This window comes from Pseudophaeobacter flagellatus, assembly GCF_021228235.1.
In the GTDB taxonomy this organism is placed as follows: Bacteria; Pseudomonadota; Alphaproteobacteria; order Rhodobacterales; family Rhodobacteraceae; genus Pseudophaeobacter; species Pseudophaeobacter flagellatus.
Genome location: NZ_JAJQRG010000002.1, coordinates 510,805 through 626,147, shown reverse-complemented (window position 1 = coordinate 626,147; position 115,343 = coordinate 510,805). Strand labels below are relative to the sequence as shown.

Sequence of the window (115,343 nt, the reverse complement as noted above, 5' to 3'; positions counted from 1 at the left end):
TCTACCCCTGCATCGCCCAGTTCCAGATCAGAGGTGGCACGGATCACGATACGCTGCGCATCGATCTGGTCGATGATACCGCCGCGTTTCGCCATGATCGCAGCCCCGGAATCTCGCGCCACAACCTCTTCGATGCCGGTGCCGACCAGCGGCGCCTCGGCGCGCAGAAGCGGAACCGCCTGACGTTGCATGTTCGATCCCATCAGGGCCCGGTTCGCATCGTCATTTTCCAGGAACGGAATCAGCGAGGCCGCAACCGAGACCAGCTGCTTTGGCGAAACGTCGATCAGATCAACGCTTTCGCTGGGCGCCAGCGTGTAGTCGCCAGATTGACGGGTCGACACCAGATCATTGGTGAACCTGCCGTTTTCATCCAGAGAGGCGTTGGCCTGGGCCACAGTGTGGCGCATTTCTTCGGTCGCCGACATATAGTGAACTTCGTCAGTCACCTGACCTTCGGTCACAACACGATATGGCGTCTCGATGAAACCATACTTGTTGACACGTGCAAAGGTCGCCAGCGAGTTGATCAGACCAATGTTCGGGCCTTCCGGCGTTTCAATCGGGCACATCCGGCCATAGTGGGTCGGGTGAACATCTCGTACTTCGAAACCGGCACGTTCGCGGGTCAGACCGCCAGGCCCAAGCGCCGAGAGACGGCGTTTGTGGGTGACTTCCGACAGCGGGTTGGTTTGGTCCATGAACTGCGACAGCTGCGAAGAGCCAAAGAATTCACGCACCGCAGCCGCAGCTGGTTTAGCGTTGATCAGATCCTGTGGCATCACAGTGTCGATCTCAACAGAGGACATCCGCTCTTTGATCGCACGCTCCATGCGCAGCAGACCAACGCGGTACTGGTTTTCCATCAGTTCGCCGACCGAGCGCACACGACGGTTCCCCAGGTGGTCAATATCGTCGATGCCACCACGGCCGTCACGCAGATCAACCAGGGCCTTGATGCAGGAAACGATGTCTTCCTTACGCAGGGTCCGCTGGGTGTCTTCGGCGTCCAGCGCCAGACGCATGTTCATTTTGACACGGCCAACAGCCGAGAGGTCATAGCGCTCGCTGTCAAAGAACAATGTGTCAAACAGCGAAGAGGCCGCTTCGACGGTGGGGGGCTCGCCTGGGCGCATCACACGGTAGATATCCATGAGCGCGGTGTCGCGACCCATGTTTTTATCCGCCGCCATGGTGTTGCGCATGTAGGGGCCGACATTGATGTTGTCGATGTCCAGTACCGGAATATCGGTGATACCGGCATCCATCAGTTCTTTGACGGTACCGCCAATGATCTCGCCACCCTTGTCGTATTCCATGGTCAGCTCATCGCCGGCCTCAACGTAGATCGCACCGTTTTCTTCGTTGATGATATCCTTGGCGACAAACTTGCCGATGATGTTCTCGAACGGCACCAGAAGATTGCTGATCGCGCCCTCGTCGATCATTTTCTTCACAGCGCGCGGAGTGACCTTTTTGCCGGCTTCGGCAAAGACTTCACCAGAGGCAGCATCAACCAGGTCAAAGGTTGGTCGGGTGCCGCGAACACGATCGGGGAAGAAGGGGGTCACCCAACCACGGCTGGTATCCAGCGAGTAGTTCACCGTGTCGTAATAGGCATCCATAATGGCTTCCTGGTCCAGACCCAGCGCATAAAGCAGGGTGGTCACAGGCAGCTTGCGGCGGCGGTCGATCCGGGCAAAGACGATGTCTTTGGCGTCGAATTCAAAGTCCAGCCAGGAGCCGCGATAGGGGATGATCCGGCAGGCAAACAGCAGTTTACCCGAAGAATGCGTCTTGCCCTTGTCGTGATCAAAGAACACGCCAGGAGAGCGGTGCATCTGCGAAACGATAACCCGCTCGGTCCCGTTGACAACAAAGGTGCCGTTGGGCGTCATCAAAGGCATATCGCCCATGAAGACGTCCTGCTCTTTGATGTCCTTGACCGACTTCGCGCCAGTGTCATCATCGATATCAAACACGATCAAGCGCAGCGTAACCTTCAGCGGAGCGCTGTAGGTCATGTCGCGCTGCATGCATTCTTCGACGTCGTATTTAGGCTTCTCGAAGGAATATTTCACGAACTCCAGAACGGAGGTTTCGTTGAAATCCTTGATCGGGAAAACCGACTGGAATACGCCCTTGATACCCTCACCGTCGAGCGGCTCTGGGGAATCTCCGGAACGGAGAAACAGGTCGTATGACGATTTTTGAACCTCAATGAGGTTCGGCATATCCAGCACTTCGCGGATTTTGCCATAATACTTGCGTAGACGTTTCTGGCCAAGGAACGTTTGAGCCATGTCAGATGTCACCTTTCGAGTTCTCACCGGTCAAGACTGCTGCCGGGCCACAGCATCTTGCCCATACGAGACAGCATGGTTGGATCTATTCATGGCCACCGTCCCGAATGGCGGCCTCCCGATCCGTTGAACCTCGCCTGAGGAAAGACCAAAGAATGGTCCTTGCTGAGACAGATTCGGCTGGACCCGAATTACTTCGGACCCAGCCTGAACTTTTCAAGGAATACACCAAAATGGTCCGGCGCATCCCCAGAAGAAATGGCTTAGGCCACTTCGACTTCGGCGCCGGCAGCTTCCAGCTTGCCTTTGACGTCGTCGGCTTCGTCTTGCGACACGCCTTCTTTGATCTTGCCGCCAGCTTCGACCAGCTCTTTGGCTTCTTTCAGGCCAAGACCGGTGATCGCGCGAACTTCTTTGATCACGTTGATTTTGGATGCGCCGGCGTTCTTCAGAACGACGTCGAATTCAGTTTTTTCTTCTGCAGCTTCACCGCCGGCGTCGCCAGCTGCCATGACTACTGCGCCGCCAGCGGCGGGCTCGATGCCATACTCGTCTTTGAGGATGGTTTTCAGTTCTTGTGCTTCCAGCAGGGTCAGACCCACGATGCTTTCTGCGAGTGCTTTCAGATCAGCCATTGTATCAGCTCTTTCCGTGTTCAGTATGTGTGTTCCAACGTGTGAGATAGTCCCCACGCCAGTCATTCAGTGCCAACCGCTTACGCAGCTTCCGCCTTCTCTTCGATGGTCGAAAGGATGCTTGCGATATTGCTTGCAGGTGCGCCAATGGCCCCAGCGATGTTGCTTGCAGGTGCGCCGATGCAGCTTGCGATCTGAGCAATAAGCTCGTCGCGCGAAGGCATTTTCGACACAGCTGTAACACCAGCCCGGTCCAGAGCGTTCTCACCCATTGCGCCGCCAAGAATTTCGAATTTCTTGTTCTCTTTGGCGAAATCTTCGGCCACTTTGGCAGCTGCCACAGGGTCCTCAGAATAGGTCAGAACGGTCATCCCCGTCAGCAGGTTAGACATGCTTTCACACGGCTTACCCTCAAGGGCGATTTTGGCGAGCCTGTTTTTGGCAACACGCACGGAACTACCAGCTGCACTTGCGCGCGCTCGTAGATCCTGCATCTCAGCAACTGTCAGACCGACGTAGTGGGAAACCACCACGACGCCAGAGCTTTCGAAGATCTGGCCGAGTTCCTCGACCAATTTCTCTTTCTGGGCTCTATCCACAGTTCTCTCCAAATTTGGGGTGTAAACACCCCGGCTCTTTGATGTGCCAGACAAAACTGCCTAGCGTTCAAGTCCGTTTTACCGGGATAGCCAACATCGCCCGAAGGTAAAAAAACCCTCGATCTTATTTGTCTCTCCCGTCTCAGGAGGGAAATTAAGACCCGATCGACAGGCCACCCACCATCTTGGACGAAATGAAATAAAGCGCACGACGAATCGCACGCTTTACCTCTTGGTCGTATTACTGCCAATTCGAGGGATTTCCAAGGGGATAATTCCACCTAGCGCGATCCAGCGGCAGGCAATCGCGCAGCCGAGGCGGAAAACCCGCCCCATTGGGACGATATCGCCGCAAACACGCCCGCAAACCAACACTACCGCCCGGGTCCGCGCCAAAGAAAATGGGCGGCACCCGTAAGCGCCGCCCATTCTATATCCGATCAAGAGGACTGCGGTCTCACTCAGAAACAGCGCCGTCCACATCCAGGGTCACGCTTGGGCCCATGGTCGAAGTCAGAACGATCTTCTTCATGTAGGCACCTTTGGCACCGCTTGGGCGTGCCTTGGCAACCGCATCGATAAAGGCAGAGACGTTTTCGGCCAGCTTGGCGGCATCAAAAGAGGCCTTGCCAACGCCAGCGTGCACAACGCCGCCTTTTTCCGCTTTGAACTGGACTTCGCCGCCCTTGGCCGCTTCAACAGCTGCCTTGACGTCCATGGTCACCGTGCCAACCTTGGGGTTTGGCATCAGGTTACGTGGGCCAAGGATCTTACCCAGACGACCAACGACGGGCATCATGTCAGGGGTGGCAATGCAACGATCAAAATCGATTTTGCCGCCCTGGATGGCTTCCATCAGGTCTTCTGCGCCGATCACATCTGCGCCAGCGGCCTTGGCTTCGTCAGCCTTGGGGCCACGGGCAAAGACTGCAACGCGCATGGATTTGCCGGTGCCGTTTGGCAGGCCAACAACGCCACGAACCATCTGATCCGCGTGACGGGTGTCAACGCCGAGGTTCAGGGCAATCTCGATGGTTTCGTCGAACTTCGAGGTTGCATTGGCCTTCACCAGAGCAACGGCATCAGCAACGGAGAGGTTGGCTTTGCCAGCGACTGCTTCGCGCGCGGCGCGTGTACGTTTTCCGAACTTTGCCATCTTACTTCACCTCGATGCCCATAGAGCGGGCGGAGCCCAGAATGATCTTCATCGCCGCTTCGATATCGTTGGCGTTCAGATCTTTCATCTTTGCTTCGGCGATTTCTTTCACCTGAGCAACTGACACTGTACCAACGGTTTCACGCGAAGGTGTCTTGGCACCGGACTTAACCTTGGCAGCCTTCTTCAGGTAATAAGACGCAGGTGGCGTCTTGATGTCCATGGTGAAGGACTTGTCCTGATAGTAGGTGATCACGGTTGGGCAAGGCGCACCTGGCTCCATGTCTGCGGTCTTGGCGTTGAACGCCTTGCAGAATTCCATGATGTTGATGCCGCGCTGACCCAGAGCGGGGCCAACTGGCGGGGAGGGGTTTGCCTGACCTGCAGCAACCTGCAGTTTCATCGAACCAACAAGCTTCTTAGCCATTTGGTTTTCCTTTCAACGAAGGATGGAACGCGTCCCATCCGGTTTGGTGTTGCGTGGTCCGACCGAAGATCGCGACCTCCGAATCTCCCACGAGAGAATCTCGCCCAAAGACGATAAGGGCGGCATCTACAGCGGAATGGTTCAGGTGGCAAGTGCAAGATCCCGGTTACACTGACCACCACGGACCAGCCCCGGCCCGTAGCAGGCTCTCAGCTGGCCGAAGCAACAAAATCCAAGCACAGACCGTCAAAACCGCCCCCGCTGCGCGCAAAATGCTTGATTGACGCTTCAAATGAACGGACACTCTGCCAGCAGAGATGACCACTTGGGCAATGCCAATTCATGGCGGCAGCAAGCCCCCAAGCCACAGCAACGGCGCGCTTGCGTGCCCCTCTCTGCCCCGCGCTGGCTCCCTCGACCGGAAATAAATTTTAAAAAAACAGGAGTACTCGCCAATGTCTTACCTCAAGTTGATTTGCCTCGGGCTTGCCGTCACCCTTTTCAACGGCGCTGCGACTGCCCAGTCCATGGTTGATGCAAAATACGGTTGGTCACTAATCCCGCTTGGTACCTATCTGAAACTTGGTGGTCTGCCCTATTCCACCAAGGGTGCCGAACTAATCCAGCTGCCCGGTGAAATTGGCGTCCTGCAAGGCCAGTCCGGACTCACTGGCCCAGTCACAAAGAACTACTTCAAACGCATCACCCTGCTGGAGGGTGTTGAAACCAATCAGGGCCGCGAATTTCAGATCGACAGAAAGATCCTGAACAAAATCAGCGGAAACGGCACTGCGAATGCAAAGACCATACCTGCCCTTGAAGGCACCCCCTCGGCAGAGGTAGAGGCCAACTATGACCTGACCGGGACGCGCTTTCAGAAATACACCGGCCTCTTCCTGCAGGTCGACAACTGGCTTGAGGTAGAGAAAAACCTTAGAGAAATGTCACCCTCCGCAGCCCAGAGATTTTCTGACGACAATGTGCGGATCGTCGAGGCAGTCTTGTATGCGACTGGCTTTGATGCGGGCAGCAACGTCACCGTCACAGCAGGTGCACAAGGCAAGCTGTCGGAGCTTGACAAAGTGTCCCTGACCGCTGCGGTTGACGGCGCACAAACTGAAACCCTGTCCCTGAACCTGACCGGCAAAAGCGCCATCGCCTATAGCTACCGCATGCTGTGCTGGAATGGAAAAACCTTCGACAAGACGACGCCTGACGACATCGGCTCTCGCCGCCCCTCCAGTTGTGGCAAGTACAAGTAGCGCGGCACAGACCCTGCCGCCCCCTTCCGACACACCCCCGGCGCGCGCCGGGGTCAGGACTGGGCAAGCCCTGTCAACAGCGCCTTAATCTGTTTCGCGGGCGAAACATTTGCGCCGCGCCGCAGATCACCGAGACGACAGCGAAAACGCAAAACGCCGCGAGGCCCTGGGCATCGCGGCGTTTTTGCATTCTGGATCAGGCTGGCAATCAGCTCTGCTTGGTGACCTGGGTAAAGTCCAGCTCGACCGGGGTTTCGCGGCCAAAGATCGACACGGAAACCTTCAGCTTCTGGGTGGCGTCATCAACGCCTTCGACCATGCCATCAAAGTCTTCAAACGGACCGTCGTTGACCTTGACCCGATCACCGATCTCAAAGGAAATCAGGGTGCGTGGGGCTTCGATGCCCTCTTCGACGCGGCCCAGGATGCCCTGAACTTCGGCGTCGCGCATCGGCATCGGACGACCCTGCGGCCCCAGAAAGCCGGTGACCCGGTTGATCGAGGAAATCAGGTGATAGCCCTGATCGGACATTTCCATGTGCACCAACACATAGCCTGGCATGAAGCGACGCTCGGTCGAGACCTTTTTGCCACGACGGACCTCGATCACCTCTTCGGTGGGGACCAGAACCTCGTCGATATCATCCTCAAGCCCCTGCTCGGCAACCGAGGTGCGAATCTGCTCTGCGATTTTCTTTTCGAAGTTCGAAAGAACGCTGACCGAATACCACCGTTTCGCCATGAACTTGACCGTCCTTAGATTTGCCGCGCGAAGTATTTTCAGCGCCGTCAGTGAATATGATTTCTGCCGTGATCCTGCGCCAGACGCCAACTGCGTCCTAACAAAAATCGGCGCGCAACTCGAATCGCCGCACGCCCACGTCAGAAGTTCCGGCTCAACTACCCGCCAATGGGTTCAAGATCAAGAGCCGGAGCAGGTTTTCCTGCAGGCATATACGCCTGCAATTGGCCGGGGGCCAGAGGGTTAGGGACTGGCAAGGCCCGCAACTGCGCGCGGCGGGTGCCCAAGACAGCCGTTTATCCAAATATGCCCAGCAGGCTTTGCAGACCAAAGCGGATCACAAGATCAACCATCGCAAAGAAGACAGCCGTCAGGGCAGCCATGATGAAGACCATAACAGTGGTCAGCAGAACTTCGCGGCGGGTAGGCCAGACGACCTTGCTCACCTCGGCGCGGACTTGCTGGATGAACTGAACGGGATTTATGGTGGCCATGTGCCTTGTGTCTCTCTGCTAGCAGGGTCTGGCGCATCTAACGCCAACCGCCCTTGATTTCAAGTCTCGATTTCGCCGCCGCAGCCGCGACACTCTTTCAGGATTGCACCAAAGGCAGCTGCGATAGCGCATGGTTCAGGATCAGCGCGCCATAGGCGCCATTCTTATGCACTCGGTCATCTTCTTCCGCGCCCAGGCTGGTCGCATAGGCCCGCCGGGTCAAGCCACCCTGTATGATCGTCTCTTCGGGTTGGCGCAGCAGATGCACCCCGTCTGCCGCCATGGCCTGCGCGATCTCGTCCCACAGCGCCGCGCGGGCCTCGGGTGTTGCCTCGGTATCAAGGGTCTCTGCCAGTTCCTCCTCGCTTAGCGTGCCCTCATTGAGAAAACCGGCCGGGGAAAAGAACACGGGCCGGACCTTGGCGAATTCGCGCGCGGCACGATAGCCCCGGCAGCTCTCTAGCCAGCGATCCAACATCAAGGCACGCACTGCCGCGCTCAGGTAGCCGGGGCTACCCGGCTGACTGCGCAGCAGCGGCACCAGGTAATCCGAGCTGCGCAAACGGCAACCGATAAAGAGAAACCCATCATAATCCTGCGGTGCCAGCGCGGCGCTGCGGGCCGGATTGATCTTGGCCAGACTGGCCTGGGCCGCTGCGGTGGTCGCCACCAGGCGCGCGTCTTGCAGGTGCAGGTCGCGAAACTGCGGCCCCGGCGCGCCCCAGTATTCCAGCACGACGCCATCCAGCGCCAACAGACCTTCATCCTGCGCATGTTTGATACAGGCGATATGACTGTCGCCAAAAACGCAAAATCGCAGGCTCGCCCGCGGGGCACTTTCGGATTGCTCCGCCCCCGCCCGCCCCTTCTTGGGCTTATCCAAAGGCATCCAGAAACTCCTCATCGCACTGCAGCGCCCGTGTGCTAGGGGCTACCGCCTTGCCCTGCCCCTGCCGCGCCCCCTTGCCCTGTCTTTGCAGCCAAGGGAAAGCAGCGTTTTGGCAGGCAAAGAAATTCTCCATTACGTGGTTGACCCCCTGCGGCACCACGCTGCGCTGGTTCGGGGCATAGAACATGCCGCGATAGGCGGGGTGGGTGATGATCTCGTAGGACGGAAAGTAATCCACCTGCGGAAGCTCTGCCGCCAGTTCCCCCGCCACCGCACGCAACACCGATTTGGAATGACTGGTCGCCGTCAGCACATGCTGCCCCGAGGCCGTGGCGGTCAGCGGCACGGGCGACACGGTCAGCAGCACCTTCAGCTTGGGGTTTGCCTGGCGCAGCATCTTGAGCGCGGCGCGCATATCGCGGTGAATGCCAACAAAGCTCTGGTTCACGAACTCATGCTGGTCCGGGTCGAATTCTCCGGCCAGGGTCCCCGGACACATGGCATATTCCAGTTCACTTTCCCGGTGCCGCCAACATTCGGTCAGCCCCATGGTGAAGACAAAGACATCCGCCTGGCTTACCGCCTCGCGCAGGGCCGCCAGCACGGCACCGCGCGAGGCGGTAAGCTCTGCCAGATCAGCAAAGCCATCTGGTTCGATCCCCGGGCGCAGGGGATCATAAAACCGCCCCGCCTTTTCCCAGTGTTCCGCCGGGAGCGGGGCCTCTTCCAGCGCATAGCTCAACCATTGGCGCAGCATACGCGCGGTGTAGATATTCCCGGTTCGGCAGGAGAAAATCCCATAGTTATAGTCGCGCGCCTGTGCCTCGCTCAGCAGTTTTGGCGCGGGTTCCGCATCCAGCCAACGATAGCCACGCGCCACCAGAGCCCGGCTGAAATGCTGCGCAAAACACGACCCCGCCGTTATCACCCGGTGCCGCCGCCCGATCGGGAACTTTGGCTGCCACAACTGGGAAATTTCCAGCGGGTTATGCGCCGCCACTGCGCGCTTCCAAAAGGCCCTTTCGGGCAGCCCCACATAGGGGTTGGGGGTTTGCTCGCTCATGTCGTCACGCCTACCGATAGATCTGTTCCGATTTGCGCCCAGCCTAGGCGCGACGCCTGCCAAAAACAATTGCTTTGCGCAGATCGGACAGGCGCCCAGCGCCCCGGCCCAGCCCCACATGCAGCCTGAGTGTTGCCGCCACACCACCGCAGAACGGCCGCCAAATCCCCACAGACAAGGGAAAGAAACCCAATTTTAATGCCCATGCCCTACCCCTAGAGACACGGCCTGAAAGTCATCAGAACGATGACTGGCCGCCATTTGCGTGACTGTGAGATAGGATTCCATGAACATCGCTAGATCCATGACCAAAGCCGAACAGCCGGAACGAGATCAAAAGCACCAAGACGCCGCAAAGATCTATGGTGACATCCTTGCCAAGTTCCCAAAGAACACCCGTGCGCGGGATGCTCTGACCGCCTTGAAAACAACGCCCCGGCAAGAGTTGCCCCTATCAGAAGAACAGCAAAATGCACTGCTTGCTGATTTTGCGGCAGAAAAATACGCTGCCGTTGCCAGTACCTGCGCTGCCTTGCTGAACAGCAACCGAAAATCGCATTTTCTGTGGAACATGCTGGGCAAATGCCACCTGAAAGCCCTGGATCTGGACGCAGCAGCAACCTGTCTCAACAAGGCCTGCGAACTTGCTCCCAGGGATGCGGCGACCTTTGCGGCCATGGCGGATGTCTGCCGCGCCCAGGGCCAGATCGACAATGCGCTGACACTGTATCGCAAGGCCCTGAACCTGGATGAAACCCTGATCGGCGGTCTTAACAACATGGCTGATACGCTGATTGGGCTGGGGCGGCTGAACGAGGCAACGCCACTGCTGGAAAAGGCCGCCAGCCTTGCCCCCGATGACCCGGACGTGCTGTCCAACTATAGCAATGTCCTGCTGAAAACCGGCCAGACGCAAAAGGCCAAGACCCTGCTGGAACGCGCCACGGAACTGGCCCCCCAGCTGGAGAATGCGCAGTATAAACTGGCCCAGCTTCAATCCATGGATGGTGACACGGAACAGGCGATCGAAGGCTTCAACGCCATGCTGGAAAAAACCCCTAGCGATGACCGTACCCGCGCCGAAAAACTGCATGCTCAGGCGCAGCTCTGTGATTGGAGTTGGGTGACGGAATACCAACGCCTGCGCCGCCAACTCGGCCTCTCGGGGCAGGCCTGCCCGCCCCTTGCCGCGCTGACCTTTGAAGACAACCCGGACCTGTTGCGCCTGCGCATCCAGGCCCATGCCAACGCAGCTCTGCCCTCGGTTCGTGCCGCCAGGCCGCTCTCGGCGGAACAGCTGGGACAGGACCGCCCCCAGCGCCTGCGCATCGGCTATTTTTCCCCGGACTACCACGACCACGCCACCATGCGCCTGATGGCCGGGCTGTTTGAAGCCCATGACAAAAGCCGCTTTGACATCATTGCCTATTCCTATGATGCCGCCCCCGCCGACGCCATGCGCAGCCGGGTCCGAAAGGCTGTCACCAGCTTCAAGGATATCAGCCGCCTGTCCGACGCAGAGACCACCCAGTTGGTGCAGCAGGACAAGCTGGATATCGCGGTGGATCTGAAGGGGTTTGCCCCAAACAGCCGCACCGCGCTATTTGCCGAACGGCTGGCCCCGCTGCAGATGTCTTATCTGGGCTTTCCCGGCACCCTGGGCAGCACCGCGATGGATTATCTCATCGCCGATTCTGTTACCTGCCCTCTCGGCAGCGAACGCTATTTCGAAGAACACCTGCTGCGCCTGCCCCATAGCTATCAGGCCAATGACAACAAGCGGGGCATTTCGGCACATCAATACACCCGCAAGGACTGCGGCCTGCCGGACAGGGGCTTTGTGTTCTGTTCCTTCAACAGCAGCGACAAGATCACCCCGGCCGAGTTTGACATCTGGATGCGCCTGCTCGATCAGGTGCCGGGCAGCGTGCTTTGGCTGCTGGATTGCGGCGACAGCGCCAAGGCCAATCTGCGCCGCGCCGCGCAAGACAGGGGCCAGGATACGAACCGGCTGATCTTTGCCCCCCATTTGCCGCAGGACAAGCACCTTGCACGGCTTCAGGCCGCCGATCTGTTCCTCGATACCTTTGTGGTCAATGGCCATGCCACAGCCAGCGATGCGCTTTGGGCCGGGCTACCGGTACTGACGCTGCCGGGGCGGCAATTTGCAGCCCGTGTCGGGGCCAGCCTGCTTCGCGCGATCGACATGCCGGAACTCATCGCCAGTTCCGCCGCCGACTACGAGAGCCGCGCCCGCGATCTGGCCTGCGATACCGATGCCCTTGCCGCCCTGCGCAGCAAGTTGCAGCGCAACCGCCGCACCACCGCCTTGTTTGACACCATCGGCTTTGCGGCGGGGATAGAGCAGGGTTTTGATATGGCCTATGACCGCCATCTGCAGGGGCAAGGCCCGGCGCATCTGACGGTCAGCAAGGTTGGCTCTGTACAGCCCGATGCGACGGATCCGGCCTTTCTGCCAACAGGGCAGGGCCTGGTGCACACCCAGCAGATACAAGGGTAACCCCAACAGACACATGGCCCGCGGGGAGACTCGCGCGCCAGCCCTATTGGCGCAGCCCCCCTGGCCAAAATCACCAAGGCTGGCATTTTTCGCCAGCTGCCTGCTTGTCGATCAGAACCATGTCTGCCATCCAGTTTAGGCACGGTGGTCCCAGCAAGGATGCGCCAAAGGACTAAGACAACCCGAGGCACCTGACATGGCAAACGGTCCCAAAAAGAACATACTGCTTATCAGCATGGACGATGCAGTGGCCTTCTGGAGATACAAGTCGATCTTTGGCGGGGCGCTGCAGACGCCCAATCTGGACCGAATCTGCGCCCAGTCCACCAGCTTTCACTCTGCCTATTGCCAGGCCCCGGTTTGCAGCCCCTCACGGGCCAGTTTCATGTCGGGACTGTCGCCGCATCACACTGGTGTCACCAAAGCCGATGCGCAGTATTTTGACAAAGTCGCGCCGCAAAAGATGTGGCCGACAAGGCTGCGCGAACAGGGCTATTACTGCGTGCCGGGTGGCAAGGTCATGCGTGGATACGGTGTCCTGCCCAAAGAGGTGCACGATGCGGTCTATTCGACGCCCTACAGCGAGAGCCTGGGGAAGTTCACGCTTGGCAGGCGCAAGCGGCATTTTGCGAACCGGGTGATCCCCGATCAGGTTGAATATGGTGGCCACCGGGGCGGCCCCGCCACAACAACACCGGAGAGCGACAACCAGCTTTACGACAACCAGGTTGCGAACTCCGTAATCGCCTTCCTGCAGTCCTACGACCAGGACGCCCCGTTTTACCGCGAAGTCGGCCTGCAAAGCCCGCATGGCCCCTGGACCACACCGGCGCGCTTCAAGGTAATGTATGATTTCAAAAGCCTGAACCAGCCCAAAGACTGGGCGCGCGGCTTTGATCTGACGCAGACGCCCGCAGATCTGGCGCGCGAAAATATCGAGAACCGCCGCCGTAGATACTGGCGACAAAGTGTGCGCAACTATTTTTCCGCGCTGTCTTACGCCGATTACCAGATTGGCCGGGTCTGGGATGCGCTCAAGGCCTCGCCCCATGCGGACAACACGCTGGTTGTCATTCTGTCGGACCATGGAATGCACCTGGGAGAGCGCAACTGGTTTGGCAAATCCACCCTGTGGGAACAGGTGGCCAATGTGCCGCTAATCATTCACGACCCCCGCCAGCCTGGGCACCAGGTGATCACCGATCCGGTTGGGCTGATTGATCTTGGGCCAACCCTGATGGCCTATCTTGACTTACCACCCATTGCACAAAGCGCCGGGCGGTCTTTGCTGCCACAGATCCGGGGCGCAAGGGTGCCGGACCGCGCCGTGCCGACTTTTTTTGATGATCATGCCGCGATCCGCAAGGGGCAGTATCGCTTCATCCGGTATGGCGACGGGGCCGAGCAGCTCTATGATCTGACCGAGGACTGGTGGCAGACCACCAATCTGGGCCCAGAGCACCCGGCCTATCAAGAGATGCGTCAGGCCCATGCGCAGTGCTGTCTGGACTATGGGTTGGACCTGTCTGCACCGCCATCCCCCACGCCCAAGGCCGCCGCCACTGCCACTACCCATGACGGGAAAACCACCCTTGCCTAAAGCCTGCTGTACGCCGCCCCGGCCAACCGGGCCAAAGCCCGCCACCCCCGCCCCAAAGCAGAGGATACAGACAGGCCAGCCCCTGCCCCGTCAGCCCGCAGATCTGTGTGACATTCCCGGTGGGCCGGGGCTTGTTGGCACTCGTCACCCGCTGCACGCAGAGGATGGCGAAGGCCCGCTGCGCCGACAGCTGATCCGCCCCTTTTCCCTATCCGCCAGCGCCGTCAGCAATGCAGAGTTCGACGCCTTTGTCAGCCAAACGGGATATATCACCGAGGCCGAAACCTATGGCTGGTCCTTTGTGTTTTGGTCTGACCTTGCCGCGCGCGCCAGGGCAACCCATTCGGTGGATGGCATCGCATGGTGGCGCCGCGTCGACGGGGCCAACTGGCGCGACACCCAGGGCAGTGCTGCCGCAAATCCAGAGCTCCCACCAGACCACCCGGTGGTGCATGTCTCCTGGAACGATGCCCGCGCCTATGCCAGCTGGGTTGGCGGCCGACTGCCCTCAGAGGCAGAATGGGAACATGCCGCCCGCGGCGGCCAAGCAGATGTGCGCTACCCCTGGGGCGACGACGAACCGCAAGAGGAAGGGTTTCTGCCCTGCAACATCTGGCAGGGCCCGTTTCCGAGCGCCAACAGCTGCGCCGATGGCTTTGCCAGCACCGCGCCCGTGCGCGCGTTCCAGCCCAATGGCTATGGGCTGTACAATATGGTTGGCAATACCTGGGAATGGACCGCTGACCCCTTCCGCATTGCCTCGCTCAAGAAACGCCTGCGCCAGCGTGCAAAAGCGATGCAGGGACACAAAGTGCTGAAGGGCGGGTCTTTCCTGTGTCACCACAGCTACTGCCACAGATACCGCATCGCCGCACGCACCGGCAACACGCCCGACAGCACCACCAGCCATCAGGGGTTTCGCGTCGCCTGGGATCCATAGCCCCCGCCACACCGCCGCACAGAGCTTGATTTTACGGTCAGGGGCATCGGGGACCTAGCCCCGCGCCTGCAGGGCTAGGCTGTTCTCATGAGTGGTAAACTGTGAGGGAAGCGCGGGTTAACCTGCGGCCGACAGAATACCTGCTTCCTGGGCCGCCTGCACTTCGTCCAGATCAGCGGTGCCATCGGCATTGGCGTCGATCTGTACAAAGACTTCGGCGGTAAGCTCTGGATAAGCTACCTGAAGCTCCTCGAGGGAGAAGGTGCCATTTCCGTCGGCATCCACGCCAGCGACGGATTGAGCTGCAAGCGGGGATGCGGTCAGAGCTGCGACAGCAACGGCGGCTAGGGCAATCTTGTTCATGTTGTACACTCCATTCATTCTACTGTGTTTTCTGCGGCGCGCCTTCATCTCTGCGGGCCGTGAACAAGAGGTAGGCCCAGCATGTGCGCGCCTCCAGCCCAGGATGACAAAGGCCGAATTTCCGGCGCCGAGCCGCCAAAACAGCCATGTATTGTGTGCGCTTTGCTGCCGCTCTTTTTGATTGAGTGTTTTTCCGCCGCCACAGCCCGCCCGATCCTGCCTCTTTCTGCCGATGCAGACCAGGTCAGGGCGCGAGACGACCGGAATTAGGACATTCGCGAATGGGCTGCGAGTCGCCCCTGCCCCCAGTATCGGCTTTGTCGCTGCCGGGTCATGCCCGCACCCTCCGTTGCTGTCCGGCCTCAACTTAGATGCCAGGGTGCAAATGCCTATCATGGAAGCGAGACATGGATGGCTACAAGCTCATTACGGCGCCAGATGCCGGTCCTTCCCGGTCAAAGTGCCAAGTTGGTTCGGGTAGGTTCCAATCTTCGGCGAAGATCACACCGAAAAATTGAAAGTAATAGCGCAATTAACCTGAAGTGCAGATAATTATTATTTCGCCAAGGAATATTAAACCACAAACCCTATCAGGCGGAATTATTTTCTAGCTAGGGTAGCCAAAATGCAAAATTGTATTCCAGATTTTTTTATTAATGTCCTTCAGTTCCGATATCGCCACCTCGATATCTTCTGCAGCCGCGTCATTCAGCGGCGTCGACTGTCCAATCTTGAGCGTATCTTTGCGGTCCGCTATTCTCATTAATATTGTGTGTGGATTACCGCCTTCGGCGTCAAATGCATAAATGCAATGATTGTACCTGTTGCGCAACGCCGACTGCCGTTGAATGCGACCGGTCAAATCCAGAATAGCACCTCTTTCAACGGCATCAATTTTGTCAAGCTTTGACAGCCGTTCGACAAGGTCTATGCGCGCGCGCGTGGTATTTAATGTCAGGAAAATAACAGTGGCTGTTTCTTTATCCAGACCGGCAAGCCCTGCTATTAAATGAATGAGCAAACTTTCGGTGTTGGTCCAAACATAGTTCAGCTTGCCGACAAGCAACAGGAAGGCATCAAAGTTGAGCTGCTTTTCTGCCTCACTCATTGGGTGAACTGCGCGCCCCCCTGGTTTTCAAGGAACCAAACCGCCGCCTCTGTCCTGTTATGTACGCCAAGCTTGGCGATCACATGGTGGATATGCAATTTCACCGTATGCTCTGACAGTCCCAATCGATTTGCGATAAGTTTGTTTTGCTTGCCCTCCGCCACACAGGACAGGACCTCTGCTTCGCGCAGGGTCAATCGAATCCCGGATGCCCCATTGGTCGGCGTGTTGTGCTTTCCTTCTGGCCCCGCACAGGGCGCGGCATGACCATCCTCTGAACCGTCATGGATTGGCTTTACATCCATATTTTGGGCAGAAAAGTCGTACAAATCACTTGGAATGAAGTTTTCACCACAGATCAAAAGCCGCAGCACCGTCAACCAGCGATCCATATCGCGATTCATCGGCAGAAATGCGATTCCCCCCCTTGGGCGTTGCTTGCCCACCTGCGTCAGAACCATGCGGGCCAGTTCGCGCTGTCGGAAGGCCAATGCCGTTGTTGCATTGGGAAACCTTGTTTGCAGCTCATCTATTATATCAATAAAACTATGTGCCATAGATTGATTTAATATGATAGATCGCACCCGATCCGGCCGATCAAACTTGCGAGATAGCAGGTCTTCAATTTTTCCCAGCCGCCTGAACTTAACCGATCCGACACTGATCGTGGCCAGATCAATCGCATGATCAGAGAAATCATGCGAATTCCCGACGAAAATACAAGTTATCGAATCAATTTTTTCTTCAATGTCCACACTATGCTCCACTTGCTCATTACGCATCGTGCCTGCATCTAGACGCAACAAAAACTTTTAAAATCAAACCAATACACGGTGATTTTGCGCCCAGCTCTGTAAGAATAACTCTTATCTGGCTTTAGTTTTATCAAAGGGTCGGGCGACTGCTCACGAATCTCTCATTACGCCCAGATCTCAAGTATTAACATAAAATTATCATAATTATATAGAGGAATCGGCATTTCTGGCGATTCTCCGCCGGCCACAACCCCCAATTGAAACTTCGCCTTGCATGCAACCGGATTAATAATACGGGTTATACTTACCCTCTCAAACGGACTACCCCCCCCCTGCAAAGAAACCAGACCCATTGTGCTGCAAAGGCTAAGCACATCTCCGAAAATCAAATATTAACAATCAGTAACAAGAAGCCCCACCGCTTAAGCCTTTTGGTCGGCTGGTTTTTCAAACCCAGTTTCGCAATGCTTCTCGTGGATGGTTCGGCAACCAGACCACAATTATCTAGTTCAGCATTTCCGCGACCATCGTTTCCAAAATCGAAATAGATACAGAGGGGGGGGGCAAAACGAAAAACAATCACACTTTATGGTGCCAGGTCAGGACGACATCATGTCTCAACCTCATGTCCCTGTCGGCACCTCGCACTGAAAATCACCTACAATCTAATCGCAGACCCCGATGATCGCTTTTGAAATGAGTGGCGATCCGGACTATGCATTTTTCGGAGAAACACAATGGGTACGAAAAATAACCTCTTCCAATTTGGTCCTTGGAACAACGACTCCCAAGATCAGGAACAGGATCAAGCGCAAGCGCAAGCACAGGCCGAACTTCAGGCGCAGCTTCAGGCGCAGGGTCAGGGTCAGGGTCAGCATTCTGATCAGGATCAGGACCAAACTCAATCCAGCGAAAGCTGGAATGGCAATCTGAACGGTAACGGGAATGGCAACCTGAACGGCAATGGTAACCACAACGGAAATGGTAACCACAACGGAAATGGCAACCACAACGGCAACCATAATGGTAACGCCAACGGGAATGCCAACGGGAATGCCAACCTGAACGCCAACGGCAACCTGAACGGCAACCACAACTCCAACACCAATACAAGCGAGACCACCGTTGGTGTCGACGTTGATATCGATCTGAGCGGCTATGAGCCAACGGACGATGACTTTGCCGACATTGATCTGCACCACTCCAACGCCGGTGATTTCATCATGGCGCGCGGCGACATTGACTACAATCCCGGCAATGACCTGGATCTGGAAGGCATGTTGAATGACGCGCTGAACGGTGCGGGCAACGATGCCGGGACGATCAATGCGCAGTCCAACAACCTGCAAGACAATGACCACCTGAGCAATGTGTCCAACAGCGGCACGATGAACCAGACCAACACCTCCAACGGCGGCACCGCGACATCCGATGAAGGCATTGATGCCGACGCAGATGGCGGATCCGGCGGCGGCCATGCCGATGCAAACGGTGGCGTTGCCCTTGGTGGCTTTGGCATCGGTGGCTCTGCCGGTGCAACCGGTGGTGCAAGCGGCAATGGCGGCAACAGCGCGGCCCAAGGCGGCACAGGCGCGAACGGCGGTAGTGCCGCTGCAATCGGTCTGGGCGTTGGTATCGGTGGAGCCGGCTCTGACGCAGATGCCGACGGCGCAGCCGGTGGCGGTGCTGCTTCTATCGGGGCTGGCCTTGGTCTTGGACTTGGTCTTGCCGGGTCGAATGCCGAAGGCGGCGATTCCGGTGATGCCGGCGGTGCTGGCGTAGGCATCGGTGCAGCAGGTGCCGGTGCGGACAGCAGCGAAGGCGGTGACGCCGGAGCGGCTGGCATCGGTCTGGGCCTGCTTGGCCTTGGATTGGCCGGGGCTAACGGTGGCGACACCGGCGACGCCGATGCTGATGCACTTGGTGCTGGCCTTGGTGCCGGCTCGGGTGAAAGCGGTGACGGCGGCGACGCTGGTTCGATCGCGGCTGCTGGCGGCAATGGCGCAGGTTACGGCGCTGGCGGAGACGCCAACGGCGGTGACGGCGGCGATGCCGGCGCATGGTCTGCCGCGCTGAGCAACGCTCAGGGCAATGGCGGTATCAACCTTGCGGGTGCCGGTGACGGCGGCGACGGCTATGGCGGACACTCCTGGGGCGGCGATAGCGGCAACGCATTCGGTGGCCACGCAACTGCTGGTGGCGTTCAGTCTGGCGGCGGATCCGGCGGCAATGGCGGCAACGCCACAACCGGCGCTGGTGGTGCTGGCGGGAATGCCGGAATGTGGGGTTCGCACAACGGTGACGACGGGTTCGTAACCGGGGAATCCTTTGCTTCGGCAGCCTCGCAGATCGACACCACGGCGTTTAACCAAAGCATCGTGATGGGTGCCAACGTACTTGGCAACAGTGTCGACATGACCGTGGTCGGCGGGGGCTTCAGCTCCAGCTATATCGGCGACGACAGCGACGGCGCATAAGCCTTAATCACAGAGACCGGGCCCAATACATTGGGCCCGGTTCCTTTCCAAAACATCCAACCACAATTGCAGACAGGATTGGTCTGCCAACAAATCTAGAAATTAAAGAGGTGAGCGGCCATTCAATCGCAGAAATTGGGGCCAGTACAATGTTTGATAAAGTAACCGAAATCGTCGCCCACATGATCGGCTTCTTCCATATCGCAGTAGAAGAAGAACGCATGCGCGATGCCTATGACGACTTTAAAGCGCTCCAATTGGCAGACGCTGAAACAAATGATCTGACCAATATTGTTGTTACGTTCAAGGCTCCCTACACACTCACGGATTTTACACCAATTGTGGAATACTCCCCGCCGGATTTGGAACAGGCTCCCCAATTCTATGGCCATGATATTCTGAACACTCATCTGCCCTACTATCAGCCTTTGGTGGATGGCGCAGACGAACTGGCATGGGCTGTATCAGGAACGGTTTCCCTGTCCTTCAGCTTCAATCGACCTCACTTAACGCTGGAGCCTGCGGGCAGCGTTGTGACAATTACGATCCAAACCGCCTGGATGGAGGACAATGACGATCTCTTCCTGAACGAAATACCGGCGGAATTTTCTGATCCTGCCGAGTATCTGACCACTTTGCAGAGTATCAATACGATTGCCCAGGTCCTGGGGGTCGCTGCAACCAGCGTTCCGCTGGACTTTAGCGAAAGCACACTCGACACCGTGAAAGCCCTGCATGACAGCATGGCCGCCACCGACGGCACATCCCGAATAGGTGAGATCGTAACCGCCCTGCACGGGGAGGATGCCGACGGCAGCTATGTGAATGGCGAAACCGTCGAAGAAACGCCGATTTTGGACGATATCATGCCGGCCTACTTCCAGGCGAAAAATCCCGATGTCGTGTTGAGCGATGACGACCCCGAGAACGAAGACGACCCCGACGCGCTGGCAAACACCGATCCCTTTCAGGGGCTCGACGGACCATCGCCCGCTTCCGAACAGTTCGAGATTGATGACGGGCATCATTTGGTTACCGGTGCCAACGTCATGGTGAATGACGCGTCCATTTCCGTGGGCTGGCTTGATGCGCCCGTGATTTCGGTCATGGGGGATGTCGTCGACCTGAATTTGATAAGCCAGGTAAATGTGCTGTTCGAACACGTCACCTTGAACGCGCAGCCCGGGGCAATGTTCTCTGCCAGCCTCAACGTGGCGACGATGTCGCATATCTCTTCACAGCCCGTCACAGACGACGCAGCCATGGCCGAGGATGCAAGCGCCGCGCCCACCGGCCTGCCGCAGAACTGGGCGGTTACCCGGATTGATGGCGATATTATCATGGCAAACTGGGTCAGCCAGTTCAGCTTCATGACCGACCATGATCGTGCCGATGTCCAGTTCACTGGTAGCAACACGCATATCGTGATGGGGGACAACACCATCGTGAACTTGGCCGATATAATGGAAATCGGATATGGCTACGATTTGGTGATGATCGGTGGCAACATGATCACCGTCAATCAGATCAGCCAGATGAACGTCGTGATGGATTATGACACCATCACATACACAGGCGATGTGCCCTTTGGCTTTTCCGGCGGCGACAACCTGTTGTTCAACGGCGCGAATATCTCAACCACCGGGATCGACAGCTACACCGATATGACGTCGAATTTCGCGCAGGCGAGCAATGCATTTGCGAATGGCGCAACGACGATCAACGACAGCCTCGCCCATGATCAGGCATTCGCAGGCGATGACATCCTGACCGTTCTATACATCTCTGGGGATTTCACGACCCTCAATTGGTTGGATCAAACCAATATCATGGGAGATTCAGACCAGGTCCATTTGGCCCTTGAGAATTTTCAAGAACAGACCGGCGCGTCCATAGAGCTGGTGACCGGGTCCAATGCCGCGATCAATACTGCATCCGTGAATGTCTACGGCGTGGATTCTGAAGTGCGGGTCAATGGGGAAGCCTACAGCGACGCCCTGCTTTACCAGGCCAATCTGATCGACACCGATTCAGATCCACTGGGCGTAGCATTACCCGCGCTTGCCAATGAGGCCGTCGCATTTCTGGCGGAGGGAATGGTGAGCCCGGACGGCGAGGCACCACCTGATGCCGAAATCGTTGCAACATCACCCGAATACAGCGGGAACCCAGACATGATGCAAACAATGTTAGCATGATATAATTGAGTACAAAAATGTTAGATAAAACTGTTTCTGAAGCGGACCAACGCATTCGCAACAAAACGCAACAAAACACCACCACGACCGGCACCGCGCAGAATGGCAAAGCAAAAGATCCACTGCTGTTGACGCCCGCACAACGATGCAACAAACCCGAGAAAATCGACACCGCGGAGCCTATCGCCAGGGGGATCGGTGGCGTTCAGATTGATGGCGATACCGGACCGACCCTCAAGCAAGGCGGCGGCAAGCCACCTGCCAACACCAATAGCGGCGGTCGTGGTGGTGGCGGCGATGGTGGGGGTGCAAAACCACAGTTTCACAAGCGCGGCGGCCCGGAACAATTTGCCCTAAAGCTGCGGCAGGGGCGAAAAGTCGTGCGGCGCAATCTCGGCTTTGTCATGCTTTTGACCTGCGCGACAAACCTTCTGGTGCTGGCGATCCCAATCTACCTATTTCAGATTTCCGACAGGGTCTTGACCAGCCGGTCGCTCGACACGCTGATAATGCTGACAATTGTCATCGCCGGTGCGGTGATCATGCAATCCATCTTTGATGCTGTCCGACGCTTCATACTGATGCGCACGGCCGTAGAGGTGGCTGTCCTGCTGGGCGCACCAGTCCTGAGTGCGGCGGCACATGCCTCTCTACAAGACAACGGGCGGCAGTATCAGACCCTGGGGGACCTGCAGTTGCTCAGGTCCTTCTTGGTATCCGGTACGCTGATCTCATTTTTGGATGTCCCCTTCGCCCCCCTGTTCATCACCGCGATTTTCCTTGTTCATCCGCATCTTGGCATGATTGTGATCGCGACAGCGGTTACGCTCATGCTCATCGCGTTGATCAACCAAAGGGCTACATCCAAACCCTTTGCCGAGGCCAATCAGGCCCAGTCACGGGCAAACATGCATCTCGACTCGATGTCGCGCAACAGCCAGATCATCAATGCCCTCGCCATGGTCCCCGAGGCGGTCGCATTGTGGGGCCGTGACACCGCCGCGTCGCTGCGCGCCCAGGTTCTGGCACAGGATCGAAACATCATTTGGGCCGCCGTCTCACGCGGGGCAAGGTTGCTCACCCAGATTGCGATGCTGGGTTGGGGGGCCTATCTGGCGCTCGAAGGGGAAATAACCGGCGGGATGGTCATCGCGGCCTCTATCATTGCCGGGCGTGCACTGGCACCTATCGAAGGCTCGATCGAAGGGTGGAACGGCTTTTCACAATCCCGCGCGGCCTATGACCGGGTAAGCAACCTGATGATGTCATCGGTACAAAAATACGAAAAACTCCGCTTGCCCCGCCCCGAGGGCCGCCTGAATGTCGAGCGCCTGCTCTTTGTCCCGGCAGGTACGAAACAGGTCATCCTCAACGGTCTGACATTCAGCCTGAATCCAGGGGATTCATTGGCGGTGATTGGGAACTCTGGTGCCGGCAAGACGACACTGGGGAAAATGCTTGTGGGCTCAATTCTGCCAACCTCAGGCAACGTCAGGCTTGATCTGATGGACCTCCGCAATTGGGATGACCGACAACTGGGCGAAAACATCGGCTATCTGCCGCAAGACGTGCAGTTGTTTCCCGGGTCCATCAAGAACAACATCGCCCGGATGCGCGCCGGTGCCAGCGACGAAGACATCCACCGTGCGGCGCTTCTGGCCGATGTGCATGATATGATCGCCTCGCTGCCGCATGGCTACGAAACCATGGTCGCTGCCGATGGCTCGCCACTGTCGGGCGGGCAAAAGCAACGCATTGCTCTGGCGCGCGCCTTTTTCGGCAACCCGCGATTTTTGGTTCTGGATGAACCCAACTCCAACCTCGACACCGCTGGGGATCGGGCGCTTGCCAATGCCATCCGCCATGCCGGCGAGGCCGGCATCACCGTGGTTGTCATCACCCAAAAACCATCACTGCTAAGCGTCGTCGACAAGATCATGCTGCTGGCGGATGGCAATATCGCGCTGTTTGGCGAACGCAATCAGGTTCTGCAAAAACTGTCGGAACGCACAAACGCTGCTGGCAAGCTACCGCCACAAGGCAATGGAGGACAGCGCAATGCCTAACCCAATTGTACTTGCTGAATCGGCGGAATGGTATGACGATGTTCCCCGCTCGATCACAAAGCATGTCACCTTCGGCCTGTTCCTGCTGATTTTCGGGCTTGGCAGCTTTGGGGTCTGGGCGTTCAGGGCCCCCTTGGCCGCTGCGGTCATTTCTCAGGGCAGCTTTGTCGCCACCGGCAGCAACAAGATTGTTCAGCACCTCGAAGGCGGCATCATCAAGGCCATTCTTGTCGAAGAAGGCGAGAACGTTGTCGCAGGGCAGCCAATCGTGCTGCTGGATGAAACCTCTGCCCTTGCAACCGAACGCGAGCTGTTCTTGCGCCAGGTCAGATTGGAAGCAATGGAAAGCCGTATTCTCGCCGAATACAATCGCAAGGATAAGCTGGTTTACCCCGACAGACTTGAACAACTCCGCTCAGACTACAATGTGGTCGCAATGCTTGATGGGCAGCAGATTGTGTTTGACGCTGCCACCCAGCAATTGAAGAGTGAAATAAGCCTGCTAGAGCAAAGCATCGAAGCCCTGAAAAGCCGGTCGGTCGGCTACGAAAAACAACTGGCTGCCACCCACGCTCAGTTGGAAATTCTGGAAGAAGATTCCCAGGCAAAAGAAATACTGTTGGAAAAGGGGCTGGTGCGCAAATCGGAATACAACACCCTGCGTCGGGCTTTGGCTGAAGCCCAAGGCCAGATTGGCCGCCTTCAATCCGAAATCGACGAAACCGCCTCGCTGTCCCAGCGCTACGAGTCGCAGATCTTGCAGACAATCAACGAAACCCAAAGCGCAGCACTTGACGAGTTGCAAGCGGTACAATCAGAGCTGGAAAGCGTTCGCGAACAGGCCCGCAAAGCCGAAAGCATCCTAACCCGGACCGAAATCGTTGCGCCGGTTTCAGGGACGGTTGTTCGCCTGCATTATCACACTCCGGGCGGTGTCGTCGAAAGTGGCAAGGCTATTCTGGAAATATTGCCAACCGGGGAACCCCTGATCATCGAAGCCCAGATTCCCCGCACCGAAATTGACGTGGTCCGCAAGGGGCAAGCTGCCACAGTCAGGCTGACCGCCCTGAACCAGCGCACGACGCCAATCCTTGAAGGCAAAGTCTATTACGTATCCGCAGACGCGATTTTGGACCGCTCGCAAGAGCTTCCACAAGAAATCTATGTGGCGCGTATTTCCGTGGCCCCAAGCGAATTACAGCGTGTCAGAGGATTCACCCCTACGCCGGGCATGCCTGCTCAAATCATGATTCAGACCCAGAACAGAACCTTCATCCAATACCTTATGAAACCCGTCGCAGACAGTATGATCAGGGCATTCCGGGAACAGTAAACGCACCCCACCACCCAAATCCTGCGCCTATATCCTGCAACTGTCCCGGTTCGCAGGCATAGGATGGCGGCATCCAACCCGCACGGGGGCGTGGTCAGGCCGACAGTGTTTGCCTTGCTTCACGCGCGAGGGCCTCAATCTGATCCCAATCCGCCGCTGTAACCAGCGCATCAGGGGCAATCCAACTGCCACCCGCACAGAGCACATTTGGCAGATCAAGGTAGCTCTTGGCATTGGCAAGGTTGATGCCGCCAGTTGGGCAAAAACTGATCTGTGGCAGAGGCGCGCCAATCGCCTTGAGCGCGGGCGCACCACCAGAGGCTTCGGCGGGAAAAAACTTCTGGGTGGTAAAGCCACGTTCAAGCAGGCGCATGGCTTCGCTAGCGGTGGCCGCACCGGGCAGCAACGGCAGTTCTTCCTCCAGGCAGGCCTCGATCAAGGCATCCGTAGCACCGGGAGAGACACCAAAAACAGCGCCAGCCGCCTTGGCATCGTGTACATCCTGCGGCGTGACCAGGGTGCCTGCGCCCACCACGCCACCCTCTACCTTTGCCATGGCTTCGATCACCTGTAGCGCCGCAGGCGTCCGCAAAGTGACCTCCAGCGCGGGCAGACCTCCGGCGATCAGCGCCTTGGCCAGGGGGACTGCATAGGCCGCGTCGCGTACCACAAGCACCGGCATGATCGGTGCAAGATTACAAATATCGCGGGTCACGCTGCGGGCGGCTTCGGAATTCAATTTCATTGGGTTTCACCTTGGTTGAGACGGGCAAGAATTGACTCTCGGGTGGGGATGGACGCAACGGCCCCGTTGGTTTCGACAGAAAGGGAGGCCGCCGCGCAGGCAAACCGTCCGGCGGCGACAGGGTCGCCGGTTTGGACATATTCAGCAAGAAAGGCACCATCAAAGGTATCACCGGCCCCGGTTGCATCGCGCAGATCGGCCGGAAAGGCGTAGATCCTGTGCTGGCCCTGCGGGGTTGCCACCAGCGCGCCCTTTTCGGCCATCGTCAGTACAACCATCTGCACCCCAAAAGACAAGAAGCGATCACAGATCTCGATGGTGTCGCTGGTGCCAAACAGGGCTTGGCAATCTTCGATGCTGGGAAAGACCAGATCCACCAGGGGCAGGATTTGCTGCAACGCCCGCCAGGCCTGGGGCGCCGACCAAAGGTTCAACCGCAGATTGGTATCAAAAGACACCTGTGCCCCAGCGGCGCGCGCCAGTTCTGCGGCCCGAAGCGCGGCGGCGCAGGAACTGTCAGAAATCGCCTGGGTGATACCACTAAGATGCAGCACACCAATCTGTTCAAACATCTGCGGGGTCAGGTCTTCCGGGGTAATCTGGCTGGCAGCAGAACCGGCACGGCGATAGGAAAACCGATGCCCCTGCGGGCCGTATTCGATGAAGTATAGCCCGGTCTGCGCCCCCTCCTTTTGCACAATTCGCGAGGCGTCGATACCTTCATCCTGGTAGAGCTTGAGAATATGGTCGGCAAAGCCATCACATCCCAGATGGGTCAGCATCCCCGAGGAGGCCCCAGCCCGGCGCGCCGCCACGGCGGTGTTGGACACATCGCCGCCAATGCCGGGACGGATCATGTCTTTTTCAAGCCAGGAAAATTCAAACATCGGTTCGCCAAAGCAGAGGATGTCCAGTGGGCGGGTCGTGGTCATGTGGCGGGTCCTGTGAAGATATTGGCATCATCTGGGTGCAGTGCTTGATTGGCAGCTGCAAAGTGGCGTCGCATCGCATCGCTGGCGGCGGCGGCATCGCCCTTGGCAATGGCCTTTTGGATGCGGCGGTGATCGCCAAGGATACGGTTCTGCGCCTCGGGCGACGGCTGGGCGCGCCGCCCTGCGGTGATGGACTCTTTTATGATCCGGCGCAGCGGCGTGACGATATAGACATAAAGCGGGTTGTCCGTCGCCTCGGCAATGGTCAGGTGAAACAGATAGTCCAGATCGGCAAAGGTTTCGGGATCGCGCACCGCCTGTTCCATCTGGGCGCAAAGCGCTGCAAGGGTCTCGACCTGGGCTACGGTACGGTTGGTTGCGGCCAGGGCGGCGGTGGCGGTTTCAATGCCCTGGCGCAGTTCCAACACCTTGTTGACTGAAAACTGCGCGGTGGCGAGCCCATGGCTGAAAGTACCGGCCAGAATATCAGGGTTGATGGCATTGACCTGTGCCTTGCGCCCATTGGAAATCTTGATGTGTCCGGCCCCCGCCAGATGGGCCAGGGCCCCGCGGATCACCACCCGGCTAACCCCGGCGCGGGTGCCCAATTCCGCCTCAGAGGGCAGCGTATCGCCGGGGCGCAGCCCACCCTCGGCAATCATGGTCAGGATACTGTCGGCCACGCGAGAATAAAGCGGGCGCCGATCCAGGTTGTCAAAGTCATCACTCACGGCAATCTCTTACTCGTGTGAGGCATAGCAGGGGGCTGTGCCTTGCAATCCTGTATACCTATAGTACAGGTTAGCCATACCCGGCAAGAGCTATGTTTGCCCCATCTTCAGCCAATTAACCAAAGCGACAGGCGGTCTTGCCCTCTTGCGCAATCCTCGCTGGATCACCCGAGGCATTTTCACTACTGTTTCCAAGAGGGGTGCAGGTAGGCATGGACATGACAGGAAAACCGCACAGACAGATTTTCATAAAGTTCATTCTCCTCTGCTGCCTTCTGGTCGGGTATTTTGGCTATCTCAGCTACGAATACGATATCGCGACCGGCGGCGCTGCGGCGCTGCTCACCTGGAGTTTCTTTGTCCTGTGTACGCCAGTGGCCGACGCCGGGTTCCTCCTGGATTTCCCCCTTCGATTGCTGTTCGGCATTCGCATGGTCGTCTCGGAAATCGCCGTCTGGCTCGTGGCGATTGGCCTGAATGCTGCAGTGATGCTCTATGGTCCTGGCTACTATAAGACGACCGTCCTGACCGAACTGTTGTACAACATAGTTACGACCCCATTCCCGTATTGGGGAATAATCTTACTGTCCGGGTTAGGCACTTTTCTGTCGATCCGCTTCGGGGACGAGCTGATGGATGTCATTCGTCACCGAGATCGCGCCTTCTTTCATTCCCACCATTTCAAGCATGAGCTGATATTGTTCGCCTTCTTTTTGCTGGTGCTCTCTATCTATTACCAGACCATCTCTGCCATCGGCATGGACGCCGTCATGGAGTAAACGCCCCCCCCCCAACAGTGCGGCTATTGTTTCAAAGAATGACGCGGTTTTCCGGGCAGCCTGTGTAGTTGATGTCCGCGCGATAAAGGCAGCCCTCGTCAGGTCCGGCCTGGTGAAGACCTTGCCGCGCTGTGGTCACAAAAAGCTGAGAAAAATCGGCACCGCCGAAGGCAGGACAAGAGCTGTGCTTGCCGCCGACATGAACCACGTGATCAAGTCGGCCATCGGGCAAATACCGCGCCACGCGCCCCGCCCCCCACTGCGCATTCCAAAGCGCGCCTTCGGCGTCACATACCGCCCCGTCAGGGAACAGCGCCTCTGGGCCAAGGTCGACAAAGACGATTGCGTCACCAACTGGCCAGCCCGCCTGATCAAGCGGCTGGCGCATGATCTTTGCCTGGGGGGTGTCGCAGAAATAGGCGGTGGTGCCATCCGGGGCAAAACAGATCGCATTGGGGATCGTAACTGCGTCGAATAGCTTGCGAAGCTCCCCTTGGTAGAGCCGGTAAATCGCCCCGGCCTCCGGCTCGGCCTGTTTGCCCATCGTGCCAATCCAAAAGCCGCCACAGGGATCGGCCCGCCCGTCATTTGACCGGGTGACCGGGTTTTCGGCTTCCAGCGGATGCAGCAAGCTGCGGGTGCCGCTGGTGATATCAAAAGTGAAAAGCCCGGTTTCAAAGGCGATCAACAACCTATCGCGATCAATCCAGCCCGCCGCCGAGGCATGTTCGTCAAACTGCCAGTCCAGCGCTGCGCCATCCACCTGCGACAACAGCCGCTTGCCCAGAATGTCGAACCAGAACAATTGCTGCCGTTCAGGATGCCAAAGCGGCCCCTCGCCCAGCGCGCAGGCGCGGGTATCAAAAATCTCTGCCTTGGTCATGCAAACACCTCGTCATAGGCGCGAACCACCTTCTGCGCCCGTATAGCAACATCCTGGGCCTTGTCTCCGGGACGGTAAAGCGCGGCACCAAGGCCAAACCCGTTTGCCCCCGCCGCGCGCCACTGTGCAAAGCTGTCAGGCTCTGCGCCGCCAACAGCCAGCACAGTTGTTTCCGGCGGCAGCACAGCCCGCACCGCCTTGAGCCCGGCCGGGCCGATCAGGGCACCGGGAAAGAGCTTCAGCCCATCGGCCCCGGCCCGCAGCGCGGCAAAACACTCGGTCGGGGTCATGGCACCGGGATAGGACACAAGACCAGCCGCCTTGCTGGCCCGGATCACCTCAGGGTTGGTGTCGGGCGACACAATCAGCCGCCCGCCAGCCGCCTGCACCCGCGCGACATCCTGCGGGGTTAGTACCGTGCCTGCGCCGATCAGTGCCGTGTCGTCAAAGGCCTGTGCTAGCAGGGCGATAGACTCCAGCGGGTCTGGCGAGTTCAGTGGCACTTCGATCTGCAGGATACCGGCTTCGATAAGCCGCCCTGCGATGGCTGTCACATCGGCAGGCGTCACGCCGCGCAGGATGGCGACAAGGTTGCGCTGTGTCATGGGCAGTCCTCTTGTTGACGATAGGCTGCTTTCAGCCCCTCCAGGGCAAGATCGACCCCATTCATTGTGGTTACCTCGCCGCCAAGCTGCGCAAGTGCGCTATGATAGCAGCGGGCTAGGTTGTCGGCGCCAATCACAGCCACCGCCCTGCCCTGCCAATAGTTGCGCATTGCCGCCAGCTCGGCCCCGATCAGCAAGCCCGACAGATGGGCCTGCGATGCATCTTGCGCCCCCGCGCCGACAAGCGACCCGGCCCGCAGCCCAAACAGCTGTGAAAACACCTGCGCGGGCTGCGCCTCTGAGGTGGCAATTGCCGCAGCAAAAACAGCATCATCCCAACTAGCGTCAAGCGAATGCCGCAGGATTGACTGGTGGCACAGCAGATCAAACAGCTCTCCCGTCATGGCAGTGTTGAAGGACTGCACCGTACCGCCCGCAATGCGCACCCATTTTGAATGGGTGCCGGGCAGGCAAAGCGTACCGTCAAACCCCGGATCCCTTGCCAGAATACCGGCGATCTGGGTCTCTTCGCCGCGCATGACATCGGGCGGGTCCATCTGGCAAAGCCCGGGCAGAATACGCACATCAAGGCGCGGGTCCCGCGTTGGTGCCCGGACTGTACGCCCCTTTGCGGGCAAGCAGGGCACGGCAGAATAGGGGGCTTCGATCCACCCCTGCCGCGCCCCGGCCATACCGCAGATCAACACCTTGGTGCGGCCTCCCTCGGCCAGAAAAGGCGCGGCCAGTTCCAGCAGCGCGCCCTCAAAGTCATCTGGCTGCAAACGCCCCATGCCCCTGTCGGACGCTGCATCGCCGACGACCCGCCCCATGCCGTCCAGCGCCCAAAGGCGCAGGCGCGAGGTGCCCCAGTCGACGGCGATCCAGTGTGCTGTGGCCATATGTCAGTCCAGATCGCCCGGCAGAAGACTGTCGGGGATATTTTGATAGCAGACAGGCCGCAGGAAGCGACGGATCGCAAAGGTGCCCACCGAGGTTGCACCAAAATTGGTCGAGGCAGGGTATGGCCCACCATGGACCATCGCCTCGCAGACCTCGACACCGGTTGGAAAGCCGTTTGCCATGACACGGCCGGCCTTGCGTTCCAACACAGGCATCAGCTTTTGCCCAAGGCTGGTGTCGCCGCTGTCCATATGCAGCGTGCAGGTCAGCTGGCCTTCCAAGGACTGCGCCACCTTCAGCATTTCAGCCTCATCCGCGACCCGGACGATCAGGCCGAGCGGGCCAAAGACCTCTTCGCCCAGCGCGTGATTGGCAAGCCATTCTGCGCCGGTTGTGGCGAACAGATAGGGCGTCGCATTGCGCTGATCGCAGCTGGAGGTCAGCAGTTCCTGCACCCCTGCGCTGGCGGCCAGACGGTCGCGCCCGGCGCGGTAGGCGCTGGCGATCCCATCGGTGAGCATCGTTTGCGCGCCGACCGGCTCCAGCGCGTTGATCGCCGCCCTGGTAAAGGCATCTGCATCCGCGCCATCAATGACGATGGCAATACCCGGATTGGTGCAGAACTGCCCGGCCCCCATGGTCAGCGACCCGGCCCAGCCAGTGGCGATATCGCCGCCACGGGCCTGCAGGGCGGTCGGCAACAGGAACATCGGGTTGACGCTGCCCAGTTCCCCAAAGAAGGGGATCGGAACAGGTCGCGCGGCGCAAAGATCAAACAGCGCGCGCCCACCGCCAAGTGAACCGGTAAAGCCCACCGCATTGATCAGCGGGTGCTGCACCAAGGCCTCTCCGACATCGCGTGTATTGCTTTGGATCAGCGAAAAGACGCCCGGTGCCACACCACAACTGGCGATGGCGGCCCGAATTGCCTCGGCGATGATTTCGCCGGTGCCGGGGTGGGCTGGATGGCCTTTGACAACAACGGGGCAGCCAGCTGCAAGCGCGGCAGCGGTGTCACCGCCTGCGGTGGAAAAGGCCAGCGGGAAGTTCGAGGCGCCAAAGACAGCCACCGGGCCAATGGGCCGCTGCACCAGTTTGAGATCAGGCCGCGGCAGCGGCGCACGATCCGGCTGCGCTGCGTCGTGGCGACGATCCAGATAGTCACCATTGAGAATATGCGCCGCAAACAGGCGCAACTGGCCGGTGGTCCGGCCACGTTCGCCCTGCAACCGGGCCTCTGGCAGGCCGGTTTCCTGCGTGCCGATCTCGGTGATGGCATCGCCACGTGCCTCAATCTCGTCGGCAATCGCGTTCAGCAAGGCGGCCCGCTCGGCGCGGGTGGAATACCCGTAGGACCAGAAGGCTTCTTCGGCCGCATTACAGGCACGGTCGACATCACCGGGTGTGCCGAGGCTGAAGCTCTGGGCCGGACCATGTGCGGGCTCGGAGTTGAATGTCGTGGCACTTGCCACCCAATCGCCTGCGATCAGGTGTTTTCCGTGTGCTTGAAATGTCATGTTTCTTGTCTCCTTATTTGCCCCAGCGAAGTGCGATCAGATCAAGCTCACCAGCAAGTTGCAAGAGTCTGGTTGTTGTTCTTTCGCTCATCGGCTTCAGTGGATGGCGGACATGGTCCGACCCGATCACGCCGCCAGCCATCATCACCGTCTTGGCCGCGCGCAGACCGCATTGGCGGTTTTCATGGTTTATCAGCGGCAGGCACAGTTTCCACTGCGCCAGCGCCCCGTCGTGATCGCCATCTAGATAGCGCGTGACGATCGGCCGGATCAGTTCTGGCTGCAGTGCCGAGGTCATGGTTCCGGTTGCCCCGGCATCGAGATCGGCGAGCAATGTCACCGCTTCTTCACCGTCAAACGGGCCGACGATATCATCGCCACCAGCCTCGATCAGCGCTGCCAGCTTATCGGCAGCAAAAGGCGTTTCGATCTTGAAATAACTGACATTTTCGATCTCGCGCGCCATTTTAACCAGCGACGGCACCGGCAGCGAGACACCAGATAGCGGCGCGTCCTGCACCATGATCGGGATGTTGATCGCATCCGAAACGGCCTGAAAATGCTCATGGATCCCTGCCTCACTGGGGACCAGCCCGACCCCGTGATAGGGAGGCATCATCATCACCATCGCCGCGCCCATCTTCTGCGCTTCGACAGCGCGCGCCACTGCGATACCGGTAAAAAAGTGGCTGATCGTCACGATCACCGGCACCCGGCCTGCCACATGTTCGAGGCTCAGCCTGGTCAGGGTGGCCCGCTCGTCATCGGACAGCAGGAACTGTTCGGAATAATTGGCCAGGATGCAGATCGCATCGACCCCCTGGTCGATCAGGCAATCGAGAACACGGCGCATCCCGTCTTCGTCGACGCGGCCATCGGCGTGAAAGGGCGTCGGGGCAACGGGCAGAATGCCGGTCAGTCTTTTCTTCATATCTGTCTCCTTGGATTTCAGTCGCGGACATGCGGGTGAAACCGCGAGACCTGGCGATAGGTCTCACCCGGGTTCAGCCGGATATCCGGGTATTCGGGATGATTGGGGGCGTCGGGCCAGGCCTGCGGTTCGATCGCAAGGCCGGCATTGGCCCCATAGGGCATACCAGTGAGCGTGGCCGCCAGCCCCGTATCAAGATGGGCGCCCTCATAAATCTGCAAGCCAGAGCTATCAGCCTTGACCTCAAGCCGCATGGGGCCATAGTCAAGACAGCACAGAGAGCGCAACGCCTGTGTCGGTTCAGCAAAGCAAAAGTTGTGATCCAACAGTGCATCGCCCGCGCGTTTGACGGCCCGTGGCCTGCGGAAATCAAACCGCGTCCCATCCAGCGGCGCAGGCGGTCCAAGCGGGATCAGATCGGCATCAACCGGCAGGTAGCTATCGGCGGGCAGGGTCAGGTCATGGTGTTGCAAGCCATCCTCGGGGGCAAAGCTCCAATAGGCGTGATGGGCCAGATTGCAAAATGTCGGTGCATCGGTTCGGGCGCTTAGCGTCAGGCGCAATGCGCCGTCATCTTCCAGCGCATAGCGCGCGGTGATGTCGAGCCTGCCGGGAAAGCCACCTTCACCATCGAGCAGGCTGACCTTCAACACCACCTGCGCGCTGTCATATTCGGCAATGGTCCAATTGCGCAGACTGGTCCCGCGGGCACCGCCATGCAGACAGGTCCTGGCGTTTTCATTGCGGTCCAGCGCGACAACGCGGCCCTGCAGGGGCGCGCGCCCCTTGGCGATCCGGTTGGCGACACGGCCTGCAATTGCCCCGCAATGCTGCAAAGGCCCCAGATAGGCGGCAAAATCCGGACTGCCAAGAATGACCGGAGCCTCCCAGCCCTGAACACGATAATCCTGCAGGCTTGCGCCCCAGCTCATCACTGCGGCACGGCTGCCGCCGTTTTCCAAACGCAGAAGGTGAACGGGATCACCGCCCGGCGTCGTGCCAAAGGTTTCAACGGGTGCATGCCGCATGGTGCGCTCACTCGATGAAAGGTGCGACAGAAACCCGCCGCCCCAGCGTAAAGGCATCTGCCACATGGCGCATCGGTGACAGATCCATATCGATGTCACCATCGCCGACAACCTGCGCCATGCGCGCATAGAGCCGGGGGTACTCTCCCGTCAGGCTAAAGCCGGTGTCCTCCAGCGTTTCCTTGCCGTCGATGGTCAGCCTGGCGCCGCCAGCGGATAGCATCAGCTTGCCCTGATCCGTTTCCGCCTCGATGGTCCAGATCTGTTCGCCCTGCTGCAGAAAATCCAGCTCGGCCGTGATCTCGGCCCCTTGTGGATGATAAAACCCAACCGAGGCGGCAATCGGGGTCTGGCAGTTTTCAGGCACCTGCAGAACCGCATTGGTAACATGGATGGGATCGGGCAGGATCTCTGTCACGATCGACAGGGCGTTGATACCGGGATCAAAGACACCCAGGCCGCCGGGTTGCCAGATCCAGTCCTGACCAGGATGCCAGCGGCGCACGTCCTCTTTCCAGGTCACGGTAAGGCGGCGCAGGGTCTTGTCGGCCAGCCATGCCTTGGCGCCTGCCACGCCCGCTGCTTCACGCGAATGCCAGGTCGCAAAGAGCGAAACCCGCTGCGCCCGCGCCAGGGTTTCCAGCGCGTGACATTCCGATAGCGTCGCGCCAGGCGGCTTTTCCAACATGACATGCCGCCCGGCCCGGATCGCGGTCTGGGCCGCAACAAAGCGCGGGACCGGCGGCAGACAGAGCGACACGACACGAATGTCGGGACAGTTCTGCAGCATTTCATCCAGATCGGTGAAGGCGGGGACGCCATCAACTGTGCCCTGGCGTGATACGGTCGCGGCAAGATCCCAATCCGGCGCGGCGGCGATGGCCGGAACATGCTGATCCACGGCAATCTTGCCAATGCCTACAAGTGCAATTTTCATCAATGCGAATCCTTTCCGACCGGTGCCCCGCGGCACCCTTTGAGAAAGTCGAGATCAGCGCCGGTATCGGCCCCCTCAACATGAGCCTGATGTAGCCAGGCATAGCCCGACGCCGCCGTTTCATGGCGCGGTTGCCAGTTGGACAGGCGGTCGGCCAGTTCGGCATCGGAGATATCCAGATGCAGGCGACGGTTTTCGACATCGACCTCAATCATGTCACCGCTCTGCACCACCGCCAGCGGGCCACCAGCCGCCGCCTCGGGCGAGGTGTGCAGGATCACAGTGCCATAGGCGGTGCCGGACATGCGCGCATCCGAGATACGGATCATGTCGGTGATACCCTTCTTCAGAACCTTCGGGGGAAGCCCCATGTTGCCCACCTCGGCCATGCCGGGATACCCCTTTGGGCCGCAGTTCTTCAGCACCATGATGCAGGTTTCGTCGATATCCAGATCATCATCCTCGATGCGCGCCTTGTAATCGTCGATATCTTCAAACACCACGGCGCGGCCACGATGCTGCATCAGTTCAGGCGAAGCCGCAGAGGGTTTGAGGATCGCGCCCTTGGGCGCGAGATTGCCCTTGAGAACAGCGATACCGCCTTTTTCCGTCAATGGCTTGTCAACGGGCCGGATCACGTCCTCGTTGCCGTTGACCGCTTCCTTGATTTCATCCCAGATCGTTTCCCCCGAAACGGTCAACGCGTCCTTGTGCAGCTTCCCGGCCTCGGCCAGCCGTTTCAGAACAACCGGAAGCCCGCCTGCATAAAAGAACTCTTCCATCAGGTATTTGCCAGAAGGCTGCAGGTTCAAAATGGTGGCAATGTCACGGCCACAGCGGTCCCAGTCATCAAGGGTGATATCAATGCCAACACGGCCGGCGATGGCCAGCATATGTACCACCGTATTGGTTGATCCCCCCACCGCGCCGTTGCAGCGAATGGCGTTTTCAAAGGCAGCGCGGGTCAGGATGTCAGAGGGCTTGAGATCGTCCTTAACCATCTGCACGATGCGCCGCCCCGAAAGCTGCGCCATAACACGGCGGCGGCTGTCGACAGCCGGGATCGCTGCATTGCCGGACAGGGCCATGCCCAGCGCTTCGGCCATAGAGGCCATCGAGGAGGCCGTGCCCATGGTGTTGCAGGTGCCGGAAGAGCGGGTCACCGCAGACTCCGCTGACAGGAATTCCTCCTGCGTCATTTCCCCGGCTTTGACCGCCTCGGAAAAGCGCCACAGATGGGTGCCTGCACCAACACGTTCGCCCTGGAACCAGCCGTTCAGCATCGGCCCGCCCGTCACCACGATAGAGGGCAGATCGCAGGAGGCCGCAGCCATCAACAGCGAGGGCGTGGTCTTGTCACAACCGACCATCAGCACGCAGCCATCCATCGGCTGTCCACGGATCTGCTCTTCGATCGACAGCGCTGCGAGGTTGCGAAACATCATCGCCGTGGGGCGAAACGTGTTTTCCGAGGCCGAGAAGACAGGCACCTCCAGCGGAAAGCCCCCGGCCTCCCAGATGCCGGCCTTCACCTTTTCAGCCAGTTCGCGCAGGTGGCCGTTGCAGGGCGTCATGTCCGACCAGGTGTTCAGGATGCCGATCACGGGACGACCGTCGAACAGATCGTCCGGGTAGCCCTGGTTCTTCATCCAGCCACGATGGTAGATCACGTCCTTGGTGCTGCCGCTGTACCATTCGGCAGAGCGCAGTTTGCGGGGCCATTTTGCGGGTTTAAATGTCATATCAGGCCTGCTTTGATTTGTTGTAAACATCGAAGATCACAGCGGCGAGCAGCACCAGCCCCTTGATCACCTGCTGGTAGTCGATGCCAATGCCAAGGATCGACATACCGTTGTTCAGCACGCCCATCAGGAAGGCCCCGACAACCGCGCCGACGATCTTGCCGACACCACCCGACATAGAGGCCCCACCAATGAACACAGCTGCGATCACATCCAGTTCAAGCGCAAAGCCTGCTTTGGGCGTGGCCGAGTTCAGCCGTGCGGCAAAGACCATGCCCGCCGCTGCGGCCAGCACCCCCATGTTTGCAAAGGCCAGAAAGGTCAGGCGCTCGGTCTTGATACCCGACAGTTTGGCGGCCTTTTCGTTGCCGCCCAGGGCATAGATGCGGCGGCCAGTGACGGTGCGCTCTGTGAAGAAGGCATAGATGAGGGTCAGCACACCCATGGTCAAAAGCACATTGGGCAGGCCGCGAAACGTCGACAGCTTGTAGAAGATGAAGATCAGCGCCAACGACGTGATCCCGATCCGCGCATAGAAGAAGGCGCTTGGCTCTACCTCCATGCCATAGGCGCGGTTCTGGGCGCGTGATTTCATGCCCATCCAGGTGATCAGCCCCGCCGCGACCAGCCCCGTCGAAAGCGACAGCACATTCACCCGCTTGACGTTCAGCAAATCGGCCAGCGCCGAGGACAGCCACGATGGGAAAATATCCGGCACAAAGCCGTTTGATATCATCTGGAATTCACGCGGGAACGGGCCCAGAGATTGGCCTTCCAGCAGCCAGAGCGACAGGCCGCGAAACACCAGCATCCCCGCCAGCGTGACGATGAAGGAGGGAATCTTCCAATAGGCGATCCAATAGCCCTGCGCCGCACCAATAAGGCCGCCCGCCACAAGGCAGGTCACCATGGTGACTCCGGTGGAGAGTTCCCATTCGACGATCATCACCGCGGCCAGCGCGCCGACAAACCCCATGACGGAGCCCACCGACAGGTCAATATTGCCGCTGACAATGACGATCAGCATCCCCAACGCCATGATGATGATATAGCTGTTCTGTAGCAGCAGATTGGTCACGTTCACCGGCTTCAACAGCGTGCCATTGGTGACAATCTGGAAAAATGCCATGATCGCGATCAGGGCAAACAAGAGACCATATTCACGCATATGCCGCACGAGGTATTCCTTGATCCCCAGTTTCTTGGGGGCCTCTGCGGTGCCTTCTGCAAGTTCCATTTTGCTGTCTCCTATTCGGTCACGATGAGCGACATGATGCGCTCTTGGCTGGCGTCTTCGGCTGAGAGTTCGCCGACGAAGGAGCCTTCGTTCATTACGTAGATACGGTCACACATGCCCAGAAGTTCGGGCATCTCGGAGGAAATCATCACGACACCTTTGCCCTGGGCCGAAAGGTCGTTGATGATGCCGTAAATTTCAAATTTGGCCCCGACATCAATGCCGCGGGTCGGTTCGTCCAGGATCAGCACCTCGGGCTGCGCGAACAACCATTTGGACAGCACAACCTTTTGCTGGTTGCCGCCTGACAGGTTCATAACCTTCTGAAACACGCTGGGGGTTCGGATGTTCAGCGCCGACCGGTAGTCTTCGGCTACCTGGGTTTCGCGGGCTTCGTTCAGCACCATGTTGCGCGACACCTCAGGCAGATTGGCCAGGGTGATGTTGCGCTGAATGGTTTCATCAAGAACCAGACCCAGCGATTTGCGATCTTCGGTGACATAGGCCAACCCGGCCTTGATCGCCTTGGAGACAGAGCTCACATCAACCGGGGCACCCTTCATTTCGACGCTACCGGATATATTGCGGCCGTAGGACTGGCCAAAGATGCTCATCGCCAGTTCGGTGCGCCCGGCCCCCATCAGCCCGGCGATACCAACGACTTCGCCTGCGCGCACAGTCAGGTTGACGTCGTCGATCATCTGCCGCTCGCTATGCTGCGGGTGCCAGACGTTCCAGCCTTTGACCTCCATCAGCGTTTCCCCCGCGCGGCGGGCGCGCCTGGGGTAGCGGTCGGCCATGTCACGGCCCACCATGTCACGCACGATGCGATCTTCGGTGATTTCGCCCTTCTCGGCCTCCATGATAGAGACGCTGGTGCCATCGCGTATAACGGTCACGGTATCGGCCACGCGGCGCACCTCGTTCAGCTTGTGGCTGATGATGATCTGGGTGACGCCCTGCTCTTTCAATTCAAGCATCAGATCCAGCAGCGCCTGGCTGTCGCTTTCCGAGAGCGCGGCGGTAGGTTCGTCGAGGATCAGCAGGCGCACTTCTTTTGAAAGCGCCTTGGCGATCTCGACCAACTGCTGTTTGCCCACGCCCAGCGCATCAACCAGCGCGCTTGGCGGTTCTGACAGCCCAACCTTGCGCAAAAGATCTTCGGTGCGGCGATTGGTTTCGCGCCAGTCGACAATGCCGCCAACCGCGTATTCATTGCCAAGAAAGAGATTTTCGGCAATCGACAGCAGCGGCACCAGCGCCAGTTCCTGATGTATGATGATAATCCCGCGCGCTTCGGAATCCGAGATGCCGGAAAATTCGGCCAGCGCGCCGTCATAGTGAATTTCGCCCTCATAGCTTCCCGCCGCATAAACACCGGAGAGCACCTTCATCAGTGTAGATTTGCCAGCGCCGTTTTCCCCGACGAGAGCATGAATTTCACCCTGTTTTACGGCCAGGTTTACCGAGTCGAGCGCCTTGACCCCAGGAAATTCCTTGGTGATCGAGCGCATCTCGAGTAGCGCGTTCATAGCCCTACCTCCATGATTGAAAAGGCCTGCCCGCCCGCAAGCGGACAGAACCAAAGGGAAACCAGGTTACTGGACTTCGTCCATCGTGTAGTAACCGGACCCGATGATCACCTCTTCCCAGTTCGACATGTCGACAGAAACCGGTTCCAACAGATAGCTTGGGATGATCTTGACGCCATTGTCATAGGTCTTGGTGTCATTGATCTCAGGCTCGCCGCCTTTGAGCAGCGCATCAACCATGCCCACAGTCACCCGGGCAAGCTCACGCGTGTCTTTGAAAACGGTTGAATATTGCTCGCCTGCCAGCATCGACTTGACCGAGCGCAGTTCAGCATCCTGGCCGGTAATGATCGGCATTTTCAGATCATCCGAACCATAGCCCACCCCCTTGAGCGACGAGATGATACCAATCGACAGGCCGTCATAGGGAGAGAGAACACCATGCACCTGGGCTTCGGTGTAATGGGCCGAGAGGAGGTTATCCATGCGGGACTGTGCCACCGCACCATCCCAGCGCAGGGTGCCGACGGTTTCCATACCCATCTGGCCGGATACAATATTGACGGTGCCCGCGTCGATCAGCGGCTGCAGTACCGACATCGCACCATTGTAAAAGAAATAGGCGTTGTTATCGTCGGGCGAGCCGCCAAACAGTTCGACATTATAGGGACCATCGCCAAAGCGCTCTTTCAGCCCGTCAACCAGCGATGACGCCTGCTGAACGCCAACTTTGAAATTGTCGAAGGTGGCGTAGTAGTCAACATATTCGCTGTCGCGGATCAGCCGGTCATAGGCGATGACGTTGATATCGGCGAAATGGGCATTTTCCAGCGCGTTCGAAAGCGTTGTACCGTCGATCGCGGCAACCACCAGAACATCAACGCCGTTGGTGATCATGTTTTCAATCTGGGCAAGCTGGTTGGGGATATCATCCTCGGCATATTGCAAGATGGTGCCATAGCCAGCAGCTTCGAACTGTTCCACCATCGAATTGCCGTCCGAGATCCACCGCGCAGACGATTTGGTCGGCATTGCGATACCAACAGTTCCTTCAGCGAAGGCAGCAGTCGACACGAGTGCCGACGCCGCCGCTGTGATAAGCAGGCGGGTGAGTTTCATGGTTTCCTCCCAAAATGCGCGGTCATTTATATATCTATCGCGCGCTTCCTCATTCCGAGCGATTAGGCTCGCCGCATGGGTAGGGCAGGTTTACATAACAGTAAAATTCTAATAACCACAAATGACATACCAAAGGTGTTATGTTCATGTCGATTGCACGCCGTCTCAAGACCTCTCATCTGCGCCTGATCCTGCGGGTGGCAGAGACAGGCAAGCTTCAATCCGCCGCCGAAGAAATCGCAATATCGCAACCTGCGGCATCGCGGATGCTCTCTGAAATCGAAACCCTTGTCGGCGCGCCGCTGTTCACCCGTCACGCCAAAGGCATGGCAACGACAGCGATCGGCGAAACAGTTGTGCGCCACGCCCGGCAGATCCTCCAGAGCTTCGACAGGCTGGAAACCGATGTGCAACAGGTCACCGACGGCCGCACGGGATCCGTACGCATCGGCACGGTGACGGGCCCCGCAGTGGGCATGGTCGTTCCGGTGATCCGCGCCGTCCGTGAGCTGGCCCCAGAGGTAGAGTTCACCGTCGAGGTCGCGCCCTCAGCCGCATTGCTTCGCGGACTGGATGAGGGCAATTTCGATTTCATCATCGCCCGGCCTCCGCCCGATGACAGCGGCCACCACTACCGCATTCATCCAGCCCGCAACGAAGTGGTCTCTATGCTGGTCTGCCGCGACCATCCCCTGGCCGGGCGCAAGTCGCTCCGCCTGCGCGACCTAGCCGATTTCGAATGGGTCATTCAGGACCGCGGCACCCCGATCCGCGCCGCGGTTGAGGCGGCGTTCTACGCCAATCGCGTCAAGAGGCCGACCCAGGTCACCAACACCTCATCCCTGCTTGTGGCGCTGGCGCTCTTGCAGGGGTCAACCGCCATCGCGCCGCAATCCTACGAGGTTGCAGAGCTGCTGGCGGGCTCTGGCCTGGACGTCAATGTCACGCGGCTGGATCTCGTCGAAGATATTCTGGTCTCACCGTTTTTTGTGATCGTCCAGCAGGACCGCCAGCTTTCCCCCGTGGCCGAACAGGTCATCCAGGAAACATTCCGCAGAATCTAGCCAAAGACGCACCCTGGCCCAAGCAATCTGGGGCCCAAGCAATCTGAAGCAGCCCCGCGTGCCCAAGGCTTGGGGACGCGGAGATTTGGGGGCTTACGCGCTGTCAGATGTCAACGACATTTCAAGCAGCACTGAAGAGAGACATTTGCCATGGGCATCCAGTGCCAGGGATCTTGTGACCCCCCCTTTGAGGGCACCTTTAAGGACAAAATTCATGGCGCAGAGCTGCGGCAGAACATAGCGCGACACCGCGCTGGTCGGCTGGTTTAGATAGGCGGCGACGCGTTCGGCTGAAATCTCGGCGAGCAAACGATCAAAATCCTCTGCACGGTAGGCGATAATGGATATATTGGAGGTATCCCCTTTATCCCCGGTTCGGCCGTGGGCAAGCTCATGCAGCTTCATGGTTCACTCCCAAGATATCAGCGCGCAATTGAACACGCTGCGAAGGCATCAATGTCGAGGCAATGGCGATGATTTCCCGCACTGACTTCGAAACGCCCCCCCCTGCTGCCGGGCCGCATAGGTAAAGCGATTCCACTTCTTCGCCGATCAAACGGGCGGTGGCGGCACTGGTGCAGCGGGCGGTGTAGCGCAGGCGCGTCTCCTCTTCGCTGCCAATCAGGTGCCCAAGACGCTCGTCGATATCAGATGCAGTCAGTCGCTGGTCCAGAATTAACCTGGCCAGGTCGGCGCGGGCGCGGGCATTGCTCCCCATGTAGGAAATTTGCCCCTCTCCTTGCCAGCCGTCTCGGTAAGCAACCGAAACCTTGAGTTGCCCGGTCGGGGGCTGGCCAGTTGCACCGCGCACCGCCACGCGATCCTTGCCAATGGCTTCGAAGGTAACTTGCGAGAAATCCGCCACGACATCCGGCTGCAGATAGCGCGCGGGGTCATGGATTTCATAAAGCAGCTGTTCGGTACAGGTGGCCGGGGTGACAATCCCGCCGGTATTCGCAAGCTTGGTCACAACCGCGTTGCCATCTGCTGTTACCTCGGCCAAAGGAAAGCCGATATTGGCAAGGTCAGGCACATCCTTGACGCCCGGATCCGCAAAATACCCACCGGTAATCTGCGCGGAACATTCAAGCAGGTGGCCAATCAATGTACCGCGCCCAAGCTTTTCGTAATCGTCCATCGCCCAGCCAAAGTGATGCACCAAAGGCGCCAAGAACAGCGCAGGATCAGACGCACGTCCGCATATGACAATGTCAGCCCCCTGCGCCAGCGCCTCGACGATACCGGAAACGCCGATATAGGCATTTGCCGAAACCATGCGTTGCCCCAGCGTCGAGGCGGGTTGCTTGGTTTCATCAAGGATGAAATCCGCGATCTGATCAGAGACATCGTCCCCCGTCACCATCGCGACTTTCAACGACAGCCCAAGATCAGCCACAATGGCACGGGCCTTTTTCGCTGCGGCGCCCGGGTTGGCCGCCCCCATGTTTGTGATAATCTTGGTACCGTGTTTTGCACAGCCCGGCAGGGTTGCGCGCAGGCGGCGCTCAAGCAGCGGATCATAGCCTGCGTCGGGATCGTCAAGTCGTGCCTTTTGCGCCAATGCGATGGTGCGTTCGGCCAGACATTCAAAGACCAGAACATCCAGCGCCCCGCGATCTGCAAGATCGGCAGCCGGTGCGATCCGGTCCCCTTGAAATCCCGCGCCACAACCAATTCTGAAGGGGTTCATGCCAAGACCTCCTTGTGCCTTTGGCCCAGCCTGCGGGCACCAAAATATACGGCGAGGGCAAGGATAGGGGTGAATGACTGGGGCCAGATTGCCAGAGCAATCACCGCAATAAGCAAAGCCGTGTCGATCGCCCGGTTTCCGACAAGTGGCGACCCTGTCAGCAGCGTCGGCACCGCAAGCACCAGCGCCGCCCCCGCCAGGATCGCTTCGGCTATCGCAACAGCGCCGCCTTGAAGCAACATGCCGGGAAAGAGCAGCAGCAAGAAGGGCACAAGATAGGTCACCGCGCCAAGGCGCACAGCGTGCCCCGCAGCCGGGAGCCAGTTGGTGTTTGCAATGCCAGACCCAACAAAGACTGCCACGCAGACGGGGGGCGTGATGACAGAAATCGTGGCGAAATAGAACACAAAAAGATGGGCCGCCAAGGGGTCAACACCCACGGCTGTCATGGCGGGTGCCAGCACGGCTGCAACCAGAACATAGGCGGCGGTGGTCGGCAGGCCCATACCCATGATCAGGCAGACAAAACCCACGATAACCGCAACCATCGGCACGCTGTCGCCCGCCATCGACACGATCAGGGATGACAGGGTCACGCCGATGCCCGTCAGGTTGATCATCGACACCAGCACCTGCGCACCCGCCAAAAGCACGCCGATGATGACCATGCCTTTTCCGGCGTCTTCCAATCCGTTGATGACCTTGCCGATCATCTCACGCGGGGACAGCCTGCCCGCTTCGGTTGCAATAAATGCGATCAACAGCCCAATGACGCCGTAAAACGCAGCGGTGGCAATCGACCGGCCAAGCCAGATGCCGATGCCAAGCCCACCAAGCGCACAAAGGATCGGTGCCACACGACGTGGTGACAGGATGGTGGCCCATGCAGGCAACTCGTCCTCCGGAACAACGGCAAGGCCACGGCGCAGGGCGACAAAATGCACGGTAACAAAGACAGAGGCATAGAACAGGACAGCCGGGATGATCGCCCCGAGGATAATTGTGGTGTAGGGAAGGCCCAGAATTTCCGCCATGACGAAGGCAGCAGCCCCCATGATTGGCGGTGCGATTTGGCCCCCTGTCGACGCCACCGCCTCTACCGCTGCTGCGAAGGGCCGCGGATAGCCAAGCCGGATCATCATCGGGATGGTAAAGTTGCCCGTGGTCGCGACATTTGCCACCGCAGAGCCCGAGATCATCCCGAACAGGCCACTTGCAATGGTTGCAATTTTGGCCGCCCCACCGGGCTGACGGCCGCCAAGGCGCATGGCAAGATCCATGAACGCCTGCCCACCCCCGGTATGCAGCAAAAGCGCGCCGAACAGGACAAAGGCGGCGATGACCGTTGCCGCTACCCCCGTCAACATGCCCCAGATCCCAAGATCCCCAAGAAAGATCGTCTCGGTCACAAAGGCCGTATCAAAACCGCGATGACGCAGGGCACCAGGCAGCAAATTTCCGAACAGCGCATAGCCCAGCCCCACCAGAACGAGGACCGGAAAGATCAATCCTACGGTGCGTCGCCCAAGCTCTAGCACCGCCAGCACAAGCCCTACAGTCAACGCTTTGTCTATGGTTGTGGCCCAGGGCAGCGACGTCATTATTTCGTCGTAGTTCCAAACGACATAGCCACAAGCGATCAGCACAAGGCCGCAAAGCGCGAGATCAATTGCAACACCAATCGGACGCCAGCGGGTGCCAGCGCCCAACGGGTAGAGCGCGAAACCCAAAGAGGACACCAGCGCCAGGAAAAGCGCGCGCTGAATCAGCCCTTCGAACGGACCACTTGCCGCTGTGTAGAAAACGAAGGCTCCTACCAATATGGCAAGCCCTTTTTGAATATTCGCAAGGGTCATATCACTTGGCCATCAACTTGGCAGGGATCTCCATGCCCTGTTCTTCGAACCAGCGCGCGGCCCCCGGATGCAGCGATATGGTGCCATAATCCAAAGTCATCTGGGCCAAGTTCGCCCCCTCAAGCGCAGCCATGGCATTGGCCTGTGCGGTCTTGTCGGCCATGATAACAGAAACAATTTGGTAGGCCGTTTCGTCGTCCATTGATGCAGGCGCGGCGACCCCAACCCCAAAGGCCCAGGTGCTGTACGCAGGGATATCATCAGCAGCACCTGCTGGAATATCCACGACGGAAATATCCGGCATGTCTGCCCGCAGGGTGTCAGCCTGTTCCGGGCTTAAGCCAAGAACCGAAATATCTGTCGAAACCGCGATATCCATGGTGGACCCGTCAAGCTTTAGACCCGAACCCGATTTGACATAGCCCACCAGGCGATTGTCCTTGATTGCACCGACAATATCGGTTGTCGAGCCGCGCACATAATCGGCGCTGAGCCCAAGCGCTTTGAACACGGCTTCGGTCGTGGCTTCGGTCGATCCGCCCTTGATGCCAGGGTTGAACCGTTTTCCTGCCAACTCCTCCAGGCTATCGGCATCAGCATCGGCGCGGACAACGACGTTTTGCGGCGCGTTGGTATACACCCACAGCAGGCGCAGGTCTTGCGCATTGCCTTCAAAGGCGTTGGTGCCCGATACGGCGTGCTGCACTGCATTTGTCGTCACCAGGCCAAGGTCAATCTGTCCGCGCCCCATGCGGCGGATGTTGTCCAGCGTCGCGCCTGTTTCAACCACAGAGGCTTTCAGCCCTTCGGTATTTTCATTGATCAGTTGGCCTACTGCAACAAAATATCCGTAGTGGCTCGACGATGCCGAGGTAGAGCCAATCAGCAGGTCAGTTTCCTGCGCGGCCAGTGGCGATGCCAGCAAAGTTGCGCCAAAAAGCGCGGCGATTGTGTGTTTCATGAGTTCCTCCCTTGGATGCCCTATGGGGGCCAGGCGATCATGCAATGAATTACCTGTTGCGAAAATGGCTGATTTTGGAATAATTGATGCATGAAACGCAACAATATGTCTTTGTCTGATTACACTGCGGTACTGACACTGCAAGAAACCGGATCCTTCCGCGCCGCCGCCGAGGCACTGCGCATGTCGCCATCTGCTCTCTCTCGCCACATTTCGGCGCTTGAAGATCAGCTCGGCACACGCCTTTTTGACCGGGACACGCGCAATGTCAGACTTACCACCAGCGGCGCTGTGCTTGCCCGTATCGCAGCGCGTATGGTTCACACCGCCCAAGATGCATATGCTGAGTTCGACGCGCACCTATCGGCGCGGCATGGGCAGTTGACCATTGCGGGGCTCCCCTCTGTCACGGCGGCCTTTTTGCCCCAGGTCCTGCGCCGTTTTACATCGAAGTATCCGGACATCGACCTGAAAATCATCGACGCGCTATCGGACAGCGTGATCGAGGTTATTGAAACGGGGCGTGCAGAAATCGGCTTCACTGCGGGGACGCTGTCGACACGGTCTCGGCTCGCGTTTCAACCGGTGATGGATGATGCTTTTGTTGCGATTGGGGCACCCGAGGGGCCGCTTCAGGAAGACCGACCATATGATTGGTCGGAACTGGTAGAGATGCCGTTCATTGCAATGGCACAGGGCACATCCGTACGTGAATTACTGGACAGCGCCTGCCTTCGGCTGAACCGGCCGCTTTCGCCAAGGTTTGAGGTCGCGCATCTGGCAACCGCCGGTGCATTGGTGGCCGAGGGGCTGGGCATTACGGCGCTGCCGGAATTGACACTGCCGATTTTGCCGACCGAGCGGCTTGTCCAGCGATCCATCATAGGTTTTGGGGCCCGGCGGCGAATCGGGCTGGTGCGTCAAACCGGGCGATCCCTCTCCCCGGCAGCCAGTGCTTTTCTAGAGGTTTTGTTGGAAACGCCCGTCAAAGCCAAGCCATCGCCTGTCGGTGTTCCGGTAAAAGAGAGCGAGTGAGGCCTTCATATCCGGGTCATTTCCCGGCGGGCGCAACAGCAGCCGGGAAATGACCGCTGCGTTGCGGCCAACCGTTGCACGCGCAGCAACCGCTGTGCACCCTTCACGACACAGCGGCATGTTCAGGATGCGATCGCTTGTAAGTCTGTTGTAAGGCTTGCCCCCCATTGAAGCGCAAATCGCAGCACACAATGGAATATGATATGCGTCTTCTTGCAATGGCCGTCGGGATTGCTGTCGCTTAGGCGGCACCTGCTCACGCCCTCTCTGTCCCATCCAATGGAAAACTGCCTTTGACGTCATGCGCAAAGGCAAGGACATCGGCGATCACAGCTACAGCTTTTCCGGTGGCGGCGGCGCGTTGACCGTGAAGGTGACGACGGAGATTGTGGTAAAGGTGCCTTTAATCAGAACCACCGCCTATAGCTTCAAACACACCAGTGTAGAGAGGTGGAAAGGTGGCACGTTGCAGCAACTCAGTTCGGCCACAAATGATGATGGCACGCCGCACAGCTTGCAAACAGCAAACAAGGGGGCTTTGATGGGCCTTTCAGGCCCCATGAATTTGCGATCTTCTGGTTTTTCTTCCAGTCCGGACCGGCCCGAAACTATCGACCAGAAACTGCGCGCACCGGTTGCGATTGGAACAAGGCGCGACCAAGCACTGCCCTTTCTGCCGGTGCGCCAAGCTGTTGACCGGGCTTAAACAGTGGATATTTGGAGCCAAATGAAGCAGGGGCAGAGTATCCGTTCAGCCGTTTTCGCGTAGGATATGGCCCGCAAGGTAAAGAGAGCCGCAGATCAGCACCCGCGCCTGGGGGTCCTGGTGCAGGATCTGCTCTAGGGCGGCGCTGGTGTTTTCTGCACAGGTGGCGGGCAGGCCAACCGATACGGCGGCGGCTTTGGTTTCGCTGGCCGACAGCGTGTTGACCTCATCTGGGATGGAGACCGCCGTCAGGCTTTGAGCCTGGGTCGCCAGCGGGGCTAGATAACCGGTCACATCCTTGGTGTTGAGCATGCCGCAAATCAGGTGAGTCGGCCGTTTGGGCAATGCTGCCAGGACCTCTGCCAGGGCGCTACCGGCGGCGGCGTTATGGCCGCCGTCTAGCCAGAGTTCGGCCTGCCCTGCCGCCGCAACCAGCGGACCAGTTTTCAACCGCTGCATTCGGGCCGGCCATTCGGCCTGCAGCATTGCTGCTTCGCAGGCGGTTTCATCGGCGCCAAGGCGGCGCAGCGCCGCCAGGGCCGCGCCTGCGTTTTGCACCTGATGTGCGCCCAGAAGCGCGGGCATTGGCAGATCCAGCAGGCCGCGTTCATCCTGATACACCAGGCGGCCGCGTTCTTCGCTAACGTGCCACTGCTGCCCATAGGCCAGGACCGGCGCGCACAGTTGCGCCGCCCTGGCTTCGATGACGTCCAGGGCCTCTTCGGGTTGTGGGCCCACCACCACCGGCACGCCGCGTTTAATGATGCCTGCCTTCTCAAAGGCGATCTTGGCCAGGGTATCGCCCAGAAACTGTTCATGGTCGATCGAGATCGGCGTGATCACCGTGAGCTCTGGCTTGGCGACGACATTGGTGGCATCCAGTCGGCCCCCAAGGCCAACCTCAAGCAGGGTATAATCCGCCGGGGTGCGGGCAAAGGCGAGCAGCCCGGCCACGGTGGTGATTTCAAAATAGGTAATGCTTTCCCCGCCGTTGGTGGCGTAGCACTCATCAAGAATTTCGCTGAGATGCGTTTCGGAAATCAGCTCTCCGGCCAGGCGGATGCGTTCGTGGAACCGCGCCAGATGCGGCGAGGTATAGGCGTGGACAGATTTTCCCCAGCCTTCAAGCCCGGCGCGAATCATCGCCTGGGTTGACCCCTTGCCATTGGTCCCCGCCAGGTGGATCACCGGCGGCAGGCTATCCTGCGGGTTGTCCAGCCGCGCCAGCAGCTGCCAGACCCGATCCAGCGTCAGGTCGATAATCTTCGGGTGCAGCGCCAGCATGCGGGCGAGGATGACGTCGGATTTTGGCTGGGTCATGAAGCATACTCAACTGGCAACGGGTCAAAAAGACAGGGACAGATAAACGACAAACGGCCCACCCTGATAAAAGGCGGGCCGCATCACAAAAGCCTAGCGCATTCAGCCGTCCGATGGGGCAGGTTGAGCGGCATCCGGGGCGTCAAGAGCGGCGGTTTCGCCCTCGCTCGGGGCGGGCAGATCCCCCACCACCTGTGGCGGCAGCCCCATCAACATACGGATGATGGTGACCAGCTCCTGGCGCATCTGGGTGCGCGGAATCACCCGGTCCAGCATGCCATGGTCCAGCAGGTATTCCGCCCGCTGGAAGCCTTCGGGGAGCTTTTCGCGAATAGTCTGTTCGATTACCCGCGGCCCGGCAAAGCAGATCAGCGCGTTGGGTTCGGAAATATGCACATCGCCCAACATCGCATAGGATGCCGTCACGCCCCCGGTGGTGGGGTGGGTCAGCACAACGATATAGGGCAGGTTTGCCTCTTTCAGCATCTGCACCGCAACGGTGGTGCGCGGCATCTGCATCAGCGACAGGATGCCTTCCTGCATGCGCGCGCCCCCCGCAGCCGAGAACAGCACCAGCGGGCGGCCAAGCTTCACGGCCTCTTCGGCGGCGGCGATGATCGCATTGCCGACATACATGCCCATGGACCCGGCCATAAAGGAGAAATCCTGCGCCGCGGCAATGATCGGCGTGCGGCCAATTTCGCCGGAAACCACCAGCATGGCCTCTTTTTCATCGGTCTTTTTTTGCGCCGCCTTCATGCGGTCGGGATATTTCTTCTGATCCCGGAATTTCAGCGGATCCGCAATCGGTTCCGGCACTGTGACCTCGGTGAAGATACCACCATCAAACAGCGCGGCGAAACGATCGCGCGGCGTGATATGCATGTGGTGATCGCAGTTGGTGCAGACGTTTTGATTGTCGCTCAGCTCGCGGTGAAACAGCATGGTGCCGCATTCACTGCATTTGTGCCAAAGGTTCTCAGGCACTTCGCGGCGCGAAAAGATCGAATTGATCCTTGGGCGAACGTAATTGGTGATCCAGTTCATATCATGCCTCTATCGGGGGGCCGGTTTGGCATCCCAGATAAGGTGCATTGACGCGAATTGCAATCAGCGCCGTATCGCCAGTCGCGCCACTAGCCAGGCCACCAGCATGGTAGCGCAGTCCACCAGCAGCCAGGGCCGCAACCCTGCCACATCCGACAGATCATAGGGCAGCAGGTAAAGCCCCAACCCGTTCAGGCTGCTAGGCGATGCCACAATCAGCAAGGCAACAATATTGTTAAAGAAATGCACCGCAATGGCCGGGCCAAGCGTGCCGGCCCGCGCGGTCAGATCTGCCGTTACCAAGCCAAAGCCCATGGCCCACAGACACAAGAGCCATGCATTGTCGCCCGCCTCTTGCGGCATGTAATGGGCCAGCCCAAACAGCGCCGCAGGCAGCAGCAGCCAGATCAACGGATTTTGAAATCGCGCCGCCAGCGCCTGTTGCAGATAGCCACGAAACACCACTTCTTCAGCGCTGACCTGCACCAAAACCGCCAAAAGCGACAGTGGCAGCAGCCCCAGCCAGAGCGGCAGCGCGACATTGGGCACCAGCGGCGCGCCAAAATCATAAGGCGGCAGCAACAGCACGATGCCAAAGACAATCAGCAACCGCAAAAAGACCTGGGTAAACTGGTGCAGCATCGGCACCAGCGGCCCGATCAGGCTGACAAAAGAGCGCCCCTGCAACAGCCGCGCCGCCAAGCCGGCCCCCAGCGCCATAAAGCCAAAGGTCACCAGTACCAGCAGCATCGCCGCAGGCGTGCTGCCCTGTACCACGGATGCCAGATCCGCCGCAGAGGTCAGCTGCAGAATCAGTAAAAAGGCCCCGAGGTTCAGCGCGTAGCTGACACCTGCAATGATGCCAAGCCCGGCCAGTATCCGCCAGATATGGGATTTCGCCCGCCCCGGTGCCACCAGGGTTTCATGCGCCCGATAGGCGGATTCTGCATTCATACTACCCTGCCCTCTGTCTGGGTCTCATCTGTCCGGCGCGTCGGAAGATCCGGGATCATCCGCGCCAGACGCACCAGAGCCCGAAACGGGAAAGACTGCAACCTCCAGCCCCTCTGCCATCGGAAACCCGGCAAGCCGCACCTGTTTTGCCAGGCCCACCAAATGTCCCGCAACCGTCTCAAGCAACTGGGTCGCTACCCGGGCATCGCTCTCGATCACCGCACGATATTCCTCGGCCCCGATGCGCAGAAACAGGCAGTCGACCACGGCGCGCAGGTCCATTTCACGCGGCTGCTGCAAGATCACGGCCAGATCGCCAATCAAGCGGCCCGGCTCGATCACGGTCACTGGCACCGCGCCGACGCCGCCAGCACCGCCCAAGGCCTCGGGCCAGAACAGCTCTGCCCGCCCCTCCAGACAGAGATAGACGGCATCGCCGCTTTCGCCTTGGGCAAACACCAGCTCCCCCTCTGCCACCCGGTGCCACTGGGCGGAGAAGGCCAGCAGACGCTGGTTGCGGGTGTCCAGCTGCGCAAACAGATCGGCGCGGGCAATCACCTCGGTTTTTTGCCGGAAATCCTCTGCCGCCAGCCCCTCGGGGCTGGGATCCATCCGCCGTTCAACCCCGTCTATGCGGCCATCGCGGATCTCGACAAACAGGTCGTAGCGCTCTGGGTGGCGGAATTCATCCTCCATAAAGATCATGGTGCTGGCGGGCAGCAAATCGCGCAGCCGGTCGCGGGTGCGCAGGCGGCTGGCAGAATCATGACTGGCCAGGGCCCGATCCAGGATCAGGATATCGGGGCGTTTGATCGCCGCGCGGGTAAAGGCAGCACGCTCGCGGAACATCGGGTCCAACAGCGACCCGCCCAGCCCAGAGGGAAGATCGTAAAGGATCAGCGCCAACCGTTTGTTCAGCCCCTGTTCGGTCATCACCTCGCTCACCAGGGCTTCGACCTGATGCGCCTTGTTGCCGGCATGGCGCGAGATTTTTCCATAAAGCGCGTTTTCCAGCACCGAGAGGCGCGGCACATAGGCCGCCGGGTCCAGCGGCACAAACAGCCCGCCAGAGCGCGCCCGCAAGGCCGCACCAATGGTCGCGCGAATGTTCAGAATGCGCGCCTTGAACCCTTTTGGGAAACCGGGGCCGATCTGCTCAGCCGAGAGCAAAAACGGAATGGTCATCAAGCTCGCCCGCGCCGCTTCGCTAAGCCCTTCGGCCGACACGGGCGACTGGCTTTGCAGGGCGGTGTGTTCCTCAACGGCGCTGCACAGGCGGGCATAAAGCGCTTCATCCAGGCCAAGCCGTTGGAACAGCGGATGGTCATAGTTGTCGCGGCCAAAGGTCTTGACCAGGATCTCTGCCACGCCAAGGCCAATGCCCAGGGTCTCGGTTTCCAGATGTTGATCCTGAATCACCTGATAAAACAGCCGCCCCGGCGCCAATAGCTCTTCGGGGGAGATTTCTCGTCGAGGGGCGGCAAACAGAATATTGACGGCCAGGGGCACCGCCGGATGAAAGCTCTCTGGGTCAAAGTGATGCACCACACTGTTCAGCCCCGCCGCCATCAGCCGCTGCTTGATCAGTGGCCGCAGTGCCACGATCTGTTGTTCCAGCGCCGGATGGCTGCCGATCTGAAACTGCGTCTTCAGGGTGCGGCGGAACAGTTCTTGATCGACGCCCATGGCCTCTATCAATTGGAACCACCAGTCGCGCAGATCGCCTTCGGACCCCAGCCCGGCAAGCGCCGGATTGACCCAATCCGCCTCCAGCGGGTCAGTGCTATTGCCAGCGCGGCCAGCCTCGGTGATTTGACGCTGGGTCCGCACCGAAGGCCGTGGCAGCTGTGGCGTCGCACGCAGCGGCATCAGCACATTGTCCCCCAGCGAGCCATCAAACAGATAGGGCTGCGAATAGGCATAGCCAACACGTGCTGCAATCACCCCCTGATGCAGCGCCTCCAGCCGGTGCCCGCCCAGCAGAATAGAGCCCCGCGTCGGCAGCACGTCACGGGTCAGCAACTGGGCAAAGGCCCTGCGCTCGGCATCAGTGCTGGCCTGCACCGCCACCCGCGCACCTTCGGGAATGGTGAACGAGAGATCTTCCAGCACCATATTGCCATCGCCATCGCGCAGCGACACATTGCGAAACACCACATCGCCACGCAGATGCGGCAGATCATCGGGCATGCCCTCGATCAGGGCCGCATCGATCATGCCCTTGGGCGCAAAGCGTTCAGTCATGATCGACCAGCGCAGCCCCATGTCCTGCACCTGGTTGTAATAGGTCAAAAGCTCTTTCCAGGGGGCCGAAAGATCCTTGTAGGCCGCAAGCCCCGCCACCAACGCGCCGACGGTGATTTCGCCACGGATCGCCAGAACCCCACCAGCGGAATAAAACACAAAGGGTGTCATATGGCCGATCAGGTTGTTGAGGAACTTCATGAAGTACTTCTTGTTGTAGATCCGGCGACGGATTTCAAACAAGCGCCCCAGCCGATCCGAGATCTGCGCCAGACGGAAACGCCAGCCGCCATTGCCCCGCAAATCAGAGATCCCGGCGGCGGTTTCACCGATTTCAGCGGCCAGGGCGCGCACCTCCTGGATGCGCTCTTTGTTCAGCAGGTTGATCTGGCGCTGCAACAGCGGGATCAGCCAGGCCTGCAATGGGATCAGCGCAATCGACACCAGCCCGAACCAGACGCTTTGCATGAACAGAAAGACCACGATGGTCAGCATCTGCCCTGCCTGAAACACCGGCTGCGCCAGCGCATCGCCCATCAGGCCGCCCATCGGTTCGCTTTCCGAGGTGATCATCGACACCAGCTCTCCCTGGCTGGTGGTGCGGAAATAGGGCTTGGGAAAGCGGATCATCCGGCTGATCAGACTATAGCGCAGCCGCCGCAGCAGCCGTTCCGCCACCACGCCCTTGGCGGTGTTCAGCCGCATCTTCAGCATCCCGGACACCACAACTGCCGCCAGAAACCCACAGCATAGCACCAGCAGATAGCTGACCTGGCTCATCTCATGGCCCCAGACCATAATAATGGGTTCCGGCGCGCCGATGGCATCATTGATGATCCGCTTGGGCAGTTCCAAGGCGGCATAGAGAAAGGGAAAGATCAGCAGCGTCAGCCCCAGAAGACCCAGCTGCTGCCGCTTGGAATAGCGCCAGATAAACAAAAACAGCGTTGATGGCATAGCCGGTCCTTGTGGCATAAAAGCTGCACGGTAGGGTCTTGCGCTGGTCACCGGCTTGCCGTGTGCAGCAGAAATTGGGTCACTGTATCAAAACTTGGTCTGGGTATGCACCATATTGGACAAAAGCAAGGTGATCTAGGTCACGCTGCTGTTCACTTGCGCTGCCGAAAGGGTGGATTTATTGCAGCTCCCAGAACAACAGACCCCAATTCCGGGGCAACAAGGGCTGGCCCGCGCGGTCAGAAGACCAACAAAGATGAATGCTACTACGCTACGCCGGGCCTTGGCTCTGCACACCGGGCCGGATGGGCGCTGGAGAATGCGACGGAACGCGCAGCAGCGATCGCCTGGCGGGAGGGGGGCGCGCCTTGCCGCCCTTGCGCTGATCGGCGCTCTGTCGGCCTGCGGCCCGCTGCCAGAAACCGGGTTTTCCTTTGCCGCCCCCGGCGCAAGTTCTGGCCAGACTTCGCGGCAGGGCACTGCGCCGGGCCAGGCGCCAACACAGGTCCGCCTGGCCAAAGGTGCCGTCACCCTGGTGGCACCCAGGGGACACTGCATTGACCAGGCCACGCTGCGCCAAGGCCCCGATGACGGCTTTGCTCTGCTGCCGCGCTGCAATCTATTGCAAGGCCCAAGCCTGTTTGGTCGTCACCGCGCTGCCGTGATCACTGCCACCCTGGGCAAGACCAGCCAGAGCGAGCCGCCTTCAACCGCCGAGCTGGCCCGCTCTGCCCCAGGGGCACAGCTGTTGTCTTACAATGACAAGGGGCTGTTGCCACTGATCAAACTACGCTGGCCCGGCCATGGCGCCATGGGGGTTTCCGCCGCAAGTGCAGATCATTGGCGTGGTGCCTTTGTGATCAGGGATCAGCTGGTGCTGCTGGCGCTCTATGCCCCCGAAGGCAGCCCGCTGCTTGGGCGAAACGGCGCGAATCTGTTGACCGAAATGGCCCGGCGCAGCCTTGCCGCCAGCCAAGTAGAGCCAGCCACAGCCGCGACCCGCCCAACCGCGCCTGCCGCAGCCAGCCCCACAGCATCAGGCCTGCGCCCCAGGGCGCGCCCGATCGCCGCCGCCAGCCCGGCAGCGCAGCAGCCCCCGCAGAAACGCCGCCAGCAACAATCGATGCGGCAAAAAATTGCAGGTTTATTTCCCCCCGCTGCCCCGGCTAGATTGGCAGCGGACTGACAGGCCAGAACAAAGATCCCGATCTGGGGGCAGGCATCCGCACAGGCTGGCGGGCAATCAAAGGTAGCGACAGGCGATATGGGCGGTTTATTGAACAGGGTGTTTCACTGGCAGGCGCTGCGCCGCTGGCGGCGCGAAGTGGCGCAGGCCGCAACCATGGCGCTGCCGCAGCTGCGCCAGCAGCGCAATCAGGCGCGCGCCCTGCATGGCCAGCTGGACCGGCTGATCCATATCGCAGACGGACGCCTGGCCTTGCCGCAGATCGGTACTTCCGCCTTTCCCCGCCCGCATGGCACCGATTGGTCCTGGCGACCAGAGCTCTGGCGCGGGCCGCTGCCTGCTCCGGGGCTGTCTTCGGTGCCGTCGAAATCCAGGCTCGGCGAAGAGGTCAGCCTGTTCCATGATTGCAGCATTTCCGAACTGACCCTGCGCCAGCTACGTAACAGCCGCGAAGAAGATCTGGCGCCTTTTGGCCTGCGCATGGATGTGTTCAAGTTTGACGGCTCTTTCCTGTCGCTGGTGGTGGATCTGCCGCCCGAAGCCTGTACCAACCTTGCCCGGCATCACCTGATCCGTGTCGACGCCATCCTAGAGAGCGAAAAGCCGCTGGAGATCTTTGCCCGGCTGAACATTCGCAACGGGCCCAATACCGAACAGCTGGTGCGCGAATTGCCCCTGGGTGAAAAAAACGTCACCGTCGAATACGACCTCGCCTATTCCACCCTGAACGAAAAGCGCATCGAGCGGATCTGGCTGGATCTCATCTTTGAAGCGCCGGACATGAACCAGGTGATACTCCGCGATCTGACCTTTGCGCGCTATCGTCGCGCCAACATCTGAGGCCCCGAAAGATGAGCAAGCTCACCGTTACCAAGATCCGCTTTCGCAACGGCACCTGGGAAGGCGTGATCACCGGCGCCAACGACACTGGCCTGCCGCCCGATATCCAGGTCCTGTTTCAGGATCGCCCGCTCGACGGGGTGGTGATCAGCGAAGGCAGCACCGACGCTGAATGGAACCTGCACATCACCATTCCGGCAACGGCCATTGCCGATGGGGTGCAGACCTTTGTCATCGCCGAAGGCGGCAGCGGCGGGCAGAAGCTGGACAGCTTTTCCCTGATCGCAGGCGAGGCGACCGTGGATGATATGCGCGCCGAAATCGAACTACTGCGCGCCGAGCTTGACATGCTGAAACGGGCCTTTCGCCGCCACTGTCTGGAAACCAGCTAGGCCCAGCAGGGCCGGTCAGGCCATCAGGCGGCTGCGAAAACCGGTCTCTATCTCGATTAGGCGCTGTTTGCGCCACAGCCCACCGCCATATCCGGTCAGGCTGCCATCTGCCGCCAACACCCGATGACAGGGGATCACCACGGCAATCTGGTTGCTGCCATTGGCCCGCGCCACTGCCCGTGTCGCGCTGGCGCGCCCCAGATCACGGGCGATCTGCGAATAGCTGCGAGTCTCGCCCGCGGGGATCTGCAACAGGTGGCGCCAGACCTCTTGTTCAAAGGCCGTGCCATGCAGCGCCAGCGGCGTCTGAAACCGGGCAACCTCCCCAGCGAAATAGCGCGCCAGCTCTGCGGCGATCTGCTGGGTTGGCGGTGGGCGGCCAAAGCCGACACCACCTAGCTGCGCCTTTTGCAGCCGGATCATTTCACGCGGCAGCGCCTTGCGGTCGGCAAATTCCAGCAAATGCAGCCGGTGCGGACAGCTGATGGCGATCATCGCCCCCAGCGGCGTGTCGATCCAATCCGCCAAAAGCAGCGCATCACGGCGAAATGCTCCCGGCGCCATCCCCACCAACCTGGCAAAGGCTGCGCGAAAGGCCGAAGGGCTGTCAAAACCCGCATCAATCTGCGCCGCAATCACCGGCGCCCCGGCAGAAAGCGCGGTAAAGCCTTCACGCAGCCGACGCTGCCGGGCCATCTCCAGAAAGGTCATGCCAAAATGGCGCTTGAAGGCCCGCCGCACGGTAGAGGGATCATGCCCTAACGCCACCAGATCCCCCTCGCGCCAGCGATGGGTCGGGCGTGCCTCCAGCGCGTCGATCAAGGGTTGCACCAACGGGTCATCACCGGCCGCCGCCTTCAGCGGCTTGCAGCGTTTGCAGGCACGAAACCCCGCTTCGATACAGGCACCGGGGCTGGCAAAGAACTGACAGTTTTCAAACTTGGGGTTGCGCGCCGGGCAGGTCAGGCGACAAAAAATCCCGGTAGAGGACACGCCCACATAGGCGCGCCCTTCATAGGCGGGATCGCGGGCACAAAGCGCTGTATAGAGCGTCTGGGAATCAGGCAGGTCAAACATCATGGGGCCAGCCTAGCCAATCCCGGCCAGGCGCGTCGCCGATTTCCGGGCGTTAATGTCAAAAACAGCCCCTAGCGGCGTGACTTCTTGTTGCGTTTCTGGACCGCGCGAATGGTCTTGTGCAGCACCTTGTCGCTGCCCTTGCGCTCTGCCAGCGAGGCGGTGTTGAACAAATCCTCCGCCGCCAGCTTGTTCCAGCGCTCCAGCCGCGCCTGGGTAACGGTGCCCTCGGCCAAGGCGGCGGTCAGGGCACAGCCCGGCTCGCTTTGATGTTTGCAATTGCGAAATTTACACTGGCTGGCCAGTTCCGTCAGATCCTCGAACAGATCGGCAATGCCGCTTTCGGCCTCGGCCATCTGTAATTCGCGCATGCCCGGCGTATCCATCACCGCGCAGCCATTGGGTAGAAACCGCATGTGGCGGTGCCGGGTGGTGTGGCGGCCGCGCGCGTCATCTTCGCGGATCGCGGCGGTCTCGGCCGTTTCTTTGCCAAACAGCGCGTTGACAAGGGTTGATTTCCCCACCCCGGAAGACCCAAGGAACACCAGCGTTTCGCCAGGTTTGCACCAGGGGGCCAGTTGCGCCTTGGCCTCGGCGCTCTTGGCGTTCAGCAGCACCACAGGCACCCGGTCCGATATCGCTTCAGCCTGGGTTACATAGGGTGTCGGGTCGTCGCAAAGGTCCGGCTTGGTCAGCAGGACCACAGGGTTTACCCCGGCCCCAAAGGCAAGCGCCAGATAGCGTTCCAGCCGGGCCAGATTGAAATCCGGGTTGCAGGAGGAAACAATGAAACTGGTGTCGGTATTGGCGGCAATCAGCTGCAGGCTGCGGTCATGGCCCGGCGCTCGGCGTTTGAACAGGCTCTTGCGCTCCAGCACCCGGCTAGAGGTCGGCAGCACCCGGTCCAGCAATACCCAGTCGCCCACAGTAGCGGCCAGCTTGGGGGGCACCACCTGATCAATGCCATCCCCCCGCACCCGCAGCCCGCTGCGATGGGCCTCGACCACCCGCACCGGCGGGGTTACCTGCAGATCTTCATCCACCACCTGATCCGCAAAAAACGGCTGCCAGCCCAGCTTTTCCAGCGGGCTCAACCCTGTGGCAGAGGCGGCTGGAGTGGCACCGGCTGGTGCGTCAATTGGATCGTCGGTTGGTGTCATAGGCACGGGCTTTCAAGGGGGGCCGCACAGGCCGGCGCGCTCTTGGTCATAGACCAAAACCGGGGGAAAGTCTCTGTTTCAGCGCAACAGGGCAGAAAAGACCGCCCCCGTCAGGGGCGGTCTTTGGTGTTGCGCAGTGCAAATTCAGGGAGTTCCCCCCTGAACAGGTGATGAAAAACACCTTGGCGGTTATGGCTTTGGTCCCAGGGCAACAAGCCCTTTGAGGATGTCGATGGCATAGGCCAGCTGATAGTCCTGCTCGCGCAGTTCCGCCGCCTTTTCCGCCTTGGCACGATCTGCCTTGATCTGACGAATTTCATCCTCGGTCAGGCTGTCATTGTTCAGGCTGCCGCGCAGATCCACCTCGCTGCGAGACCGGCGCGCCAGGCTTTCTTCCTCGTTCTCGGGTGCAGCCGTGCGACGGGGCTGCTGCACCACGATGTCAGGTGACACGCCCAGGGCCTGAATGGAACGGCCCGACGGGGTATAGTAACGCGCAGTGGTCAGACGCATGGCACCATCGCCGCGCAGTGGCATCACCGTCTGCACCGAACCTTTGCCAAAGCTCTTGGTGCCAACAACGATAGCGCGCCGATGATCCTGCAGCGCACCGGCGACAATTTCAGAGGCCGAGGCAGAGCCGCCGTTGATCAGCACCACGATGGGTTTGCCATTCGACAAATCGCCGGGCACCGCGTTAAAGCGTTCGCCGTCTTCGGGGTCGCGACCGCGGGTCGAAACGATCTCACCACTGTCGAGGAAACTATCCGCCACGCTGATCGCCTGGGTCAGCAGGCCACCGGGGTTGTTGCGCAGATCCAGCACGATGCCGTTGACATTGTCCATGCCGCCCGCCGCTTCGACCTGTTCTTGCAAACCGGCCTCAAGATTGGGGGTGGTCTGGTCGTTGAAGGTGGTGATGCGCAGCACCACGGTGTCGCCTTCAGTGCGGGCACGCACGGCTGTCAGCTTGATGGTGTCGCGGATGATCGAAACATCGAAGGGCTCGCCTTCGCCTTCGCGCACCACGGTGATGATGATTTCAGAGCCGACGGGGCCGCGCATCAGATCGACGGCTTCGTCCAGGCCCAGGCCCAGCACGCTTTCGCCATCCACATGGGTGATGAAATCGCCCGCTTCCATACCGGCCTCATCTGCCGGGGTGCCATCAATAGGAGAGACAACTTTGACAAAGCCCTCTTCCTGGGTCACCTCGATACCAAGCCCGCCAAATTCGCCACGAGTCTGCACCCGCATATTGGCGGCATCCTCTGGCGACAGATAGCTGGAATGCGGATCCAATGAGGACAGCATGCCGCCAATCGCAGCCTCGATCAGCTCTTTTTCATCGACCTCTTCGACGTATTGCGCGCGAATACGCTCAAAAATGTCACCAAACAGATCCAGCTGTTCATAGACCGTCGCTTCGCGGCTTGTCTCCTGCGCCAGCAGGGGCCCGGCCACATAGGTTGTTGCAACGATCCCGGCCAGTGTACCGCCAAGAGCCGCCATGACAAATTTTTTCATGAAACCTTATCCACCTTTTCCGATTTGGAACCATTTTTCTGGATCCACCGGACTGTTGTCCATTCTAACTTCTATATAGAGCGTTTCTGTCCGGTCAGTTCCACCCCCTTCACCACTACGTGACAAAATGGCACCAGCCTGGGGCGCGCTGCCGCCCATCAGGCCCACCGGAGTGCCCGCGGGAATGACCTGCCCGGCGATACCAAAGACCTCTGCCAGACCCGAGAGAATAAAAAGCGTGTCTGGCTGCGGTTCCAGGATCACCACATTTCCCAGATCCAGCAGCGGGCCACGATAACGGATTGTCGCCGCAGTCGGAGAGCTGACGAGGGCGCGCGGGCGCGCCGCAATCAGCACCCCTGGACGGGCAATGCCGGCGGCATCCCGTGCCCCGAAGCGGCGCAGCAGCAGGCCTTCGACTGGCAGCGCAAGGCTGCCCCGCTGGGCGCTGATATCGGCTGATAGCGGGATGATCTTATCCGCACCGCCCGCCACCTCGGCCAGACCACTGGCAAAGCCGGTCAGTGTTTCCGTCGAGGAAATCAGGATCGCAGTGCGCACCCCATTTTCGGTAAAGCGCATCGGCAGGTCGGTGCGATCGGAAATAGCAGTCGACAGCGCCGTGCGCGCCTCTTGCACTCCGGCCAGCCCTTCTTGCAGGGTGTCGGCCGCGCTCTGTTGCAGAATGCGCAGGGTCTGCACCTCTTCCAGGTCGTGGCGCAGGGCCTCGGCGCGGGCATAAAGACCCGGCGTCACCTCGGCGACCATCATGGCCGACCGCGCCGCGCCCAAAGGCCCCGAAGGGTGCAGCATCAGCACCGGCGGCGCCGAGGTTTCGATGGTTTGCAGGATGCCCAGCAGCTCGGCCACCTCGTCTTCGCGGGATTTCAGCTGCGCCACAAGCTGGCTTTCGCGCCGCGCCACCCGCCGCAGGCCTTCGCGCATGGCGCCCAGCCCGGCCTCATAGGCATGCAGGGTTTCCGTCAACGCCTTGACCCGATCGCGCGCGCTATCTGCCGCCTCCAGTGCGACGGTTGCTGCCTCCAGCTGACGTGCGGCCTGCCGTGCCGCCTCAGCGGGGGCCTGTGGTGTCTCGGCCGCCCGGGCAGCCCCCTGCAGACCCTGCAGCGGTGCGGCAAGGGTGATCAGTGCAAGGAAAAGCAGCCCAGCGGCGCGTGTCATCATGTGGTTCAGATCTTCTTGGTCTGTTTTATCAGGTCAGCAGGCTTTCGCCCGTCATCTCATCCGGCTTGGGCAGGTTCATCAGCTCTAGCAGGGTAGGGGCAAGATCGGCAAGGCGGCCGTTGCGCAGCCCAGCGCCCTTTGGCCCACCCACCAATACCAGTGGCACCAGATTGGTGGTATGCGCGGTATGGGCACCGCCGGTTTCCGGGTTGACCATGACCTCGCAATTGCCGTGATCTGCGGTGACCAGCATGGCGCCCCCCACGCGCCGCAGCGCCTCTACCACCTGGGCCAGCCCCTGATCCACCGCCTCGCAGGCCTTGATCGCGGCCTGAATATCACCCGTATGACCCACCATATCGGGGTTGGCGTAATTGGTGACAATCAGATCATAGCCCGCATTGATGGCTTCAACGAATTTCTCGGTCACCTCTGGCGCGCTCATCTCTGGTTGCAGATCATAGGTCGCCACCTTGGGCGATTTGGGCATGGCGCGATCCTCGCCCTGCTCTGGCTCTTCCTTGCCGCCATTGAGGAAGAAGGTCACATGGGGGTATTTCTCGGTCTCGGCCAGGCGAAACTGGCGCTTGTCCTGTTTGGCAACCCATTCCCCCAGCGTATTGACCAGCTCAGCCTTGGGGTAGGCCGTTGTCATATAGGCGTTATGCGCGGATGAATAATCCACCATGCCCAGCAGCGCTGCCAGTTTGGGGCGCGGGCCGGTGTCAAACTCGGCGAAGCCCGGCTCGCCAATGGCGCGCAGGATTTCGCGCGCGCGGTCGGCGCGGAAATTGAGGCAGAAGAAACCGTCCCCCTCTTTGACGCCATCATAGCCGCGGATCACACTGGCGCCGATGAATTCATCCGTTTCGGACTGGTTATAGGCATGGGTCACCGCATCATGGGCATCCGCCACCGAACGGCCCTCGCCCTTGATCATGGCGGCATAGGCTTCGCTCACCCGTTCCCAGCGGTTGTCGCGATCCATGGCAAAATAGCGCCCCGTCACCGTGGCGATCTTGGCCCCCTGCGGCAGGGCCTCTTTCAGCTGTTCAAAATAGCCATAGGCAGATTTCGGCGCCACGTCGCGCCCGTCGGTGATGGCATGCAGCCAGACCGGCACGCCCGCATCGGTGAGGACACGGATCGCAGCCAGAATATGCGAGATATGCCCGTGCACCCCGCCATCCGAGACCAGCCCCATCAGATGCGCCGCGCCGCCGGTTTGCTTGAGCTTTGCAATGAAATCCAACAGGGCGGCGTTCTGTGCAAAAGAGCCATCCTCGATTGCCAGATCAATCTGACCAAGATCCATCGCCACCACCCGGCCTGCACCGATATTGGTATGGCCCACCTCTGAATTGCCCATCTGACCTTTGGGCAAACCAACATCCGGCCCATGTGTCACCAGCCGCGCCTGCGGCCCCGCCGCCATAAGACCATCAAAGGTGGGGGTCTTGGCCAGATAGGGCGCGTTGGCGGCACCGGGTTCTGCACTGCCCCAGCCATCGAGAACACATAGAACAACAGGTTTGGGCGTGGACATATCAGGGCTCCGGATCAGGGCAGTGGTTCAACGGGTTTGCAGCCTTTTACCCCCTTGCCCCGCCGGGGTGAACCACCTTCCGCACTGCAGGCCGATTTGCCGCCCCCTGCGCCCCTTATCGCGGCACAGAGCGCCCCGGCAAATGTTTCGCCCGCGAAACAGATCAAGGCTTTGTTCAGACAGATTGCCAATCCCCTGTCCCGGCGTCCGCCGGGGCAAAGGGGCTGCCTGTCAGCTCAGCCCGATTTGGTCAGCGACAGGAAGACATCCTGCAGATCGGCCTCGGCGGTTTTGACGTCGCGGATGGAAATTTCGGCGGCGCGCACGGCTGACAGCACCTCTTCGGCGCTGGTTTCATTGCCATGATAGCGCAGCACCACCGCGCCGTCTTCCCGCAGTTCAGAGGTGATGCCGTCACCCTGCGGCAGGGTCGTGACCGGGCTGGCGGGCTGCACCACCATGGATTTGGCATCCAGACGGCCCAGCAGGTTGGCGGTGCTGTCGCGGGCCACCACGCTGCCCTGATCAATGATGGCAATCTCGTCGCACATCTCTTCGGCCTCTTCCAGGTAATGGGTGGTCAGGATGATGGTCATGCCCTGCTGGTTCAGCTTGCGGATATTGGCCCAAAGCATTTGCCGCAGCTCGATATCCACCCCGGCAGTGGGTTCATCCAGCACCAGGATATGCGGGTGATGCACCAGCGCCTTGCCCAAGAGAAGCCGCCGACGCATGCCGCCCGACAGGGTACGGGCATAGGCCTGCGCCTTGTCGGTCAGCCCCACCATGGCAAGGATCTCATCGCTGCGCCGGTCTGATTTTGGCACGCCGTAAAGGCCTGCCTGCACCTCCAGCGCGCCGCGCGGGGTAAAAAACGGATCCAGGTTCAACTCTTGCGGCATCACCCCAATGGCGGCGCGGCTTTGGCGCGGGTTGGCATCCTGATCAAAGCCCCAGATCGTCACTCGCCCGGAAGATTTGCGCACCAACCCGGCCATGATATTGATCATGGTGGATTTTCCCGCCCCGTTTGGCCCCAGAAGCCCAAAGACGGACCCGCGCGGAATGGTCAGATCGATGCCCTTCAGAGCCTGCTTTTCCGGCTGGCCCTTGGCGCCCTTGTAGGTTTTGCGCAAGCTTTCGATATGGATTGCGTCATCTCTCATTGCAGCTCTTGCCCCCGGTTTTTGCATCATACATACATGGTTTCACCATGCGCCTAGCCGAAATTCATAAGGACCGCCAGCGATGACCATTGAAGCGCCCGAAACCAAAATCGTCGAGACCAGCCGCGTTGCCTGCGATGGCAGCGAAGGCGCGTTGGGTCATCCCCGTGTCTATCTGCAGATCCCCGAGGACACCGGCTTTGTGGAATGTCCCTATTGTGATTGCAAATACATCCTCAAGTCTTTCGAAGACTAAGCGATGTAGCAGGCTGGATCGCTAGCGCGCTTTTCCGACCGGTTGCCTGTATTGCGATTGTTGGGCTGCGCCCCAGTCGGCCCTGCTGCCGCCAGGTTCGCCTGGGCTTGAAACCTGGGCCCTGCAAATGCGATGCGCCCGCATGCGGTGCAGCCTGTCTCAGCCTCGACCCGCCATGTTCTACTGATCCCGCTGACACCACAGTCCATTCTCGATATGCTGGACGCATGAGCACGCTTCTTATTATCTATCATTCCCGCACCGGCGGCAGTCGGCAAATGGCGAAAGCTGCAGCAACAGCGGCCAGCCAGGAATGCGACACCCGGCTCTTGCAGGCAGCCGAGGCTGGTCCCGACGATCTGCTGGCGGCCGGGGCCTATCTGTTTTGCGGCCCAGAAAATCTGGCCAGCCTGTCGGGGCAGATGAAAGAGTTCTTTGATCGCTGCTACTACCCGGTGCTGGGCAAGCTCAACGGGCGCGCCTATGCCCAGATGATTTGCGCCGGCTCTGATGGAACCGGCGCGGCGCGGCAACTGGCCCGCATCGCCCAGGGCTGGCGCCTGCGCGAGATCCAGGCGCCGCTGATCCTATGCACCCATGCGCAGACACCCGAGGCGATCCTAGCCGAGAAATCCATTGCCCCAGCAGAACTGGCCCGCTGCGCCGATCTGGGTCAGGCTCTGGGCGCAGGGCTGGCCATGGGGATGTTCTAGGCTCTGGCCCCAAACGGCAATTGCCCTTGCGCGCCAGATCACCGATAACCGGAAACGGAACACGAACGGATTTCCCAGGGGAGCGCGACAGGCATGAGCGAGAGTACATTCGGCAAGGGCTGCCATCTGCATCTGATTGATGGCTCGGCCTTTATCTTCCGGGCCTATCACGCCCTGCCGCCACTGACGCGCAAATCAGACGGTCTGCCAATTGGCGCTGTGGCCGGCTTTTGCAACATGCTGCACCGCTATGTCGAGGCCAACACCGGCCCGGATGCCCCCACCCATGTCGCCGTGATTTTTGACCATTCCGGCAAAAGCTTCCGCAATGAGATGTATGATCTCTACAAGGCCAACCGCCCGCCGGCCCCCGAAGATCTGCGCCCCCAGTTCCCGCTGACCCGCGAGGCCACCCGTGCCTTTAACATCGCCTGCAAAGAGGTCGAGGGCTTTGAAGCCGATGATATCATCGCCACCCTCGCCCATCAGGCGCGCGATGCCGGCGGGCGCTGCACCATCATTTCATCGGACAAGGATCTGATGCAGCTGGTTGGCGGCGGCGTTGAAATGCTGGACGCCATGAAGAACAAACGCATCGACAGCGATGGCGTTGTGGAAAAGTTCGGCGTCGGCCCCGACCGGGTGGTGGATGTGCAGGCCTTGGCAGGCGATAGCGTCGACAATGTCCCCGGCGCGCCTGGCATCGGCATCAAGACCGCCGCTTTGCTGATCAATGAATTTGGCTCTCTCGAAGAGCTGCTGGATCGCGCCGAAGAGATCAAACAGCCCAAGCGTCGTCAGACCCTGATCGACAAGCGCGACCAGATCGAAATGTCCAAACGTCTGGTGCAGCTGGACTGCAACATGGATCTGGATTTCGCCCTCGAAGATCTTGAGGTACTGGAACCCGATGCCGAGGTGCTTTTGGGCTTTCTTGCGGAAATGGAGTTCCGCACCCTGGCCAAGCGTATGGCCGAACAGCTGGGCCGCGAAGTGCCCAGCATCCCCGAAGCACCCGTGAGCGAAGCCGCCCCTGTCGCCCCCCCCAGCGCCGTGCCCTTTGACGCGGAAAAATACACCTCAGTTGGTGATGCCGCCGCCCTACAGGGCTGGATCGATCAAATCTATACGCGCGGCTATGTGGCGGTGGATACCGAAACCACCGGGCTGGATGCCATGGTGGTAGATCTGGTTGGCGTGTCGCTCTGCGTTGAACCGGGGGCAGCCTGCTACATTCCGCTGACCCATAAACAGGGCGGCGATGATCTCTTTGGCGGTGAAGGCCTCGCCGATGGGCAGATGCCGCTGGAAGATGCGCTGGCGATCCTGAAGCCGATGCTTGAGGATCCGGCGGTGCTCAAGATCGGCCAGAACATGAAATATGACGCCAAGATCCTGCACCGCTATGGCATTGATGTGGCGCCGATCGACGATACCATGCTGATGTCCTATGCGCTGCATGCGGGTGAACATAACCACGGTATGGATACCCTGTCGGAACGCTATCTCGACCACACGCCCCTGCCAATCAAGCCGCTGCTGGGCACGGGCAAATCCGCCATCACCTTTGACCGGGTGCCGCTGGCCGATGCCGTGCCCTATGCCGCCGAAGATGCCGATATCACCCTGCGCCTGTGGCAGCATTTCAAACCCGAATTGCACCAGCAGCAGGTCACCACGGTCTATGAAACCCTGGAACGCCCGCTGGTGCCGGTACTGGCCGAGATGGAGCGCAACGGCATCAAGGTGGACCGCGACACGCTCAGCCGCATGTCCAATGCCTTTGCCCAGAAAATGGCCGGGCTTGAGGATGAAATCCACACCCTCGCCGGGCAGCCCTTCAATGTCGGCTCGCCCAAACAGCTGGGCGAGATCCTGTTTGACAAGCTAGAGCTGCCAGGCGGCAAAAAAGGCAAGACAGGCGCCTATGCCACGGGTGCAGATATCCTGGAAGACCTGGCCACCGAACATAAACTGCCGGGCCTGGTGCTGGACTGGCGCCAACTGAGCAAGCTGAAATCCACCTATACGGATGCGCTGCAGGACCATATCAACCCCGAAACTGGCCGGGTGCATACCTCGTACATCCAGACCGGCGCGAATACGGGGCGCATGGCCTCATCCGACCCCAACCTGCAAAACATTCCCGTGCGCTCTGAGGAAGGCCGCCGCATCCGCGAGGCCTTTGTAGCCGATGAAGGCAATCTGCTGCTCAGCCTCGATTATAGCCAGATTGAGCTGCGCATCCTGGCGCATGTCGCGGGGATCGACGCGCTGAAGGCCGCCTTTGCCGAAGGGCAGGACATCCACGCCATGACCGCGTCAGAAATGTTCAACGTGCCGATGGAAGAAATGACTTCGGATATTCGCCGCCAGGCCAAGGCGATCAACTTTGGCGTCATCTACGGCATCTCCGGCTTTGGTCTGGCCCGCAATCTGCGCATTCCACGCGCCGAGGCCCAGGGCTTTATCGACCGTTACTTCGAACGCTTTCCGGGCATTCGCGCCTATATGGATCAGACGGTGGAGTTTGCCAAAGAGCACGGCTACGTGCAGACGCTGTTTGGCCGGAAGATCCATACGCCCGAAATCACCGCCAAGGGACCGCGCGCCAGCTTTGCCAAACGCGCCGCTATCAACGCACCAATTCAGGGCACTGCCGCCGACGTGATCCGGCGCGCCATGGTGCGAATGCCCCAGGCCATAGCCCACCTGCCTGCGCGGATGCTGCTGCAGGTCCACGATGAACTGCTGTTTGAGGTCCCCAAAGAGGCGGTGACAGAGACCATAGAAACCGCCCGCCAGGTCATGGAGAGTGCCGCCAGCCCCGCCGTGCATCTGGACGTCAAGCTGAGCGTCGATGCCGGCCAGGGCAGGAATTGGGCCGAAGCGCACTAGAGCGTGTCGCCTGAATGGCAATGAACGCGACATGCTTTATGGCCAGGATCCATTCATCCTGTACCAGGGCGGCTCTCCCGCCAGTCTCGGAACAATCAGAGATTGGTCCTCCCCCGTTGGGGGTGGCACCGCGCTGACGCGCGGCGCGCCCGCGCCAAGCCCCGGGCATTTTGGGCCTCACGGGCCGACGCACCCCCCTTTTTCTGCTGATTCGGGTCAAGGGCGGCAAAGCCGCCGCGCGTCAGCGCGGCGCCACCCCCAACATTGCAGCAACATCCCCCAGGGGGATGTTGCGGAATTGGCGGGAGCGCCTGCCTTTACCGCAATGCAACACACCGTCTTTGGCGCGCCCCCCCAGCCCAGCCGTCAGACCTGGCCTCAGCCCCGTGCAATACTGAGCACCCGCGATCTCGGCAGCCAGCCCAGGCTGTCTTCGGTGCGCCGGGTCGAAGGGGTGTACTCAGCACTGATCCAGCCTTTGTAACCGCTGGCATCAATGGCTTGGAACAGGGCCTCAAAATCCACCGGTCCGGTGCCGGGCTCGCATCGGCTGGGCGCAGCCCCAATCTGGACATGCAGTGCCTGCTTGCCAAAGCTCTGCCAGACCTGCGCTGCATCGCCATGGATCATCTGCGCGTGATAGGCATCATATTGCAGCCCGACATTGGGACGGTTCACTGCCTCCAGAATCTCTGCGGCGAGGTTGTAATCGTCCAGGAAATACCCCGGCTGATCGCCGGCATTCAGCGGCTCGATGGTAAAGCGCTGACTGGGCGCAAAATCCGCCGCCCAGCGCAGGTTGTTGATAAAGGTCTCGCGGGCTTCATCGCCCTTGGCATAGCCGGCCATGATGTGGATCAGCCCCACCCTCAGCACCTCGCCGTAGCGCAGCACCCGGCGAATATCACGCTGAAACCGGTCAACCCCATCGGGATGTGCCGCATAACCCGGCACCCCGCCAGTGTAATTGGGCGGCGGCGCGTTGATCAGCAGCAGCTCCAGCCCCTGCGACAGCAGCGCCCGCTGGGTCTCTTTTGCCGCGACATCATAGGGGGACAGGATCTCTACCGCCGTGAACCCCGCAGCGGCAGCGGCAGCGAAACGCTCCAGATAGGGCAGCTCGGCAAAGAGCATTGAAATATTTGCCGCGAATCTAGGCATTTAAGGAGATCTCCTGTCTGTTCTCGCCACGCAGGCACCCATGATCTCGCTAGGGTCTAGCGCCCGCCCCACGCAAGGCCAAGCACTGAAAAGAACGCATTTTTCCTAACCCGCAGCCAGAGCAAGCCCTAGCCTTCGGGCAGCTCATCCGAAGGGATCACCGGGGAAAATTCCCCACCGGACCAGAGACCAAACCAGCCGTCATAATGGCAGCCCAGCTCGACCAGCCGATAAAAGCTTTTGCGGTCAATCAGCGCCTCCAGATTGCCGCGCACAAGCACATAGGGCGATGGTTCGCCAGTCTCGGCGTCTCGCTCCACCCGAATCGGATGCTCTGGGCCCGCCACCATCTGGTCGCCCACATGGGTGGTAAAACAGAGCTGCTGTCCTGTCCCTGCCCCAGTGGCCTCAAAATCGACCGCAACAAAGGGCGCGTCATCCACAGTGATGCCAACCTTTTCAACCGGGGTGACCAGGAAATACTTGCCCTCTTCACGCTTCAGGATCGAAGAGAACAGCTTGACCAATTCAAAGCGGCCAATCGGGCTGCCAAGGTAATACCAGGTGCCGTCACGGGCGATCCGCATGTCCAGATCGCCGCAAAAGGGTGGGTTCCACAGATGCACCGGCGGCAATCCGCGCGTGCCGCCCGCTTTGCCTGCCGCCTTCTCTGCCGCCCGGATCGAGGCGGCCAGCCCATCTGCCGATGGTGTCACAGTTTTTTGTCCACTCATTGCTTTTGCCATTTCCCTCAACCGCGATACAATACGATTGTATATCCGCAGAGAAAGGAATGTCATGCCCGAACCTGATGACCTGCTGGCCGGCATCGAAGCGCTGGAGCAAAAGCTACAACTGGCGCGCGACTCGATCACCCGCCGCTTCATCGGCCAGGAACGGGTTGTGGACCTGACGCTGGCCACCCTGCTGTGCGGCGGCCATGGGCTGCTGGTCGGCTTGCCCGGCCTGGGCAAGACCCGGCTGGTGGAAACCCTTTCGACCGTGATGGGGCTGGATGGCAAACGGGTACAATTCACCCCCGATCTGATGCCCGCCGATATTCTCGGTTCGGAAGTCCTGGACACGGCCGCAGATGGCAGCCGGGCCTTTCGCTTTCTGCCGGGGCCGGTGTTTTGCCAGCTGCTGATGGCGGATGAAATCAACCGGGCCAGCCCGCGCACCCAATCGGCGCTGCTGCAGGCGATGCAGGAACGCCAGGTCACCGTCGCCGGTGCCGACCGGCCGCTGGGCCAGCCGTTTCACGTGCTGGCCACCCAGAATCCAATCGAACAGGAAGGCACCTACCCGCTGCCCGAAGCGCAGCTGGACCGCTTTTTACTGCAGATCGACGTGCCCTACCCAACCCGCGACACCGAACGCGACATCCTGCTGGCCACCACGGGCAACAGCGAAGACAGCGCCCATGCGGTCTTTAGCGCCGCCGAACTGGTCGCGGCCCAGACCCTGCTGCGGCGCATGCCCGTGGGCGATGCCGTAGTGGAGCTGATCCTGGATCTGGTGCGCGCCTTCCGCCCCAGTGAACCCGATGTGTCAGAGCAGGTGGCGCAGACCGTGGCCTGGGGGCCAGGCCCCCGCGCCGCACAGGCGCTGATGCTGGCGGTGCGCGCCCGCGCCCTGCTGCAAAGTCGGCTTGCGCCAAACGCCGAGGATGTGCTCGACATGGCGCTGCCGGTGCTTAGCCACCGCATGCAGCTCAGCTTTGCAGCACGGGCGCGTGGTGACAGCCTTGCGGATCTGATCCGTGAAACCGCCGCCGACCTGAACAAAAGCAGGATCGCCGCATGAGCCAGACCGCCGCCCCTCAGGAAGCCGCAAATGCCCCTGCCAGGCTGCGCAGCGCCGCCGAAAGCGCCGCCAGCACCCTGCCGCCGCTCTTGGTGCAGGCGCAGCAACTGGCCGGGTCAGTGCTAAGCGGCGACCACGGGCGGCGGCGGGTCGGCATGGGCGATGATTTCTGGCAATACCGGCCCTTGCAACAGGGCGATAGCCGCCGGATGGTCGATCACCGCCGATCCGCGCGGGGGGATGTGCAATTTGTCCGCGAACGCGAATTGCAAATTGCCCAGACGGTCTATCTCTGGGTTGATGCGGGAGCCTCCATGCGCTTTGCCTCCTCTTCTGCGCAGCCGCGCAAGATCGACCGCGCCTGCCTGATTGGCCTGGCCCTATCTATTCTAATGCTGCGCGGTGGCGAACGGGTCGGGCTGACCGGCGGCAGCCTGCCGCCGCGCCGCGGCACCTTGCAAAGCCTGCGTCTGGCAGAGGCGCTCAGCAATGTCCAAGACAGCCCCAAAGACCCCTCTCTGCAGGTTGCAGACTATGCACCACCCGAGGACCGCGCCATGGCTCCGCAGGCCCGCGCCCTGTTCATTTCAGATTTTCTCGGTCCCTTTGCGCCGCTGGAACGCGCCCTGTCCAAGGCAGCGGATCGCGGCATTCAGGGGGTCTTGCTGCAAGTGCTGGACCCGGCGGAAGAGCAGTTTCCCTATGCTGGCCGCACCCGGTTCGAAAGCGTCAGCGGCGCGCTCAGCCATGAGACCCTGAAGGCAGATGCCCTGCGCCAGACCTATCTGGCGCGACTGGCCGAACGGCGCGATGCGCTGGATCAGCTGTGCCGAACCACCGGCTGGCGTCTGGGGCTGCACCGCAGCAATGACCCCGCCCTTGCCGCCCTTATGTGGCTTTATCATGCGATGGATCGAGGCCAGCCATGACATCAATTGCCGGCCTTGGCTTTGTCGCGCCCTGGTTGCTTCTGGGGCTGCTGGCACTGCCTATTCTGTGGATCCTGCTGCGGGCAGTACCGCCTGCGCCAAAGAAACGGGTCTTTCCGGCAGTGATCCTGCTGCTGGGCCTGTCGGACCGCGACAGCCAGTCTGACCGCACCCCCTGGTGGCTCTTGGCGCTGCGGCTCTTGGCGGTGGCGGCAGCGATCCTCGGCTTTGCCGGGCCGGTGCTGAACCCAACGCGCGAGATGGCAGGTTCCGGGCCTTTGGTCGTCGTGGTCGATGCCTCCTGGGCGGGGGCGGCGCATTGGGCGCAGACCCGCAAGCAGATCGCCACCCGGCTTGAAGATGCCGGGCGCGCCAATCGCCCCGTGGCCCTATTGCAGCTAAGCTCACCGCAGGCGCTACAGTTTCAGGCCGCCAGCACCTGGCAAAGTCAACTGCCCGGGCTGCACCCCCAGCCCTGGCAGCCAGGCCCGGCGCAGATCCAGGCGACACTGGACCATTTGAACAATAGCGACCTGGGCTTTGACAGTCTCTGGTTTAGCGATGGGCTGGCCTATCCTGGACAGGAAAGCATCACAACCGCGCTGGCCGCCCGGGGCGCAGTCACCGTGGTCTCTTCGGGTCTGCCGGTGCTGGGGCTGCTGCCGCCCGAAGCACAAGACGGCGCACTGGAAATTTCTGCCCTGCGCAGCCATGCGGCCCCCAATGGCAACACTCCGACCGAAATACTGGTGCAGGCCCGTGGTCGTGACCCCGGCGGCACCCAACGTACCCTGGCGCAGGTTGGGCTTTCCTTTGCACCCGAAGCGCTGCGGGCCAGCACCCGGCTGACCCTGCCCGCCGAACTGCGCGCCCGCATTGAACGCTTTGAAATCCCCGGCCAGCGTTCCGCCGGAGCCGTCAGCCTTAGCGATGACCGCCTGCGGCGGCGCGAGGTGGCCCTGATTGCCGCTGGCGCCGCAGATGAAGGGCTGGCACTGCTCTCGCAACTGCACTACCTGCGCCAGGCTCTGGCCCCCACCGCTGACCTGCTGGAGGGCAGCCTGAGCGAGATCCTGCCCGCCAACCCCGATGTTATCGTGCTGGCCGATGTGGCGCGACTGTCGCCACAGATCAACGACGCGCTGATCGCCTGGGTCGAGGAGGGCGGCTTGCTGCTGCGCTTTGCCGGGCCACGTCTGGCCAGCAGCGACACCGCCCGCAAGGATGAAGAAATCCTCATGCCGGTGCGCCTGCGCATTGGCGGGCGCAGCATCGGCGGCGCCATGAGCTGGGGTGAACCCAAGACCCTAGCCCCCTTTGCCGCGGGTTCCCCCTTCTTTGGCCTGACCATCCCCGAGGAGGTTTCTGTTTCATCCCAGGTGGTGGCCCAACCCGACCCCAGCCTCGCCGATCGCGTCATCGCCGCGCTGGAAGACGGCACCCCCCTGGTCACCCGCAAGCCACTGGGACAGGGGCAGGTGGTGCTGTTCCATGTCACCGCCAATGCGGAATGGAGCAGCCTGCCGCTCTCGGGTCTGTTTGTGCGCATGCTGGAACGGCTGGCGGTCTCTTCTGCCGCCAAACCGCCAGAGGCCACCAGCCTGGAGGGCACCACCTGGCGGCCCGTCACGGTGCTGGATGGCTTTGGCCGTCGGGCCGAGGCCGACACCCTGCCCGGTATATCCGGCCCCGATCTGATCACAGCCGAGTCTGGGCCGACACTGCGCCCTGGTCTCTATCAAAGCGGTGGTCACAGTCTGGCCCGCAACGCCCTGCGCCAGGGCGACAGCCTGACCCCAGCGCGCTGGGGGGCTGGGATCAGCCTTGTCGGCTATGACAGCACCCCGGAACGCCCGCTGGCAGGGCTCTTGTTGGGGCTGGCGCTGCTGCTCTTGAGCCTGGATGTGCTGGCAACCCTGCAGATCAGCGGCCTTTTGCGGCGCGCTTCCGGGGTGGGCATGATCGCCGGGGCTGGGGTAATTGGCGCTGGTCTGCTGATTGCAGGCCTGATCCCCGCCCCCGCGCAAGCGCAGGGACTGGTACAGGCGCAGGAACGGGCCCAAGCGCCGGTGCAAAGCCCCGCTAGCTCTGGTCAAGATGCCGGTCAGGACATCCCCCCGGATCATGTCACCCGCGCTGCCGAGCTGACCCTGGCGCATGTTCTCACTGGCGATGCGACAACCGACCGCATCGCCCTGGCCGGGCTGCGTGGCCTGTCGGACACTCTGTATTTTCGCACCTCGGTGGAACCCGCACCGCCAGTCAGCATTGATCTGGAACGCGACGATCTGGCGCTCTACCCGCTGCTGTACTGGCCGGTGATCCCGGAACAAGCGCTGCCCTCGGCGGCGGCCTATGCGCGGCTGAATACCTATCTGCGTTCTGGCGGCATGATCCTGTTCGACACCCGCGATGCAGCACTGGCCAGCAGCCGCCCAACCAACGGGGCGGCCAGCGCCGCCGCACGCCGGTTGCAGCAATTGGCCCTGTCGCTGGATATCCCGCCGCTGGAACCGCTGCCATCCGATCATGTGCTGACCCGGGCCTTTTACCTCTTGCAGGATTTTCCCGGCCGCCACCCGCGCGGCCCGCTTTGGGTTGAGGCGGCACCAGCCGATGCAGAGCAGGTCGAGGGCATCCCCTTTCGCGACCTCAACGATGGGGTGACCCCGGTGGTAATTGGCGGCAATGACTGGGCCGCGGCCTGGGCGGTGGATCGCAACGGCAGGCCATTGTTGCCAGTTGGGCGCGGCTATTCCGGCGAACGCCAGCGCGAACTGGCCTTTCGCTTTGGGGTCAATCTTGTGATGCATGTGCTCACCGGGAATTACAAATCAGACCAGGTGCATGTGCCAGCCCTGCTGGAACGGCTGGGACAATAGGGGCGGATGCGATGACACAGGTTTTGCTCTTTGATCCGCTGCTGCCCTGGCCTGTACTCTGGGTGCTGATGGCGCTGGCGCTGGTCTGCACCGCGCTGGCCCTGTGGCGCCGGTTGCCCGGCTGGGGGCTGCGCGGACTGGCCGCGCTGAGCCTGCTGGCGGCCCTGATGGGGCCGGTGGCCCAGCACGAAAACCGTGCAGACCTGAAAGATATCGTGCTGGTGGCGGTGGACAATACCGCCAGCCAGCATCTGTCGGACCGGCAGGCCCAGCTGGCAGAGGCCCGCGCCGGGCTGGAACGGCAGCTGGCTGCGCGACCCAATACCGAAACCCGCTGGATCGACCTACCCGATGGCGCAGGTGACAGTGGCACCGCCCTGATGCAGGCGCTGTCACGAGCGCTCGCGGATGAGCCACAGGGCCGTGTGGCTGGCATTATCGCACTGTCGGACGGGCAGGTGCATGACGCCGACCAGCCGGTTGATCTGCCCGCGCCGATGCATCTGTTGCTGACCGGACGGCAGGGCGACTGGGATCGCCGCCTGGTGCTGCGCAAGGCGCCCGCCTTTGCCATCATCGGCGAACCTGTCACCCTGACTCTGCGGATCGAGGATCAAGGCGCCGCGCCGCCGGATCAACGCCAGGCACCGCTGGAAATTTCCATAAACGGTGGCCCGGTGCAGCGCTTTGTCCTGCCGCTGGGGGTGGATTTCGACCTGCCCCTGACCCTGCCACATGGCGGGCGCAACGTGATCCGCTTTGCCACCCCACAGGCCGAGAACGAGCTGACCGATCGCAACAATGCCGCCCTGGTGCAGATCAATGGCGTGCGTGATCGGCTGCGGGTCCTGCTGGTCTCGGGAGAGCCACATGCCGGCGGGCGCACCTGGCGCAATCTGCTGAAATCCGACAGCTCGGTTGATCTGGTGCATTTCACCATCCTGCGCCCGCCAGAAAAACAGGACGGGGTGCCGGTGGATGAGCTGTCGCTGATCGCCTTTCCCACCCGCGAACTATTTTTGGAAAAGATCGAGGATTTTGATCTGATCATCTTTGATCGCTACAAACGGCGCGGCATTCTACCCGCGCTCTATCTCGATAATGTGGCCAACTATGTGGAACAGGGCGGTGCGGTTCTGGTGGCAGCTGGGCCGGATTTTGCCAGCGCCGATTCGATCTATCGCTCGCCCCTGTCGCGGGTGCTGCCCGCCGCCCCCACCGCGCGGGTGCTGGAACAGCCCTACCGCCCCCGGATCACCGATCTGGGCCATCGTCACCCGGTCACCGCCGGGTTGGAACAGGTCCATCGCGCCAGCGGCACATCCGCCGAAACCGGCCCTGATGATGCCCCCCCCTGGGGCAGTTGGCTGCGCCAGATCGAACTGTCTTCGCCACAGGGACATGTACTGATGCAGGGCCTCGGCACCCGGCCACTGCTGGTGCTTGATCGGGTAGCGGCCGGACGAGTGGCACTCCTGGCCTCGGACCATGCCTGGCTCTGGAGTCGCGGCTATCAAGGCGGCGGGCCACAGCTGGAACTGCTGCGCCGCCTTGCCCATTGGATGATGAAAGAACCAGAGCTGGAGGAAGAGATGCTCTGGGCGGAAAGCACCGGCCAGAGCATGCAGATTTTTCGCCGCCGCATGCAGGGCGCAGCCGGGCCGCTGGTGATCACCGCCCCCGATGGGCAAGAAACCACCCTGGCCATGCAGCAACGCGCCCCCGGCCTATGGGAGGCAACCCATACCGGCAGCATGCCCGGGCTCTACCGCTTGCGCGAAGGCGAGGTCAGCGCGGTTGTCGGCCTTGGGCCGGCAGCACCGCGCGAATTTCAGCAGACCATCGCCACCGAGGCAGTGCTAGCCCCGGTGCTGGCACCGCTACGCGGCGGCAGCCTGCGCCTGGAACAGGGCCTGCCAAAGCTGCGCGACGTAAAGCCGGGCCGCCCCGCCGCCGGGCGCAACTGGATCGGCCTGACCCCTCGCGCCGCGCATGAAACCCTATCTGTCTCGCAAACAGCGCTTCTACCGGCCTGGCTGGGGCTGCTGCTGGCGGCTGGCTTCATCCTGGCTGGCTGGCTGCGCGAAGGCCGTCGCTAGGGGAGGCGGGCCGAACGGCAGGCGCACAGGCGCGCAGGTAGTCACACAGACCAACAGAAAGGCACCACAAACGACAGGCACAGAGGGGCAGCCTCAGAGGCCAGGCGCGTCGATCTCCACCCCTGCACGGGCGCTTTGGCCCGCGCTATCGACCACCACCAGGCTGGAAAACCCCTGTCCGGGATTGGGCACTTCGAATTCGCGCCGCCGCTGCCCCTTGGTCAGAACCCGGCCATCCGCCAGCAGGGCAAAGGGGGCCAGGCCGCCACGCAGTTTCACCACCAACGGTCCGCCCTCCAGCGCCAGATGGGCGCCATCCGGCGGGAACAGCAGTTGCGGCGCATCCGCCGCCGCATCAAAGACTGCATCGCGGGGGCGAAACCGGCGCAGCGGCAGCGGCAGTTCTGCCGCCCCGACCATCAGCGTCGCCGCCGGCGGCGGGGCAAAGGGCGTCATCTCGGGTTTCAGGCGACCAAAGGCCTCGAACAGCAACGGGGCGGCCAGATCGCCGCCAAAGGCCCCCGGGACCGGGGTGCCATCCGCCCGCCCCAGCCAGACCCCAATCACATGCCGCCCATCCCAGCCAATGGCCCAGGCATCCCGGTGGCCATAGGATGTGCCAGTTTTGTAAGCAAGCACCCCAGCCCGCGCCCCCGCTGGCGGCGCCATTTCGCGCAGGATATCGCCCAACTGCCACGCAGCCACCTTGGACAGCAGCCGGGGCAGCGGATCGGGGGCAACGGTCTGATCACTGCGCAGGGCAACCCCTTGGCCCCCCGCAGCAATCCCCGCATAGACCTGTACCAGATCCTGCAGCGAGGTGCCGATGCCGCCCAGGCTGATGGCCAATCCGGGTTTGCCGTCGGCGGGCAATTGTGGCTGCGCACCGCCCCGGCGCAGCCGGGCCAGCACCTGCGCCGGGCCGATCTCTCGGGTTAGGCGAACCACCGGGATATTCAACGACAGTTGCAGCGCCTGTCGCACCCGGACATCGCCGCGAAAGACCCCATCAAAATTCTGCGGCGCATAGCCGTCAAAATCAATCGGGCCATCATGGATCAAGCTTTCGGGGTGCACCAGACCGGCCTCAAACGCCATGCCATAGACCAGCGGCTTCAGGGTGGACCCCGGCGAGCGCAGCGCCTGGGTCATATCGACAAAGCCCTGCCGCGCGCTATCGGCATAGGCGGGGGAGCCTACCGAGGCGATGATCTCTCCGGTCTGGTGATCCACCGCCAGCAGCGCCGCCGAGATCCGCGCCCCTGCACGGGTTGCCGCCTCTGCCACCAACTGTTCCATCTTGGCCTGGACCTGCCCGTCCAGGGTCAGCGCCAGCCGCGCCGCCCCCGGTCGCGTTGCCAGCAGCCGGTCCGACAGATGCGGCGCCAGACGCGGGAAGGGCCGCATGACAGACGGCAGCGGGGCCTGGCTTGCCATGGCAACCTCGGCTCCTGTCAGCAATCCCGCCTGCGCCAACCGATCCAGCACCCGGTCGCGCGCCGCCTGCGCCGCAGCTGGTGCACGATCCGGGCGGCGACGTTCGGGCGATTGCGGCAAGGCAATCAGCAACGCCGCCTGCGAGGGCGTCAGTCGATTGGGCGCGCGGCCGAACCAAGCATAGCTGGCGGCGCGGATACCTTCCAGGTTGCCGCCATAGGGCGCATGGGTGAGGTAAAGCGCCAGAATCTGATTCTTGGACAGGTGCCGTTCCAGTGCCAGTGCCAGACGCATCTGGCGGATTTTGCCCGCCCAGGCCCCCGTGGTGCCATCCTCCAGCAGCCGCGCCAGCTGCATCGTCAGGGTCGATCCGCCCGACACGGTACGCCCGTGCCACAGCGCCTGCCCCAGCGCCCGCAGCAGGGCCAGCGGATCCACCCCCGCGTGGGACTGGAACCGCTGGTCCTCATAGGCGGTGAGCATCGCAATAAAGCGCGGATCGACCTGTTCCAGCTGCGGTGCCATCCGCCAGATGCCTGTCCCCACGGGATAGACCCGCAGCAGATCACCGTTACGATCCAGCACCTCTGTCGAGGTTTCCGCCAGGGTGACAGGCAGCACCGTATCTGCCACCCACCGGTCCAGCCCTCGCAGCCCGATCGACATCAGGGCCACCACCAGCGCTAGGGTAAAGCCCCGGTACCACAGCCGCGATGCGCCCCCAGCCTGCGACCCGGCAGATGCGCCCTGGGTCACCGGATCTCAACCGATCCGGCAGCGGTATGGGCACGATAGGCCGGGCGGTACATGTCTTCGACCTGGGCCGCCGGGTGGTGGAACCGCCCCGGCGTCACCGCCCGGCTAATATAGGCCAGCGTCACCGGTTTGCTGCCGGACAGATCCACCGCCGCCAGAAAGCGATCACTGCGGAATTCCGCGTGCTCGGCCTCGGTCAGTTGCAACCACTCCAGATCGCGCAGATCACCCGAGCGCAGCAGGTTAGGGTTGTCAATCTCCACCCCGGCGGGCAGCGGATCATTCACCATCAGCCGCGCGCCAGTTGTTTCATGCGGCGTCACCTGCAGCACGGTAACAAAGCGATCGCCAACCGCAAACTCCGTCCCCGCCAGTTGCTGCCCATCCAGGCTGTAGTGACTGCGCTGAATGGTATAGCCATAGCCCCCAGCTGCGGGCGGCACCTCTGGCACGCCAAGCGTGGTCAGGGTCAGATCCGTCGCCGCGCCGCTGGCGCTGGAAATTGCCAGATCCAGCCCCAGCTGATCACCGCTCACCCGCACAAAGGGGCCTGTGCTCGGCTGGCCATTGACCAGAATGCCTGACTCCTCTGGAGATTTGATCAGCGCATGGGCCGCCAGCAGGGTCCAGGCGGATTCCTGCGTTGATCTGCGGTCGGTTTTTGCCGTCACAAGCTGAGTCAGCCGTTCCAGCGGCAGGGCATCGGATCTGGCCTCGACCACCAAGGCCAGCACGCCTGCCGCATCGCGGCGCTGGGTGCCATAGTCGGCGCGCCAAACCGGGCGTTCCACCCCGGCCTGTTGCAGCATCTCCCCCGCCTGGACAAACATCCGGTCCGCCCGGCGCTGATCGCCGTAAGCCGCCAGCGCCGCCCCCAACTGCGCCGCCGCCAGAGGTGTGGCAAAATCATTTGCCTTTACATCGGCATAGTAGCGCAGATCGCCCATGGCAGCGGCCCCTTCACGGGCCAACACCAGCAGCGCATAGGCCACATCTTCGCCGCCCCCGTCAAAATCAGAGGCATAGTTGATCCGGTTGCGCAGGTTGTCCATGGCGCGCACAAAGGCCTTTTCAGGGACAGTATGCCCCTGTGCCCGCGCCCGCGACAGGAAATCAGAAGCATAGGCATCCAGCCAGAAATCACCACTTTCAGCCCGCCACAGGCCAAAGGCGCCATTGCTGGCCTGGCGGGTCAGCACCCGCTGAATTGCCGCTTGAATACGCGCATCCACCTGCGGCCCCCTCCCCAGGCCCAGCGACTGCGCCACCGACGACAGATAGAGCAGCGGCAGCGCCTTGGATGTCACCTGCTCAGTACAACCATAGGGATATTGATCCAGGCTTTGCAGCAGACCGGGCACGTCAAACCGGGCCAGCGGTCCCGCAGACAGAACGGCACGGGTGGTGCCCGGGTTCAGCCCGGCAAAGACATCCTGCGTCAGCTGGAATGTCCCGCCCTTTTGCAGGCTGAAACGGCGGGTGGTCGCCACAACCGGATCATTATCCCGCACCGGCAGGCGCAGGACCTGGCTCAGCTGTTTGCCCGCAGGCGTCACCAGCGATAACACCAGTTCCGGATCACCAACAGCCGTGGCGGTGACCGGCAATTCCAGCACCGCCTTGCCCTGTTTTTCCAACACCACCGAAGCGGGCAGCGCCCCAAGGGAAAGGCCGGCGCCAAGGCTCTGTGCGCTTAGCCGCATTTCACCCGCCGGGCCATCAGCATGCACCACTTCAATCCACACCCGGCTTTGGTCTCCGGGGGCAAGAAAGCGCGGCAGCGTCGCGGTTACAACCACCGGGTCGCGCACCAGCATATCGGCTTCGGCCTGACCAACCGCCGTTTTGGACCAGGCCACAGCCATGAGCCGCACGGTACCGTTAAAGGCTGGCAGATCCATCGGGAAATCAACCGTTCCACTTTCATCCACCTGCACTGCGCCGGAAAAGAAGGCCACCAGATCCTGGGTGGGTGGCGGCGACTGCATCTGCAGGCCGCGGTTCGCATCGCCACCCGAACGCAGCTGCCCAAAGGCACCATTGCCCGGATCGATCAACCGTCCGTAAAGGTCGCGCAGCTCCATCCCGAGGCGGCGCTGGCCATGATAATACCCGCTTGGGTCGGGCGATTTGAACCCGGTGAGGTTGAGGATCCCCAGATCCACCGCCGCCACCGTCAGCCAGACCTGCGCCCCGGGTGCGGCCCCGGTCACGGCAATGCGCGCCGTTTCAGTGCTGCGGGGGCGCGCCAGTTCCGGAGCCTCGACGCTGACCCGCAGCTCTTGTCCCGGTTGGGTCACCTTGGCATGCACCAGCCCCAGCGCCCGTGTTGGGGTCCGGCTGGCACGCCCGCTCAGCGGTTGCAGCATCGTCGCGGTCACATAGGCACCACTGCCCCAGTCCTGCGTCACGTTCAGCGGGATCACCACTTCGCCAGCCTCGACCTCTACGGCCTGGCGTTCGATAACCCGGTTCGACAGCACCGATATCAGCGCCGTGCCACTGCTTTGCGGCAGCAGCCGCAGCCGGGCAGTATCGCCGGGGCTATAGCTATCGCGATCCAGCGACACCTCCAGCCGGTCTGGCGTTGCCGAAGCATCGGCCGGGGCGTACCACCCGGCATAGAAATCCAGCGAAGCGGCGACATAGTCACCATCCAGCCGTTCCACCACCAATTCATACTGGCCCCAATCGGTTGGGGTCGACAACGCCAAGGGGGTCTCGCCCAGCATGGCTTCGCCCGTGGCGATGCTCTTGCGGCGGGTGCTGGGTTCCCAGTTCCAATTGCCATAGAGCTGATACCAGTGATAGCGGGTCTCGATCCGGTTCAGGCTCCATTTCACCCGCATCGGCATCGGCTGGCGGCTGGGAGACAGCGCCACCAGTTCAAAGCCAGCTTCGGTGCCCTCGGCGACCACATCCTCAAACAGCGGCCTGATGCCCAGAATCGGCCCCTCGGGGCTGACCGGCAGATCCAGGCTGCGTTCCACCGGGCGGCCCGATCCATCCGTCAGCCGGGTGGTCAGCGAAGCCTCAAGCGGGCGGCCTGCGGCCTCAATTTCGGGCAGGGCCACGGTAATCCGGGCCGCGCCTACCGCATCGGTGCTTTCATCGCCAAAGTAGTTGCGTTGACTGTCGCGCGGCGCATCATGGCGGCCAAAGCGATAGCCGGGCCAGTCTTCCAGACGGTCAACCGGACGCAGACGCAGATCGCCGTCGATGGCCAGGTCAGCGCCGGGGGCGCCAAACAGATAGCGCGCCTTGATGTCGATCTGCGCGGCCTCGCCCTGGCGCAGCAGATCCGCATTGGCGACGCTTTGTTCAAAATCGATGCGTTCCGGCAGGAAATCTTCGACCAGGATCTGGCGCGTGGCCAGGGCCGGGGCCTTTACGTCGCTTTTGATATCCAGCCGCCAGGTGCCCCGCGGCGCGCTTGGCCCCACGGGCAGGGCAAAGACATGACCGCCCATCTTGCCGCCGCTTGACAGATGGCGGCTGTATTCCACCCCATCGGGACGGGTCAAAATAGCGCTGAGCGGCAGGCCTTCGATTGCCTGGGCGGTGCTATCACGGGTCAGCGCAGTGACATGGATCACCTCTCCGGCGCGATAAGCGCCGCGATCCGTGGCCAGAAAGACATCCACCGGGCCAGGAGCCGGGCGGCCTTCGACGCCGCGATCGGACAGATCAAAGGCCGCATCTTTCAGCGACAAAAAGGCAAGATCCTCGCCCGTCTCTGCATCATCGGAGCCAGATACCCGGGCAAGAACCATGGCCGGGGCAGCACCACCACGCCCGCGCGCCAGACCGGGCGCAAAATGCGCATAGCCTGTTGCGTCGCTGATGGTTTTGCCCAGCACCGCATTAGCGTTGGAAATCAGCGTGACCTCAACCCCGGCGCGCGGCTTGGCATCCGACAGCCCCTGCACCTGTACATGCAGCCCATCGCTGCCAGACAGAGAGCTCAGCCCCAGATCCGTCAGTACAAACCACTGGGTGGCACCGGGATTGTCATAGGGGTCGGCGCCCTTGATGCTGGCCGAAAGCGCGTAGATGCCAACCGGTTGTCCACTTATTGCTTCGGCCAGGGGCAGCCGGGTGGTCATATCCTGGTTCAGTTCATTCTGCAGAACTGCGGTGCCGCGCCAGATCTCTTCGGCGATATCGCTAGCAAAATGTTCTTCCTGCCACTGCGACAGCGGGCGGCCAAAGTAGCCATCCTGAATGCTGCGCAGCAGGTTGCGGTCACTCATCCGGCGCAGGCGCAGGTCGACCTCATCCAGATTGACCGTTTCAATCGGCAGCGCTGCCTGATCTGTCTTGGCCAGCACATAGGCACGGCCGGGGAACCGCACCGCCGGGCTGCGGTCGCCAATATAATGGGTCAGGTCCACATCCTTGAGCAACGCCTCGCCATTCGCCGCAGGCAGTCCCCGGCGCAGGGTCAGGCTGTAGCGCTGCCCATGCTCCAGCCCTTCGAGGCAAAGTTCATGCCCCTGGGCGGTGGCCACAACCCCGGAAGTTGGCAGTTTGACATAATCCTCATAGGAAACCCCGCTGAGCAGCAGCGGTTCCGAGAATTCAACGCAGAGCCGCGGATTGGCGTCGTCGCTATGCACCCGGCTGTCGGTGACGTGAAAGCCGTATTTGGCAATAGAGCGGTCCAGCAGCCCAGCGATATCCTGGCGCGGGGCGCGGGCCTGTGCCAGGCGCAGCACCGGCAGCATGTCCCGCCCCCGACCCAGCTTTTCCAGCGCCAGCGCCGCGGCCACCAGCCCATTGGCCTGCACCGCATCTGAAGGTGCGCGCAAAAAGGCGTTCAACCCGGCCGCCAGCGCCTGATTGCGCAGTTCCTGTTTGTCCCCGCTTTTGCCGCCGCTGTAGCGTAGCAATACGGCAGAATATTCCGCCCAAAGCCCGGCCTCATCGCTGAGCGCCACCGCCTGCGCCAGCCAGCGCAACGCGCCTTTATCATTGCCATTGCGGGCCTGGATCTGCCCGGCGATCACCATATCCTCAAGGGTGGCCCCTTCGGCGGCATGGCGCAGGCCGATCTCCTTGGCCTGGCGATAGGCCAGCTGCAAATCCGATTCGCGCAGGAAGGCCAGATCTTTAGCGCGTCTCTCGCCCTGGGCGAGCATCTGTGGGGATTGGACCCGCTTCAGGGCAGAAACCGCCCCAACAAAGGGCGTGGCCGTCTGCATATTCTGCTTTGGGAAACAGGCATTGGCCCGCGTATTGTAGGAAAATCCGGCGCAGCTATCCTGGACAGAGCAGGCCCGTTCGCAGGCGGCAAGATCAGTATCAAACAGCGCCTGCAGATCCGATCCGTAATAATCCGTATCCATAAAGGCCTGATAGCGCAGCGGCGGAATAGCCGAGTCTGCCCTAGCACTCTGGGGCAGGCCAGCGACCGTCGCCGCAAACGTCAGCACCACAAGCGCGCGACTGGCCCCTTTGCCCCACCCCGCCCAAGCGGCGGCAACTTTGGCACCAATGCGATGTGCCCAAACAATAAAAAACGTGAATCGTGCAAAAAATTGAACTGACATGACGCTCTCCCAAATCGCCGTCAGGCTGACACGGGCTTAACGTCATAGCAAGATGTTCACGCCTAAGACTAGTTACCAGACATTTGATTTTTGCCGAACCGTTGCCCCCATTTGGGGATTCTATTGTTGTTATTTTGATGGAGCCCGCAGGGATGAGCCTTGCTGACAAGGTCACAGAAGAGCGTCGCGCCAGGCTGGCTGCAGAACGCTTGCTTGAACTCAAGCAAGCTGAGCTCTCGGCTGCGAATCGCAAACTGGGCCGTCATGCGCTGGCGCTGACCAAGCAGATCGGCGTCACCCAGGCCGAAGTGGCGACGGTGCGGGATGAAAATGCCAAGGTCAAATCCGACCTCAGCATGGCCAACGAAAAGATCGAAACCGCAGAACGGCGGCTCTGGCATTCAATCCAGGCCTTTCAGGATGGCTTTGCCTTTTTCAACGCAGACAGCCAGTTGCTCGGTGCCAATACGGCCTATCTCAACATCTTTGATGGTCTGGAAGAGGTCACCCCAGGGGTTTCGTACACGCGGATCCTGCAAATTCTGACCGATGAAGGCCTGGTCAATACCGGCAAGCTGAAACCCGATGCCTGGCGCGCCATGATGGGCGACCGCTGGCTGTCGATCTCGCCCGAGCCCATTATCATCCAGATGTGGGACGACCGCTATCTGCGCCTTATCGACCAACGTGGCCATGGCGGCGACGTGGTGAGCCTAGCGCTCGATATCACCTCTTCGGTGCATTACGAGGAAGAGCTGCGCAACGCCCGCGAACGGGCCGAGGCGGCCAACCGTGCCAAATCAGCCTTCCTCGCCAATATGTCACATGAGATTCGCACCCCGATGAATGGCGTTGTCGGCATGGCGGAACTGCTGAACGACACCAACCTGAACGAAGAACAACAGCTCTACGCCAAGACCATCCAGAACTCGGGTGAGGCGCTCTTGGTGATCATCAACGATGTGCTGGATTATTCCAAGATCGAGGCCGACAAGCTTGTCCTGCACACAGAAGCCTTTGATCTGGAACGCTGCATCCACGAAATCGTCATGCTGTTGCAACCCACCGCGCGCGACAAGGGCCTGTCGATGCTGGTGGATTACGACCTGTTCCTGCCCACCCAGTTTATTGGCGATCCGGGGCGGATCCGGCAGGTATTGACCAATCTGGCTGGCAATGCGGTGAAATTCACCAAAACAGGCCATGTCACCCTGCGCGTCACCGGAATTTCCGATCCCGAAGAGGGCATCTGCGCGGTGCATTGCATGATTGAAGACACCGGCATCGGCATCCCCGAGGACAAGATCGATCACGTCTTTGGTGAATTCAACCAGGTCGAGGATGAACGCAATCGCCAGTTCGAAGGCACTGGTCTGGGGTTGGCCATCTCGCGACGGTTGATTGAATTGATGGAGGGCGAAATCTGGGTCGAAAGCGACGAGGGCAAAGGATCCTGCTTTGGATTCCGCATTCCGCTGCCCACTGTCGGGCTAACCCATAGCCCCGTCCCCAATCTGCCCAAAAGCCTGCAACATATTCTGCTGGTGGACGATTCGACGCTCAATACTGAAATTCTGCAGCGACAGCTCATGTTGCTGGGGATTGAGGTCACTGCGGCAAAGAACGTTTCAGAGGCAGGGGCAAAGATGAACGATGGCATCGACATCGTTATTGGTGATCACACCCTCTCCGGCGATGGGGGGCTGGCGCTTCCCCGGCAGCTGCGCGAGCAAGGATGGCAGGATGTGCCCATTGTGATGCTCTGCTCCAATCTGCACGAATACCCCCCAAATGACATAAAGGAACTCTCTCTGGATCTGCTGCCAAGGCCGACGCCGCGCGATGCCCTGTTTGCCAAGCTTGCGACCCTGGGCAATGCCCTGATGGATAAACAAACCGCTGCCGGTGTCACCACCACGCCCCAGGTGCCAGACGCCAACAGCAGCGCCGTACCAGAGTTGATCGCACAGGAAGGCTGGACGGTACAGACAGGCGGGACCGTAGAGGCAGAACCAGCACGAATGACCCTGGAACAGGCCTATGCCACAGATAATGCAGCAGCCAAACACTTTGCCCCGCCCCCGGAAGAGATGCAGGCGCGCCAGATGCGCATTCTGGCCGCCGAAGACAACAAGACCAACCAGCTTGTCTTTCGCAAGATGGTCAAAGATCTCAACATCGATCTACAGTTTGCCAACAATGGCCTAGAGGCGCTTGAACAGTATCAGAACTTTGAACCTGATCTGATCTTCATGGATATTTCCATGCCGCAGATGGATGGCAAAGAAGCCACCAAGCGCATCCGTCAGCTAGAGATGCTGACCGGTCGTCACGTGCCCATCGTGGCCTTGACGGCGCATGCCATGAATGGCGATTCCGAAGGCATCCTCGCCGCCGGACTGGATCACTATCTGACCAAACCACTGCGCAAGGCGGTCATTCTGGACCGCATTCTGCAACACACCACGACCGCTTTCCAGCCCGTCAAAGTAACCACCGCCGCCTAGGCTCAGGCCTCTGGCTGACGCAGGAAAACCGGTTTTTGCGGCTCTGACAGCTCTGGCTGATAGCAATAGCCGCCTGCATCAAATCCCTGCAGGGCCTCGGGCTCGCAAAGCCGGTGCTGGATCACGTAGCGTGCCATCGCGCCCCTGGCACGTTTGGCGTAAAAGCTGACAATCTTTGGCGTACCATTCTTCAGCTCCATGAAGACCGGCGTCACCACCTGCAGTTTCAGCGCCTTCAGATCGACGGCACCAAAATATTCCTGGCTGGCACAGTTGACCAGAACCTGCGCGCCGACCTGCTCGGCCTGGGCGTTCAGCGCTTCGGCAATCTGGCTGCCCCAATATTCATAAAGGTTTTTGCCGCGCGGAGATTTCAGCCGCGATCCCATCTCCAGCCGGTAGGGCTGCAACCCGTCCAGCGGCCGCAACAGACCATAGAGCCCCGAGAGAATGCGAAAGTGATCCTGCGCCCAGGCCATTTCTTCGGCGTCCAGCGAGGCGGCCTCTAGCCCCTGATAGGTATCACCGGCAAATCCCAACGCGGCGGGACGCAGGTCGGCGTCTTTGGGGTCATCGGCAAAACTGCGAAAGCGATCATGGTTCAGCTTGGCCAGATCTTCGCTGATTTGCATCAGCTTCATCAGTTCCGCGACGCTCAACCCCCGCGCCACCTCTGCCAGGCGAATGGCATCCTCCTGAAAGGCCGGTCGGGTCATCGTCTGATCCCGCTCAGCCCAGTCCAGCTTCTTGGCCGGGGATACCACTACCAGCATCGCGCGCTCCTTTGTTGCCGCTTTGTTTCCGTGATCAGACTTAGTCAGTCTGGCGCAGAACGTCCAGAAAGGCGGGTAAGAATCTCTCTGCCCGGCGTTCCCCAAGCAGGATTGAGATGCCGTGTTCATCCGTCGCGCGCATCTGCGCCACCTTGGCCAGCAGCTGCGCCGGGCAGCTCAGCGGTTTGAGGGTGCCGCAGGCACCACGGGTCAGCTGTGCCTGCACCGCCATCAGCGCATCATAGGTGCTGCCGGCCCCCGCCCGCATGGCCAGCTTGCGCCTTGCGGGGTGCAGCTGCTCCACCGCGCCGGTGATGACTTCCAGAAACTCTGCCCCGTAGCGCTCTAGCTTCTTGGCCCCCACCCCACCAATCCGGGCCATCTGATCCAGGGTTTCAGGGCGGGTTTCGGCCATTTCAATCAGGGTCTTGTCGTTGAACACCACATAGGCGGGCACCTTCTGCGCCTCGGCCAGGGCGCGGCGTTTGGCCTTCAGGGCCGACAGAAGCGGCGCATCCTCTTCCGAGACCAGCGCCTTGACCGCCGGGCGGCGGTCGGCCGAGGCGATGGTATCCTTGCGCAGCGAGATCTGCGCCTCGCCCTTCAGCACTGGCAATGCGGCTTCGGTCATACGCAGCCCGCCGTGGCGTTCGGGATCCGGGCGCACCAGATCATGGCCCATCATCTGCCGGAACACCGCCTGCCACTGGCGTTTGCTGTATTCCTTGCCGCAGCCAAAGACCGACAAATCGTCATGCCCCTTTTCCCGCACCCGATCGGTCTGGGTACCAAACAGGATGTCGATCAGATGGCCCGCACCATAGGTTTCATTGGTGCGCAGAATCGCCGACAAGGCCTTGCGCACAGCAATGGTGCCATCGAACACATCCACAGGCCGGTCGCAGAGGTCACAATTTCCGCAGGGCTCTGACGCTTCTTCAAAATACTTCAGCAGGCTCTGACGGCGACAGGTCAGGGCCTCGGCCAGCCCCAGCAGCGCATTCAGGCGGCCATGATCCGCAGCGCGACGTTCTGCTGGGGCAAGCCCTTCGTCGATCTGGCTGCGGCGCAGGCGGATGTCATCCGATCCAAACAGCGTCAGCGTTTCGGCGGGCGCCCCATCGCGGCCCGCGCGGCCAATTTCCTGATAGTAAGATTCGATGCTTTTGGGCAGATCAGCATGGGCCACCCAGCGGATATCGGGTTTGTCGATCCCCATGCCAAAGGCCACGGTGGCCACCACGATCAGCCCATCTTCGCGGGCGAACCGTGTTTCCACATCGCGGCGATCCCCGGCCTCCATGCCGCCGTGATAGTGGCAGGCGGCGTGACCGGCATCGCGCAGGGCGCGGGCCAGGTCTTCGGTCTTGGCGCGGGTGCCGCAATAGACAATGCCCGACTGCCCCTTGCGCGCCGCCGCAAAGTCAAGGATTTGCCGGCGAGGCCCATCCTTGGCGGCAAAGGCCAGATGGATATTGGGCCGGTCAAAGCCACGCAGGAAGCTGCGCGGGGGATGGCCGTCAAACAGCTTGCGCACGATTTCTTCGCGGGTTTCTGAATCTGCGGTGGCGGTAAAGGCGGCCAGGGGCACATCCAGCGCCTGACGCAATTCCCCGATGCGCAGATAATCGGGGCGGAAATCATGGCCCCACTGGCTGACGCAATGGGCCTCGTCCACCGCGATCAGGCTGACATTAATGCGCTGCAACATGTTCAAGGTAGACCCCGAGGCCAACCGTTCAGGTGCCATGTACAACAGCTTAAGCTCTTCCGCCTCGATGGCTTGCCAGACAGCTTCGGTCTCTTCCTCGGTATTGCCAGAGGTCAACGCACCGGCATTGACTCCAACCGCCTGCAGCGCCCGCACCTGATCGCGCATCAGGGCAATCAGTGGCGAAATCACCACGGTGACGCCGGCCCGTTGCAGCGCCGGCAGCTGAAAGCAGAGCGATTTACCGCCCCCCGTGGGCATGATTGCCAGCACGTTTTCGCCCCGCGTCACCGCATCGACGATTTCTTCCTGTCCGGGGCGGAAGGCGTCAAAGCCAAAAATCTCGCGCAAAAGCGGCGGGGCGACGGGCATTTCACTCTCGCGGGTCTCCGTCTCGGTGATCGCTGGCGCGGTTGTCATGGAGTGGGACCTCGTTGGGTGCTGCTGCTCTGATTTGAGCGCTACAATCCCACAGGTCGATTCGGGCGGCAAGCGAAAGGGGCAAAGCTTTACGCTTCACCCCTGCACATTTACTCAGCTTAGCCCGCTGAAATTGCATTCAGCGGCGGTTTGATCGCGCCTAGTAGAAAGCCATCATGTTGTTCTGGATGATGATGCGCAGCGCATAGACCGCGATCAGTACCACCAGAGGTGCCAGATCAATACCGCTCATATTGGGCATGATGCGGCGCACCGGGGCATAAAGCGGTTCAAGGATGCGCTGCAGCATGTACCAGATCTGCCCTACCAGCTGCTGTTGCAGGTTCAGCACCTGGAAATTGATCAGCCAGCTCATGATCACATGGGCAATAATAAAGAACCAGACAATGTCCAGAACCAGCAGCAAAATTTGGAACAGCGAGAGCATCGTTCACCTCTTTCGAATATCAGGCCCCTAGGTAAGCAGCCCCGCCCCCATGTGCAAGGCTTCCGCGAGGTTGCAGTTGACCATTGGTTAAACGGTGGCAACAGGGGCACATCCCAATATAGAGAGACGCGCAACTGGATTGATGCCTGGCGCGCGGCGGACGCGCAACGCCCCTGGCCGCCGATACAAGATGGGCTTGCCTAGCAGCGCCCGCCCCTGTCTTATCGCCACAGAAAAACAGGTGGGGACAGAATGAGCATTATTTCAGCGCGCAAGCGCATTTGGGGCTGGTGGTTCTTTGACTGGGCCAGCCAGCCCTATCACACGCTGCTGGTGACCTTTGTCTTTGGCCCTTTCTTTGCCGCTGTCGCTGCGAATTACTACATGGGGGAAGGCCTGGACGTCGAAGCCGCCAACGCCCAGGCCCAGACCATGTGGTCGCGCGGGCTGACCATTACCGGATTGCTCATCGGTTTTGGCGCGCCTTTCATTGGCGCAATGGCCGACATTTCCGGACGCAAGCGACCCTGGCTCTTGGGGTTTTCGCTGATGTATGTGGTCGGTGCCGGGGCGATCTGGTTCATGGATCCGGGCGGTGCCAATCTTTGGACAATGCTGATCTGCTTTGGCCTGGGCTTTATCGGCGCTGAATTCGCCCTGATCTTTGCCAATTCGCAACTGCCCAGCCTTGGTGATAAAGACGACGTCGGGGCCATCTCTGGGTCAGGTTTTGCCTTTGGCTATCTGGGCGGAGTGCTTGCATTGTTCATCATGCTGCTGCTGTTTGTGGAACAGGGCACAGGCAAGACCCTGATCGGGCTGGATCCCATTCTGGGACTGGACGCCGAAAGTCGCGAGGGCACCCGCGCAGTAGGGCCCTTCACTGCGCTGTGGTTCATCGTCTTCATGGTTCCCTACTTTCTCTGGGTCAAGGATGATGCCCGTACGGGCGAGCGTGGCACCCTGCGTCAGGCCATCGGGCTGGTGGTCACCTCGGTCAAGGCGCTGCGCCAGCGGCCCAGCCTGATGCGGTATCTGGGCTCTTCGATGCTGTACCGGGACGCGCTGAACGGACTGTATAGTTTTGGTGGGGTCTATGCCGCCTTGGTACTGGGCTGGGAAATCACGCTGATCGGAGTTTTTGGCGTAATCTCGGCTATTGCGGCGGCCCTGTTCAGCTGGATCGGCGGTTTTGCTGACAAGCGGCTTGGCCCCAAGCCGGTCATCGTGGGGTCGATCCTGGTGCTGACCCTGGTCTGCATCACCGTGGTCAACATGTCGCGCGAGACGCTGTTTGGCCTGCCTCTTGCTCCTGGTTCCAGCCTGCCGGATGCGATTTTCTTTGGCTGCGGCATGTTGATTGGCGGCTTCGGCGGAATCTTGCAGGCCGCCAGCCGCAGCCTAATGGTGCGCCATACCAATCCTGCCAAGGCAACAGAGAGCTTTGGGCTATACGGTTTGTCCGGTCGTGCCACCGCCTTTTTGGCGCCGCTCCTGATTGGGGTTGCCACAACCCTGACAGGTAGCGCACGATTGGGCATTACCCCGGTGGTCTTTCTGTTCATCCTTGGATTGATCCTATTGCACCGGGTCGAGGCAAAAGGAGATCAGGTTTGAAACAACTGGTAGCGAGTATTTGTATTGTGTTTGCGCTGGCAGTACCGGCCAGCGCCGCCACCCCAGCCAAGCAGCTGTTTGGTGCCAAGGATAGTGGCTCTCGCCAGGCAGCGGCGCCGCATGGGTCCTACGCCAAGGGCTGCGTTGCTGGTGCCGTGCAACTGCCGGAAACCGGCCCCACCTGGCAGGCCATGCGGCTGAGCCGAAACCGCAACTGGGGCCATCCCGAAACCATTGATTTCATAGAAAAGCTGAGCCGGTTTGCCGCCAGACAGCCGGGCTGGAACGGCCTGTATATCGGCGATATCAGCCAGCCCCGTGGTGGTCCGATGACCTCTGGGCATCGCAGCCATCAGGTTGGGCTGGATATTGATATCTGGATGCGCCCGGCGGATCGGCTGACTTATAACCGCTCGCAGCGCGAAAAACTCTCTTCCATTTCCATGCGTCGCAACAACGGGGCCTATGTGAATTCCGACTGGACCCGCGCCCACCACGACATCATCAAGGCCGCCGCCCAGGACAAGCGGGTGGCGCGGATTTTTGTCTTCCCCGGTGCCAAGGTGCAGATGTGCAAGGATGCCAAGGGTGACCGGCGCTGGCTGCGCAAAATTCGCCCCTGGTGGGGACATCACTATCATTTTCATGTCCGGCTTGCCTGTCCAAGGGGCGCACGCGGCTGCGTCGATCAGGATCGCCCGCCACGTGGCGACGGCTGTGAGGCCGCGCAGAGCTGGGTCAATGACATTTTGAACCCGCCACCACCCAAACCGGTTGACCCCAACGCCCCAGCGCCTAAGCCTCGGCGCGACTACACCCTATCGGATTTACCCAGACAATGCGCGGCAGTTCTGCAATCAGACTAAAAGCTGAATTCCCGAGAGCCCGCAGGCGCACCCATGCGAAATGGGTGCGTGCAAACTGGATGGGTGCAAACCGGGCCTCGGTAGCCTCGGCCCATGCAAAACGGACCAATACGCTTTGACCCTCGGCAAACTCCGTATGGCCGCTAGATCACGCCGCAGCCTGTTTACCTGCCTGCTGCTGGTCAGCGGTCTGGCGGCGGTTGCGGCCTATGCCGCAAACCGTCCCCGCCCGCGCCATGAGACCGCCCAATTCGCCGGGCGCTACATCTGGCAGGAAAGCAAAAGCTGGTTTGGCGGATTTTCCGGGATCGAAGTTTCGGCAGATGGCAGCGCGATGACGGTGCTCAGTGATCGTGCCCGGTTGGTCCGCGCCGATATCCAGCGCGACAGGGACACGATTGCCAAGGTTCAGCTACGCAATTCCCAGCAGTTGCGCACCTCGACCGGGCGCAGCCTGCTTGGCCGCGTCATGGACAGCGAAGGCCTGGCGATTGCCGCCGATGGCACGCTCTACATCTCTTTCGAGGGGGTGCCACGGGTGGCCTATCACCAGGCCGACAGCGCCCGCGCTCAAGTGCTGCCGCGCCCCGATGCCTTTGACGCGATACCCCTGAACAAAGCGCTAGAGGCCCTGGCGGTTGATGCAAAGGGGCGGCTGTACACCCTGCCGGAAAATGCCCCGAATGCTGCGGGTGATTTCCCGGTCTGGCGCTGGAATGGCCAGCGTTGGAGCCAGCCTTTTACGCTGCCGCACCGGGGCGGCTTTCTCCCTGTGGGGGCGGATTTTGGCCCAGATGGCCGGTTTTACCTGCTTGAACGCAGCTTTATGCTTATTGGCTTTCGCAGTCGGCTGCGTCGCTGGGACATCACCGCCCAGGGGCCGCAAAACGAGGTCACCCTGTTCCAAAGCGCGATCGGTGCCTATGACAATCTCGAAGGGCTCTCGGTCTGGCGCGACGCTGCAAACCGCCTGCGGGCCACCATGATTTCGGATGACAACTTCCGCAGCCTGCAACGCACCGAACTGGTAGAGTTTTTCCTGCCTGAATAGGGCCTATCCACTCGGTACCGCCGCTTCGCCCTTTTGTCCGCCCGCCACCATGCACTGCCGCACCGCGCTCTGCACGGTGCCCGGCCCAACGGGAGAGGCACAGTCTTTAACTGTGCTGATCCGGGCGGGAGCCCCACCTGTGTTCTGGCTGCTGTCACAGCTGCCGTTACGCCATCATCTGCCACACAGGGGCAAAAGGCTTGCCAAATGGTCTGCGCAGCGATAGGTGGGCGCGTCTTTCGCAGATCCTGCGGAACAAGTCGCCGCGACCTTGTATAAAAAACGGAACTGAAAAATGAATCGTTCTCATCTTCCTGGCATTCTAGCCATGGCGGCCACTGTTGTGGCCTCTAATATCTTGGTGCAGTTTCTCTTTGGTCAGTGGCTGACCTGGGGGGCCTTCACCTATCCCATTGCCTTTTTGATCACCGATGTGATGAACCGCGTCTATGGCAGCTCTGCTGCGCGCCGCGTGGTGCTGGTCGGCTTTGTCACCGGGGTGGCCTGTTCGCTCATCGGCACCCAGATCATTGGTGAATTTGGCCCCCTGGTCACCCTGCGCATCGCACTTGGGTCTGGCCTGGCCTTCCTCACCGCGCAGCTGCTGGATGTCTCGATTTTTGCCGCCCTGCGCGACGGCAAATGGTGGCGCGCGCCGCTGGTCTCGACCCTGATTGGCTCTGTGGTGGATACCGCGCTGTTCTTCACCATAGCCTTTTCCGGTGCACTGGCCTGGATTGAACCCGCCAATGACACCTCCTGGGCGCAAGAGATGCTGCCGTTGCTGGGTCTTGGCCCCCTGGTGCCGCTTTGGGTATCGCTGGCCTTGGCTGACTGGCTGGTCAAGCTGGGCCTGGCGCTGCTGGCGCTGATCCCCTTCCGCTTCCTGGTGATCCGGCTGACAGCCACGCCCGCCCGCTAAGGGCAGCACCACGCCGCAATACAACAGTTCCGACAAAAGGCCGCGCCCCGGTTGGGTGCGGCCTTTTCCATTTGGCTCAGTCGCGCTAGATCCTGCCACATGCTCGAAATCACAGATAACATCACATTGCAGGACTGGGAGCTCAGCGAGAGCTTCATGCGCGCCTCGGGGCCGGGCGGGCAGAATGTGAACAAGGTGGCCACCGCGGTTGAACTGCGCTTCGAGGCGGCCCGTTGTCCGGCGCTGACCCCGGCAGTGAAATCCCGCCTCAAACGGCTTGCCGGACGCCGCTGGACCAAGGAAGGCGCCATCCTGTTGCAATGCGACGAAACCCGCTCGCAGCAACGCAACCGGGAGCTGGTGCGCGACCGCCTAGTGGCGCTGATTCGCCAGGCCCTGGTAGCACCAAAACGTCGTATAGCGACCAAACCCACGCGCGGATCTGTCAAGCGACGGCTGGAAAGCAAAAAGCAGCGCAGTGCGATCAAATCAAACCGGGGAAAAATCACTCCAGAGTGATCCTAGCGATTGCACCCGGCTGCCGCCTTCGCCATGTTGAGCCCAAATTATTTTGGAGGAGAGAACGTCATGCGGCTTGCTGGAAAATGCGCAATTGTAACAGGCGGCGCGTCTGGTTTTGGTCTTGGTATCGTTGATAAATTTCTAGCCGAGGGAGCGCGGGTGATGATCGCAGATATCAATGCCGAAGCCGCCCAGGCCATGGCCGCAGAGCGCGGCGATGCAGCAATGGCCCAGCAGGTTGATGTGGCGAATGCCGCTTCGGTCAACGCCATGGCCGAGGCCGCGATCGCCCATTTTGGCCAGGTTGATATCCTGGTCAATAATGCCGGCGTCACCCATCTGCCGACCCCCCTGGATGAGGTCAGCGAAGACGATTTTGACCGGGTGTTCAATGTGAACATGAAATCGGTCTACCTGACCGCCCGCGCCCTGGTGCCCCACATGAAGTCCCGCGCCAGCGGCGCCATTCTCAATGTGGCCTCAACCGCCGGGGTCTCGCCGCGTCCCAATCTCAACTGGTACAATGCCTCCAAGGGCTGGATGATCACCGCGACCAAAACCATGGCCGTCGAACTGGCACCGCAGGGCATCCGGGTCAATGCGATCAACCCGGTCGCCGGGGAAACGCCGCTGCTGAAATCCTTCATGGGCGAAGACACGCCAGAGGTGCGCGCCAAGTTCATCTCCTCGATTCCAATCGGGCGGTTTTCCACCCCCGAGGACATGGGCAATGCCGCCTGCTATCTCTGCTCGGATGAGGCCAGCATGGTCACAGGCGTCGCCATGGAAGTCGACGGCGGCCGCTGCATCTAGGCGCCCCCACCCCGTCTACCCTGCCCGGTCTTGACCGCACCCTGCTGTGCCTTTGAGACAGATCAAGATCGGGCAGATGACATCTATAGAGCAGGGCCTCTCGGCCCGCTTTTGGCTTTGGAACAGGAACCCGCCCAAATGATCCCAGGTCCCAAGAACCTCATCACGGATGTCCCCGGCCTGTTGGTCGGAAATGCCGATGATCCGGTGGTGAAATCCGGCACCACCGTACTGCTGAGCCCAGAACCGCTGACCGCCTCGGTCCACGTTATGGGCGGCGCGCCTGGCAGCCGCGAAACCGATCTCTTGGCACCGGATAAATCAGTCGCCAAGATCGACGCGCTAGTGCTCTCTGGCGGGTCGGCCTATGGGCTGGATGCCTGTTCCGGCGTGGTGGATGGGCTGCGGGCCGCTGGCAGGGGCTTTGCACTGGGCCCCGCCATCATCCCGCTGGTGCCCGGCGCTATCCTGTTTGATCTGCTGAATGGCGGCGATAAAGGCTGGCAGGACAATCCCTACCGCGCCCTGGGCCGCGCCGCCTTTGAGGCGGCCGCAACCGATTTTGCCCTTGGCAGCCACGGGGCTGGCATGGGGGCGCTGACCGCCATGGTGAAGGGCGGGCTTGGGTCTGCCTCTTTTGTGCTGGACAATGGCGTCACCGTTGGTGCCCTTGTCGCCGCCAATCCGATGGGCAGCGTCACCACCCCAGGAGACCGGCATTTCTGGGCCGCCCCCTTTGAGGTGGGCGATGAATTCGGCGGCCTCGGCCCGGATAGCGCCAGTGGGCTGGGGCGCAGGCTCGACAGTCGCAAGATGCAGGCCATGCACGTCCTGGCCGCGACAGACAGCCTGCCCAGCGAGCGCGGCAACACAACCATTGCCATCGTTGCGACCGATGCCGCCCTGAGCAAGGCCCAGTGTCAGCGAATGGCCACCGCCGCCCACGATGGTATTGGCCGCGCCACCGTTCCCGCCCATGCCCCTGGCGACGGAGATCTGATCTTTGCTGCCAGCACCGGCGGGCGCGTTCTGGATGATATCGACACAGAATTGGGCCAGATCGGCCATGCGGCTTCGCTCTGCCTGAGCCGTGCCATCGCCCGTGCCGTCTATTGCGCCACTCCTCAGGAAAACGACCTTCTGCCCTGCTGGAGCGCCAGCCCATGACGCGACCTGCCGGGCGGATCCACTTCATGCGGCAAAGTCACCTGTTGACCATCTGACCAATGCATCGCCGTATACTCTCGCCAACTCAATAATTGGAGCAAGCAAATGAAACACGTCCTGACAGCCACTCTTCTTGGTCTGCTGGCCGCCCCAGCATTCACAGCCACCGCCTTTGCCGAAGGTAATCCTGCCAAGGGTGAGAAAGTTTTCAACCGCTGCAAATCTTGCCACACCATTGTATCGGATAGCGGCGAAAATATCATCAAGGGTGGCCGCACTGGCCCCAACCTGTGGGGCGTCGTCGGTCGCACCGCCGGCACCTATGAAGACTTCAAATACAGCGATGACCTGGCCGCCGCTGGTGCCGCTGGTCTAGTCTGGGATCTGGAAAACTTCACCGGCTTTACCGCTGATCCCCGCGGTTTTCTGCAGACCCATCTGGACGACAGCAAGGCAAAGTCGAAAATGACCTTCAAACTGAAGAAGGGTGCCGAGGATCTCTATGCCTTTCTGGCCCAATATGGCCCCGCGCCAGAAGATACAGCCGAGGAAGCGGCCTCGGAATAAGGCGCACCTCGGCTGACCCTGCGTCAGCCGATAAATCTGCTCGAAATTTGAGCACCAAAGGCCGTGTCCCCAGGGGCGCGGCCTTTCGTACAGTTGCTTTGCGCCGCGCGCCGCGCTAGCCAGTGTGAGCTTGGCCTTGAAGGCACTCATCCTGGACCCTGAATGCCCCATATGATCCCGGCCTGGGTTAACGGCGAACTGACACCAGTAGAAAAGCTCTCGGCGCATGAACAGGGGCTGAAACACAAGGCCGTGTCGGTCTTTGTGGTCAAAGGCGTCAAAATTCTGATGCAGCGCCGGGCCTTGGGCAAATATCACACGCCGGGGCTCTGGGCGAATACCTGCTGCACCCACCCGATGTGGGAAGAGGCCTCCTCGGCCTGTGCGGTGCGGCGCATGCAGGAGGAGCTGGGCATCAGCGGACTATATCCTGAATTCCGCCATCAGCTGGAATATCGCGCCGATGTGGGCCATGGTCTGATCGAACACGAAGTCGTGGATGTCTTCCTGGCCCATGCCCATCGCCCGCTCGAACCCAAGGCCAACCCGGCGGAAGTGATGGAAACCTGCTGGATGGATTATCACGATCTCTTGGCAGAGGTGCAGCGCCATCCAGAGCGCTTCACCCCCTGGCTCAAGATCTATCTCCGTCAATATGCAGACATCATCTTTGGCCCTGATCTGATCATCGCCTCCAAAGACTGATCCCGCCAAATCCCAGGTCGGCCCGCCGACACAACACCTCTCGCGCCGCCTCCAGCACTTTTTCCTTGCCATGCGGGCGAGCCATGTGGTTGTGTGCCGTCAAATAATAGGAGGTATACTTACTATGTCCATTCTCATCGCAGGTGGTGGCATTGCCGGGCTAAGCTTGGGCCTGACGCTGCATCAGATTGGTGTGCCCTTTCACATCTACGAATCGACAGCGCAACTGCGCCCGCTTGGGGTTGGCATCAACCTGCAGCCTAATGCCGTGCGGGAACTCTTTGATCTCGGGCTAGAGACAGAGCTGGACAGCATCGGCATTCGCACTCAGCAGCTGGGATTCTATTCCAAGCTGGGCAAAACCATCTGGGAAGAGCCGCGCGGAATGCAGGCGGGCTATGCCTGGCCACAATATTCGGTGCATCGCGGTGAATTGCAGATGATGCTCTACCGGGCGCTGATCGCCCGCGCCGGGGAAGGCTGCATTACCACTGGGGCGCGGGCCTGTGGCTTTGAACACAGTGACACCGGTGCGGAGCTGCTGCTTGCCGATGGCAGCCGTAAACACGGCAGCCTGCTGGTGGCTGCGGATGGCATTCATTCGGCGCTGCGCGCCCAGATGTATCCAGAGGAAGGCGCGCCTATCTGGAACGGGCGCATCCTGTGGCGCGCCACCACCCAGGGCCAACCCTGGAAGGGCGAGGCCGCCATGGTAATGATCGGCCACGACAGCCTACGCCTGGTGGCCTATCCGATCTCGCGCCCCGATGCCACGGGACAGGTGACGCTGAACTGGATTGCCGAAAAGAGCTTTGACCCCGCCAGCCCCTGGAAAAAGGAAGACTGGAACCGCGCCGCAGATATCAATGATTTCATTTCAGATTTTGCAGATTGGCAGTTCGACTGGATTGATGTGCCAGGACTGATCCGTGGCGCAGAGGTGGTGTATGAATACCCCATGGTAGACCGCGACCCGCTGCCACAGTGGAGCTTTGGCGCGGTCTCTTTAATGGGTGATGCCGCCCACCCGACCTATCCGGTGGGATCCAACGGCGCCAGCCAGGCGATCTTGGATGCGCGGGTGATCGGGGCGAAACTGCTGGCGCAGGGCGTCACCCAGGCAGCCCTCGCCGCCTATGAGGCAGAGGTACGGCCGCTGGCAACGGGCATCGGCCAGACAAACCGGGCAGGCAAGGGGCCGGATGCGGTGTTGCAACAGATCGAAGACCTCTGCGGCGGTGATTTCACCACCATTGACGAGGTAATCCCCCGGGCCGACCTGGCCGCCCATGCGGCACGCTATAAATCCATCTCCGGCTTTTCGATCGACGACCTGAACGCCCGCCCTGCCACCATAGCACCCGGCGCACGGATGGCACGTTAGAAACACGGGGGGCCACACAGGGACAGCACAGGGCAGCACAGGCAGAGTTGAGACCGCTGCACACGGGCGGGCTCCCGCCCGTCATCAGGCCCAAGTGGCCCTCTTCCCGTTGGGCCGGGCGCCGGGCAGAAGCCCGGCGTGGGCCTCCCCACCCCCTTTGATCCAAAGGCAACCGCGCCGCGCGTCAGCGCGGCGCTGGGCCCAAGGTCGCCAAGGTCTTTCGGCGCCAGCCGATGACCTGCGGGCGCGGGAGCCCCCCCCCCTGCCGCTGGGTATCCGGCTGCACGCAGTCAACCAGTCAACCGCACCACGGTCGACTTCACCAGGATTGCGCAGGCCTGCCAGGGCGGGCGCAGATCTTTAGATGCCAATCACGGCCTGCACCGCGCGCTGCCAGCGGGCATAGGCGGCATCGCGACGCGCCGGGTCCAGTTGCGGGGTGAATTTGCGATCCAGCGCCCAGGTTGCGGCAAAGCCAGCCTGGTCCGGGTAAAGCCCAGCTCGCATCCCAGCCAGCCACCCTGCCCCCAGCGCCGTGGTCTCCTGCATCCTGGGACGATCCACTGCCGCGCCCAACAAATCCGAGAGGCTCTGCATAGTCCAGTCGCTTGCGCTCATGCCGCCATCAACCCGCAGGGTCACCTGCGCCTCTTCCGGCCAATCGGCCCGCATCGCCTCCCACAGGTCGCGGGTCTGATAGGCAACGCTTTGCAGCGCCGCACGGGCGATCTCTGCCGGGCCAGAGCTACGGGTCAGCCCAAAGATGCCCCCCCGGCACTCGGGTTGCCAATAGGGCGCGCCCAGCCCGGTAAAGGCGGGCACCAAAAGAACATCCTGTTCCGGGTCTGCCTGTTCAGCCAACGCCCCCGTCTGCGCCGCATCATCGATAATACCCAGCCCATCGCGCAGCCACTGCACCGCAGCACCGGCAATAAAGATCGACCCTTCCAGCGCATAGGTGGGCTGCCCGTCCAGCTGATAGGCAACGGTGGTTAGCATGCGATTGCGAGAGGCCACCGGCGTCGCGCCTGTGTTCAGCAGGGCAAAACATCCCGTACCATAGGTCGATTTCATCATCCCCGGCTGAAAGCAAGCCTGGCCGATGGTTGCCGCCTGCTGATCGCCCGCGACGCCCAGAATAGGCACCTCTGCACCCAGAATATCGGCCTGGACAACCCCAAAATCAGCGGCACAATCCTTGACCACGGGCAGCATCGCCATTGGCACCTGCATCAAGGCGCAGATTTCGCTGCTCCAGTTGCCAGTGTGAATATCATACAGCATGGTGCGCGAGGCATTGGTGGCATCGGTCACATGCGCTTTGCCGCCGGTCAACCGCCAGATCAGAAAGCTGTCGATGGTGCCAAAGAGCAGCGCACCGCGTTCCGCCTGCGCCCGCGCATCCGGCAGCTGATCCAGGATCCAGCGGACCTTGCTCCCTGAAAAATAGGGATCCAGCAGCAGCCCCGTCTGCTGGCGGATCAGATCTTCATGGCCCGCCGCGCGCAGGCTCTCGCAGAATTCGGTGGTACGCCGGTCCTGCCAGACGATCGCCCTATGCACCGGTTTGCCGCTGTCCCTGTGCCAAACTGCCGTGGTTTCGCGCTGGTTGGTAATGCCAATGCCCGCCAGATCAGAGGCACTGATACCACAGTCGGCCAGCACCTGGCGGCAGGTGGCAACCGTACTTTGCCAGATCTCTTCCAGATCGTGCTCTACCCAGCCCGCCTTGGGAAAATACTGCGGAAATTCCTGCTGCGCCGTGCCAACGGCCTGCATTTCCGCATCAAACAATACCGCTCGTGTTGACGTGGTGCCCTGGTCGATTGCCAGAATGTAACTCATGTCCCGCCCCTTGATGGATCTCCTCAGGGCGGGACTTTAACGGCAAGATGTTACCGCTGCCAGCACTTACTAAAGAATTAGTTCACAAATCGGCTACACCGCGACATTGTCGATCAGCCGCACGCCTTCCAGCCAGGCTGCCACAAACAGGCGCGCAGGGTGATCCGGGTCACCCGCGGTCTCCAGCGCGCTCAGATCCACTGCCGAGCAGAGCGAGAGATACTCCACCTCGTCAAACCCGGCGGCAAGGATATCAGCCTCGGCCTGCTTGCCCAGCTGCGCAAAGGATCCGCCTGCGGTCAGCTCTGCCGCCAGATCGGTCAGAATAGGATGCATCCTCCCCGCCTGTTTCGCGCCAGCCGCTGAGAGTCGCAAATTGCGCGAGGACATCGCCAAGCCAGAAGCCTCGCGCACTGTTGGACAGCCCACCACCTCTATCGGGATATCCAGATCCCGCGCCATGCGCCGCACCACCAGAAGCTGCTGATAGTCTTTTTCGCCAAAAAACGCCTGATGCGCCCCGGTTTGCAAGAACAGCTTGGCCACCACCGTCGCAACCCCGTCAAAATGACCGGGGCGACAGGCCCCCTCCATCTGATCCGCCACCCCGGTCACAGTAACATTAGAGGCAAAGCCATCTGGGTAGATCTGGTCCGGGTCCGGTACATAGATCGCATCGACACCATAGGGGGCCAGTTTGATGGCATCCTCATGTTCGGTACGCGGATAATTGGCCAGATCCTCGGGATTGTTGAACTGTTTTGGATTGACAAAGATCGTCACGACAACCCGGTCACAGGCGGATTTGGCGGCCTCGACCAGCGACAGATGCCCCGCGTGCAGAGCCCCCATGGTGGGGACGACCCCGACCTTCTCACCCGCACGGGTCCAGTCACCCTGTTTGGCGCTCAGCGTGGCGAGGCGGCGAATAATCGGAACAGTCATGGAAATATTCACCCTTTGGAGCCTGCTTGATCGGCAAAAACATGTTCGGCGGCAGGAAAGCTGCGCGCGCGGACATCGGCGGCATAGGCGGCAATCGCGGCCTCGGCATCAACGCCCAGGTTGCCGTAGCGCTTTACAAATTTTGGTTTGAAGGCAGTAAACAGCCCCAGCATATCATCCACCACCAGGATCTGGCCATCACAGCCGGCCGAAGCGCCAATGCCAATGGTGGGGATCGCAACGGCGGCGGTAATCTCATCCGCCAGTGTTTGCGGCACTTTTTCCAGCACCACGGCAAAGGCACCGGCCTCGGCCACCGCCTGGGCACCCGCCATCACCGCAGCGCCGGCGGCATCGCGCCCCTGCACCTTATACCCGCCAAGGGTGTTGATTGATTGTGGCGTCAGCCCCAGATGCGCCATGACCGGAATGCCCCGCTCTACCAGAAAGCGGATGGTCGCGGCCATCTCGACACCGCCCTCCAGCTTGACCGCAGCCGCCCCGGCTTCGCGCATCAGTCGGGCAGCATTGCGAAAGGCCTGCGCGGGGCTTTCTTCATATGACCCAAACGGCATGTCAATCACCAGCATCGCATGCGACAGCCCCCGCGCCACCGCCGCGCCGTGAAGAATCATCATCTCCATCGTGACCCCCAGCGTTGATGGAAGGCCATGCAGCACCATGCCAACGCTGTCGCCGACCAAAATAAAATCGCAATGTTGATCCATCATCTGTGCCATCGGCGTGGTATAGGCTGTCAGGCTGACAATTGGCGTTTTGCCCTTTTGTGCAAGGATATCTCCTGCGGTAACGGCGGGGTTTTGTGAGTTCGCGCTCATGATTTTCCCTGGGTTTGTACGGGTTGCGCACAGCTATCAACTAAAGCCCTGTGCTTCTAGGCGACGAATTGTCTCTGACCCCTTGATTACCCCACGGAAAAGAGGAAACCTTAGCGCAAAGCCCCCGACAACAGGGGACCCATCGCAACAAGGGAACTGGAAAATGACATTCAGATCAATCGTTTTTGCCGCTAGCTCTACACTGGCACTGATCGCCGGCGCAGCCTCGGCCAAGGATTCCGTGATCATCGGACTGCAGCTGGAGCCGCCCCACCTTGACCCGACCAGCGCCGCCGCCGGGGCGATTGACCAGGTGCTTTATTCCAATGTTTTTGAAGGGCTGACCCGGTTTATGGGCGATGGGTCGGTTGTGCCGGGCCTCGCCAAAAGTTGGGAAATCTCGGAAGACGGGCTGAGCTATACCTTTCATCTGAACAGTGGCGTCACCTTCCATGATGGCAGCAGCATGGACGCCGAAGATGTGAAATTCTCGCTGGACCGCGCCCGCGCCGAAGACAGCACCAATGCGCAAAAGGCCCTGTTTGCCGATATCGCCAGCGTCGATGTGATCGACCCCGAAACGGTTAACATCACCCTGAGCGAACCCAATGGCAACATGCTGTTCAACCTGGCCTGGGGCGATGCCGTGATTGTTGCCCCCGAGAGCATCGATGACATCAAGACCAGCCCTGTGGGCACTGGTGCCTTCAAATTCTCGGGCTGGGTGCAGGGCGACAGCATCACCTTGGAAAAGAACGCCAACTACTGGGGCACCCCTGCTGTGCTCGACAACGCCACCTTCAAGTTCATCTCGGACCCTACCGCCGCCTTTGCTGCAGTGATGGCCGAGGATGTGGACGCCTTCGCCAGCTTCCCGGCACCGGAAAACCTGCCCCAGTTTGAGGCCGATCCGCGTTTCCAGGTTCTGGTAGGTTCGACCGAGGGGGAAACAATCCTGTCGACCAACAACAAGCAGGCGCCTTTTGATGATCTGCGGGTGCGCCAAGCGCTGGCCCATGCCATCGACCGTCAAGCGATCATCGACGGTGCCATGTTTGGCTATGGCACCCCCATTGGCAGCCATTTTGCCCCGCATCATCCCGCCTATGTCGATCTGACCGGCCAGTCCGCCTATGACCCGGAACAGGCCAAGGCGCTGCTGGCCGAGGCCGGTCTGGCGGATGGCTTCAAGACCACCCTGCACCTGCCGCCGCCCTCCTATGCCCGTCGTGGTGGCGAAATCATCGCCGCCCAGCTGGCACAGGTCGGCATCGAGGCCGAAATCATCAATGTGGAATGGGCCCAGTGGCTGGAAACCGTGTTCCGCGGCAAGGATTTTGGCCTCACCATCGTCAGCCATACCGAGCCAATGGACATCGGCATCTATGCCCGCCCGGACTACTACTTTCAGTACAACAATCCTGAATTCCAAGAGTTGATGACCAGCCTGAACGCAACCACGGATCCCGATCAGCGGATGGCGATGCTCAAGCAGGCGCAGGAAACCATCGCAAATGACTATGTGAACGGATACCTGTTCCAGATGGCCTCTCTCAGCGTGGCCAAGGCCGATCTACAGGGACTTTGGGCCAATGCGCCGACCCAAGCCATTGACCTGACCGCCGTCAACTGGGCTGACTAGCCCCCATATGTGCAGAGGGTCTGACCGGGCTCTCTGCTGCAACTGGACAATGCTCTTCTGCCGGGCGCGACATCTCTCGCCCGGCAGCCTTACTCTTGCAGGACAGACGTGATGATTGATCTTTACCCGGCCGGCAGCCGCCCCAGCCGCAAAGCCCCGACGCAGTGGTTCACCGGCGATGTCTGGCTTGATCCCATCATCGATGCCCCGGCCCCTGCCCGTGTTTCTGCCCTGCGGGTGAGCTTTGCGCCAAGCGCACGCACCGCCTGGCACAGCCACCCCCTGGGACAGACCCTACAGGTGATCAGCGGCCTGGGCCTGATTGCGCTGCGCGATGAAGCGCCCCGCCTGATGCGCCCTGGCGATACCCTCTGGATTCCGCCCGGCGTGGAACATTGGCACGGGGCCGCTCCCGACACTGCCATGGTGCATCTGGCCATCCAGGAAGGCCTTGATGGCTCTGCCGCCGAATGGCTGGAGCACGTCAGCGACACCGATTATCTACGCCCCACAAAGAGCGACTAATACCCATGCTACGCTATGCACTGAAACGCGGGCTGTCACTGGCGATCAGCCTCGCAGTTGCCTCGCTTGTCATCTTTTTTGTCATTGAGATCGCGCCGGGAGATCCGGCCTCCTTTATGCTGGGCATCAATGCCGAGCCAGACACCGTTGCCGCCCTGCGCACCGAACTGGGGCTGGATCAAAGCAAGCTTCAGCGCTACCTCGGCTGGGTTGGCGGTATGCTGTCCGGCGATTTTGGCATGTCCTATACCTATCGTACCCCGGTGGCAGAAATGATCGCTGATCGCATGTGGGTGTCCCTGCCGCTGGCGATCTATGCGCTGACCCTGTCGACGCTGATCGCCTTTCCCGCCGGGATCTACGCCGCCGCACGCCGCGGCAAGCCCGGCGACATGGCAGTGATGGGGGCCACCCAGCTGGGCGTCGCAGTGCCAAATTTCTGGTTTGCGATGATCCTGGTTCTGATCTTTGCCATCAACCTGCGCTGGTTTGGGGCCGGCGGCTTTGCTGGCTGGGACAAAGGCTTTGGCGCGGCGATGAAGTCGCTGACCCTGCCCGCCATTGCCCTGGCGCTGCCCCAGGCTGCAATTCTTGCACGGGTCATGCGCTCGGCCTTGCTCGACATCCTTGGCGAAGATTTCATGCGAACCGCCCGCGCCAAGGGGCTGACACGGCGTCAGGCGCTGTGGCGGCATGGGCTGCGTAATGCGATGATTCCGGTACTGACCATCATCGGGCTGCAGTTTTCCTTTCTGCTGGCCGGGGCCATCATCATCGAGCAGGTGTTTTTCCTGCCCGGTCTGGGCCGGTTGGTATTCCAGGCCATTTCCGCCCGCGATCTGATCGTGGTGGAATCCGTTGTGATGCTTTTGGTCTTTGCCGTAATCAGCGTCAATTTTCTGGTCGATCTTGCCTATGCGCTGGTGGACCCCCGCCTGCGCAGCCGCACGTAAAGGAGCCTACCGATGAACCGCAATCTTATCCTCGGGTTGGGACTGTCCTGCGTGGTCGTTTTGGCGGCGCTGGTCTCCTTTGTCTGGACCCCATTTGACCACACGGCGATGAATATTCCCGCCAAGCTGCAAACACCCAATGGCACCCACTGGCTGGGCACCGATCACTTTGGCCGCGATATCTTTTCCATGATCATGGTGGGGGCGCGGACCTCTATCGCCGTGGCCCTGGTGGCCGTCGGCATCGGCATGGGGCTGGGGGTGCCGCTGGGCCTGGCAGCCGCCGCCAAAAAAGGCAGCTTGCTCGACGAAGGCATCATGCGGGCCAATGATCTGGTCTTTGCCTTTCCCTCCTTGGTGATCGCTATCCTGATAACTGCCATCTTTGGTGCCGGTGCTATTAATGCCATTATCGCCATCGGCATTTTCAACATCCCGGTCTTTGCCCGCATCACCCGCGGTGCGGCGCTGTCGCTGTGGGAACGCGAATTCATTCTGGCAGCTCAGGTTTCAGGCAAGGGAGCGGCGCGCATATCGGGCGAACATATCCTGCCCAATGTGGCCAATCTGCTAATCGTACAGGGCACAATCCAGTTTTCCCTTGGCATCCTGGCCGAGGCAGGCCTGTCCTATGTGGGCCTAGGCGCGCAGCCACCCACCCCCAGCTGGGGCCGGATGCTGGCCGATGCCCAAACCATGGTGAGCTTTGCACCGCATCTCGCCCTTATTCCCGGCTCTGCCATTGTGGTGACGGTGCTGGGGCTGAACCTGATGGGCGACGGTCTGCGCGACTGGCTTGACCCCAAACTGAGGCTCGCACGCTGATGACATTACTGAACATTTCCAACCTATCCCTGCGCATCGGTACTTTTAAGATCCTCAAGGACGTCTCTTTTTCCGTCGCCCCCGGTGAAATCGTCGCCGTTACTGGTGAAAGCGGATCTGGCAAATCGATGACTGCCTTTTCCGTCATGGGCCTGCTGCCCGACACCGCCGAGGCAAGCGGAGCACTTTACCTTGAAGACCAGAACCTGCTGGACTTCAGCGAGGCTCAGATGTGCGGCATGCGCGGCAAAAACATTGGCATGGTGTTCCAGGAACCGATGACCGCGCTGAACCCGGTAAAAACCATTGGCGATCAGGTGATGGAAACCATCCTGATCCACAAGGCGATGTCCCCCGAGCAGGCCCGCGACCGCGCCCGTGCCCTGTTGGACCGGGTCGGCCTGCCGGAAGACCGCTTTCCACTGGGCCGGTTCCCGCATGAATTGTCCGGCGGGCAACGTCAGCGGGTGGTCATCGCCATGGCCATCGCCCTGCGCCCCAAGTTGCTGATCGCCGATGAACCCACCACGGCTCTGGATGTGACAACCCAGGCGCAGATCCTTGATCTGCTACGCGATCTGGTGCGCGAATTCGACATGGGCCTGATGATCATCACCCATGATCTGGCGGTGGTGGCGGACCTCGCTGATCGCATCGTGGTGATGCGACACGGAGAGCTGGTGGAAACGGGCACCACACAAGAGCTGTTGCACAATATGCAGCACCCCTACACAAAAATGCTGTTTGCCGCCTCCAACCACCAGGTGACGCTGCCGCAAGCCCCCGCCCCCCAGCCGCTGCTAGAGGTGTCTGGCGCCATCCGTGACTACCCGCTGCCGCGCGACGGGCTGTTTGCAAAGCCCAAGCATTTTCGCGCCGTCAAGGAGGTCTCCTTCACCCTGTACCGGGGCGAACGCCTGGGGCTGGTGGGGGAATCCGGCTGCGGAAAATCGACCCTGACACGGGCGATTTTGGGGCTGGAACCGCTGCAAGGCGGGGACATTCGCCTGGATGGGATGCCCATCACCACTGAACAGAACCCGGAAATCCGCCGCCGTATGCAGGTGGTGTTCCAGGATCCCTTTGGCAGCTTCAACCCGCGTCACCGGGTGGACCGGCTGATCACCGAACCCTTTCACACCCTGACCGACCCACCCAAGGGCATGGCCCGCAGCGATCTGATCACTGAAACCCTGCGCGCCGTGGGCTTGAAATCCGACGACGCGCAGAAATACATTCACCAGTTTTCCGGCGGCCAGCGCCAGCGTATCGCCATTGCCCGCGCCCTGATCACCCGGCCTGAACTGATCCTGTTTGACGAGGCGGTCTCGGCGCTGGATGTATCAGTGCGGGCACAGATCCTCGATCTTCTGGCCGAACTCTGCGAGGCCTACGGGCTGAGCTATCTGTTCATCAGTCACGACCTCAGCGTGGTGCGGACCATCACCGACCGCTGTCTGGTGATGCAAAAGGGCGAAATCGTCGAAGCGGCCCCAACGGAAGAGATCTTTGCCGCCCCCCAGCATCCCTATACCCGCGCGCTGATCGCAGCGGCACCGCAGCTGCCGGATCTAAACCAGGGCGCGGCCTGATGGTGACCCTGTCGCTGATACTGCCGCGCCAACAGGCCGTCTTTGCCTCGGTGTTGACCCCCTACTTCCACGAGGTCAGCCCCGCGGCAAAGATTGATCCGGTGAAACGCGCCGAGCAGATGCTGAACCGGCGCGACGTGACCGCCTTCTGGATCCACCAGGGGGCGGCCCGCATCGGCTTTGCGCTGGTGCTGAACCTGCCCGATGACCGGCGCGAGTTGTCCGAATTCTGGATCACGCCACAGTCGCGCCGCCAGGGACTGGGCCAGGCGGCCGCCAGCCTGATCTTGCAGGAATTCCCCGGCCGCTGGCGCATGGGCATATCCAAACACTCCCCCCAGGCCGCCGCCTTCTGGGGCACCTGCCTCAGCCTCACGCCCGGTCTCAGCGATTTGAAGACTGGCGCGCCCTTTACCGAACACCAGACCAAAAGCTACACATTTGACATTGCAGGACCCGAACATGCCTAATCAACAGACCCCTGACGCAAGCCCTCTCTGGTTCGACCCCAGCCTGTGCCTGATTGGTGCCAACTGGCAACCCGCCACCAGCGGTGAAACCCTGCCGCTGATGAACCCCTCCGACGGCAGCGCCCTGTGCCAGATCGCCCGCGGCACCAGCGCTGATATCGACGCGGCCGTTCAGGCCGCCAAGGCCGCACTGGAAGGTGACTGGGGCCGGATGAGCGCGCTGGAACGTGGCCGCATCCTGACCCGGATTGGCCAACTGGTGCTGGAACGGGTGGATGAGCTGGCCGCGCTTGAGGCCATGGATGTGGGCAAACCCCTGACCCAGGCCCGCGCCGATGCCGTCGCCCTGGCGCGCTACTGCGAATTTTACGGTGGCGCGGCAGACAAGGTGCATGGCGAAACCATTCCCTATCTGGACGGCTATACTGTCTATACCCTGCGTGAACCGCATGGTGTCACTGGCCATATCGTTCCCTGGAACTATCCGATGCAGATCATCGGGCGCTCGGTCGGGGCGGCGCTGACCATGGGCAATGCCTGTGTGCTGAAACCAGCAGAAGAAGCCTGCCTGACCGCGCTGGCCTTTGCCCATATCGCCCAGGAAGCCGGCCTGCCCGCCGGGGCGCTGAATGTGGTGCCCGGCCTTGGGGCCGAGGCCGGGGCGGCACTGACCGCGCACCCAAGCGTGCATCATATCTCCTTTACCGGATCGGTGGCTACCGGCGCACTGGTTCAGCAGGCAGCGGGGAAGAACGTGGTGCCTGTAACGCTGGAGCTTGGCGGCAAATCCCCGCAACTGGTGTTTGACGACGCCGATCTGGACGCGGCCCTGCCGTTTCTGGTCAATGCAGGCATTCAGAACGCGGGTCAGACCTGTTCTGCCTCCTCGCGCATTTTGGTACAGCGCGGTGTCTATGAAACGGTCAAGACCCGCATGGCCGAGGCCTATGGCGATCTGACCGTTGGCCCCGCAGGTGAGGATCTGCGCCTTGGGCCGCTGATTTCAAACCGCCAGAAAGAGATCGTCGAGGGCTTCCTCGCCAAGGGCGCAGATTTGCAGCTAGCAGCCCAGGGGCAAATCGTAGAGGGCGCACCAGACACCGGTGCCTATGTACGCCCCACCCTGTTTGCCGATGTGCCCGCCGATCACGCGCTGGCGCAGCAAGAAATCTTTGGCCCGGTGCAGGTACTGATCCCCTTTGACACCGAAGAAGAGGCACTCACCATCGCCAATTCCACCGATTTTGGCCTGGTCGCCAGCGTCTGGAGCCGCGACGGCGCCCGTCAGATGCGGCTGGCCAAAAAGCTGCATGCGGGTCAGGTGTTCCTCAACAACTACGGTGCTGGTGGCGGGGTAGAGCTGCCCTTTGGTGGGGTCGGAAAATCCGGCCATGGCCGCGAAAAAGGCTTTGAAGCGCTGTATGGCTTTTCCCAGCTGAAAACCGTGGCCGCCCATCACGGCTAAGCCCCTAGGGCGGGGGCCAGCCCCGCTCTTTTCCCTGCACAACCGTTAATCGCCCAGATAAAGATTTTGCGCCGCGCCTATGGCGCGGCGCAGTCCACGAATGTCAGCTTGTGGGTGACGCATCCGGTGTGTCAGCTTCACTCTCAATCCGCGCATTGCGAAGACGTACTGTCTTCTGATGACGGATTTCGGCCTCGTCTTCAGTGATGCGTCTCACAATGCGCGTCGTCTTATCCAACAGCGTTTCTTTCGGGGGGGTGTTGGACGTAAAGACGGTTGTTTTAGCCAGATTGGCCATGAGTAGTCTCCTAATAATACTTGCGTGCAATGTTGTGACCTAGCTCAACGGGCTAATCACCGCTCTGGCCGCAAAACCGAAAAGCTTTGCGGCCATGAGCTTTCTGACAGATGAGGTGAGAAGAACGGTTATGTCGGTTCTACGCCTTCGACATCTTTGACGTTTTCGAGATGAACGAGGGCGGACTGTAGATCCTCCGCGTTGTAGGATGGAGTTGATCCGGCCATGCCCTCAGACGTTGCCTCCAGCTTTTGCCCCGCATCGACAGCCATCGACTTTAGGATTTTCACCTTGTCAGCGTGGCCGAGCTTTACGTCGCTTAGGACATGATCCGGTGTTTCAAAGTAGCGCGAAGGGTTCGATACTCTTGCTTGTGCATAATTGGTCATGCTGCTCCTTCTTTACCGCGATTGAAAAGCAATCGGCAGTAACTGTCTGAATGATGTGGGTTGCGACCACCCTGTTCGGATTGGTCTATTTGGACCCTGCGGGCGGCTTGGACATCATGTTCCAGCACTCGCTTCAAACCCGGCTTCATGCAGGTTTTCTTGGTCCGTCTATTTATTGATACAGGAAACAAGGGAAAAAATCAATGTCAGTGGCCGACAGCGCTGGTTTTCTTCCCGATACCGTACTGAATGCGTGACCAGGCATGCGCATGCAAAAGTACAGGATCGGCTTGGTGATGACTTCATTTGTCGAAAGCAGCCGCAGCAATTGAAAGCGCTAATGTCGGCTCTGTTCGCTCAGCCGTCATTCCTTTACTCCCCCAAAACAGCACCCGCCGGGCCACGCACAACGCGATCAGACGATCACGTCTAGGCGTTCTTGCGCGCCGACCTTAAAAACACGTTTGTAGCGGGCGATTTCATCTGCCGGGCCCATGGCCTTTTCCGGATTATCCGACAGCTTCACGGTGGGACGGCCATTGGCGGACACCGCCTTGCAGACCAATGAGAAGGGCGCCAGCGCATCCTTCGGGACCAACCCGCGGAAATCATTGGTCAGCAGGGTGCCCCAGCCAAAGGAAACCTTGGTGCGGTGGGAAAATTGCCCCTGTAGTTCGGCGATCTTGTCCACGTCCAAACCATCCGAGAAAATCACCCGCTTACCCTGCGGATCCTCACCGCGATCCTGCCACCACTTGATCGCCACCTCTGCCCCGGCGGCCGGGTCGCCGCTGTCGACGCGGATGCCGGTCCAGCCGGCCAGCCAGTCGGGCGCATGATCCAGAAACCCCTGGGTGCCATAGGTATCGGGCAAGATGATACGCAGGTTGCCTTCGTGTTCGTCGTGCCAGTCAGACAACACGTCATAGGGCGCGCGCGCCAAGGCTGCATCATCCGCCGCCAGGGCGGAATAGACCATGGGCAGCTCATGCGCGTTGGTACCAATAGCCTCGACCTCGCGCCGCATCGCGATCAGGCAGTTGGAGGTGCCGGTGAATTTACTGCCCAACCCTTCGCGCATCGCCTGCACGCACCAATCCTGCCAAAGAAACCCATGACGGCGGCGAGTGCCAAAATCGGCAATACTCAGCCCGTCGATATCGCGCAGGCGCTCGATCTTTTCCCAGACGCGGGTCATGGCGCGGGCATAGAGCACCTGCAATTCGAACCGGCCCATATCGTTCAGCACCGCCCGCGAGCGCAGCTCCATCAGCACCGCCAGTGCCGAGATTTCCCAGAGCATGACCTCGTGCCATTTGCCTTCAAAGGTCAGCTCATACTGATCGCCGATGCGTTCCAGATGATAGGCCGGAAGGCGCAGGCCTTCAAACCATTCCATAAAATCCGAACGGAACATCTGGCGCTTACCGTAAAAGGTATTGCCGCGCAGCCAGGTGCTTTCGCCACGCGACAGCGACAAAGAGCGGATATGATCCAGCTGCTCGCGCAGTTCTCCTTCGTCGATCAGCCGGGCCAGCGGCACCGATGTCGTCCGATTGATCAGCGAGAATGTCACCTGGGTGTCCGGCTTGTTGCGGAACACAGATTGGCACATCAGAAGTTTGTAAAAGTCTGTATCAATCAACGACCGGATGATCGGATCGATCTTCCATTTATGATTGTAGACGCGGGTTGCGATATCCACCGGCGGCCTCATGCAAGTTGGGTCAAGGATTGATAGGCTAGGCCGCCAGTCAGGGCAAGGCAATCGGGGTGTGCCGATCAGCCCGCGCGTGGCCGCCGCGCCCGGTCACCCCAATAGGTGGCCAGGACATCCTGCAGCTGTTTTCTATTCACTGGCTTGGTCACAAATTCATCCATGCCAACTGCCAGGCAGGCCTTGCGGTCGGTGTCAAAGGCATTTGCCGTCAATGCGATGATCACCGGCTGCGGCTGCGGCCAGGACCGGATGATCTGCGTCGCCTCCAGCCCGTCCATCACCGGCATGCTCACATCCATCAGGATAATATCCGGCTTGAAATGCTCTGCCTTGTCCACTGCCTCGGCACCATCATAGGCAAATTCCAGCTCCAGATCAGCGTCTTTCAGGAATTTCTGGATTAACAGGCGATTGACCCGATTGTCCTCGGCCACCAAGAGCCGCAGCCCGGTCAGCTCATCCTGGCTGCTCACCGCGTCTGGTACCAGCGGCGGTGCGACTTCAACGCCGTCAGTGGCACCGTCAAATGGCAAGACCAGCGTAAAACAGGACCCCGCCCCGATTTCCGAGCTGACGGCAATCCGCCCGCCCATGGCTTCTGCCAGACGTCGCGAAATCGCCAACCCCAGTCCCGAGCCGCCAAAGCGGCGGCTGATGGCCGCATCTGCCTGCGAGAAGCGCTCAAAAATCCCGGTGAGCATATCATTTGGGATGCCAATGCCGGTGTCCGAAACCGCACAGTGCAGCAATACGCCCGCATCCTTGGTGGGCTCTGCCTCGACAGATATCTTGACCCGGCCTTTTTCGGTGAACTTGATGGCATTGCCCACCAGATTGATCAGAATTTGCCGCAGCCTGTGATCATCCCCATGCAGAGATCTCGGCAGACCAGCATCCTGCTCGACGATCAGCTCCAGCCCCTTGTTCTCGGCCTGGCTGCGCAGCAGGCGCACGGTCTCGTCAAAACAGGCCTGCAGGTCAAAATTTGTTGGGCTCAAGGTGATCTGCCCTGCCTCTAGCTTTGACAGATCCAGAATATCATTGATCAGGGCCAGCAGCGTCCGGGCAGAGCTGAGAATGGTATCGGAATAAAGCTTCTGATCCTCATCCAGGTCGGTTTCTTCCAGCAGTTGCGCCATGCCGATCACCCCATTCATCGGGGTGCGGATCTCGTGGCTCATCGTGGCCAGGAAATCCGATTTGGCGCGCGCGCCCTCTTCTGCGGCACGGCGGGCATCGTCCAGCTGCTGCGTGTTTTGTTTGGTCGCCGTGATGTCCCGTTCAATGGCGATATAAGAGGTCACCTCGCCTTTGTGGTTCTGGATCGGCACTTGATTGGTTTCGATCCAGATCCCGTGGCCCTTCTTGTGCCGGTTCAACACCTGCACCCGGATTGGGCGGGCCGCAGCCC

Annotated in this window: 94 protein-coding genes (2 of these 94 only partly in view); 40 read left to right on the top strand and 54 right to left on the bottom strand. The window is 60.7% G+C overall.

Annotated features, from left to right (window positions below):
* The 5 genes from rpoB to rplK all read right to left on the bottom strand — a co-directional run.
* Positions 1 to 2,303: the 5' portion of a DNA-directed RNA polymerase subunit beta gene (gene rpoB, locus LRK71_RS06390; RefSeq protein ID WP_232401942.1), read on the bottom strand. The gene continues 1,834 nt to the left of window position 1, outside the view; 2,303 of the gene's 4,137 nt are visible here — the first part of the coding sequence; its start codon is at positions 2,301 to 2,303; its stop codon lies off the left edge, out of view.
* A gap of 263 nt (positions 2,304 to 2,566) precedes the next feature.
* The gene (rplL, locus tag LRK71_RS06385) at positions 2,567 to 2,938 is read right to left on the bottom strand and encodes a 50S ribosomal protein L7/L12 (RefSeq protein ID WP_232401941.1); all 372 of its coding nucleotides are present in this window, start codon (positions 2,936 to 2,938) and stop codon (positions 2,567 to 2,569) included.
* Between the two features lie 80 nt (positions 2,939 to 3,018).
* Complete coding sequence (gene rplJ / locus LRK71_RS06380) at positions 3,019 to 3,537, bottom strand: 50S ribosomal protein L10 (RefSeq protein WP_232401940.1); 519 nt, start codon at positions 3,535 to 3,537, stop codon at positions 3,019 to 3,021.
* A 457-nt stretch (positions 3,538 to 3,994) separates the two neighbouring features.
* Complete coding sequence (gene rplA / locus LRK71_RS06375) at positions 3,995 to 4,693, bottom strand: 50S ribosomal protein L1 (protein ID WP_232401939.1); 699 nt, start codon at positions 4,691 to 4,693, stop codon at positions 3,995 to 3,997.
* A gap of 1 nt (position 4,694) precedes the next feature.
* Positions 4,695 to 5,120, bottom strand: a complete 426-nt coding sequence (gene rplK / locus LRK71_RS06370; protein WP_232401938.1) for a 50S ribosomal protein L11 — start codon at positions 5,118 to 5,120, stop codon at positions 4,695 to 4,697.
* A gap of 455 nt (positions 5,121 to 5,575) precedes the next feature.
* On the opposite strand from rplK, the gene LRK71_RS06365 reads away from it, so the two are divergent.
* Positions 5,576 to 6,382, top strand: a complete 807-nt coding sequence (locus LRK71_RS06365) for a hypothetical protein (RefSeq protein ID WP_232401937.1) — start codon at positions 5,576 to 5,578, stop codon at positions 6,380 to 6,382.
* A 208-nt stretch (positions 6,383 to 6,590) separates the two neighbouring features.
* Here LRK71_RS06365 and nusG read toward each other — a convergent pair whose 3' ends face one another.
* The 4 genes from nusG to LRK71_RS06345 all read right to left on the bottom strand — a co-directional run bounded on the left by nusG (position 6,591) and on the right by LRK71_RS06345 (position 9,570).
* Positions 6,591 to 7,124 (bottom strand): transcription termination/antitermination protein NusG, encoded by a 534-nt coding sequence (nusG, locus tag LRK71_RS06360; protein WP_232401936.1) that lies wholly within the window; start codon positions 7,122 to 7,124, stop codon positions 6,591 to 6,593.
* A gap of 296 nt (positions 7,125 to 7,420) precedes the next feature.
* A complete protein-coding gene (gene secE, locus LRK71_RS06355; protein WP_232401935.1) occupies positions 7,421 to 7,618 on the bottom strand; it encodes a preprotein translocase subunit SecE in 198 nt (65 codons plus the stop codon).
* 97 nt (positions 7,619 to 7,715) lie between these two features.
* Complete coding sequence (locus tag LRK71_RS06350; RefSeq protein ID WP_232401933.1) at positions 7,716 to 8,507, bottom strand: hypothetical protein; 792 nt, start codon at positions 8,505 to 8,507, stop codon at positions 7,716 to 7,718.
* Entirely contained in the window at positions 8,494 to 9,570 is a 1,077-nt protein-coding gene (locus LRK71_RS06345) for a GSCFA domain-containing protein (protein WP_232401930.1), read from the bottom strand. Before LRK71_RS06345 ends, LRK71_RS06350 begins: the two co-directional genes overlap by 14 nt.
* Positions 9,571 to 9,856: 286 nt before the next feature.
* Between LRK71_RS06345 and LRK71_RS06340 the strand changes: the two genes are divergently transcribed.
* The 3 genes from LRK71_RS06340 to LRK71_RS06330 all read left to right on the top strand — a co-directional run bounded on the left by LRK71_RS06340 (position 9,857) and on the right by LRK71_RS06330 (position 14,631).
* Positions 9,857 to 12,091 (top strand): O-linked N-acetylglucosamine transferase, SPINDLY family protein, encoded by a 2,235-nt coding sequence (locus LRK71_RS06340; protein WP_232401928.1) that lies wholly within the window; start codon positions 9,857 to 9,859, stop codon positions 12,089 to 12,091.
* A gap of 196 nt (positions 12,092 to 12,287) precedes the next feature.
* Positions 12,288 to 13,691 (top strand): sulfatase-like hydrolase/transferase, encoded by a 1,404-nt coding sequence (locus LRK71_RS06335; protein WP_232401926.1) that lies wholly within the window; start codon positions 12,288 to 12,290, stop codon positions 13,689 to 13,691.
* Positions 13,684 to 14,631, top strand: coding sequence for a formylglycine-generating enzyme family protein (locus LRK71_RS06330; RefSeq protein WP_232401924.1), 948 nt, complete (start codon positions 13,684 to 13,686; stop codon positions 14,629 to 14,631). Before LRK71_RS06335 ends, LRK71_RS06330 begins: the two co-directional genes overlap by 8 nt.
* A gap of 117 nt (positions 14,632 to 14,748) precedes the next feature.
* On the opposite strand, the gene LRK71_RS06325 is transcribed toward LRK71_RS06330, so the two are convergent.
* The 3 genes from LRK71_RS06325 to LRK71_RS20505 all read right to left on the bottom strand — a co-directional run bounded on the left by LRK71_RS06325 (position 14,749) and on the right by LRK71_RS20505 (position 16,857).
* Positions 14,749 to 14,994 (bottom strand): penta-EF hand family protein, encoded by a 246-nt coding sequence (locus LRK71_RS06325; protein WP_232401922.1) that lies wholly within the window; start codon positions 14,992 to 14,994, stop codon positions 14,749 to 14,751.
* A 607-nt stretch (positions 14,995 to 15,601) separates the two neighbouring features.
* Positions 15,602 to 16,102, bottom strand: coding sequence for a hypothetical protein (locus LRK71_RS06320; protein WP_232401920.1), 501 nt, complete (start codon positions 16,100 to 16,102; stop codon positions 15,602 to 15,604).
* Positions 16,099 to 16,857 (bottom strand): response regulator transcription factor, encoded by a 759-nt coding sequence (locus LRK71_RS20505; RefSeq protein ID WP_232401918.1) that lies wholly within the window; start codon positions 16,855 to 16,857, stop codon positions 16,099 to 16,101. Before LRK71_RS20505 ends, LRK71_RS06320 begins: the two co-directional genes overlap by 4 nt.
* A gap of 737 nt (positions 16,858 to 17,594) precedes the next feature.
* Here LRK71_RS20505 and LRK71_RS06310 point away from each other — a divergent pair.
* From LRK71_RS06310 to LRK71_RS06295, 4 genes are all read left to right on the top strand, one after another.
* A complete protein-coding gene (locus LRK71_RS06310; protein ID WP_232401915.1) occupies positions 17,595 to 19,334 on the top strand; it encodes a hypothetical protein in 1,740 nt (579 codons plus the stop codon).
* Positions 19,335 to 19,483: 149 nt separating this feature from the next.
* On the top strand, positions 19,484 to 21,532 hold the full coding sequence (locus LRK71_RS06305) for a type I secretion protein ATPase (RefSeq protein ID WP_232401912.1): 2,049 nt from the start codon (positions 19,484 to 19,486) through the stop codon (positions 21,530 to 21,532).
* A 17-nt stretch (positions 21,533 to 21,549) separates the two neighbouring features.
* On the top strand, positions 21,550 to 23,598 hold the full coding sequence (locus tag LRK71_RS06300; protein WP_232401910.1) for a type I secretion system permease/ATPase: 2,049 nt from the start codon (positions 21,550 to 21,552) through the stop codon (positions 23,596 to 23,598).
* Entirely contained in the window at positions 23,591 to 24,931 is a 1,341-nt protein-coding gene (locus LRK71_RS06295; protein ID WP_232401909.1) for an HlyD family type I secretion periplasmic adaptor subunit, read from the top strand. Before LRK71_RS06300 ends, LRK71_RS06295 begins: the two co-directional genes overlap by 8 nt.
* Positions 24,932 to 25,025: 94 nt before the next feature.
* Here LRK71_RS06295 and eda read toward each other — a convergent pair whose 3' ends face one another.
* Genes eda through LRK71_RS06280 form a run of 3 tightly spaced genes read right to left on the bottom strand, consistent with a single transcriptional unit; the run spans position 25,026 to position 27,339 of the window.
* Positions 25,026 to 25,676, bottom strand: a complete 651-nt coding sequence (gene eda, locus LRK71_RS06290; RefSeq protein WP_232401907.1) for a bifunctional 4-hydroxy-2-oxoglutarate aldolase/2-dehydro-3-deoxy-phosphogluconate aldolase — start codon at positions 25,674 to 25,676, stop codon at positions 25,026 to 25,028.
* Positions 25,673 to 26,608, bottom strand: a complete 936-nt coding sequence (locus tag LRK71_RS06285; RefSeq protein WP_232401904.1) for a sugar kinase — start codon at positions 26,606 to 26,608, stop codon at positions 25,673 to 25,675. The genes eda and LRK71_RS06285 overlap by 4 nt, the downstream gene beginning before the upstream one ends.
* The gene (locus LRK71_RS06280; RefSeq protein WP_232401901.1) at positions 26,605 to 27,339 is read right to left on the bottom strand and encodes a FadR/GntR family transcriptional regulator; all 735 of its coding nucleotides are present in this window, start codon (positions 27,337 to 27,339) and stop codon (positions 26,605 to 26,607) included. The genes LRK71_RS06285 and LRK71_RS06280 overlap by 4 nt, the downstream gene beginning before the upstream one ends.
* A 212-nt stretch (positions 27,340 to 27,551) precedes the next feature.
* Between LRK71_RS06280 and LRK71_RS06275 the strand changes: the two genes are divergently transcribed.
* On the top strand, positions 27,552 to 28,118 hold the full coding sequence (locus tag LRK71_RS06275; RefSeq protein ID WP_232401899.1) for a hypothetical protein: 567 nt from the start codon (positions 27,552 to 27,554) through the stop codon (positions 28,116 to 28,118).
* 31 nt (positions 28,119 to 28,149) lie between these two features.
* On the opposite strand, the gene LRK71_RS06270 is transcribed toward LRK71_RS06275, so the two are convergent.
* The 11 genes from LRK71_RS06270 to chvE form a co-directional block, all read right to left on the bottom strand.
* Complete coding sequence (locus LRK71_RS06270; RefSeq protein ID WP_232401897.1) at positions 28,150 to 29,001, bottom strand: SMP-30/gluconolactonase/LRE family protein; 852 nt, start codon at positions 28,999 to 29,001, stop codon at positions 28,150 to 28,152.
* Complete coding sequence (locus LRK71_RS06265; protein ID WP_232401895.1) at positions 28,998 to 29,606, bottom strand: 2-dehydro-3-deoxy-6-phosphogalactonate aldolase; 609 nt, start codon at positions 29,604 to 29,606, stop codon at positions 28,998 to 29,000. Before LRK71_RS06265 ends, LRK71_RS06270 begins: the two co-directional genes overlap by 4 nt.
* The gene (locus LRK71_RS06260) at positions 29,603 to 30,505 is read right to left on the bottom strand and encodes a 2-dehydro-3-deoxygalactonokinase (protein ID WP_232401892.1); all 903 of its coding nucleotides are present in this window, start codon (positions 30,503 to 30,505) and stop codon (positions 29,603 to 29,605) included. Before LRK71_RS06260 ends, LRK71_RS06265 begins: the two co-directional genes overlap by 4 nt.
* 3 nt (positions 30,506 to 30,508) lie before the next feature.
* The gene (locus LRK71_RS06255) at positions 30,509 to 32,023 is read right to left on the bottom strand and encodes an aldehyde dehydrogenase (NADP(+)) (protein WP_232401891.1); all 1,515 of its coding nucleotides are present in this window, start codon (positions 32,021 to 32,023) and stop codon (positions 30,509 to 30,511) included.
* 13 nt (positions 32,024 to 32,036) lie between these two features.
* Positions 32,037 to 32,954 carry a dihydrodipicolinate synthase family protein gene (locus LRK71_RS06250; protein ID WP_232401890.1) on the bottom strand — a complete coding sequence of 306 codons (918 nt, stop codon included), beginning with the start codon at positions 32,952 to 32,954 and terminating at the stop codon, positions 32,037 to 32,039.
* A 17-nt stretch (positions 32,955 to 32,971) separates the two neighbouring features.
* Positions 32,972 to 33,982, bottom strand: a complete 1,011-nt coding sequence (locus LRK71_RS06245) for an aldose epimerase family protein (protein WP_232401889.1) — start codon at positions 33,980 to 33,982, stop codon at positions 32,972 to 32,974.
* A 7-nt stretch (positions 33,983 to 33,989) separates the two neighbouring features.
* A complete protein-coding gene (locus LRK71_RS06240; RefSeq protein WP_232401888.1) occupies positions 33,990 to 34,919 on the bottom strand; it encodes a Gfo/Idh/MocA family protein in 930 nt (309 codons plus the stop codon).
* The gene (gene araD / locus LRK71_RS06235) at positions 34,919 to 36,661 is read right to left on the bottom strand and encodes an L-arabinonate dehydratase (protein WP_232401887.1); all 1,743 of its coding nucleotides are present in this window, start codon (positions 36,659 to 36,661) and stop codon (positions 34,919 to 34,921) included. Before araD ends, LRK71_RS06240 begins: the two co-directional genes overlap by 1 nt.
* Position 36,662: 1 nt before the next feature.
* Entirely contained in the window at positions 36,663 to 37,898 is a 1,236-nt protein-coding gene (gene mmsB, locus LRK71_RS06230) for a multiple monosaccharide ABC transporter permease (RefSeq protein WP_232401886.1), read from the bottom strand.
* 11 nt (positions 37,899 to 37,909) lie between these two features.
* Positions 37,910 to 39,430 carry a multiple monosaccharide ABC transporter ATP-binding protein gene (mmsA, locus tag LRK71_RS06225; RefSeq protein ID WP_232401885.1) on the bottom strand — a complete coding sequence of 507 codons (1,521 nt, stop codon included), beginning with the start codon at positions 39,428 to 39,430 and terminating at the stop codon, positions 37,910 to 37,912.
* A gap of 66 nt (positions 39,431 to 39,496) precedes the next feature.
* Positions 39,497 to 40,549 (bottom strand): multiple monosaccharide ABC transporter substrate-binding protein, encoded by a 1,053-nt coding sequence (gene chvE / locus LRK71_RS06220; RefSeq protein WP_232401884.1) that lies wholly within the window; start codon positions 40,547 to 40,549, stop codon positions 39,497 to 39,499.
* Between the two features lie 146 nt (positions 40,550 to 40,695).
* On the opposite strand from chvE, the gene LRK71_RS06215 reads away from it, so the two are divergent.
* A complete protein-coding gene (locus LRK71_RS06215; RefSeq protein ID WP_232401883.1) occupies positions 40,696 to 41,613 on the top strand; it encodes a LysR family transcriptional regulator in 918 nt (305 codons plus the stop codon).
* 93 nt (positions 41,614 to 41,706) lie between these two features.
* Here LRK71_RS06215 and LRK71_RS06210 read toward each other — a convergent pair whose 3' ends face one another.
* The 4 genes from LRK71_RS06210 to LRK71_RS06195 are packed head-to-tail and all read right to left on the bottom strand — an operon-like array spanning position 41,707 to position 46,120.
* Positions 41,707 to 42,018 (bottom strand): AtuA-related protein, encoded by a 312-nt coding sequence (locus tag LRK71_RS06210; RefSeq protein WP_232401882.1) that lies wholly within the window; start codon positions 42,016 to 42,018, stop codon positions 41,707 to 41,709.
* Positions 42,005 to 43,303: an acyclic terpene utilization AtuA family protein gene (locus LRK71_RS06205; protein ID WP_232401880.1), complete on the bottom strand. Its 1,299-nt coding sequence runs from the start codon at positions 43,301 to 43,303 to the stop codon at positions 42,005 to 42,007. The genes LRK71_RS06210 and LRK71_RS06205 overlap by 14 nt, the downstream gene beginning before the upstream one ends.
* Complete coding sequence (locus tag LRK71_RS06200; protein ID WP_232401879.1) at positions 43,300 to 45,159, bottom strand: TRAP transporter permease; 1,860 nt, start codon at positions 45,157 to 45,159, stop codon at positions 43,300 to 43,302. The genes LRK71_RS06205 and LRK71_RS06200 overlap by 4 nt, the downstream gene beginning before the upstream one ends.
* A gap of 1 nt (position 45,160) precedes the next feature.
* Complete coding sequence (locus tag LRK71_RS06195) at positions 45,161 to 46,120, bottom strand: TAXI family TRAP transporter solute-binding subunit (protein ID WP_232401878.1); 960 nt, start codon at positions 46,118 to 46,120, stop codon at positions 45,161 to 45,163.
* A gap of 90 nt (positions 46,121 to 46,210) precedes the next feature.
* Between LRK71_RS06195 and LRK71_RS06190 the strand changes: the two genes are divergently transcribed.
* A complete protein-coding gene (locus tag LRK71_RS06190; RefSeq protein ID WP_232401877.1) occupies positions 46,211 to 47,155 on the top strand; it encodes a LysR family transcriptional regulator in 945 nt (314 codons plus the stop codon).
* Between the two features lie 301 nt (positions 47,156 to 47,456).
* Positions 47,457 to 47,861, top strand: a complete 405-nt coding sequence (locus LRK71_RS06185) for a DUF6134 family protein (RefSeq protein ID WP_232401876.1) — start codon at positions 47,457 to 47,459, stop codon at positions 47,859 to 47,861.
* A gap of 45 nt (positions 47,862 to 47,906) precedes the next feature.
* Here LRK71_RS06185 and LRK71_RS06180 read toward each other — a convergent pair whose 3' ends face one another.
* The 4 genes from LRK71_RS06180 to LRK71_RS06165 all read right to left on the bottom strand — a co-directional run bounded on the left by LRK71_RS06180 (position 47,907) and on the right by LRK71_RS06165 (position 54,383).
* Positions 47,907 to 49,181 carry a bifunctional folylpolyglutamate synthase/dihydrofolate synthase gene (locus tag LRK71_RS06180; protein WP_232401875.1) on the bottom strand — a complete coding sequence of 425 codons (1,275 nt, stop codon included), beginning with the start codon at positions 49,179 to 49,181 and terminating at the stop codon, positions 47,907 to 47,909.
* 102 nt (positions 49,182 to 49,283) lie between these two features.
* Positions 49,284 to 50,228, bottom strand: coding sequence for an acetyl-CoA carboxylase, carboxyltransferase subunit beta (gene accD / locus LRK71_RS06175; protein WP_232401874.1), 945 nt, complete (start codon positions 50,226 to 50,228; stop codon positions 49,284 to 49,286).
* Between the two features lie 63 nt (positions 50,229 to 50,291).
* Positions 50,292 to 51,182: a CPBP family intramembrane glutamic endopeptidase gene (locus tag LRK71_RS06170; protein WP_232401873.1), complete on the bottom strand. Its 891-nt coding sequence runs from the start codon at positions 51,180 to 51,182 to the stop codon at positions 50,292 to 50,294.
* Positions 51,183 to 51,206: 24 nt separating this feature from the next.
* Positions 51,207 to 54,383, bottom strand: coding sequence for an ABC transporter transmembrane domain-containing protein (locus LRK71_RS06165; protein ID WP_232401871.1), 3,177 nt, complete (start codon positions 54,381 to 54,383; stop codon positions 51,207 to 51,209).
* A 256-nt stretch (positions 54,384 to 54,639) separates the two neighbouring features.
* Between LRK71_RS06165 and LRK71_RS06160 the strand changes: the two genes are divergently transcribed.
* From LRK71_RS06160 to LRK71_RS06150, 3 genes are all read left to right on the top strand, one after another.
* Positions 54,640 to 55,569, top strand: coding sequence for a hypothetical protein (locus tag LRK71_RS06160; RefSeq protein ID WP_232401870.1), 930 nt, complete (start codon positions 54,640 to 54,642; stop codon positions 55,567 to 55,569).
* A gap of 78 nt (positions 55,570 to 55,647) precedes the next feature.
* Positions 55,648 to 56,409: a DUF6478 family protein gene (locus LRK71_RS06155; RefSeq protein ID WP_232401869.1), complete on the top strand. Its 762-nt coding sequence runs from the start codon at positions 55,648 to 55,650 to the stop codon at positions 56,407 to 56,409.
* 11 nt (positions 56,410 to 56,420) lie between these two features.
* Positions 56,421 to 56,801, top strand: coding sequence for a hypothetical protein (locus LRK71_RS06150; protein ID WP_232401868.1), 381 nt, complete (start codon positions 56,421 to 56,423; stop codon positions 56,799 to 56,801).
* Between the two features lie 15 nt (positions 56,802 to 56,816).
* On the opposite strand, the gene LRK71_RS06145 is transcribed toward LRK71_RS06150, so the two are convergent.
* The 6 genes from LRK71_RS06145 to LRK71_RS06120 form a co-directional block, all read right to left on the bottom strand.
* Complete coding sequence (locus LRK71_RS06145; protein WP_232401867.1) at positions 56,817 to 57,881, bottom strand: bifunctional transcriptional activator/DNA repair enzyme AdaA; 1,065 nt, start codon at positions 57,879 to 57,881, stop codon at positions 56,817 to 56,819.
* A gap of 68 nt (positions 57,882 to 57,949) precedes the next feature.
* Positions 57,950 to 59,038: a ribosome small subunit-dependent GTPase A gene (gene rsgA / locus LRK71_RS06140; RefSeq protein ID WP_232401866.1), complete on the bottom strand. Its 1,089-nt coding sequence runs from the start codon at positions 59,036 to 59,038 to the stop codon at positions 57,950 to 57,952.
* Between the two features lie 189 nt (positions 59,039 to 59,227).
* Positions 59,228 to 60,565 (bottom strand): S41 family peptidase, encoded by a 1,338-nt coding sequence (locus LRK71_RS06135; RefSeq protein WP_232401865.1) that lies wholly within the window; start codon positions 60,563 to 60,565, stop codon positions 59,228 to 59,230.
* A gap of 6 nt (positions 60,566 to 60,571) precedes the next feature.
* On the bottom strand, positions 60,572 to 61,747 hold the full coding sequence (locus LRK71_RS06130; protein ID WP_232401988.1) for a murein hydrolase activator EnvC family protein: 1,176 nt from the start codon (positions 61,745 to 61,747) through the stop codon (positions 60,572 to 60,574).
* A gap of 31 nt (positions 61,748 to 61,778) precedes the next feature.
* Entirely contained in the window at positions 61,779 to 63,296 is a 1,518-nt protein-coding gene (gpmI, locus tag LRK71_RS06125; RefSeq protein WP_232401864.1) for a 2,3-bisphosphoglycerate-independent phosphoglycerate mutase, read from the bottom strand.
* 236 nt (positions 63,297 to 63,532) lie between these two features.
* Positions 63,533 to 64,462, bottom strand: coding sequence for an ABC transporter ATP-binding protein (locus tag LRK71_RS06120; protein WP_232401862.1), 930 nt, complete (start codon positions 64,460 to 64,462; stop codon positions 63,533 to 63,535).
* An 82-nt stretch (positions 64,463 to 64,544) separates the two neighbouring features.
* On the opposite strand from LRK71_RS06120, the gene LRK71_RS06115 reads away from it, so the two are divergent.
* The 3 genes from LRK71_RS06115 (at position 64,545) to polA (ending at position 68,329) form a co-directional block, all read left to right on the top strand.
* Positions 64,545 to 64,718, top strand: a complete 174-nt coding sequence (locus tag LRK71_RS06115) for a zinc-finger domain-containing protein (RefSeq protein WP_232401861.1) — start codon at positions 64,545 to 64,547, stop codon at positions 64,716 to 64,718.
* A 227-nt stretch (positions 64,719 to 64,945) separates the two neighbouring features.
* Positions 64,946 to 65,431 (top strand): flavodoxin family protein, encoded by a 486-nt coding sequence (locus LRK71_RS06110; protein WP_232401860.1) that lies wholly within the window; start codon positions 64,946 to 64,948, stop codon positions 65,429 to 65,431.
* 93 nt (positions 65,432 to 65,524) lie between these two features.
* Positions 65,525 to 68,329 (top strand): DNA polymerase I, encoded by a 2,805-nt coding sequence (polA, locus tag LRK71_RS06105; protein WP_232401859.1) that lies wholly within the window; start codon positions 65,525 to 65,527, stop codon positions 68,327 to 68,329.
* Between the two features lie 378 nt (positions 68,330 to 68,707).
* On the opposite strand, the gene LRK71_RS06100 is transcribed toward polA, so the two are convergent.
* A complete protein-coding gene (locus tag LRK71_RS06100; protein ID WP_232401857.1) occupies positions 68,708 to 69,490 on the bottom strand; it encodes a hydroxypyruvate isomerase family protein in 783 nt (260 codons plus the stop codon).
* Between the two features lie 128 nt (positions 69,491 to 69,618).
* Entirely contained in the window at positions 69,619 to 70,224 is a 606-nt protein-coding gene (locus LRK71_RS06095; protein WP_232401856.1) for a DUF1285 domain-containing protein, read from the bottom strand.
* Positions 70,225 to 70,288: 64 nt separating this feature from the next.
* Between LRK71_RS06095 and LRK71_RS06090 the strand changes: the two genes are divergently transcribed.
* From LRK71_RS06090 to LRK71_RS06075, 4 genes are read left to right on the top strand one after another with little or no spacing between them, the layout of a single operon-like run.
* Entirely contained in the window at positions 70,289 to 71,296 is a 1,008-nt protein-coding gene (locus LRK71_RS06090; RefSeq protein WP_232401854.1) for an AAA family ATPase, read from the top strand.
* The gene (locus LRK71_RS06085) at positions 71,293 to 72,225 is read left to right on the top strand and encodes a DUF58 domain-containing protein (protein ID WP_232401852.1); all 933 of its coding nucleotides are present in this window, start codon (positions 71,293 to 71,295) and stop codon (positions 72,223 to 72,225) included. The genes LRK71_RS06090 and LRK71_RS06085 overlap by 4 nt, the downstream gene beginning before the upstream one ends.
* A complete protein-coding gene (locus LRK71_RS06080) occupies positions 72,222 to 75,107 on the top strand; it encodes a DUF4159 domain-containing protein (protein ID WP_232401850.1) in 2,886 nt (961 codons plus the stop codon). Before LRK71_RS06085 ends, LRK71_RS06080 begins: the two co-directional genes overlap by 4 nt.
* An 11-nt stretch (positions 75,108 to 75,118) precedes the next feature.
* Positions 75,119 to 77,206, top strand: a complete 2,088-nt coding sequence (locus tag LRK71_RS06075; protein WP_232401848.1) for a hypothetical protein — start codon at positions 75,119 to 75,121, stop codon at positions 77,204 to 77,206.
* A 93-nt stretch (positions 77,207 to 77,299) separates the two neighbouring features.
* Here LRK71_RS06075 and pbpC read toward each other — a convergent pair whose 3' ends face one another.
* Together pbpC and LRK71_RS06065 are read right to left on the bottom strand one after the other, a co-directional pair.
* On the bottom strand, positions 77,300 to 79,309 hold the full coding sequence (gene pbpC, locus LRK71_RS06070; protein ID WP_232401986.1) for a penicillin-binding protein 1C: 2,010 nt from the start codon (positions 79,307 to 79,309) through the stop codon (positions 77,300 to 77,302).
* 86 nt (positions 79,310 to 79,395) lie between these two features.
* Positions 79,396 to 84,951 (bottom strand): alpha-2-macroglobulin family protein, encoded by a 5,556-nt coding sequence (locus tag LRK71_RS06065; RefSeq protein ID WP_456300279.1) that lies wholly within the window; start codon positions 84,949 to 84,951, stop codon positions 79,396 to 79,398.
* 152 nt (positions 84,952 to 85,103) lie between these two features.
* Here LRK71_RS06065 and LRK71_RS06060 point away from each other — a divergent pair, with 152 nt between their 5' ends.
* Positions 85,104 to 87,458, top strand: a complete 2,355-nt coding sequence (locus LRK71_RS06060) for a response regulator (RefSeq protein ID WP_232401846.1) — start codon at positions 85,104 to 85,106, stop codon at positions 87,456 to 87,458.
* A 2-nt stretch (positions 87,459 to 87,460) separates the two neighbouring features.
* On the opposite strand, the gene yaaA is transcribed toward LRK71_RS06060, so the two are convergent.
* From yaaA to LRK71_RS06045, 3 genes are all read right to left on the bottom strand, one after another.
* A complete protein-coding gene (gene yaaA / locus LRK71_RS06055; protein WP_232401844.1) occupies positions 87,461 to 88,231 on the bottom strand; it encodes a peroxide stress protein YaaA in 771 nt (256 codons plus the stop codon).
* Between the two features lie 40 nt (positions 88,232 to 88,271).
* The gene (recQ, locus tag LRK71_RS06050; protein ID WP_408635978.1) at positions 88,272 to 90,362 is read right to left on the bottom strand and encodes a DNA helicase RecQ; all 2,091 of its coding nucleotides are present in this window, start codon (positions 90,360 to 90,362) and stop codon (positions 88,272 to 88,274) included.
* 160 nt (positions 90,363 to 90,522) lie between these two features.
* On the bottom strand, positions 90,523 to 90,810 hold the full coding sequence (locus tag LRK71_RS06045) for a YggT family protein (RefSeq protein WP_232401842.1): 288 nt from the start codon (positions 90,808 to 90,810) through the stop codon (positions 90,523 to 90,525).
* Between the two features lie 252 nt (positions 90,811 to 91,062).
* Between LRK71_RS06045 and LRK71_RS06040 the strand changes: the two genes are divergently transcribed.
* The 10 genes from LRK71_RS06040 to LRK71_RS05995 all read left to right on the top strand — a co-directional run bounded on the left by LRK71_RS06040 (position 91,063) and on the right by LRK71_RS05995 (position 100,424).
* Complete coding sequence (locus LRK71_RS06040; RefSeq protein WP_232401840.1) at positions 91,063 to 92,427, top strand: MFS transporter; 1,365 nt, start codon at positions 91,063 to 91,065, stop codon at positions 92,425 to 92,427.
* A 5-nt stretch (positions 92,428 to 92,432) separates the two neighbouring features.
* A complete protein-coding gene (gene mepA / locus LRK71_RS06035; protein ID WP_232401983.1) occupies positions 92,433 to 93,293 on the top strand; it encodes a penicillin-insensitive murein endopeptidase in 861 nt (286 codons plus the stop codon).
* Positions 93,294 to 93,429: 136 nt separating this feature from the next.
* A complete protein-coding gene (locus tag LRK71_RS06030; protein WP_232401838.1) occupies positions 93,430 to 94,344 on the top strand; it encodes an esterase-like activity of phytase family protein in 915 nt (304 codons plus the stop codon).
* 295 nt (positions 94,345 to 94,639) lie between these two features.
* Positions 94,640 to 95,266 carry a queuosine precursor transporter gene (locus tag LRK71_RS06025; protein ID WP_232401836.1) on the top strand — a complete coding sequence of 209 codons (627 nt, stop codon included), beginning with the start codon at positions 94,640 to 94,642 and terminating at the stop codon, positions 95,264 to 95,266.
* 99 nt (positions 95,267 to 95,365) lie between these two features.
* Positions 95,366 to 95,785 (top strand): alternative ribosome rescue aminoacyl-tRNA hydrolase ArfB, encoded by a 420-nt coding sequence (arfB, locus tag LRK71_RS06020; protein ID WP_232401833.1) that lies wholly within the window; start codon positions 95,366 to 95,368, stop codon positions 95,783 to 95,785.
* 69 nt (positions 95,786 to 95,854) lie between these two features.
* Positions 95,855 to 96,601 carry an SDR family oxidoreductase gene (locus tag LRK71_RS06015; RefSeq protein ID WP_232401832.1) on the top strand — a complete coding sequence of 249 codons (747 nt, stop codon included), beginning with the start codon at positions 95,855 to 95,857 and terminating at the stop codon, positions 96,599 to 96,601.
* A gap of 138 nt (positions 96,602 to 96,739) precedes the next feature.
* Complete coding sequence (locus LRK71_RS06010; protein WP_232401831.1) at positions 96,740 to 97,768, top strand: P1 family peptidase; 1,029 nt, start codon at positions 96,740 to 96,742, stop codon at positions 97,766 to 97,768.
* 105 nt (positions 97,769 to 97,873) lie between these two features.
* Positions 97,874 to 98,335, top strand: a complete 462-nt coding sequence (locus LRK71_RS06005) for a c-type cytochrome (RefSeq protein WP_232401829.1) — start codon at positions 97,874 to 97,876, stop codon at positions 98,333 to 98,335.
* Between the two features lie 162 nt (positions 98,336 to 98,497).
* Positions 98,498 to 99,040 (top strand): isopentenyl-diphosphate Delta-isomerase, encoded by a 543-nt coding sequence (locus LRK71_RS06000; protein WP_232401827.1) that lies wholly within the window; start codon positions 98,498 to 98,500, stop codon positions 99,038 to 99,040.
* A gap of 124 nt (positions 99,041 to 99,164) precedes the next feature.
* The gene (locus LRK71_RS05995; protein ID WP_232401825.1) at positions 99,165 to 100,424 is read left to right on the top strand and encodes a flavin-dependent oxidoreductase; all 1,260 of its coding nucleotides are present in this window, start codon (positions 99,165 to 99,167) and stop codon (positions 100,422 to 100,424) included.
* Positions 100,425 to 100,784: 360 nt separating this feature from the next.
* Here LRK71_RS05995 and glpK read toward each other — a convergent pair whose 3' ends face one another.
* The 3 genes from glpK to panB all read right to left on the bottom strand — a co-directional run bounded on the left by glpK (position 100,785) and on the right by panB (position 104,053).
* Entirely contained in the window at positions 100,785 to 102,269 is a 1,485-nt protein-coding gene (glpK, locus tag LRK71_RS05990) for a glycerol kinase GlpK (protein ID WP_232401823.1), read from the bottom strand.
* 93 nt (positions 102,270 to 102,362) lie between these two features.
* Positions 102,363 to 103,214, bottom strand: a complete 852-nt coding sequence (gene panC / locus LRK71_RS05985) for a pantoate--beta-alanine ligase (RefSeq protein WP_232401821.1) — start codon at positions 103,212 to 103,214, stop codon at positions 102,363 to 102,365.
* An 8-nt stretch (positions 103,215 to 103,222) separates the two neighbouring features.
* Positions 103,223 to 104,053: a 3-methyl-2-oxobutanoate hydroxymethyltransferase gene (gene panB / locus LRK71_RS05980; protein WP_232401819.1), complete on the bottom strand. Its 831-nt coding sequence runs from the start codon at positions 104,051 to 104,053 to the stop codon at positions 103,223 to 103,225.
* A gap of 163 nt (positions 104,054 to 104,216) precedes the next feature.
* Here panB and LRK71_RS05975 point away from each other — a divergent pair, with 163 nt between their 5' ends.
* The 7 genes from LRK71_RS05975 (at position 104,217) to LRK71_RS05945 (ending at position 111,525) form a co-directional block, all read left to right on the top strand.
* Positions 104,217 to 105,695, top strand: coding sequence for an ABC transporter substrate-binding protein (locus tag LRK71_RS05975; protein WP_232401817.1), 1,479 nt, complete (start codon positions 104,217 to 104,219; stop codon positions 105,693 to 105,695).
* 111 nt (positions 105,696 to 105,806) lie between these two features.
* Complete coding sequence (locus tag LRK71_RS05970; protein WP_232401815.1) at positions 105,807 to 106,220, top strand: (R)-mandelonitrile lyase; 414 nt, start codon at positions 105,807 to 105,809, stop codon at positions 106,218 to 106,220.
* Positions 106,221 to 106,225: 5 nt separating this feature from the next.
* Complete coding sequence (locus LRK71_RS05965; protein WP_232401813.1) at positions 106,226 to 107,173, top strand: ABC transporter permease; 948 nt, start codon at positions 106,226 to 106,228, stop codon at positions 107,171 to 107,173.
* Positions 107,174 to 107,185: 12 nt separating this feature from the next.
* Complete coding sequence (locus tag LRK71_RS05960) at positions 107,186 to 107,998, top strand: ABC transporter permease (protein WP_232401811.1); 813 nt, start codon at positions 107,186 to 107,188, stop codon at positions 107,996 to 107,998.
* The gene (locus LRK71_RS05955) at positions 107,998 to 109,590 is read left to right on the top strand and encodes an ABC transporter ATP-binding protein (RefSeq protein WP_232401809.1); all 1,593 of its coding nucleotides are present in this window, start codon (positions 107,998 to 108,000) and stop codon (positions 109,588 to 109,590) included. The genes LRK71_RS05960 and LRK71_RS05955 overlap by 1 nt, the downstream gene beginning before the upstream one ends.
* A complete protein-coding gene (locus tag LRK71_RS05950) occupies positions 109,590 to 110,060 on the top strand; it encodes a GNAT family N-acetyltransferase (RefSeq protein WP_408635977.1) in 471 nt (156 codons plus the stop codon). The genes LRK71_RS05955 and LRK71_RS05950 overlap by 1 nt, the downstream gene beginning before the upstream one ends.
* Complete coding sequence (locus tag LRK71_RS05945) at positions 110,053 to 111,525, top strand: aldehyde dehydrogenase family protein (RefSeq protein ID WP_232401807.1); 1,473 nt, start codon at positions 110,053 to 110,055, stop codon at positions 111,523 to 111,525. The genes LRK71_RS05950 and LRK71_RS05945 overlap by 8 nt, the downstream gene beginning before the upstream one ends.
* 103 nt (positions 111,526 to 111,628) lie before the next feature.
* Here the strand turns inward: LRK71_RS05945 and LRK71_RS05940 are convergent, their stop codons facing one another.
* The 4 genes from LRK71_RS05940 to LRK71_RS05925 form a co-directional block, all read right to left on the bottom strand.
* Positions 111,629 to 111,823, bottom strand: a complete 195-nt coding sequence (locus LRK71_RS05940; RefSeq protein ID WP_232401805.1) for a hypothetical protein — start codon at positions 111,821 to 111,823, stop codon at positions 111,629 to 111,631.
* 128 nt (positions 111,824 to 111,951) lie between these two features.
* Positions 111,952 to 112,212, bottom strand: coding sequence for a hypothetical protein (locus tag LRK71_RS05935; protein WP_232401803.1), 261 nt, complete (start codon positions 112,210 to 112,212; stop codon positions 111,952 to 111,954).
* Between the two features lie 415 nt (positions 112,213 to 112,627).
* A complete protein-coding gene (gene pncB, locus LRK71_RS05930) occupies positions 112,628 to 113,917 on the bottom strand; it encodes a nicotinate phosphoribosyltransferase (protein ID WP_232401801.1) in 1,290 nt (429 codons plus the stop codon).
* 77 nt (positions 113,918 to 113,994) lie between these two features.
* On the bottom strand, positions 113,995 to 115,343 hold the 3' portion of the coding sequence (locus tag LRK71_RS05925; protein ID WP_232401799.1) for a hybrid sensor histidine kinase/response regulator. It continues 928 nt past the right edge of the window; 1,349 of the gene's 2,277 nt are visible here — the last part of the coding sequence; the start codon falls outside the window, past its right edge — the gene reads right to left on this strand; it ends in the stop codon at positions 113,995 to 113,997.

Excerpts from the sequence above, each read along its gene's own strand:
- rplL (WP_232401941.1), bottom strand. The coding sequence starts at position 2,938 with ATGGCTGATCTGAAAGCACTCGCAGAAAGCATCGTGGGTCTGACCCTG.
- rplA (WP_232401939.1), bottom strand. The coding sequence starts at position 4,693 with ATGGCAAAGTTCGGAAAACGTACACGCGCCGCGCGCGAAGCAGTCGCT.
- rplK (WP_232401938.1), bottom strand. The coding sequence starts at position 5,120 with ATGGCTAAGAAGCTTGTTGGTTCGATGAAACTGCAGGTTGCTGCAGGT.
- LRK71_RS06365 (WP_232401937.1), top strand. The coding sequence starts at position 5,576 with ATGTCTTACCTCAAGTTGATTTGCCTCGGGCTTGCCGTCACCCTTTTC.
- nusG (WP_232401936.1), bottom strand. The coding sequence starts at position 7,124 with ATGGCGAAACGGTGGTATTCGGTCAGCGTTCTTTCGAACTTCGAAAAG.
- secE (WP_232401935.1), bottom strand. The coding sequence starts at position 7,618 with ATGGCCACCATAAATCCCGTTCAGTTCATCCAGCAAGTCCGCGCCGAG.
- LRK71_RS06350 (WP_232401933.1), bottom strand. The coding sequence starts at position 8,507 with ATGCCTTTGGATAAGCCCAAGAAGGGGCGGGCGGGGGCGGAGCAATCC.
- LRK71_RS06345 (WP_232401930.1), bottom strand. The coding sequence starts at position 9,570 with ATGAGCGAGCAAACCCCCAACCCCTATGTGGGGCTGCCCGAAAGGGCC.
- LRK71_RS06340 (WP_232401928.1), top strand. The coding sequence starts at position 9,857 with ATGAACATCGCTAGATCCATGACCAAAGCCGAACAGCCGGAACGAGAT.
- LRK71_RS06335 (WP_232401926.1), top strand. The coding sequence starts at position 12,288 with ATGGCAAACGGTCCCAAAAAGAACATACTGCTTATCAGCATGGACGAT.
- LRK71_RS06325 (WP_232401922.1), bottom strand. The coding sequence starts at position 14,994 with ATGAACAAGATTGCCCTAGCCGCCGTTGCTGTCGCAGCTCTGACCGCA.
- LRK71_RS06320 (WP_232401920.1), bottom strand. The coding sequence starts at position 16,102 with ATGAGTGAGGCAGAAAAGCAGCTCAACTTTGATGCCTTCCTGTTGCTT.
- LRK71_RS06310 (WP_232401915.1), top strand. The coding sequence starts at position 17,595 with ATGGGTACGAAAAATAACCTCTTCCAATTTGGTCCTTGGAACAACGAC.
- LRK71_RS06305 (WP_232401912.1), top strand. The coding sequence starts at position 19,484 with ATGTTTGATAAAGTAACCGAAATCGTCGCCCACATGATCGGCTTCTTC.
- LRK71_RS06300 (WP_232401910.1), top strand. The coding sequence starts at position 21,550 with ATGTTAGATAAAACTGTTTCTGAAGCGGACCAACGCATTCGCAACAAA.
- LRK71_RS06295 (WP_232401909.1), top strand. The coding sequence starts at position 23,591 with ATGCCTAACCCAATTGTACTTGCTGAATCGGCGGAATGGTATGACGAT.
- eda (WP_232401907.1), bottom strand. The coding sequence starts at position 25,676 with ATGAAATTGAATTCCGAAGCCGCCCGCAGCGTGACCCGCGATATTTGT.
- LRK71_RS06285 (WP_232401904.1), bottom strand. The coding sequence starts at position 26,608 with ATGACCACGACCCGCCCACTGGACATCCTCTGCTTTGGCGAACCGATG.
- LRK71_RS06275 (WP_232401899.1), top strand. The coding sequence starts at position 27,552 with ATGGACATGACAGGAAAACCGCACAGACAGATTTTCATAAAGTTCATT.
- LRK71_RS06270 (WP_232401897.1), bottom strand. The coding sequence starts at position 29,001 with ATGACCAAGGCAGAGATTTTTGATACCCGCGCCTGCGCGCTGGGCGAG.
- LRK71_RS06265 (WP_232401895.1), bottom strand. The coding sequence starts at position 29,606 with ATGACACAGCGCAACCTTGTCGCCATCCTGCGCGGCGTGACGCCTGCC.
- LRK71_RS06260 (WP_232401892.1), bottom strand. The coding sequence starts at position 30,505 with ATGGCCACAGCACACTGGATCGCCGTCGACTGGGGCACCTCGCGCCTG.
- LRK71_RS06255 (WP_232401891.1), bottom strand. The coding sequence starts at position 32,023 with ATGACATTTCAAGCACACGGAAAACACCTGATCGCAGGCGATTGGGTG.
- LRK71_RS06250 (WP_232401890.1), bottom strand. The coding sequence starts at position 32,954 with ATGAAGAAAAGACTGACCGGCATTCTGCCCGTTGCCCCGACGCCCTTT.
- LRK71_RS06245 (WP_232401889.1), bottom strand. The coding sequence starts at position 33,982 with ATGCGGCATGCACCCGTTGAAACCTTTGGCACGACGCCGGGCGGTGAT.
- LRK71_RS06240 (WP_232401888.1), bottom strand. The coding sequence starts at position 34,919 with ATGAAAATTGCACTTGTAGGCATTGGCAAGATTGCCGTGGATCAGCAT.
- araD (WP_232401887.1), bottom strand. The coding sequence starts at position 36,661 with ATGACATTTAAACCCGCAAAATGGCCCCGCAAACTGCGCTCTGCCGAA.
- mmsB (WP_232401886.1), bottom strand. The coding sequence starts at position 37,898 with ATGGAACTTGCAGAAGGCACCGCAGAGGCCCCCAAGAAACTGGGGATC.
- mmsA (WP_232401885.1), bottom strand. The coding sequence starts at position 39,430 with ATGAACGCGCTACTCGAGATGCGCTCGATCACCAAGGAATTTCCTGGG.
- chvE (WP_232401884.1), bottom strand. The coding sequence starts at position 40,549 with ATGAAACTCACCCGCCTGCTTATCACAGCGGCGGCGTCGGCACTCGTG.
- LRK71_RS06215 (WP_232401883.1), top strand. The coding sequence starts at position 40,696 with ATGTCGATTGCACGCCGTCTCAAGACCTCTCATCTGCGCCTGATCCTG.
- LRK71_RS06210 (WP_232401882.1), bottom strand. The coding sequence starts at position 42,018 with ATGAAGCTGCATGAGCTTGCCCACGGCCGAACCGGGGATAAAGGGGAT.
- LRK71_RS06205 (WP_232401880.1), bottom strand. The coding sequence starts at position 43,303 with ATGAACCCCTTCAGAATTGGTTGTGGCGCGGGATTTCAAGGGGACCGG.
- LRK71_RS06200 (WP_232401879.1), bottom strand. The coding sequence starts at position 45,159 with ATGACCCTTGCGAATATTCAAAAAGGGCTTGCCATATTGGTAGGAGCC.
- LRK71_RS06195 (WP_232401878.1), bottom strand. The coding sequence starts at position 46,120 with ATGAAACACACAATCGCCGCGCTTTTTGGCGCAACTTTGCTGGCATCG.
- LRK71_RS06190 (WP_232401877.1), top strand. The coding sequence starts at position 46,211 with ATGAAACGCAACAATATGTCTTTGTCTGATTACACTGCGGTACTGACA.
- LRK71_RS06185 (WP_232401876.1), top strand. The coding sequence starts at position 47,457 with ATGCGCAAAGGCAAGGACATCGGCGATCACAGCTACAGCTTTTCCGGT.
- LRK71_RS06180 (WP_232401875.1), bottom strand. The coding sequence starts at position 49,181 with ATGACCCAGCCAAAATCCGACGTCATCCTCGCCCGCATGCTGGCGCTG.
- accD (WP_232401874.1), bottom strand. The coding sequence starts at position 50,228 with ATGAACTGGATCACCAATTACGTTCGCCCAAGGATCAATTCGATCTTT.
- LRK71_RS06170 (WP_232401873.1), bottom strand. The coding sequence starts at position 51,182 with ATGAATGCAGAATCCGCCTATCGGGCGCATGAAACCCTGGTGGCACCG.
- LRK71_RS06165 (WP_232401871.1), bottom strand. The coding sequence starts at position 54,383 with ATGCCATCAACGCTGTTTTTGTTTATCTGGCGCTATTCCAAGCGGCAG.
- LRK71_RS06160 (WP_232401870.1), top strand. The coding sequence starts at position 54,640 with ATGAATGCTACTACGCTACGCCGGGCCTTGGCTCTGCACACCGGGCCG.
- LRK71_RS06155 (WP_232401869.1), top strand. The coding sequence starts at position 55,648 with ATGGGCGGTTTATTGAACAGGGTGTTTCACTGGCAGGCGCTGCGCCGC.
- LRK71_RS06150 (WP_232401868.1), top strand. The coding sequence starts at position 56,421 with ATGAGCAAGCTCACCGTTACCAAGATCCGCTTTCGCAACGGCACCTGG.
- LRK71_RS06145 (WP_232401867.1), bottom strand. The coding sequence starts at position 57,881 with ATGATGTTTGACCTGCCTGATTCCCAGACGCTCTATACAGCGCTTTGT.
- rsgA (WP_232401866.1), bottom strand. The coding sequence starts at position 59,038 with ATGACACCAACCGACGATCCAATTGACGCACCAGCCGGTGCCACTCCA.
- LRK71_RS06135 (WP_232401865.1), bottom strand. The coding sequence starts at position 60,565 with ATGAAAAAATTTGTCATGGCGGCTCTTGGCGGTACACTGGCCGGGATC.
- LRK71_RS06130 (WP_232401988.1), bottom strand. The coding sequence starts at position 61,747 with ATGACACGCGCCGCTGGGCTGCTTTTCCTTGCACTGATCACCCTTGCC.
- gpmI (WP_232401864.1), bottom strand. The coding sequence starts at position 63,296 with ATGTCCACGCCCAAACCTGTTGTTCTATGTGTTCTCGATGGCTGGGGC.
- LRK71_RS06120 (WP_232401862.1), bottom strand. The coding sequence starts at position 64,462 with ATGAGAGATGACGCAATCCATATCGAAAGCTTGCGCAAAACCTACAAG.
- LRK71_RS06115 (WP_232401861.1), top strand. The coding sequence starts at position 64,545 with ATGACCATTGAAGCGCCCGAAACCAAAATCGTCGAGACCAGCCGCGTT.
- LRK71_RS06110 (WP_232401860.1), top strand. The coding sequence starts at position 64,946 with ATGAGCACGCTTCTTATTATCTATCATTCCCGCACCGGCGGCAGTCGG.
- polA (WP_232401859.1), top strand. The coding sequence starts at position 65,525 with ATGAGCGAGAGTACATTCGGCAAGGGCTGCCATCTGCATCTGATTGAT.
- LRK71_RS06100 (WP_232401857.1), bottom strand. The coding sequence starts at position 69,490 with ATGCCTAGATTCGCGGCAAATATTTCAATGCTCTTTGCCGAGCTGCCC.
- LRK71_RS06095 (WP_232401856.1), bottom strand. The coding sequence starts at position 70,224 with ATGAGTGGACAAAAAACTGTGACACCATCGGCAGATGGGCTGGCCGCC.
- LRK71_RS06090 (WP_232401854.1), top strand. The coding sequence starts at position 70,289 with ATGCCCGAACCTGATGACCTGCTGGCCGGCATCGAAGCGCTGGAGCAA.
- LRK71_RS06085 (WP_232401852.1), top strand. The coding sequence starts at position 71,293 with ATGAGCCAGACCGCCGCCCCTCAGGAAGCCGCAAATGCCCCTGCCAGG.
- LRK71_RS06080 (WP_232401850.1), top strand. The coding sequence starts at position 72,222 with ATGACATCAATTGCCGGCCTTGGCTTTGTCGCGCCCTGGTTGCTTCTG.
- LRK71_RS06075 (WP_232401848.1), top strand. The coding sequence starts at position 75,119 with ATGACACAGGTTTTGCTCTTTGATCCGCTGCTGCCCTGGCCTGTACTC.
- pbpC (WP_232401986.1), bottom strand. The coding sequence starts at position 79,309 with ATGTCGATCGGGCTGCGAGGGCTGGACCGGTGGGTGGCAGATACGGTG.
- LRK71_RS06065 (WP_456300279.1), bottom strand. The coding sequence starts at position 84,951 with ATGTCAGTTCAATTTTTTGCACGATTCACGTTTTTTATTGTTTGGGCA.
- LRK71_RS06060 (WP_232401846.1), top strand. The coding sequence starts at position 85,104 with ATGAGCCTTGCTGACAAGGTCACAGAAGAGCGTCGCGCCAGGCTGGCT.
- yaaA (WP_232401844.1), bottom strand. The coding sequence starts at position 88,231 with ATGCTGGTAGTGGTATCCCCGGCCAAGAAGCTGGACTGGGCTGAGCGG.
- recQ (WP_408635978.1), bottom strand. The coding sequence starts at position 90,362 with ATGACAACCGCGCCAGCGATCACCGAGACGGAGACCCGCGAGAGTGAA.
- LRK71_RS06045 (WP_232401842.1), bottom strand. The coding sequence starts at position 90,810 with ATGCTCTCGCTGTTCCAAATTTTGCTGCTGGTTCTGGACATTGTCTGG.
- LRK71_RS06040 (WP_232401840.1), top strand. The coding sequence starts at position 91,063 with ATGAGCATTATTTCAGCGCGCAAGCGCATTTGGGGCTGGTGGTTCTTT.
- LRK71_RS06030 (WP_232401838.1), top strand. The coding sequence starts at position 93,430 with ATGGCCGCTAGATCACGCCGCAGCCTGTTTACCTGCCTGCTGCTGGTC.
- LRK71_RS06025 (WP_232401836.1), top strand. The coding sequence starts at position 94,640 with ATGAATCGTTCTCATCTTCCTGGCATTCTAGCCATGGCGGCCACTGTT.
- arfB (WP_232401833.1), top strand. The coding sequence starts at position 95,366 with ATGCTCGAAATCACAGATAACATCACATTGCAGGACTGGGAGCTCAGC.
- LRK71_RS06015 (WP_232401832.1), top strand. The coding sequence starts at position 95,855 with ATGCGGCTTGCTGGAAAATGCGCAATTGTAACAGGCGGCGCGTCTGGT.
- LRK71_RS06010 (WP_232401831.1), top strand. The coding sequence starts at position 96,740 with ATGATCCCAGGTCCCAAGAACCTCATCACGGATGTCCCCGGCCTGTTG.
- LRK71_RS06005 (WP_232401829.1), top strand. The coding sequence starts at position 97,874 with ATGAAACACGTCCTGACAGCCACTCTTCTTGGTCTGCTGGCCGCCCCA.
- LRK71_RS06000 (WP_232401827.1), top strand. The coding sequence starts at position 98,498 with ATGCCCCATATGATCCCGGCCTGGGTTAACGGCGAACTGACACCAGTA.
- LRK71_RS05995 (WP_232401825.1), top strand. The coding sequence starts at position 99,165 with ATGTCCATTCTCATCGCAGGTGGTGGCATTGCCGGGCTAAGCTTGGGC.
- glpK (WP_232401823.1), bottom strand. The coding sequence starts at position 102,269 with ATGAGTTACATTCTGGCAATCGACCAGGGCACCACGTCAACACGAGCG.
- panC (WP_232401821.1), bottom strand. The coding sequence starts at position 103,214 with ATGACTGTTCCGATTATTCGCCGCCTCGCCACGCTGAGCGCCAAACAG.
- panB (WP_232401819.1), bottom strand. The coding sequence starts at position 104,053 with ATGAGCGCGAACTCACAAAACCCCGCCGTTACCGCAGGAGATATCCTT.
- LRK71_RS05975 (WP_232401817.1), top strand. The coding sequence starts at position 104,217 with ATGACATTCAGATCAATCGTTTTTGCCGCTAGCTCTACACTGGCACTG.
- LRK71_RS05970 (WP_232401815.1), top strand. The coding sequence starts at position 105,807 with ATGATTGATCTTTACCCGGCCGGCAGCCGCCCCAGCCGCAAAGCCCCG.
- LRK71_RS05965 (WP_232401813.1), top strand. The coding sequence starts at position 106,226 with ATGCTACGCTATGCACTGAAACGCGGGCTGTCACTGGCGATCAGCCTC.
- LRK71_RS05960 (WP_232401811.1), top strand. The coding sequence starts at position 107,186 with ATGAACCGCAATCTTATCCTCGGGTTGGGACTGTCCTGCGTGGTCGTT.
- LRK71_RS05955 (WP_232401809.1), top strand. The coding sequence starts at position 107,998 with ATGACATTACTGAACATTTCCAACCTATCCCTGCGCATCGGTACTTTT.
- LRK71_RS05950 (WP_408635977.1), top strand. The coding sequence starts at position 109,590 with ATGGTGACCCTGTCGCTGATACTGCCGCGCCAACAGGCCGTCTTTGCC.
- LRK71_RS05945 (WP_232401807.1), top strand. The coding sequence starts at position 110,053 with ATGCCTAATCAACAGACCCCTGACGCAAGCCCTCTCTGGTTCGACCCC.
- LRK71_RS05940 (WP_232401805.1), bottom strand. The coding sequence starts at position 111,823 with ATGGCCAATCTGGCTAAAACAACCGTCTTTACGTCCAACACCCCCCCG.
- LRK71_RS05935 (WP_232401803.1), bottom strand. The coding sequence starts at position 112,212 with ATGACCAATTATGCACAAGCAAGAGTATCGAACCCTTCGCGCTACTTT.